The sequence below is a fragment of the Streptomyces sp. NPDC028298 genome (assembly GCF_055565895.1).
Map to the genome: position 1 here is coordinate 988,939 of NZ_JBVHTL010000002.1, position 115,343 is coordinate 1,104,281.

The window sequence follows — 115,343 nt, forward strand, 5'->3', positions numbered from 1 at the left end:
GCGGTGTAGCGGGCCATCAGAAGGCCCTGGCCGACACTGGCGGCCGCCTGCTGGCGGGCGAGGTCCTTGGGGCGGCGGCGCAGTCCGAGCGGCGCGAGGCCCGCGGCGATGGCGCCGGAGGAGACGAGGACGATCTCCTTCTCGCCGCCGTCCCGCGCCTTGGCGAGGACGTCCACGAGGGCGTCGACCCGGTCCGCGTCGAGGCCGCCGGAGGCGGTGGTGAGGGAGGAGGATCCCACCTTGACGATGATCCTGTGAGCCTGCGCCACAGCGTCCCTGTCGGCGTGCGTCTCGGTCTGCCTTGCCGCTGCCACCTGCGGTGTGTCCCCTCGCGTCGGTCCCGGTGCCCCGCCCCGCAATCTACGCGAAGAGGGTGCCCTCCGGCCCGTCGGTCCAGCAGGCGGACGGCGCCGCGTAGTTGCGTGATCACCAGCCGCGCATGCACGAAAGGTTGTACGGGTTCCTCATGGTAATTAAAGGCAACGCAAAGTTAAGTTGAACGCCGTGCCATCTACCGTTCCCCCCGTGAAGCGCATACTCCTGAGATCGGGCAAGAGCCCCTACGACGTCGTCCCCGTGGAACAGGCTCTCCATCAGGACGTGTTCGCCACCAACTCGGGCAACCTCATCTTCAGCGACGCCACGCACAAGATCCTCGAGACCCCACGTACCGAGGTCGTGTCCAACGGCATCCGCACCGACGTGGCCGCCGCGGGCCGCATCAACGACGAGTTCGACGCGTTCGTCGTCCCGCTGGCCAACGCGTTCCGGCCCTCCTTCGAGTCACAGCTCAGACGACTGACGCGCCTCATCGGCAAGTTGAGGATCCCGGTGATCGTCCCGGGCATCGGCGCGCAGACCGGGCTGAGTTACAACCCGGCGCGGCTCAAGCCGATCGAGCCCGCCGTGCGGGAGTTCGTCTCCGCGGTGCTGGAGCGCAGCGCCTCCATCGGGGTGCGCGGCGAGTTCACCGAGAAGTACCTGCGGGACATGGGCTTCAAGGACGTCGAGGTCATCGGCTGCCCGTCCCTGTTCATGTACGGCGAGCGGCTCGACGTGCGCAAGCGCGCCGACGCGCTCGGGCCCGAGTCCCGGATCGCGGTCAACGGTTCGCACAGCGCGATGCGCACACAGGGCCTCGACCCGATCGTCCGCAGGGCCCACGCCCGCTATCCGCATCTGCGGTTCATCGGCCAGAACCTCAGCGACGCACGGCAGTTGCACTGGCGCGACCTGTCGGACCCGAACGGCGCCGTGACCGCGATGCCCACGCATCCGGACCACCCGATGTTCCGCGAGGACAAGGTCCGCGTCTACATCGATCCCGTCACCTGGATCGACGATCTGCGTGACTTCGACTTCTCGTTCGGCTCCCGCATCCACGGGAACATCGCCGCGCTGCTCGCCGGCACGCCCGCGACGGTGCTGTGCGGCGACTCCCGCACGCTGGAGCTGTGCCGCTACTTCGAGATCCCGCACCGGCCGATCGGCAAGCCGGCCGCGGGCCTCGATCCGGCCGAGCTGTACGCGGAGGCCGACTTCGGCCCGTTCACGCGCGGGCACCGGGAACGCTTCGAGCGTTTCACCGGGTTCCTCACCCGCAACGGCCTGGAGAACACCTTCACGCACGGCGACGGCGGCGCGGCCCACGAGGAGCGCATCCGCTCCCTGGCCTTCCCGCCCGGTATCCGGCCCTGGAACGACGCCGACATCGCCTCGCTCACCACGCGCTTGGGCTTCCTCCAGAGCCGGATCACCGAACTGTCCACGGAGAACGTCCAGTTGAAGCGAGAGCTGGGCCGCAAGCCCAGGGTGGTGAAGCTCACCCAGGGGCCGGTGGGGACGTCCGGACGCTCGGTCTACCGGCTGGCGCGGCGTGCGGTGGGCCGACCCCTGCGCAAAGCGCTTCAGGCGGGCCGCCAGTAGCGCGGCCGAGCCGTCACCGGCAGCCTGGCCGGACGGTCGGCGCGGGACGGGCACTCCCTGGGGGCGGTTTCCCACGCCCCCGGAAGCCGCCTCATGACGGCTCCCGGCGCGGTTCCCGACCGCTCTTGGCGGCGGTTTCCTGACGGACGCCGCCAGGAGCCCCCCGGGGCGCTTGTCAGCGCCGGGGGCCGAGGATCCGCCGGGCCAGTCGGCGCAGGCGCCGGAGCGGCACGGGACGGGGCTTGAAGCCCTCGATGGTGACCGTCTCGCGGGTGGTCGGGACGTAGTAGCTGTCCGGGAGGCCCGCGGCGGCGTCGCGGAAGTGCGGGTAGGCGAGGTAGACCTTGCGGCCGCGCGACTCCAGCACTATCCCCGGGGCCTTCTTCGACTTGACGAACTCCACCACGTCCAGGAGGAGATCACCCCGGCCGCGGGCCACCAGGTGCAGCCGCAGCCGCTCGTGGACCTTGAGGCGGCGGGCGACGCCCTCGTGCCAGTAGGCGTCCATCAGCGGCTTGGCCAGTTCGAGCTTGTGGCCGCGCACCTTCTCGCTCTGCTTCAGTAATCCCGGGCCGAACTGCGGGAGCAGGGTGATCAGGAACGGCCGGACCATCAGATCGTCGCGGCGCGGCCCGGCCGGCACGTGCTCCGCGATGAGGTTCATCAGGGCGCGGGCGGAGTCGAAGCGCAGGCTGTAACCGCCGCTCTTGGTCACGTGCTTGCCGTCGTCGCGGCCGACCAGGTGGTAGCAGTCGTAGTCGGCGATCACGGAGATGCCGTCGGCGCGGAGGTAGGCCTCCATCGTGAACAGCGCGTCCTCGCCGGTCTTCAGGGACTCGTCGAAGACCATCCCGTGCCGGGTGAGCAGGTCGCGGCGGAAGAGCTTCTGCGCGCTGAGGGTGAACTTGACGTTCGAGGAGAAGACGTCGGTACGGGGCAGGGTCTTGCCCCACATCGACTTCGGGGCCGATCTGTTGACCCCGACGATCTTGCCCAGCACGACGTCCGTGCCCTGGGCGTCGGCCATGGAGACCATGCGTTCCAGGGCCTCCGGGCCGAAGTAGTCGTCGGCGTCGAGGAAGAAGACGTAGCGCCCCCGCGCCTTGCCGAGACCGACGTTGCGCGGGCCGCTGGGGCCGCCCGAGTTGGCCTGCCGGATCACGGTCACGGACAGGGCCGAACGCTCGGCGAACCGTTCCAGGTACTCCCCCGTGCCGTCCGTGGATCCGTCGTCGACGGCCACGATCTCGATGCGCTCCGGGCCGAGCGTCTGCTCCTCCACGGATTCCAGGCATTTGACCAGGTACGGCATTGCTTCGTACGCCCCGATGACGATGGTCACGTCGGGTTGCGTCACGTTTCCCCCTTGTTTCAGGAAATGCCGCAAGCACATTTCCCTCTTATCACCTCAATCGCTACCTAGAAGACGACTGGAAGTACGGTCCGGTTGCCCGGAACGACTCATTTCGTGACCCAGGTCACAGGAAACGGCGGGTGGCTGGACCATGAAGGCTGGCGGAACGACGTAAGAGGAGCGGTGAAAGACGTAAGAAACGGGCATGGCCCCGGGGAGAAACTCCCCGGGGCCATGCCCGTCGCGTGTGTCGCGGACCGGATCAGCCGGTGACAGCGGCTCCGTCCGTCTCGTCGGCCACCCGCTGGGCGGGGACCACGTCGGCGAGGTCGACGTCCACGACATCGGCCGCCGTCACGCTCTGCTGGCCGAGGTTGCGCCGCTCGGCCTCGAGCGCCAGCGCCCGCACCGCGGCGTTGAACTGGTCGATGGAGGCCGGCTCGTCCGGGCCGAGCAGGTAGCGCTTGAGCTCCTTGCGGTCCTCGGCCTGCGCGTCCGCGGCCGGGTCGGCCACGGCCGCGAGCAGCTCGTCCAGTCCGGCAGCCGAGTTGGTCAGGATCACGGCGGCCCGTACCGCGGTGTTCTGGCGCTTGAACTCCTCGACGCCGAGCTCCGCGGAGTCGGTGACGGCGTACGGCTTGCCGCTCGCGATGAAGTCGGAGACGACACTGGAGATGTCCGAGACCATCGCGTCGGAGACGTTGAAGCAGTCGTACAGGCGCGGCTCGGCGCCCGTGATGACGCGGTGCTCGGCGGAGCCGAAGGAACGCCAGTAGGCGTCGTTCCACTCGGCCCGCAGCCGGGCGATCTCGGCGTGCCGGGCCGCGTCGACCATGCCGTCGCGGGTGGCCTCGGCCTCGTCGCCCTTCTCGCCGCCGGTGCCGGACAGCTCGGCGATGCGGGCCTCGATGCGGGTCAGGTCGGCCTTGGCCTGCGCCTGGGCGGCCGCGTCGACGGCGAAGCGGGCGTCGCCCGCGCGCTCCGCGCCGGCCTTCTCGACCAGGGCGGTGATCCGCTTGTGCGCGGCGCCGGCCTCGGCGCTGACGGTGCCCGTGAAGGGGTGCGGCTTGTACAGGACGCGGACCGGCGGGTCGGCCGTGACCAGCTTCCTCACGATGTTCTCACCGGCGAGCACGATCGAGGTGTTGCCGGGGTTGCCGTCCCAGCCTTCCCAGGTCGGCGCGTACAGGACCGTCGGGACACGGCCCTCGGGGACGCCCTGCCAGGTCTGGATCGGGGCGAGCTGCGGTCGGCCGACCTCGACGATGTCGTCGTCGCGGACGCCGACGTCGGCTATGGCGTAACGGTCGCGGCCCGCGCGGCCCGCGGTCCACACCTCGTCGTAGGCCTTGCTGAACGGGTTGACGCTGGCGAGCTTGTCGCTGTCGCCGTGGCCGATGAAGACGTGCTGGATGGTGGGCACGCGCAGCATGTGGATGTTCTTGCCGACGTTCGCCGCGTAGAGCGCGACGCGCACGGTCGACAGGTCCATGTTCATCAGGTGCACCCCTCCGGGCACGCAGATGACCGGCACCGTGGTGGGCGCCATGCGCTCCAGGATCGCCCGCTCGCGGAGGATGATCAGCGGCCGGCTGTCGAGCTGCTCCATCGTCTCCAGCCACATGTTGACCTGGTACGCGGAGTCCTTGGAACCCGAGAAGTAGAGCACCGTCTCCGGGCGGTAGTCGGCCAGCCAGCCGTCGACGGCCGCCAGGACCTTGTCGGCGTTCGGCGGGATCCTGCGACCGCGCACGAACGGGACCAGCGCCGCCACGTAACCGAAGGCCAGCAGCACGCTCACGGCGACGCCCGCGAAGCCGTACACGTTGTCGTCGGTCGCCCCGGTGACCAGGAGGCCGGCGACGGCCACGAGGTCGAGGTGGAGCATCTTCTCCGTGGACCGGTGCAGCAGTCCGCGCGGCGGCGCGTCCGGGATGCGCACGCGCGCGCTCAGGTCGACGTTGCGCGTGGCGACGGGCATCTTGCGGCGCAGCCGTATCAGCGTGATCAGCGCGCCGTGCGGTGCCTGGAAGCCGTAGAAGGCCAGGAAGCACGCGATGGCCGCGTAGAACACCATGCTGTTCGACAGGTCGAGCCGCGCCAGGAGCAGGACGAGCAGCAACTGCCGGATCAGGAACCGGATGGACAGACCGGCTCGCACCTTGCTGAGGCGGTTGACCAGATAGCTGCCGCGCCGGTGCAGATAGTGGTCCGCCAGATACGTCACGGCGGCCGCGGCCGCGAAGGCGCCGACGCTCGGCAGGAGCGCGGCGAGCATCAGAGCGGGGAAGCCCAGCATCATGAGGGCCGCCGCCGCCAGCTCGGCCGCGCTGCCCACCCGGGCAACGCGAATAGCGGTGGAAATCACGGAGAAACCTGCTCTTGAGGGGTGAGTGCCGGTTTTGATACCAAAATTACTTTTGATACCGAAAAGGAACCAAAAAGCGAAAAGAGAACTCTACGGACTCAGGCCCTTGTGAATGCGCGGCAAACACGCGGACACAAAGGCCTGAATTCCGAAAGACTATTCGTTTTTGATTATGCCACGCCGTCCTGGCGGTCCAGGACCGCGGCCAGGGCCGCCTCGAAGCCGGAGGCGCGGCCCGCGCCCGCCGTCGGGTCCTGCTGGCGCACGTCGATGACGTGACCGGTGAGTTCGGAGAGCAGGACGTCCAGCGAGGTGTGCGCGACGGCCTCGGAGGAGAGCAGCGAACCCGCGGGCTCCTGGCCGAAGGCCTTCGTGCGCATGGGGGTCGCGGTGCGCTCGGGGTTGATGCAGTTGACGCGGATCCCGTCGCCGGCCCACTCGTCGGACAGCGCCTGGGTGAGGTTCACCATCGCGGCCTTGGTCGAGGAGTACAGGCTGTACTCGGCGCGGCCGCGGGTGTAGCTGCTGGAGGTGTAGAGCAGGAGCTGGCCCTTGCTCTCGGCCAGGTACTTGTACGAGGAGCGGGCTATCTGCACCGGCGCGAGGTAGTTGACCTTCAGCGCTTCCTCGATGGTCGCGTTGTCCGTCTCGGCCAGCTTGCCGATGCGCAGCACGCCCGCGGTGTTGATGACGTAGTCGATGCGCCCGGTCTCCGCGTAGGCCGTGGAGAGCGCGTCGTCGACCTCCTCGGGGTTCTCGACGTGCGTGCCGGTGGTGGAGCGGCCGAGCGCGTACGTCTTGGCGCCGTAGCCCGCGGCCAGCTCGGCTATGTCCTTGCCGATGCCGTACGAGCCGCCGAAGACGACGAGGGTCTTGCCGGTGAGCAGCTCACGGTAGGCGGCCTCGTCGGCCTGCTCCGGCGCGGTGGTCGAGGCGAGCTGGAAGAGCTTGTCGGCGATGAAGACGTCGACGGGCTGGGTGACCTTCATGTTGTACTCGTCGCCCGCGACGACGTGGATCGGCACGTCCGGCAGGTACTTGAGCACGACCGAGCAGTCGTCCGTGGCCTGGAAGTTGGGGTCACCGGCCGCGACCTGGTAGGCGCGGCGGATCGTGGACAGCTTGAACGCCTGGGGCGTCTGGCCGCGGCGCAGCCGGGAGCGGTCCGGGATCTCGGTGATGAACTCGCCGTCCTCGCCGTGGGTGCGGGTCACGATGATCGTGTCCGCGGACGGGATGGCGACGTCGACGGCCTGGTAGCGCTCCAGGGCCGTGACGCAGTCGTCTATGACGCGCTCGGACAGCAGCGGGCGCACGGCGTCGTGGAACAGGACGTTGGCGTCCTCGCCCTCGGCCAGGCCCTCGCCGAGTGCGGCGATGGCGCGCTCGGTCGTCTCGTTCCGCGTCGAACCGCCCTCGATGACGCGGGTCACCTTGGTGAAGCCCGCCTTCGCGACGATCTTCTCGACGTCCGGCACATAGCCCGGGGCCATGAGCACGATGATGTCGTCGATCGAGTCGGCCTGTTCGAAGGTGGTCAGCGTGTGCTCGATGACCGCCTTGCCGGCGATCTTCAGCAGTTGCTTCGGAATCGACAGACCCACGCGCTGACCGGTCCCGCCGGCCAGGATCACTGCGGTCGTACGGGGCTTGGCAATGTGCTCAGACACAGGTGACCTACCTTGGGGCGACAGGGAACCCGGGAATGGTCCCACCTACGGTTACTGCCATGCAAGGTGAGCGCCGTCTACTGCATATGTGCGCGCAACCGGCCATTCACCTTGCACACAGGCTACTTCGGGGACACCTGGTCGAATTGTCCGGATTTGCTGTGAGTAACTCCACACGTCCCACGCGGGATCCTCACGCTCTTCTCAGGCGCCTGAGCGCCCGGCGCCCCCGTACTCGGACGGCTTCCCCGAAAGCGTCCGCCGAACCGGGCGGATCCCGGCGGCGCGCTCCCGGGCACGAGGACGCCCCGGGACTCCGGTGAGTCCCAGGGCGTCCTCCGTCGTTCGGGCCGCGCGCCCGGTCCGTCACACGAGCCGTACGCCCGACTTCCCCGCGTCGACCCGCAGCCGGGCCAGGGTGCCGGAGGCCGCTTCGGGCTTCAGCACGGTCTCCGCGACGCGCACCTGGGCATCGATGCCGTCCCGCCGGATGTCGAAGAGGTGGTAGCCGCGGTGGGCGTCGACGAGCTTCCAATGCGGGTTGTCCGCCATGCGCGGGTCCCACTCCTTGTGGAAGGCGGCCTGGTCCTGATCGCCGCCGCTGGAGATGGACGTACCGACGAACTCGGCGCCCACGACCGCGGATCCGGGGTCGGCGAAGTCCGCCTTGAGGTCGCTGATCATCGTGAGGTGGCGGTCGCCGGTGAGGACGACGGGGTTGCGGATGTCCGCGAACTCCCCCATGAGGGCGTTGCGTTCGGCCTGGTAGCCGTCCCAGGCGTCGTAGTACCAGAGCTTGCCCTCGCCGACCTGGAGGTCGGTCTCGGCCATCATGATCTGCGAGGCGACGAGGTTCCAGCGGGCGGTCGAGTGACGCATCCCGCGCAGCAGCCACTCCTTCTGCGTGGCTCCGAGCATGGTGAGCGCGGGATCCTTCGCGCCTTCCTGGCTCGTGGCCTGGTCGCTGCGGAACTGCCGGGTGTCGAGGACGTTCAGCCGGGCGAGGCGGCCGAAGTCGAGCCGCCGGTACATCCGGATGTGCGGCCCGTCCGGAATCGCGGTGGCCCGGACCGGCATGTGCTCGTAGTACGCCTGGTAGGCGGCGGTCAGCCGGGCCACGAACGCGTCGTGCGTCTGCTTGTCCGGGTCCTGCGGGATCTCGCCGGCGAAGTCGTTGTCGACCTCGTGGTCGTCGAAGGTGACCACCCAGGGGGCGTTCGCGTGCATCGCCGCGAGGTGCGGGTCGCTGCGGTACTGGGCGTACCGGTTGCGGTACTGGACGAGGGTGTACGGCTCCCCGGTGCCCTCGTGGCGGCGTACGGCCGTCGCCGACGGCGAGGACTCGTAGATGTAGTCGCCGACGAACAGGACGACGTCGGGGTCCTGGTCGAGCATGTCGGCGTACGGGGTGAAGTAGCCGTTCTGCCAGTTCTGGCAGGAGGCGAGGGCGACGCGCAGCGAGCCGCCCGCACGGGAGGGGGGCGGCGCGGTGCGGGTGCGGCCCGTCGGGGAGACCTGGCCGTCCGTACGGAAGCGGTACCAGTACGCGCGGTCCGGGCGCAGCCCGCGCACGTCGGCGTGCACGCTGTGGCCGTACTCGGGACGCGCGTACGCGGTGCCGCGGCGCACCGGCTTGCCGAAGCGGGCGTCCTCGGCGACCTCCCACTCGACCGGCACCACGCGGTCGGGCATGCCGCCGCCGTTCAGCGGGTCGGGGGCGAGCCGGGTCCACAGCACGACCCCGTCGGGCAACGGGTCGCCGGAGGCCACGCCGAGGCTGAACACGCCGTCGGGCAGGGGGGTTTCGGCCGCTCGGGCGGTGCCGGGCAGCCAGAGCTGGGCGGAGGCGGCGGCGCCCAGTACGGCGGCGGAGGCGGTGAGAAAGTGGCGACGATCGCGTGAGACTGCTCCGGGCATCGGCGAACTCCCTTGCGTCGGTTGCCTCTTGGACACCGGGAAGCCCACACGGCACAGCGGCCCACCTCTTGAACAGAGCGCATCGTATGCGTGACGAACACACGAGCAACGAACGACCCGCCGCGACAGGGGATTTCGGTGGCCGCCGGGTGCCTCCGGGGCATCCGGGGCATCCGGGGGCACCCGGCGGGCGGAGTCAGTCGCCGAGGGACCGGCCGAAGCCGGAGCCGGTCGCGGCCAGGCCCAGGGTGGCCCCGCCGAAGGAGGCCGAACCGCTCGCCGTGACGCCGCCGGAGCCGGCGGAGAAGGTCCACACGGCGCCGTTGCCCGCGTTCTCGTCCGGGTCGCCGACGATCAGGCCGTCCTTCTTGTCGCCGTCGCCGTCGACCAGGGCGGTCTCGGCGCCGAAGCGGTCCAGCCGCTCGGCCGTGCCGGGCACACCGGAGGTGCTCTGGGTGAACGACCTGGCGCCGGTGCCCGTCAGCCCCGAGGCGCCGCCCCTGAGCACGAGCACGCCGCCGGCGTCGGTGACGCTGCCGACGTCCTCGCCGGGCAGCCCGGTCGCCACGTCGAGGTAGCCGTCGCCGTCGGTGTCTCCGACGGACAGGCCGGTGCCCATGCCGTCGCCGTTCTCGTCGGTTCCGGGCACACCCGGGGTGTCCTGGCTGATCCACACGGGCTTGCGGGTGGCCGAGGCTCCTCCGGGGGCGCCGTAGACGACGCCCACCGCGCCGCCCTTGGCGGGCGATCCGGCGCCGTCCGACGCTGAGCGGCCGACGATCACCTCGCCGTAGCCGTCCCGGTTCAGGTCACCGATCGCGATGTCCTCGCCCGCGACGGCACGGCCCCGGGCGTCCCGCAGGAGGCCCTTGTCGGTGAAGCCGTCCTTGCCGCCGACGAGGAGTCTCGTGGTGCGCGCGCCCGCGTCCCCGGTGGTCACCGCGAGGTCGGCCACCCCGTCCCCGGTCACGTCACCGGCCGCCATCACCGGCTTGTACAGGGACGTCCGCGGGTCGACGGTGAAGTGGTCCTTGCCCGCGTTGCCGCCGCCGCGGTTGAACGGGCCGTGCCACACCGTCCCGTCCTCCTCCGGCTGGACGTCCGGGTCGTCGGAGAGCCACTGCTCGGCGCCCGCCGTCACCAGATCCGGGTGCTTGTCGCCGTCCACGTCACCGACGGTGAACTCTCCCCGCCACTCGTAGTACGGGCCCCATGCGATCCGGGTGGGAGTCGCCGACAGTCCTTTGGGGCCACCCCAGTTGACGACCACGGCGTAACCGCTGTCGACGTCCATCACCGACACCGCGACGGACGAGAGCAGATCCGCGTATCCGTCGCCGTCGAGGTCGGCACTCCGCAGGCCGGTGCCGTAGCCGGACTCGGGGGTGTCGCCGCCGCCGTGTCCGGGCGCGGTCAGCACCTGCTTGCGCGCGGTGGACAGTCCGCCGGAGGCGCCGTACAGGACGCTGACGGCCCCGGCGCCCTGCAGACCGCTCTCCTTGGTGCCCGGCGCCCCGATCGCCAGGTCGGCGTAGCCGTCGCCGTTGAAGTCGTCGTGCAGCCGCTTGGCGCTCGGCGTGGTGGAGCCGGCCGTCGGCACGGGCACGGCGTTGACGGCGGGCACGGCCAGCGCGCCCGCGGCCAGGGCGACACCGGCGCCGATGAGGAAGGGCCTGCGGCGAACGAGGAAGGAACGGCGACGCGACATGTGGTTCCTGACCTGGGGGACCTGGGGCGGCGTCCGCATCCGGGGCGGAACGCACTACGGGCGTGGAGAGGAAGATCCTCTCCACGCCCGTTACGACTGACGGCCCGGCCGATTGGTTGTCCTGGCCATGCCCTGGGTTTCCCGCGCGTTCACCCGGGGCGGCCGCGGAGCCGGTCGAGACCCGGAACGGCCCCGCCGCGGCCTCCGAGCCGGTCGAGACCTAGAACGGCTCGAAGTCGTCGTACTCCTTCTCCGACTCGTCCCGCTCCGCCTGGCGGTCCCGGCGGCGCTGGGCGGCGGGGCGCGGGGCCTCGAAGCGGTGGTCCTCACCGCGGCGGCCCAGCATCTCGGCGCCGGCCATGACGGTGGGCTCCCAGTCGAAGACGACCGCGTTCTCCTCGGGGCCGATCGCGACGCCGTCGCCGGAGCGGGCGCCCGCCTTCATCAGCTTCTCCTCGACACCGAGGCGCGCGAGCCGGTCGGCGAGGTAGCCGACGGCCTCGTCGTTGTTGAAGTCGGTCTGGCGCACCCAGCGCTCGGGCTTCTCGCCGCGCACGCGGTAGAGGCCGTCCTCCTCCTGCACCACGGTGAAGCCGGCGTCGTCGACCGCCTTCGGGCGGATGACGATCCGGGTCGCCTCCTCCTTGGGCTTCGCGGCCCGGGACTGCGCGACCAGCTCGGCGAGCGCGAAGGACAGCTCCTTCAGGCCCATGTGGGCGACCGCGGACACCTCGAAGACGCGGTAGCCGCGCGACTCCAGGTCGGGGCGGACCATCTCCGCGAGGTCCTTGCCGTCCGGCACGTCGATCTTGTTGAGGACGACCATGCGCGGACGGTTGTCCAGACCGCCGTACTGCTTGAGCTCCTCCTCGATGATGTCGAGGTCGGAGATCGGGTCGCGCTCGGACTCCAGGGTGGCGGTGTCCAGGACGTGCACGAGCACGCTGCACCGCTCCACGTGGCGCAGGAACTCCAGGCCGAGGCCCTTGCCCTGGCTCGCGCCGGGGATGAGACCGGGCACGTCGGCGATGGTGTAGACGGTCTCGCCGGCGGTCACCACGCCCAGGTTCGGGACGAGGGTCGTGAAGGGGTAGTCCGCGATCTTCGGCTTGGCGGCGGACAGGACCGAGATGAGCGAGGACTTGCCGGCGCTCGGGTAGCCGACGAGAGCCACGTCGGCGACGGTCTTCAGCTCCAGGACGATGTCCTGCATGCCTCCGGGCACGCCGAGCAGCGCGAAGCCCGGCGCCTTGCGGCGGGCCGAGGCCAGCGCCGCGTTGCCGAGGCCGCCGCGGCCGCCCTCGGCGGCGACGTACGAGGTGCCCTGGCCGACGAGGTCCGCGAGGACGTTGCCCGCCTTGTCGAGCACGACCGTGCCGTCCGGCACGGGCAGGACCAGGTCCTGGCCGTCCTTGCCGGAGCGGTTGCCGCCCTCGCCGGGCTTGCCGCTGGTGGCCTTGCGGTGCGGTGAGTGGTGATAGTCGAGCAGCGTGGTGACGGACTGGTCGACGACCAGGATCACGTCACCGCCACGGCCACCGTTGCCGCCGTCCGGGCCGCCGAGCGGCTTGAACTTCTCCCGGTGTACGGAGGCACAGCCGTGACCTCCGCTACCCGCGGCGACGTGCAGCTCGACGCGGTCCACGAAGGTGGTCATGTGGGGTGCCTCCAGCACTTCGGTTACATCGGTTACTTCAGTGCGTACGTACTTCGGATACTTCAGTACGTACGGGAATGTCTCTTGCGTAACACGCGAAAGGCGGACCCGCTTCCCGTGGGGGAAGTGAGGTCCGCCTCGCGAAGAACTTCGGTTCTACGGAGCCTGGGCCCCGAGGCCTTCGATCCGGTCCGCGTGGAACCGGATCAGCCTCGACGGGAGTGGATCAGGCGACCGGAACGATGTTCACGACCTTGCGGCCGCGGTGCGTGCCGAACTCGACCGCACCGGCGGCCAGCGCGAACAGCGTGTCGTCCTTGCCACGGCCGACGCTGACGCCGGGGTGGAAGTGGGTGCCACGCTGGCGGACCAGGATCTCACCGGCGTTGACGGTCTGACCGCCGAAGCGCTTCACACCGAGCCGCTGAGCGTTGGAGTCGCGACCGTTCCGAGTGGACGATGCGCCCTTCTTGTGTGCCATGTCTCAGTCCCTACCCTTACTTCGCAGCCGCGGGGATCTCAGTGACCTTGATCGCCGTGTACTGCTGGCGGTGGCCCTGACGACGGCGGTAGCCGGTCTTGTTCTTGTAGCGAAGGATGTCGATCTTGACGCCCTTGTGGTGGTCCACGACCTCGGCCTGGACCTTGATGCCGGCAAGGACCCAGGGGTCGCTCGTCACGGCTTCGCCGTCGACAACGAGCAGGGTCGAGAGCTCGACCGTGTCGCCAACCTTGGCGGTGGAAATCTTGTCAACCTCAACGATGTCGCCGACAGCAACCTTGTGCTGGCGACCACCGCTGCGCACGATGGCGTACACGCGGATCTCTCTTTCGCTCGGAACGGAACCCCGCAGTCCAGCCGACCGGGAATGAACACGGAAGGCCTCTCCCGGTCACCGGGGTGTCCGAGAGGAAGAGGTTTACGGGGTGCGGCGCGTCAGGGGACACGCCGACGGTCAAGGTTACGGGGCCACGACCGAAAGGGTCAAACCAGGCCGGGCCCCGCGAGTGTGCCACCGGTCACGCGCGATCCCCGGCCCGCGTGTCGAGCGGGCCGGGGATCGTGCGGGAGCCTCAGCTCTCGTCGGTGGAGGCCGTGACGGTGGAGAGCGTCTGCTCGGCCGCCGCGGTCTTCTTCGCCGTGGACTTGGCGGCCGTCTTCTTCGTGGTCGCCTTCTTGGCCGCGGTCTTCTTCGCGGCCGTCTTCTTGGCGGCGACGGTCTTCTTGGTGGCGGCCTTCTTCGCCGTCACCTTCTTGGCCGTCTTGCGGGCCGCGGCCTTCTTGGCGGCCGGCGCCTCGGCGTCGGCCTCGGCGGCCTCCGGCCCGGCGGACTCGGACCCGGGCTCGGCGACCGGCTCCGCGGCGGCCGACGGGACGACCACGACGGCCGCCTCCTCGGACGCGGTGGGCGCGGTGGCCTTGCGCACGGCACGACGGCGCGGACGGGCCGGCGCGGCGCTCGCGGCGGGGGCCTCGGCCACCGGCTCGGGCGCCGTCTCCGTCTCGTCGGCACTCTGCGCGGGGGCCTCGGCGACGGGCGCGGCGACCGGCTCCGTGACCGTCACGACGGCCTCCTCGGCCGACTTGGGCGAACCGGCCGGCGCCGACACCTTGCGGGTCGCACGACGGCGCGTACGGCCCTGGGGAGCGGCCTCGGCCTCCGCCACGGGGGCCTCGACGGTCTCGACGGTCTCGGCCGGAGCCTCGGCGACCGGCTGCTCTGCGGCGGGCGCCTCGACGACCGGGTCCTCCGCCGCGAACGGCTCGGCCTCGGCGGCCTCACGGGACCGCGCGGCGGCACGCTCGGCCCGCTCCTCACGCCTCGTGCGGGGAGCGCGCTCCTCGGTGCGCGGCGCACCGGCCGGAGCGGACGCGCGGCGGGAGGCACGGCGACGCGAACGGCCACGGGTGACCGCGGCCTCCGCCTCGGCGGCGCTGCCGTAGAACTCCTCGTCCGGCTGGAACTCGGTGTCGGCCACGGCGACCGGCGCGGCGACCTCGGCGGCCACCTCGGCCTCCGTCTCGGCCTCGGGCTCCTCGGCCGTCTCGTGGGTGAGCTCGTGGTCGTGGTCGTGCTCGTGGGTCTGCTCGGCACCGCCGCGGCCGCGCTTCTTGCGCTTGCCGCCACCGCCGATGGACGTCGGCTGCTCCATGTGCACGATGACACCGCGGCCGTTGCAGTGGACACAGGTCTCGGAGAAGGACTCCAGCAGACCCTGGCCGACCCGCTTGCGGGTCATCTGCACGAGGCCCAGCGAGGTCACCTCGGCCACCTGGTGCTTCGTACGGTCGCGGCCCAGGCATTCGAGCAGGCGCCGCAGCACCAGGTCGCGGTTGGACTCCAGGACCATGTCGATGAAGTCGATGACGACGATGCCGCCCAGGTCGCGCAGCCGGAGCTGACGCACGATCTCCTCGGCCGCCTCCAGGTTGTTCCTGGTGACGGTCTCCTCGAGGTTGCCGCCCTGGCCGGTGAACTTTCCGGTGTTGACGTCGACCACGATCATGGCCTCGGTCTTGTCGATCACCAGCGAGCCGCCGCTGGGCAGCCAGACCTTGCGGTCCAGCGCCTTCATGAGCTGCTCGTCGATCCGGTACGTCGCGAAGACGTCGACCTCGGAGGTCCACTTCGACAGCCGGTCGGTCAGGTCGGGCGCCACGTGCGAGACGTAGCCGTGGATGGTCTCCCACGCCTCGTCGCCGCTGACGATGACCTTGGAGAAGTCCTCGTTGAAGATGTCGCGGACGACACGGACGGTCATGTCCGGCTCGCCGTAGAGCAGCGTCGGGGCGTTGCCGCTCTTCGCCTTCTTCTGGATGTCCTCCCACTGCGCCTGCAGACGCTCGACGTCACGGCGCAGCTCGTCCTCGCTCGCGCCCTCGGCGGCGGTGCGCACGATGACGCCCGCGTCCTCGGGGACGATCTTCTTGAGGATGGTCTTCAGACGCGCGCGCTCGGTGTCGGGCAGCTTGCGGCTGATGCCGGTCATCGAGCCCTCGGGCACGTACACCAGGTAGCGGCCCGGGAGGGAGACCTGGCTGGTCAGACGGGCACCCTTGTGGCCGATCGGGTCCTTGGTGACCTGCACGAGGACCGACTGGCCGGACTTGAGGGCGGACTCGATGCGGCGCGGCCCGTTGGCCATGCCGAGCGCCTCGAAGTTGACCTCACCGGCGTAGAGCACCGCGTTGCGGCCCTTGCCGATGTCGATGAAGGCTGCCTCCATCGACGGCAGCACGTTCTGGACCTTGCCCAGGTAGACGTTGCCGACGTACGAGGTCGCCTGCTCCTTGTTGACGTAGTGCTCGACGAGCACGTTGTCCTCGAGGACGCCGATCTGGGTGCGCTCGCCGCTCTGGCGGACGACCATCACGCGCTCGACGGCCTCGCGGCGGGCCAGGAACTCGGCCTCGGTGATGATCGGGACGCGGCGGCGGCCCTGCTCGCGGCCCTCGCGGCGGCGCTGCTTCTTCGCCTCCAGGCGCGTCGAGCCCTTGATGGACTGCACCTCGTCCGAGGGCGCCTCCTCGCGCCTGCCGCGCGGCTCGCGGACCTTGACGACGGTGCGCTCGGGGTCGTTCTCGCCGGGCTGCTCGGCCTCGCCGCCGGAGTCACCGGCGCGACGGCGACGGCGACGACGGCGACGGCTGCTGCTGGAGCCGCCCGACTCCTCGCGCTCCTCCGCCTCCTCGGCGTCCTCCTCGGCCTGCTCCGCGGCGTCCTCGGCGTCCTGCGCGGCCTGCTCGGCGGCGATGTCGTCCTCGCCGGCCTCGCTGTCCGCGTCCGACTCGGCGGACTCGCCGCGGCGACGGCGACGGCCACCGCGACGACGACGGCGGCGGGAGCCCGCGGACTCCTCCTCGCCCTCGTCACCCTCGACGGCGTCCTCCACGTCCTCGGCGTCCTCGGCGGATTCCGCGTCCTCGGCGGACTCGGCCTCCTCGACGGACGCCTGCGGCTCCTCGGTCACGGCCTGCGGCTCGTCCTCGAAGCCACGGCGACGACGGCGCCTGCGGCCGGCCGGCTGCTCCTGCGCGGTCTCGACGGGCTCGGGGGCCTCAGCGGCCTCGGCCGCCTCCGCGGCGGCCGCGGCGGCGGCGCGCTCGGGCGTCTGGAACATCGGCTCGGTGAACACCGGCGCCTGGAACACGGCGACGGCGGGACGGGCGGGGCGCCCCGAGGACTCCTCGGTGTCCTTCTGGGCGGGCGCGGAGAAACCGACGGCGGCCTTGCGGGTGGCGCGGCGACGGGCGCGGCGCGGGCCGCCCTCCTCCGTCTGCGCGGCCTCGGCCTGCCGGGCTTCCGGTGCCTCGGTCTGCGCGGCCTCGGCCTCGACGGCCTCCGTCCGCGCCGGCTCCTCGGGCTTGCTCTCGCTGCTCACGGGCGCCTCCACACGCTCGTCGGCGGTGTCGCCCTCGGGCGCACCGGCGGGCGCGGTGGCCCTGCGGGTGGCGCGACGGCGGGTCGTGCGACGCGGGGCGGCTTCCTCGGCGACGGGCTCGGCGGCGGGTGCCTCGGGCTCGGCCTCGGCGGGGGCGGCCACCGGCTCCGCGGCACTCGTGGCGACCTCGGCGGTCTCGGCCGCGGCGGGCGCACCGGCGGGTGCGGAGGCGCGGCGGGTGGCGCGGCGGCGCGTACGGCCGGCGGGCGCGCTCTCCTCGGCCGCGGCCGGGGTCTCCTCGACGGGCCGGCTCTCGGGCTCGGCGACGGCGGCGGGCTCGACGGTCTCGGCCTGCGCGGGCTCGGCCTGCGCGGTCTGGGCCGCGGCGGGCGCACCGGCGGGTGCGGAGGCACGGCGGGTGGCGCGACGGCGGGTCGTGCGACGCGGAGCGGCGTCCTCGGTCCCGGCGGGGGCCTCGACGGGGGCTTCCGGAGTCTCCTCGACCGCGGCCGCCTCAGCGGCCTCCTCGGTCTCGTCCGTCTCCTCGGCCTCGACATCGGCGGAGGTCACGGACCCGGCGGGGGTCTCCCCCGCCACGAGGTCGGCGGACGCCACGGCCGGTATGGCCGGCGCGGTGGTCTCGGCCGCGGCCTCGGAGGCGGCGACCGGCGGACCGGCGGGGCGCGACGCTGCGCGGCGGCGGCGCCGCGGCGGCAGGGTGTCGCTGGGGGTGTTGTTGTTTTCGGAACCCTCGGTGGGTTCGGTCGGCTCGAGCATGCGGGTGGATCTCCCGTCAGGCTCCCGGGCGCCGCGCCTGGTCCGGCGAATGCCGGTGACGTCCGCGGCTCGCGCGTTGCGCGGTGCCGCCGTCCGGGGCGCGGGCGCCGCACGGGAGCTCTCTGTGTCCTGTCTCGCCGGTTCCGTACGCCATGTGTGCGTACGGCCTGGCGAAAGTCTTAAGGTCGGTGCGCCGCCCGACCCAGGTGGCTCCCGGATACGAGGGCTGCGCTACGACAACGGTCCTTACGCGGGACCTTCCTTACGCCGACGCCTTCGCGGCGGCAGCTTCGGCGGCCCCTGTGCGATCGGCTGGGGCGGCTGCGACTGCCTCGCGGTCGGGCGCGAGCGGGTCGGTCACCGTGCCGGTCTCTTCATCGAACAGCCCCTGCGCCAGCCTGGTCACCGCAGCGGCGACCGGCGGCGCCAGGTCGGCCACGGCGCGAAGACCGGACAGGACGTCGTCGGGTCGAACGGCAGGCGTCACGTGCCGAACAACCAGCCGCAGTATCGCACAGGGCTGGTCGGTCGGCCTATCAGCCTGTGGACTGTGCGTCTCGAGGGTCGTCCCCAGGCTCGCCACGGCACTGCGGGCGTCGAACGTCCGCATGCCGTTCTTGGTCTTGCGGCTGACCTCCACGGTCTCGGCCGCGTTGAAGGCCTCCACCGCGCGCTCCGCTTCCGCCGGGTCCACGCCGTCGAGGCGCATCTCCCACACGGAGGCGGTGAGCCGGTCGGCGAGACCCGAGACGCGGGCCTCGACCGCCTCGGTGATGTCGAGCCCCTGGGGCATCGACTCGTCGAGGAGCTCGCGCAGCTTCTCGGGGTCGCGCCGGTCGGTGAGCGCGATCTCCAAGTACTCCGCCTCGCTGCCCGTGCCGGTGGGTGCGGCATTGGCGTACGACACCTTCGGATGCGGCGTGAACCCTGCCGAGTACGCCATGGGTACGGCGGCACGGCGCAGGGCACGCTCGAAGGCGCGCTGGAAGTCACGGTGGCTGGTGAACCGGAGGCGGCCGCGCTTGGTGTAGCGCAGTCGGATGCGCTGCACCGCGGGTGCGGGCGGCGGGCCTTCGGGCTGTCGCTTGCCCAGTGTCGCTCAGTCCTTCATGAGTGCGGTCGTACTGCTACCAAGAGTACGTGTCTCACCGCCCGCCGGTTCCCGCCGGGCGACCGGCTGTGGTTCCGGGGGCGTCCCGAAGAGCATCCGCCGGAAGTCGGCGCGGGCCTGCCGGGCGCTGTCCCGGGCGGATTCCAGCGCCTGCCGCGCCGTCCGCCGGATCCCGCGCGCCACCTCGGCGGCGGGCCTCAGCACCAGATCGCGCACGGCGTGCCCGACCGGTGTCAGCACGGTCCGGTACACCCAGCGGACCGGCTCCACGAAGGTCCAGCGGAAAAGTCGCGCGAGGAACCGTCCGACGGCGCGCGAGACGTACCCGGCGATCCGCCACGCGTGCCCGAGGGCCTCTCCGACCTCCCGGGCCACGACGGCGAGGGCCCGCCCCACGGGGACCAGGACCCAGCGCCACAGGGCGAGAGCGGGAAGGACGAGCAGGACGCGGGCGGTCCAGTACAGCGCGGCGCCGATGCACAGGAGGACCGTCCGTACGATCCGCACGAACCCCTCGGCGAGGAAGACGATCGCCCTGCCGACGGGGGTGAGGACCCAGGTGTACAGCCACAGGGCGGGGACCACCAGCAGGTACCGCACCAGCCAGGCGACCACGGCGTACACCCCGTACGCGACGGCCGCGAGGACCATACCGACGCCCTTGAGCAACCGGGCGACGGCCCGTCCGACCGGCGTGAGCAGCCGCGCGTACACCCAGCCGCACACGGCCTCGACAGCGCCGAGGACCCGATCGAGCGCGGTCAGGACGCCCCCGACGGACCACATGAACGCGGCCAGGGCCGCCCTGAACACCAGGGCGAGCAGGGCACCGGTCCTCCGGGCCGTCCAGGCGAGGGCGTGCCCGACCGGCGTCAGGACCGCGCGGTACAGCCAGACCGCCGGTACGACCAGCAGCACGTGCCCGAGCCGGGCCAGTGCTCCGCCGACGGGGCGGAGGACGTGACGCCACAGCGCCACCCAGGGCCACACGAAAAGGGCCCGCGCCACCCATCCGAGGGCCAGCCCGAGAGCACGCCCCAGCGGCCGGAGCAGCGTGTCCCGAAGAAACCTTCCGGCGACGACGAGCGCGTCCCACACCATCCGTACCGGCACGACGAGGACGAGCACGACGATCCGCACCGGGAGGCGGATCGCGACGACGAGACACCCCTCGGCCTGCGTGCCGGGCCGGGCGACGGCCTGCTCACCGTGCCGGGCGACGGCCTGCGCGGCGGACGGCGGGCCGGGCTGCGCGGCGGACGGTTTTTCCAGATCCATACCTGCCTAGACGCAGCGGTCACCACAATGGATGCGACAAGTCCGCACCTCCGTGGCACGCCCCGGCCGCGCCGCCTTCCGGCGGCTACCTCTCGCTCTCTCCCGACGGCGCCGGACCGCCGGGAGCCGAGCCCGGTTCACGGCACCCGATCGGCCGCAGTAAGTCCAACCCCGAACTACCGGACGACAGTTGAGCAAGATCCATCAGGTGGCCCCTAATTGGGCTGATCTGATGATGTGTAGGGCGCGTTTCCATGGAATGCGCCGGTCCCACCGGCGTCCACGGTCAAGCTCGCGATCGGCTTCAGGGAAATCCACCGATCGGCGAGGAGCACCCCCTTATGAATCCTGAGTCCCGGACCGCGCACCTGCTGGGCCCTCCGGCCCGCCGCCGGTTCAAGAAGGCGGGTGTGGTCGCCTCGCTGGCGCTGGTGATGGCGTCGGGAGTGGTGGGCCCCGCGACACCGGCGGACCTGACCGCGTCCGACCGTACGGCCGCGGCCCCGGACGGCGGATGCAGACCGCGCGACCTGGACGACCGGGCCCCGGCGAGCGGACACCCCGAGAACGGGAGGGGGTGCCGAGGCCCCCGGGGCCCGAGAGGCGCGCCCGGCCCCGCCGGTCCCCAGGGTCCACGCGGAGAGACCGGGGCCACCGGAGCCACCGGCCCCCGGGGCGAGGCCGGCCCGACGGGTCCGACCGGCCCCTGCGTCGGGATCGACGCCGCGCAGGAGGCGGAGGACTTCGAGATCCGCCTCGCGCTGACCGGCGGACGGACGTACGCGGGCATCCGCGACCAGCGGACCGGCGAGAAGCAGACCTTCCTGTGGACCGACCTCACCGCCCGTCCCGACTATCCCGCGGGCGGCGCGGCCGGCCTGCCCTGCGACGTCACCGTCAACGCGCACAACCGGTCCACCACGGTGAGGCGCGTCAAGTTCGACGTCATCACCACCACCGGCCAGATCTGGGAAGCGGCCTGCGTCGCGTTCACCACCACGCACCCCGCGACGCTGAACTGCGCCGACCGCTCGGGCCGCCCCAAGCCCTGGATCCTGGTCTCCCGCCAGCCGGTGCCCGACGCCCTCAACGGCGGCGTATGACCGGCCCGCGGAGGCGTGCCCGAGGACTCCAAGGGTCCCCGGAACGTCCGGCCCGCACGACGAAGCCGCCCACCCGGAGGTCCCGGGGCGGGCGGCTCGGTCCGAGCGTTCAGAGATCGGAGTCGGTGGCGGCGACGTAGCGTCCTGGGCCGCTGGACGACACCGGCCGGGGCCGGCGGCGGGATTCGAACCCGCGTCGCTCTCTTTGCAGGAGAAGTAGCCGCAACCTGCGCACCTGAACGACGTCAACAGTAACGTCGGCCGACGGTCCGGGCATACGAATATGGCGGGCGGCGCTACACCACGTCGGCGCTCGACGACGAGCGGTCCGGCATTCCGGGCTCGGTGTCCAGCGCCTCGCGGTTGAACATCAGCAGGCCGGCGAAGAACAGCCCGCCCACCACGATCAGGCCCACGACGATCAGCGAGGGAACCAGCGCCTCGGACGGCGAGATCAGCATGACCAGGGACGCCACCGTCCAGACCAGGGCGCAGATCGCGACCGGCAGCTCGAACCGCCCCAGGTCGAAGGCACCCTTGTTGCGGTCCAGCCGGCGGCGCACCGAGAGATACAGGACGATCGTGGCGCCGTAGACGAGCGCCGGAATGATCGTGCTCGCGGTGATGAGCTGGATCAGCGCGTCGCCCGGCAGCGCGACCATCAGGGCGACCCCGACGACCAGGATCAGGACGGTCGCGGGGATCGGCGTACGGGTGCGCGGGTTGACGCGGCGCATCACCTGGTGGGCGGGGAACCGCCCGTCACGCGCCATCGCGAAGACGATCCGCGAGCACGAGGCCATCACCACCGTCCCGGCGCCGAAGAACGCGACCGCGATCGCCGCCAGCAGCACCTTCTCCATCCCCGGCCCCAACCGGTCACGCATGATCACCGCGACCGGTGACTCACTCGCGGTGACCCCCGGGATGTCCTCGATCGCCACCGTGAGACAGATCAGGAACGCCATCCCGAGCACACCGGCGGCGACGACCGACGCCACGATCGCGCGCGGGACGCTGCGGAACGGATCCTTCGCCTCCTCGGCGAGGTTCGCGGCGGAGTCGAAGCCCACGAGCGTCGCGAGGCCCATGATCATCGCGATCATCAGCCCGCCGCCGAGATCGAAGTAGTGCGGGGCGTGCTCGGTGACACCGCGTGAGGTGAGGTTGCCGAGGGAGCCTCGGCCAGTGACCGCGACGACGATGGCGAGTACGAGCGCCACGACCACGACCAACGTCAGCTCCAGCCCGACCGCGGCCGAGTTGATCAGGCTGACGATGCGGGTGGACGCCACCACGATCACGGTCTGGATCAGCAGGATCACCAGCGTGATCACACGGGCGGTGCCCTCGTCCGGGTCCATGCCGACGAGGGGCATGAGCGCCTGGCTCGCGAGCGCGTTGGCGATCGCCGCCACCGCGATCGCCAGATAGCAGAAGGTCAGCCAGCCGAATCCCCACCCGACCCTGGGGTTGGCCAGCCGCGAGGCCCACTGGTACGACGAGCCGCTGAGCGCGATGCGCCCGGCGAGCTGCGCCACCACCAGCGCGACCAGCACCTGTCCCACCGTCGCGACGACCCACAGCCAGATCCCGACCGGGCCCGCGTGCTGGAGCACGTCGTCGTAGGTGGAGAAGATGCCGACCGCCACCGAGATGAACGCGAACGAGATCGCGAACACCTGAAAGGATCCGAGCGTCCGCTTCAGCTCCGGCCGATAACCCCCGAGGACAGCGGAGTCCTCGGTTTCCTCCGAACTCGGCGAAGCTGCTTCCACCACGTCGGTACCCGCCTTCGGTGCGCGGCGGGGGCGTACCCGCCGGATCGGTGTTTCCGCTCGGTCACCGGGGAACCCGGTGGTGAGATGCCGCGGAGGTGCTGCCATGAGTGCCGGAGAACGGGCCAGGGCGAAGGCCGAACAGGTCGTGGGAAAGACCGTGCGGAAGGCGGCCCACGCGATGCACAAGGAAACCCTCGCGGCGAAAGGCGCCGCTCTGGAGACACGGGGCAGGCTGCGCGGTACGAAGGAGCGGGCCAAGGACTCCTTCAAGCCGTGACAGGACCCGGCACGGACCCGGCGTGGAAGTGGCCCTCACTCCAACTCCCTGTCCATGAGGCCCGGGGTGGCCAGTCGGAGAATCTACGGTCCGAGCGTCGCCCTCCGATGAAGCGACATGACGAGTTCAGCCATTAGGCCCTCGAACCGGCCCAGGTCAGGGGCCGTACGAGCCGGTCGACCGAACCGGTCGAGCGAACCGGTCGAGCGAACCGGTCGAGCGGCCCCTGCCGTCGGTTCGGGGCGTGGTCGAGGACGCCCGCGCGGCGGCGGATCAGGGACGTCGGCGCGGCTGCGGATCAGGCGGGCTTCCCGTCCCTGGACATCTCCGCCTGGAGCTTCTCCGCGCGTTCAAGCGGGTCGTACCCGGGGCCGACGCCCTCGACCAGGACGAGGTCCCCGTCGATGTGGTCGGCGCGCAGCCTGAGGATCTCCTGATATCCGGGGGACTCGTACCAGGCGCGGGCCTCGGCCAGGCCGGGGAACTCGATCAGGACCATGGTCCCCGGCCAGTCGCCCTCCACGACCGCCGTCGGCGGACCGTGGATCAGGAAGCGGCCGTGGAACGGGTCGAGGGTGCCCTGGATCCTCCTGAGGTACTCGAGGATGTCCGGGTGATGACGGCGGTCGCGCAGATGCGCGAACCCGTAGGCGGGCATGTCCGGCTCCTTCGTTCGTTGCGGCGGGACGGTCGTCCGGGCAGGACAGTCGTCCAGGCAGGACGGTCGATCCCGGTAGGACAGTCGTCCCGGTAGGGGATTCGTTGTCGCGCGTTCCGGTACGACGCCGCAAACGTAGCCAGGGCGGTCGGGCGCCGCGATTACCTCGGAGGTAGGCACCGCCGCCACCGATGAGTTCCGTCGGCCGGCCCGGTCTACCAAGACGTACGCCATCGAGCCACCGACTGGAGAGCCACCATGACGACTCCCGCACACCCCGGCCGCATGCTGTTCCTCAACATCCCCGTGACCGACCTCGAGCGCAGCAAGGCGTTCTTCGCCAAGCTCGGGTTCGCCTTCAACCCGAAGTTCACCGACGACACCGCCGCCTGCATGCTGGTCGGCGAGGACGCCTTCGTCATGCTGCTCACCCGCGAGAAGTTCGCGGAGTTCGCGAAGCTGCCGATGGCCGATCCCACGACGCACACGCTGGCGCTGTACTGCTTCAGCGCCGCGTCCCGCGACGAGGTCGACGCGGTCAGTGCCGCCGCGCTCGCTGCGGGCGGCACCGAGGTGGACGGGGCCGAGGACTACGGCTTCATGTACTCACGCAGCTTCTACGACCTCGACGGCCACGGCTGGCAGGTCATGTGGATGGATCCGGCGGCGGCCGAGCAGGGCCCCGAGGCGTTCGCGGCCTCCGCGCAGGAAGCCGACACCCCGGCCTGACCCACCGCGTTCCCCACGTACGCCGTCGTCGTGACGCCCGGCCGTCGGCCCAGAAGCCCCACCGCACTGGGGCCTCTTGGGCCGGCGGCCGGGTGGCCTGGCGCGCCGACCCGTAACACGACCGTCCCTACAGGAGTGCCATGTCCACCATCCAGCCTGTGATCATCACTGCCGACCAGGACGTGCTGGTCGCCTTCTACACGAAGCTGTTCGGCGCCGAGCAGATCTTCCGGGTACCGGAAGAGGGCCCGGCCTTCTACCTCGGCCTGCGTATCGGCGACACCGACCTCGGGCTGGTGACCAAGGAGAGCGCGGAGACCGACGCGGGAGCGGCACCGCGGATCCTGCTCAGCATCGGTGTCGACGACGTCGACGAGACGCTCGGCCGGGTGACGGCGCTGGGCGGCTCGGTCAGCGGCGGTCCCAACGACATGCCGTGGGGGCAGCGCGTCGCCCACATCAAGGACCCCGACGGCAACCCGGTGAACCTCACCCAGCCGATCCCGGCCGGCTGACGCCGCCCGTGCCGCGCCTCGCCACCAGGGTCGAAGGTCCTTCTCCGGCAGCGGTCCGGCGGACCGGAGTAGTGCGCCTGCAGTAGGCCGGATTGTCGGCAGCCGCACGACGACGGAACGCCGCTGGTCTTGGAGTCTTGTGGAAGATTCCCGAGACCAGATGTGGAGATCCCCTGTCATGGCGTCCTTCCTCTACCGGCTGGGCCAGACGGCCTTCCGGAAGCGCCGCTGGGTCCTGTTGCTGTGGGTGGCCGTCGTGGCCGTCGTCGGCTTCAAGGGCCTGACGGCCACCGCCGGCTCCGACGACTCGTCATCGATGCCGGGAATCGAGTCCCAGAAGGCCTTCGACCTCATCGACCAGCGCTTCCCCGGCAGCGCGGCCGACGGGGCGAGCGAGCGCATCGTCTTCGTCGCGCCGGACGGACAGAAGGTCACGGCCGCCGACAACCGCGAGGCCATCGAGAAGACGGTCACCGATGCCGCCGCCGGTGACCAGGTCGCGAGCGCGGTGAACCCGTTCCAGGCGAACGCGGTCAGCAAGGACGGCAGCACGGCCTACGCCACGGTCACCTACAAGGTGACGGCCAAGGACATCACGGACGGCAGCAAGAGCGAGCTCCAGCAGGCGCTGAGTGACGCGCGGCAGGCCGGCCTCACCGTCGAGACCGGCGGCAACGCCCTGGCCGCGCAGACCGAGGCCGGCGGTGTGGGCGAGGCGGCGGGTGTGCTGGTGGCCGCGCTCGTCCTGCTGGTGACCTTCGGATCCATGGCGGCGGCCGGACTGCCCCTGCTGACGGCCGTCATCGGCGTGGCCACCAGCATGCTCGCCATCACGGCCCTGAGCAGTGCCTTCGGTCTGTCGTCCTCGACGGGAACCCTGGCCACCATGCTGGGCCTCGCGGTCGGCATCGACTACGCGATGTTCATCGTCTCCCGGTACAGGGAGGAGCGAGGCAGGGGCCACACGCCGCGGGAGGCGGCCGGCCGGGCCGTCGGCACCGCGGGCTCCGCCGTCGTCTTCGCCGGGCTCACCGTCGTCGTCGCCCTCGCGGGACTGTCGATCGTCGGCGTCCCCATGCTGACCAAGATGGGGCTCGCGGCCGCCGGAGCGGTCCTGCTGTCCGTGGTCATCGCGCTGACCCTGGTTCCCGCGCTGCTCGGGTTCTGGCCGAACGCGGTCCTGCCCCGACGCCTGCGCCGCCTGAACCGCAAGGCCGGCCGCGCCGGCGAGGTCGCCGACACCGGCCGGGTCGGCAACGGCGGCAGGGTCGGCAACGGCGGCAGCTCCGACGCGACGCTCCTCGCGACCGCCGCCCGTCCGACGGCCGGGGCCAGGGAATCGAAGTGGGCCCGCTTCGTGCTGCGCCGCCCGCTGCCGGTCCTCCTGCTGTCCGTCGTCGGGCTCGGAGCACTCGCCCTGCCGGTGACCGATCTGCAGTTGGGCACCTCCGGCGACGAGGCCAAGTCCACCGCCACCACCGAGCGGCGTGCCTACGACGCCCTCGCGGACGGTTTCGGCCCCGGCTTCAACGGCCCGCTGACCATCGTGGTCGACGCCCAGGGCGCCCCCGACGCGGCGGGAGCCGTCGACACCGTCGCGAAGAAGATCGCCTCGACGGACGGCGTGGTCTCCGTGTCCAAGCCGCGCTTCAACGAAGCCGGGGACACCGCGATCATCTCCGCCACACCGTCCACCTCGCCCACCAGCGAGGCGACCAAGAACCTCGTCCACACCATCCGCGGCGAGCGCCCGGGGCTGGAATCGGCGACGGACGCGACGTTCCAGGTCACCGGGACGACGGCCGCCAACATCGACGTCGCGCAGAAGATGCAGAGCGCGCTGATCCCCTACCTGGCCGTCGTGGTCGGGCTGGCCTTCCTGCTCCTGCTGATCGTCTTCCGATCGGTGCTGGTCCCCGTCAAGGCGGCCGTCGGGTTCCTGCTGTCCGTCCTTGCCTCGCTGGGCGCGGTCGTCGCGGTGTTCCAGTGGGGCTGGGCCGCCGACCTCCTCGGCGTGGACTCGACCGGCCCGATCATGAGCATGATGCCGATCTTCCTCGTCGGCATCGTCTTCGGCCTGGCCATGGACTACCAGGTCTTCCTCGTGTCCCGCATGCGAGAGGCCTACGTCCACGGACAGACCCCGGGCCGGGCCATGGTCACCGGGTTCGGTCACAGCGCACGCGTCGTCGTCGCGGCGGCGCTGATCATGATGAGCGTGTTCTCCGGCTTCATCACCGCCGGGGAGTCCATGATCAAGATGATCGGCTTCGGGCTCGCCATCGCCGTCCTCTTCGACGCCTTCGTCATCCGCATGGCCTTCGTACCGGCCGTCCTGGCCCTCCTCGGCCACCGCGCCTGGTGGCTGCCCCGATGGCTCGACCGCATGCTCCCGCGCGTGGACATCGAAGGGGAGGCGCTCACCCGGCACGACACCCCCTCGGCACAGCCCGACGAGAAGCCACGGGAAACCGCCGGAGTCTGAGCACACCCCGGTGAAGGCCGCCCCGACGACACCAGGCGGAGCACACCCCCGTGAGGGCCGCCGCATGTCACCAAGCGGAGCACACCCCCGTGAGGGCCGCCCGATGTCATCAGGCGGCCCTCACCGGCCTTCACCGGCGGATGCCCCACCATGGACCCGACAGCCACCGCAACCGGAGACCGCGATGCCCAGCGCCGCCCGCCGCTTTGCCCTCAACCACCCGCACGTCATGGACGCGGTACTGCTGACCTGCGTACTCGCCTGCGTGGTCTCGGCGAGCTTCTTCGGCACGTGGGACGTCCGGGAACCGATCCCCTGGTGGCCGGGGCTGATCCTGGGCGTCATCGCCACCGCCGCCCTGCTGTGGCGCCGGACCCGCCCTCGTACGGTCGTCGTCGTCACCGGCGTCTGCGCCATCGCCGCGGTGAGTGTCGGCTACCTCACCACCATGCTTCTGCTGGCCCCCGTCATGGTGGCGCTGTTCTGGCTCGCGCTCCTCGACGAGCGCCGCACCGCCCACCTCTACGGCCTCGGCGTGGTCGTGGTCATGGTCCCCATCGCGATCGTGCAGGCACCCCGCTACGCCAGCTTCATCATCGTGACGCTGAACCCGGCTCTCGCCCTGCTCCTCCCCGTCGCCTGGGGCTCCGCCCTGCGGCTGCGCCGCGCGTTCACCGACTCGCTGCGGGCCCGTGCCGAACACGCGGAACACACCCGCGAGGAGGAAGCGCTGCGCCGGGTGGCGGAGGAGCGGGTACGCATCGCCCGTGAACTCCACGACGTCGTGGCCCACCACCTCACGCTCGCCAACGCCCAGGCGGTCACCGCCGCGCACCTCATCCGCGACGACCCCCGGCAGGCGGAGCAACTGATCACCGGCCTGAGCGGCACGACCGCCACCGCCCTGCGCGAACTGAAGGCGACGGTGGGGCTGTTGCGCCGCCCCGAGGACTCCGACTCACCGCTCCAGCCGGCCCCGAAACTCGAGCAGCTCCCCACCATGGTGGCGGCCCTCGCGACCACGGGGCTGGACGTCGCCGTCACGTCCGAGGGAGAGACCCGGCCGCTCTCCCCCGCCGTGGACCTGACCGCCTATCGGATCATCCAGGAGGCCCTGACCAACGTCTCCAAGCACGCCGGCACCCCCACGGCGCAGGTGACACTGACCTACACGGACGAGGTGCTGAGAATCGAGATCAGCAACGAGCGAGGACACCCGACCCCGACCGCCGCGACGTCCGTGGACTCCGGGTTCGGACTCATCAGCATGCGCGAACGCGCCCTGTCCGCCGGAGGCCGTTTCACCGCGGGCCCCCGCCCCGACGGCGGCTACACAGCCACCGCCGAACTCCCCCTCCACTTCTGATCTCCGCTTCTGACCCTCGTGTCTGATGCCCACCCGCTGATCTCGACCACCGATCTCAACCCCTGATGTCCTCTGATGTCCACCACTGATCCGGGAACCCCATGACCATCCGAGTGCTCCTCGCCGACGATCACGCCCTTCTCAGGGACACCTTCCGCATCCTGATCAACTCCGCCGAGGATCTGGAGGTCGTCGGGGAGGCGTCCGACGGCGCGGAGGCCATCGCCCTCGCCGGGACGCTCCGCCCGGACATCGTGATCATGGACATCCGCATGCCCGGCACCGACGGCCTGACCGCCACGACGGCCATCTGCGCCGACCCCGCCCTCTCGGACGTCCGCATCCTCATCCTGACCACGTTCGAGACCGACGAGTACGTCGCCCGCGCGCTGCGCGCCGGAGCCAGCGGGTTCCTCGGCAAGGACGTCACGGCCGACGCCCTCCTCGGCGCCATCCGTACGGTCGCGGACGGCGACGCCCTCCTGTCCCCCGCCGCCACCAAGATGCTCGTCAGCCGCTTTCTGGTCACACCCGAACCGGCCTCCGACACGGAACTGCCGGACCAGATCAGCTCCCTCACGGCACGCGAACGCGAAGTCATGATCATGGCCGCCCGCGGCATGTCCAACACGGACATCGCCGACACCCTCTGCCTCAGTCCGTTGACCGTCCGCACCCACGTCCAGCGCGCCATGACCAAGCTCCACGCCCGCGACCGGGCCCAACTGGTCGTCGCCGCCTACCAGTCAGGCCTCGTCCAGTCCGGCCCACCCACCACGCCGTGACTCCGCCCCCTCACCACCGGGAGGCCTCACCGGCTCAGATCGCGTCCACCTGCCAGGCGATCACGCCGGTCGATCCCTTGGCCCCGTCGACATCGATGTGCACCCGCTTCCCCGCCGTGATCCGCTGCTGGACCACCGACTGATCACACGGCACCTGGGTCTCCGCGCCGGCGCTCGCCGGTACGAAGGCCAACCGGGCACTGCCACCACCGAAACAGACCAGGCTGAGCCTGTACGTCCGGCCCTCACTCACGCTGGGCTCGGTATGGATCCCGTCCCCCACCCGCTCGACCCCGGCCTCGACCATCGCCCCGCTGTGCACGGCGGCGAGGGCCGCCTGTGCCTGCTCGGTCAGCTTCTTCTCGGACGCCTCGTCCGTCGTACGGGACGCGCGTGACGCGGAGGACGACGGTGGGCCGTTGACGCCTTCCCTTTCACCACCGCCGGAGCCGCCGCACGAAGCGACAAGGAACACCGACGCCGCCACGCCGCAAACGGCAAGGGATAACCGGGAATTGGAATAAGTCATACCGAAGTCTCCCAGCCCTGCCATCCAGTCTCAGACGTCGGTGTGCCATGATCCCCCTCCGGAACCGGAGGGCCGAATCGTGAGTTCGTACATGGCCGCGTTGCTCGGCTCGATGGCGGTGCTCGTCGCCTGCGGGGCGGTCGCCACCCTTGGCCGGGGCTGGCTGCCACCGTGGTTGCGCGGCCGGATCGTCCGCCCGGCTCTCTTCGGTTGGGCGCAGCTCGCCATGACGACCGCACTCGCCGCCCAGTTGGTCGGAGGCCTGCTGATCACATCGCAGGACGTCCGCTTCACGGTGACGATGTCCGGAGCCATGGTGATGCTGCTCGCCACGGGGTTGATCGGGCTGGCTCAGCTTCGCCGTTGAGCCGTCGAACGGTTGAGTCGCTGAGCCGCTGACCGCTGATCCGCCGGGGGCTGCGACAGCCGCCACCGGTGGCCGGTCCGACGGCTCAGTAGTGACAGAGCAGGTCGAGCACGACGGCGTCACCGTCGAGGCCGTCGAGATAGCGGTTGGCCTGTTCCCAGTAGCCGTCCGTGTCCGCGTCCGTCCACGAGCCGTCGAGCCCGACCAGGGCGAAACCGGGCACGGCGCACCGGACCGACCCCAGCCGGGCTTCCTCGTGTTCCTGCGCGAAGTAGGCGACCGGGTCGTTGACCAGGAACGACATGTCGAAATGCGGGTCGCCCGCGACGGCCCGCTGGGCCACCTCCTGCACCAGCGGCTGGGCCAGGTGCTCCCTCCTGGCGTCCGACGGGGAGTAGCTCTCGGGATCGGCCTCGTGGCGATCGAGGAAGTCGGTGAGCGGGCGGGCCGCCGGGTGTATCGCGGTCAGCTCGGTCCAGGCGCTGAGCAGGGCGTCATGAGCGCGCCCCGCCCGTTCCCGCATACCGTCGAAGTCGAGCAGCCCCCGGGGCCCGCCGTAGCATTCCAGCGGCCCGAGGCGATCGAGCTTGGCCTTCCGGCGCGGCACGGTCGAGGCGGTGACGAGCCTGCGGTCCCCGTCGTGCCGAGGCAGTACGAGATAGGCGTTGCCCGGGGCGGAGTGGATGGCCCACCAGTCCCAGTGGCCGACCGGATTCCAGTCCTGGGTGAGGTTGGCGTCGTAGGGCGCCAGGGCGGCGGCCACCGCCTGCGGGATCTTGCGGGGCGCGGTCGGCGGCAGACACACGGTGGCGTAGAACTTGGTCATGCCCGGGAGCGTAAGCCCCCGGATTTCCCCCGCTCATCCGACCCTCACCTCATCGGATCACCGCCTCGACGCGCCGGCCACCCCGCCGGGGCATCGGCAGCGTCCAGCCCACGAACTCACCTGCATCCGGACGCCGACGAGCCCCCCTCCTCGATGAGAAGGGGGGCTCGCGAGACTCACGTCAGTGAGAGTGACCCGTGGCCGCCGGTGTCGGACCCGCGTTCTTGACCGTCAGCGGCAGCAGCTTCTGGCCGGTGGGGCCGATCTGGATGTGGGTGTCCATCTGCGGGCACACCCCGCAGTCGAAGCACGGGGTCCAGCGGCAGTCCTCGACCTCTGTCTCGTCCAGGGAGTCCTGCCAGTCCTCCCAGAGCCAGTCCTTGTCGAGGCCCGAGTCCAGGTGGTCCCAGGGCAGGACCTCCTCGTAGGTGCGCTCGCGGGTGGTGTACCAGTCGACGTCGACGCCGAAGGGGGCGAGGGCCTTGTCGGCGCAGGCCATCCAGCGGTCGTACGAGAAGTGCTCGCGCCAGCCGTCGAAGCGGCCGCCGTCCTCGTAGACCGCGCGGATGACGGAGCCGATGCGGCGGTCGCCGCGCGAGAGCAGGCCCTCGACGATGCCGGGCTTGCCGTCGTGGTAGCGGAAGCCGATCGAGCGGCCGTACTTCTTGTCGCCGCGGATCTTGTCGCGGAGCTTCTCCAGGCGGGCGTCCGTGTCCGCGGCGGAGAGCTGCGGGGCCCACTGGAAGGGGGTGTGCGGCTTGGGGACGAACCCGCCGATGGACACCGTGCAGCGGATGTCGTTCTGGCCGGAGACCTTGCGGCCCTCGGCGATCACGTTCATCGCCATGTCGGCGATCTGCATGACGTCCTCGTCCGTCTCCGTCGGCAGGCCGCACATGAAGTACAGCTTCACCTGGCGCCAGCCGTTGCCGTAGGCGGTGGAGACGGTCCGGATCAGGTCCTCTTCCGAGACCATCTTGTTGATGACCTTGCGCATGCGCTCGGAGCCGCCCTCGGGGGCGAAGGTCAGGCCCGAACGCCGGCCGTTGCGGGTCAGCTCGTTGGCGAGGTCGACGTTGAAGGCGTCCACGCGGGTCGACGGGAGGGAGAGGCCGATCTTGTCTTCCTCGTACCGGTCGGCCAGGCCCTTGGCGATGTCGCCGATCTCCGAGTGGTCCGCCGAGGAGAGCGACAGCAGGCCCACCTCCTCGAAGCCCGTCGCCTTCAGACCCTTCTCGACCATCTCACCGATGCCCGTGATGGAACGCTCGCGCACCGGGCGGGTGATCATGCCCGCCTGGCAGAAGCGGCAGCCGCGGGTGCAGCCGCGGAAGATCTCCACGGACATGCGCTCGTGGACCGTCTCGGCCAGGGGCACGAGGGGCTGCTTCGGGTAGGGCCACTCGTCCAGGTCCATCACCGTGTGCTTGGACACGCGCCACGGGACGCCGGACTTGTTCGGGACCACGCGGCCGATCCGGCCGTCGGGGAGGTACTCGACGTCGTAGAAGGCGGGGATGTAGACGCTGCCCGTCTTCGCGAGGCGGAACAGCACCTCCTCGCGGCCTCCGGGACGGCCCTCGGCCTTCCAGGCGCGGATGATCTCCGTCATGTCGAGCACGGCCTGCTCGCCGTCACCGATGATCGCCGCGTCGATGAAGTCGGCGATCGGCTCGGGGTTGAAGGCAGCGTGTCCGCCCGCGAGGACGATCGGGTCGTCGAGCGTGCGGTTCTTCGACTCCAGGGGGATGCCGGCCAGGTCCAGGGCCGTGAGCATGTTCGTGTAGCCCAGCTCCGTGGAGAAGGACAGGCCGAACACGTCGAAGGCCTTCACGGGGCGGTGGCTGTCCACGGTGAACTGCGGGACCCGGTGCTCGCGCATCAGCTCCTCGAGGTCCGGCCAGACGCTGTACGTGCGCTCGGCGAGGACGCCCTCGCGCTCGTTCAGCACCTCGTACAGGATCATGACGCCCTGGTTGGGCAGGCCGACCTCGTAGGCGTCGGGGTACATCAGGGCCCAGCGGACGTCACACGACTCCCAGGGCTTGACCGTGGAGTTGAGCTCTCCGCCGACGTACTGGATCGGCTTCTGCACATGCGGGAGCAGAGCTTCGAGCTGTGGGAAGACCGACACGGCGGTTTCGGCAGGCATCTCGCGAACCTTCGTGAGCTGATGGGGGTGACCATCTAGCGTAACGCGGCCGGAGGGGCCCGCCGCACCGCCGGACGGACACCGGACCCCGCGGCCGGACGAAAGCCCGAGGTCAGAGCCGTCTCATGGCTCCGGCAACCCCCCTCAGACCGCCGTCTGCGCCTCGATCGTCTCCCAGGCCCCCGGCAGGGCTGCCTCGGCGGCCGCCGCCCGCTGCTCCTCGCGGCCGTAGAGCACCCCGTACGTGAACGAGCTCTCCCCCGCCGCGTGGGCCAGGCCGGCCAGTTCCCGCAGGGCCTCCCGGGTCATCACGCTGTCCTGGTGGTCGCCGAGGAGGCTCTGGAGCGACTTCATCGACTTGACCAGGCCGGCGGCGGGCCCGCCGAGGGCCGGGGCCGCGGCCTCGGCGGCGTAGCGGGTGCGCTTGGCCTTCTTCCGGGCCTCGTGCATGGCGTGGTCGCGGTCGGCGCCCGGCGGCCGGTCCAGGGCCTGCTCGACGAGTTCGGAGACCTTTCCGAAGTCCTTGCGGACGGCCTTGGCGATCACCTTCGCCGGGTCGCCGGCGGCCGCCTTGAGCAGCGGCGGGTCGGTCACGAGCGCGTCGAGCGCGGTCAGCAGCGCCAGGTACCGCTTCCCGTCCAGGACGGCGATCAGGCGGCGCCGCGAGCCGCCGTGGCGGGCGTGCGCCCAGGTGCGCAGCCGGGTGCGGACCGGTCCGGAGAGCAGGGTGCGGGGCAGTTGGGCGAGGGACTCGGTGAGCCGCTCGGTGAGGACCTCCTGGTCGCGGTCGACGCCGAGCTCGCCGGCCAGCCACTTCAGCTCGTCGCCGATCGGGTCGGTGACGGCGCGGTCGAGGATCTTCCCGTACGAGCGGAAGGTGCTGCGCATCCGTCGGGTGGCGACGCGCATGCTGTGCACGGAGTCGGGGAGGTCGCGGCGCACGGCGGGGTCGAGTTCGACGATGGCGTCGTACTGGGCGCGGAGGTAGGCGAGGACGTGGTCGCCGGCGGTGGCCGGGTCCTTGCGGGCGGCGGGCTTCTTGGCGCGTTTGCCGGTCGTGTCGAGCGCCCTGGCGAGTTTGGAGGAGGCGGCGGAGCGGCTGAGGCCGGCCTTGCGGAGCTTCTTCTCGACCTTGTCGAGGAAGGCGGGGTCGCCGTCGTCGGCGAGTTCCACCTCGAGCTCGGTCCACGCGGCGCTGCCCTTGCCGCCGCCGAGCCGGTCCGCGCGGACGCGGTCGAGGCTGACCTCGGCGAGCAGGGCGCCGGAGTCGTCGACGAGGTGGCGGATGTCACGGGCGGAGCGCAGGCGTACGAGGGGGACGAGTTCGGCGTCGCGTACGCGGGAGCGGACGAGTCCGGCGATGGCGCGGGGCACGGTGTCGGAGAGGGGGGCCTGGATCTCGTCGCGCACGCCCTCGGAGACGGGGAGTTTCAGGTGCCAGCCGGCGTCGTCCCCGCCGGTGCGGCGGCGCAGGGTCAGGGAGTCGGCGGCGAGACGCTGGTCGGGCGTGTCGTAGTAGGTGGCGTCAAGTTCGGCGACACCTTTGTCGAGGACGCCCGCGACACCGGGGACGCCGGTCAGGTCGGGCATGTCGGTGCCGCCCTCGGCGGCCGGACCTTCGTACTTACGCTCGATCTCGCGCTTCGTGTCCGCCATGAACCGAATCTAGACGCGTTTGCGGGCCGTGGGCAGTACCCAATCGGCCCTGGCTTGGCCGGAGCGCGCTTTTCACCGTTGGCCCGGGTGTCACCTCGTGTTCTCCGAGGCGCCACCCGGTGTCCGGCCGGCGGGCCCGCCGCCGGCCCCACCGCGTCGCTCCGCCGGGCCTGCCGGCCAAGCCCCGGCCTCGCTGCGCCGGGCCGGTCGGCGCGAGACCCCCCGCATTGCTCCGCCGGGCCTGTCGGCCAGGCCCCGGCCTCGCTCCGCCGGGGCCGGGCAGACGGGAACGGTCAGACCGGCCCTAGGCCGACATCGGGCGCTGCACCCTGATCGACTGCAGGAGGCCGATCGCGACCCAGACCGCGAACATGGAAGATCCTCCATAGGACACGAACGGCAGGGGCAGACCGGCGACCGGCATGATCCCGAGGGTCATGCCGATGTTCTCGAAGGACTGGAACGCGAACCAGGCGATGATCCCGGCGGCGACGATCGTGCCGTAGAGCTCGGTCGTCTCGCGGGCGATGCGGCAGGCGCGCCACAGGATGATGCCGAGGAGCAGCAGGATCAGGCCCGCGCCCACGAAGCCCAGTTCCTCGCCCGCGACGGTGAAGACGAAGTCCGTCTGCTGTTCGGGGACGAACTGGCCGGTCGTCTGCGAGCCGTGGCCGAGGCCGGTGCCGAAGAGGCCGCCGGAACCGATGGCGATACGGGCCTGGTTGGTGTTGTAGCCGACGCCCGCCGGGTCGAGGTCGGGGTTGGCGAAGGCCGCGAAGCGGTTGATCTGGTACTCGTCGAGGACGTGCAGCCGCCAGGCGGCGACCGCGCCGAGGGCGCCCGCGCCGATGAGGCCGAACACCCAGCGGTTGGAGGCGCCGGAGGAGAGCAGCACGCCGAGCACGATGACGACGGCGACCATGATCGTGCCGAGGTCGGGCATGAGCAGCACGATCAGCATCGGGACGGCGGCGAGACCCAGTGCCTGGACCACGGTGCGGTGGTCGGGGTACTGCTTGTCGCCCGCGTCGACCCGTGTGGCCAGCAACATGGCCATGCCCAGGATGATCGTGATCTTGATGAACTCGGCGGGCTGGAGCGACAGTCCGCCGGCGACGAGCCAGTTGCGCTGGCCGTTGATGGTCGCGCCGAGCGGGGTCAGCACCAGCAGGATCATGAAGACCGAGATCCCGTACAGGATCGGCACGGCCGTGCGCAGGGTGCGGTGGCCGAGCCAGATCGTGCCGATCATCAGGCCGAAGCCGATGCCGGTGTTCATCATGTGGCGGAGCAGGAAGTAGTACGGGTCGCCCTGGTTGATCTCGGTGCGGTTGCGGGTCGCCGAGTAGACGAGGGCCGAGCCGATCGCCGAGAGCGCGACGGCCGACAGCAGTATCGGCCAGTCGAGCCTTCGGGCGATCGAGTCGCGGGCGAGCAGGCGGGTCCAGCCCGCGCGCTCGGGTCCGTACCGGGAGACGGAGAAGTTGTTGGCTCCGGTCATGTCAGGATCCTCAGTGCCTTGGTCGCCGCCCTCGTCATGTCGGGATCCTCTTCCCCCGCCCCTTCGGCGGGCGGGCCGTTCGCCTTCGGGTGACACGGTTGCCGCCGGTGGGCGAGGCCGTGGTGCCGGCGGGCAGGTTCGGGTCGGGGGTGGCGTCCTTGGGTGCCTGGCTGGCCTGCTGGTCCTTGGCCGGGTCCTTGGAGATGCGGCCGGACTCGATCGTGCCGTCGGTCTGGACCTTCGGCAGACCCTTCTGCGGGGTCGGCAGGAGGCCGTTCTTCTTGTTGATGGTGCCGTCGGCGGAGACGCCGTAGAGCGCGTTGTAGATCTTGCGGACGGCCTCACCGGACGCTCCCGAACCCGTACCGGCCTGGGAGATCGTCATGATGATCGAGTAGTCCTTGGAGTACGTGGCGAGCCAGGACGTCGTCTGCTTGCCGTAGACCTCCGCGGTACCGGTCTTGGCGTGCAGCGGGATCTTGTCCTGCGGCCAGCCGCCGAACTTCCAGGCCGCGGTACCGCGGGTGACGACGCCCGCGAAGGCCTCGTTCATGCCCTTGAGCGTCGCCTTGCTGACCGGCAGCTTGCCGTTGACCTTCGGCTTGATCTCCTGGACGGTCCTGCCGTCGGCGCTGACGATCGCCTTGCCGATGGTCGGCTCGTACAGGGTGCCGCCATTGGAGACCGCGGAGTAGATGGCGGCTTCCTGGATGGGGGTGACGAGGGTGTCACCCTGGCCGATGGAGTAGTTGATCGAGTCGCCCTCGCGCATCTTGTTGCCCTCGAGGCAGTTCTCGTACTCGATCCGCTGGACGTAGGTGCCGTTCTTCTTGCCCGTCTTGCACCAGGCGTCCTTGTTGGCCTTCCAGTAGTTCAGCTTCCAGTCGCGGTCCGGGACCCGGCCGGTGACCTCGTTGGGGAGGTCGATGCCGGTCGTCTGGCCCAGTCCGAACTGGTGGGCGGTCTTGTAGAAGTAGTCCTTGGGCTTCTTCTTCGGGTTGATGCCGCCGTCCTTCTTCCACTCGTTGTCGGCGAGTCCGTAGAAGACGGTGTCGCAGGAGACCTCCAGCGCCCGGCCCAGGGAGATCGGGCCGAAGCTCTCTCCCTCGAAGTTCTTGAAGACCTGGCTGCCGACGGAGTACGAGCTGGTGCACGGGTAGTGCCCGTCGAAGGCGTATCCGGCCTGGACCGCGGCGGCGGTGGAGACCACCTTGAACGTCGAACCGGGCGCCGACTGACCCTGTATGGCGCGGTTCAGCAGCGGGTAGTTGGACTTCTTGCCGGTGAGGGCGGTGTAGTCCTTGCCGGAGATGCCGCCGACCCAGGCGTTCGGGTCGTACGTCGGGGCGGACGCCATCGCGACGACGCGGCCGGTCTTGGCCTCCATGACGACGACGGCGCCGGAGTCGGCCTTGTAGTTCTCGCCGGTGATCTTGTCGAACTGGGTCCGGGCGACCTTCATCGCGTAGTCCAGCTCGTACTCGGCGACGCGCTGGACGCGGGCGTCGATGCTGGTGACGAGGTTGGCGCCGGGTTCGGCCTTGTCGCTCTTGGCCTTGCCGATGACGCGGCCGAGGTTGTCGACCTCGTAGCGGGTGACGCCGGCCTTGCCGCGCAGGGCCTTGTCGTACTGGCGCTCCAGGCCGGAGCGGCCGACCTGGTCGGAGCGCAGGTAGGGCGAGTCGGTGTCCTTGGCCTTGGTGATCTCGTCGTCGGTGACGGGCGAGAGGTAGCCGAGGACCTGCGCGGTGTTGGCCTTGCCGGGGGCCGCGTAACGGCGCACGGCCTCCGGCTCGGCGGTGATGCCGGGGAAGTCCTCGGAGCGCTCGCGGATCTGCAGGGCCTGGCGCGGGGTGGCCTTGTCGGTGATCGGGATCGGCTGGTAGGGCGAGCCGTTCCAGCACGGCTGCGGCGTCTTGGCGTCGCAGAGGCGGACCTTCTGGATGACGTCCTGGGGCTTGAGGCCGAGCACGCCGGCGAGTTTGGTGAGGACGGCCTTGCCGTCGTCCGCCATCTTCATCAGGTCCGTGCGCGAGGCGGAGACCACGAGGCGGGTCTCGTTGTCGGCGATCGGCACACCGCGCGCGTCGAGGATCGAGCCGCGCACGGCGGGCTGGACGACCTGCTGGACGTGGTTGCCGGAGGCTTCCTTGGCGTACTCGTTGCCGTTGCGGATCTGGAGGAACCAGAGGCGTCCGCCGAGGGTGCCGAGAAGGGAGAGTACGAGAATCTGGATGACGACGAGCCGGATCTGGACCCGTGGGGTCCGGCCGGTCTCCGGGATGTTGGTCACTGCTGCCTCCCCCTCTCAGTGTGTGTACGAGTCATACGAGTACACGGCGAACCTGTGCGTGGTGACACCGCGGCTGGTCAAGTCCCGTGACGTCCGGGACGCTTGGGCCGGCCGGCGGACGGGCCGCGTCGCTGTCGTCACAGCCGCTTGACCCCCTTGATGCGTCCGGCGCGGGCGACTCGCGCCTTCGCCGCCTTCACGCGCAGTCCGCCGCGCTGACTGCCGATGCGCAGGCCGGTGCCGGAGGACAGCCAGCCCGAGGAGACGTCGGCCGCCTTGGAGGCCGAACCGCCGTCGGCGAGCGGATCGTTCTCGGCCCGCCGGGCCAGCCACATCAGCACCGGCACGACGAAGGGCGCGAGCAGCAGGTCGTAGAGCGCGGCCGTGATGAGCAGGCTGCTGAGCCCGACATGGCGGGCGGCGGTGTCGCCGACGAGGGCGCCGACGCCCGCGTAGAGCACGGTGGAGCCGATCGCGGCGGCGACGACCACGACCATCGGGCCGGTGGCCGATTTGAGTCTGCCGTTCTCGGGCTTGGCGAGGCCGGCGAGATAGCCGACGACGCAGAGCACGAGGGCGTAGCGTCCGGCGGCGTGGTCGGCGGGCGGGGCGAGGTCGGAGAGCAGACCCGCGCCGAAGCCGATGAGCGCGCCGCCGACATGGCCGTAGACCAGGGCGAGCGCGAGCACGGTCAGCAGCACCAGGTCGGGGACGGCGCCCGGGAGATGGAGTCGGGCGAGAACGCTCACCTGGATCACCAGGGCGACGACCACCAGGGTGACGGAGAGCAGCATCCTGTTGAAACGCATGGGATTCGGCTCCTCCTGCTTACTGCTGCTGGCCGAGGTCGGTGGCGCTGGCCGAGGGCGTGACCGTCACGGTCACGGTCGGCGTGGGCGTCGGTCTGGGTTTCGGGGGCAGCACGGTGTCGCGCGGGTCGCTCTTGGGTGCCGCGACGACCACGCCGACGATGTCGAGCTTGGTGAACGACACGAACGGCGTCACGTAGATCGTGCGGGTGAGGTCGCCGCCGGAGGGGTCGACCCGGGAGACGACGCCGACGGGGACGCCCGGCACGAACGGCTTGTCGGACTGCGATCCGAAGGTGACCAGCCGGTCGCCCTTCTTGATCTTCGCCTTGGCGTTGAGGAGCTCGACGCGCAGCGGGCGGTCGCCCTGCCCGGAGGCGAAGCCGAGTTCGTCGGTGGACTCCATGCGGGTGCCGACGGTGAAGTCGGGGTCGTTGGCGAGGAGCACCGTCGCGGTGTCGGGGCCGACGGTGGTGACCCGGCCGACCAGTCCGTCGCCGTTCAGGACGGTCATGTCGCGCTGGATGCCGTCGTTGGCGCCGACGTCGATGGTGACGGTCCAGGAGAAGCCCTGGGCCGCCCCTATGGCGATCACTTCGGCGCCCTTGATGCCGTACTGGCCCTCGCCCGCCACCTTGATCATCTTGTCGAGCTGCTTCAGGCGGCTGCGGTTGCGGTCGTCGCTGCCGAGCTTCGCCTTCAACGCCGCGTTGTCGTGCTCCAGTTGGGCGATGCGGCTGTGCCGGTCACCCGAGTCGCGGACCGCGGAGATCGCGTTGCCGACGGGGTCGACCGCGGACGACACTCCGTTCTCGATCGGGCCGAAGACCGTCGCGGCGGCCTGGCGGGCGCCGTCGACCGGTGAGTCCTGCCCGCCGCGGATGTCCACCGTGATCAGTGCGAACGCGATGGCGATCAGCAGCACCAGGAGCAGCCGGCTCTCTCGTGTGTCCCTCACGTGCGGCGGCCGTGCCTTCCTCGTCGTATTGGGTCAACAGGGGCGCGCCCTGGGCGAAAAGGATGCCCACGGTGCGATGAGGCTGGGGTGGGGGTGGTGAGACGGGGTGGCTGTTACGGGGGAGGTTTTGACTCTTATGTCGCAGGAGTTTATGCCTCCATACCAACGATCCGCCGCACGAGAAGGGGTGATCTCGTACGGCGGAATCGAAGTGTTACGTCATCTGCGGGGCTGGGCGTCCAGAACCTGCTGGAGCGCCTCGAACTCCTCGACACACTTGCCCGACCCGAGCGCCACGCTGTCGAGCGGGTCCTCGGCGATGTGGATCGGCATGCCGGTCTCGCGGCGCAGCCGCTCGTCCAGGCCGCGCAGCAGGGCCCCGCCGCCGGTGAGGACGATGCCCCGGTCCATCACGTCGCCGGAGAGCTCGGGCGGACACTTGTCGAGCGTCGTCTTCACGGCGTCGACGATCGCGTTGACCGGCTCTTCGACGGCCTTGCGGACCTCCGCGGCGGAGATGACGACCGTCTTGGGCAGACCGGAGACCAGGTCCCGGCCGCGGATTTCGGTGTGCTCGTCAGTGTCGAGGTCGTACGCGGATCCGATCGTGATCTTGATCTGCTCGGCCGTCCGCTCACCCAGAAGGAGGCTGTACTCCTTCTTGATGTACTGGATGATCGCGTTGTCCAGCTCGTCACCCGCGACGCGGATGGACTGGGCGGTGACGATGCCGCCGAGCGAGATGACCGCGACCTCCGTGGTGCCGCCGCCGATGTCCACCACCATGTTGCCCGTGGCCTCGTGGACCGGCAGGCCGGCGCCGATGGCCGCGGCCATGGGCTCCTCGATGATGTGCACCTGTCGGGCGCCGGCCTGGGACGACGCCTCGATGACGGCACGGCGCTCGACGCCCGTGATGCCCGAGGGCACACAGACGACGACACGGGGGCGGGCGAGATAACGCCGCTTGTGGATCTTCAGGATGAAGTAGCGGAGCATGCGCTCGGTGATCTCGAAGTCGGCGATGACGCCGTCCTTCAGCGGGCGCACGGCAACGATGTTGCCCGGCGTCCGCCCGATCATCTTCTTGGCTTCCGCGCCCACCGCGAGGATCCCGCCGGTGTTGGTGTTGATCGCGACGACGGACGGCTCGTTGAGTACGATCCCTCGACCCCTGACGTACACCAGCGTGTTGGCGGTCCCGAGGTCGACAGCCATGTCACGGCCGATGAACGACATTGAGTTCCCCATCAGGATTCGTCTGGCCTTCCCAAAGCGAACGTTGACGGCTTTTTAGGGACGGCGCGAGGTTGGTGCAGCGACGTGAACGCTTCCATCGTAGACGCGCCTGCACGAACACTGCGCGAGGGTCTTGGCCATTGTCGGCAGATGGCGGAGCGACTCGCTTGTGGAGACGGGCCATCGGGGTCACGCGTTCCCCCGATCAGCGCGCATATGCCACGGGACGGCCTGATTTTTCAGGGCCGTCCCAGGTCAGACTGCCGCAGCCGTGCTGACACAGTCTCAGAAAATTCTTTGAAAATGTACGACTCCACGCGCTTCGGAGATCGTCCGGGCGGCCTCGGCGAGGCCGCCCGCCGCCTCGGGCGCGACCGTCCGTACGCCGGACGGTGACCGTCCGTGCGCGCGGACGCGGGCGCGGAGCCTTCGTCCGTACGCTCAGGCGCGGCCGGGGAAGAAGATCTTCACCTCGCGCTCGGCGGACTCCTCGGAGTCGGAGGCGTGGATCAGGTTCTCGCGCACGATCACGCCGTAGTCACCGCGGATGGAACCGGGGGCGGCGGCGATCGGGTCGGTCGGGCCGGCCAGGGCGCGCACACCCTCGATGACCCGCTCGCCCTCGACGATCAGGGCCACGACCGGACCGGAGGCCATGAACGCCACCAGCGGCTCGTAGAAGGGCTTGCCCTTGTGCTCGCCGTAGTGCTGCTCCAGCGTGTCCTGGTCCAGCGTCCGCAGCTCCAGCGCGGTGATCTGCCAGCCGGCCTTGCGCTCGATGCGGCTGATGATCTCGCCGGTCAGGCCGCGACGGACGGCGTCGGGCTTGAGAAGGACGAGGGTGCGCTGGCTCACGGGAAAGCTCCTTCGGGTCACACGGGTGCGGATGACCGAGGCTACAGGGCGTGTCCGGGTCGCTGTCACACAGCGTCAGGTGATACGGGCCCACGCCCGAGTCCGCTCCCGGACCCGCCCCGGGCCGGAACGGCCGGCCCCAGGGCGGGTTGCCACTCGGCTCGGCCGGGTTACTGCTACGCGACCCGGCCCCTGGGCCGGGTCGCCGCTCGGCTCGGCCGGACCTAGGCCGGGTTGCCGCTCGGCTCGGTCTGGGCCTGCGCGGCGAACCGGGCCTTGGCCTCGTCGATCTTCCGGCCGTAGTGGACCGAGGCCCACCACAGGGCGGCGAAGGCCACGCCCAGGATGTACATGGACGGCACGAAGAACCCGCCGGCGATCAGCAGGATCTGCAGCGCCCAGCCGAGCTGGACACCGCCGGGCCGCGTGATCATGCCGCACAGCAGCACGCTGAGCGCCATGAGGATCCCGCAGACCGTCCAGACCGTGGCCGTGGACAGATCGGGGTCCTTCATGGCGACGAGACCGGCGAAGCCGATGACCAAGAACTCGCTGATCAGCGTGGAAGCACAGAGCGTACGCACGAGAGTCAGCCCCTCCCCAGGAGCAGTCGGGCCTCGCCGACCGTGATGACGGAACCGGTGACCAGGACGCCGCCGCCCGCGTACTCGCCCTCTTCCTCGGCGAGCGTGATGGCGGCCTCCAGGGCGTCGTCGAGCCGCGGTTCGACCTGCACCCGGTCCTCGCCGAAGACCTCGACGGCGATCCCGGCGAGTTCGTCCGCGTCCATCGCGCGATGGCTGGAGTTCTGGGTGACGACGACCTCAGCGAAGATCGGCTCGAAGGCTTCGAGCACCCCGCGCACGTTCTTGTCGCCGCTCGCGCCGACGAGGCCGATGAGCCGGCTGAAGTCGAAGACCTCGCTCACGGCCTCGGCGGTGGCGCGGGCGCCCGCGGGGTTGTGCGCGGCGTCGAGCACCACGGTGGGCGAGCGGCGCACGATCTCCAGGCGGCCGGGCGAGGTGACCGAGGCGAACGCCTTGCGCACGGTGTCGATGTCGAGCCGCTGGGCGTGGGCCGAGCCGACACCGAAGAACGCCTCGACCGCGGCGAGCGCCACGGCGGCGTTGTGCGCCTGGTAGGCGCCGTGCAGCGGCAGGAAGACCTCTTCGTACTCGCCGCCGAGGCCGCGCAGCGTGAGGAGCTGCCCGCCGACCGCGATCTGCCGTGACACGACACCGAATTCGAGGCCCTCGCGGGCCACCGTCGCGTCGACCTCCACGGCCTTCTTCAGCAGCACCTGGGCCGCGTCGACCGGCTGCTGGGCGAGGATGACGGTGGCGTCCTGCTTGACGATGCCCGCCTTCTCGGTGGCGATCTCGGCGTGCGTCTCACCGAGGCGGTCGGTGTGGTCGAGGTCGATGGGGGTCACCACGGCGACGTCCCCGTCGATCACGTTCGTGGCGTCCCAGCTTCCGCCCATGCCGACCTCGACGACGGCGACGTCCACGGGCGCGTCCGCGAAGGCGGCGTACGCCATGCCGGTGAGCACCTCGAAGAAGGACAGCCGGTACTCCTGCTGCCCGTCGACCATCTCGACGTAGGGCTTGATGTCGTTGTACGTCTCCACGAAGCGCTCGGCGGGCAGCGGCGCCCCGTCCAGGCTGATGCGCTCGGTGATCGACTGCACGTGGGGGCTGGTGTAGCGGCCGGTGCGCAGGTCGAAGGCGCCGAGGAGGGCCTCGATCATGCGGGCGGTGGAGGTCTTGCCGTTGGTGCCCGTGATGTGGATCGAGGGGTACGCGCGCTGCGGCTCCCCGAGGACGTCCATCAGCGCGGCGATCCTGGCGACGGACGGCTCCAGCTTCGTCTCGCCCCAGCGGGTGGCGAGTTCGACCTCGACCTCGCGCAGCGCCTTGTCGACCTCGGGGTCCGAGGGACGCCCGGGTACGTCGGCCTGCGGGCCGCCGCCGCCCTGGGTGCGCAGGGTGCGGCTGCCGGCCTCGATCACGGCGAGGTCGGGGTCGCGCTCGGTCTCGTTCGCCACGATCTCGTCGAAGAGACCGTGCGGGTCGCGGTCCTGCGACTCGTCGGACGCGCTGCTGTCGTGCGGGGGGAGGTCACTCACGGGGCCAGTCTACGGAGGTGGCGGGGGTGTGGGGGCGTGTGGGGCCGCATGGGGGTTTTCGCCCCCTCCGCCCCTTCCCGTCCCGCCCCTGGGGGCTGCCGCCCCCAGACCCCCGATCCAGGGAATTCAGCCCCTCCGGCGATTGAGGAGCGGGGTCCGGGGCGGAGCCCCGGGTACGGGACGGGTAGGGGCGGAGGGGGCGAAGAAAGTCTGTCGTGTACGGCGGAAGGCCCCCGGAACTGGATGGTTCCGGGGGCCTTCATCTGCGTCGGGGCGGGCTACGCCTCGGGCAGGCGCTCCAGCTGGGTCTGGATGCGGGCGATGTCCTCGTCCGCCTTGGCGAGCCGCCCGCGGATCTTGTCCACGACGTTGTCCGGCGCCTTGGCGAGGAACGCCTCGTTGCCGAGCTTGGCGTTGGCCTGGGCCTTCTCCTTCTCGGCGGCGGCGAGGTCCTTGGCCAGACGCTTGCGCTCGGCGGCGACGTCGATCGTGCCCGACAGGTCGAGCGCGACCGTGGCACCCGCCACCGGCAGCGTCGCCGTGGCCGAGAAGCCCTCGCCCTCCGGCTGGAGCCGCAGGAGCTGGCGGATGGCCGCCTCGTGCGGGGCCAGCGCGGTCCCGTCGAGGGTCAGCCGGGCCGGGACCCGCTGGCCGGGCTGGAGGCCCTGGTCGGCGCGGAAGCGGCGGACCTCCGTGATGACCTGCTGGAGCTTCTCGATCTCCTGCTCGGCGGCGGTGTCACGGAAGCCGGAGTCGGTCGGCCACTCGGCGACGACGACCGACTCGCCGCCCGTGAGGGTGGTCCAGAGGGTCTCCGTGACGAACGGGACGATCGGGTGGAGGAGGCGGAGGGTGACGTCCAGGACCTCGCCGAGGACCCGGCCGGAGACCTTCGCCGGCTCGCCGCCCGCCATGAACGTCGTCTTGGACAGCTCGACGTACCAGTCGAAGACCTCGTCCCACGCGAAGTGGAACAGCGCGTCCGACAGCTTGGCGAACTGGAAGTCGTCGTACAGGGCGTCGACTTCGGCGACCGTGGCGTTCAGCCGGGACAGGATCCAGCGGTCGGTGGCCGACAGCTCCTCGGCGGCGGGGAGTTCGCCCTCGACCGTCGCGCCGTTCATGAGCGCGAAGCGGGTGGCGTTCCAGATCTTGTTGGCGAAGTTGCGCGAGCCCTGGACCCAGTCCTCGCCGATCGGGACGTCGACGCCCGGGTTGGCGCCGCGCGCGAGGGTGAACCGCAGCGCGTCGGAGCCGTACTTGTCCATCCAGTCCAGCGGGTTGACCGCGTTCCCGAAGGACTTGGACATCTTCTTGCCGAACTGGTCGCGGACCATGCCGTGCAGGGCGATGGTGTGGAACGGCGGGGTGCCGTCCATCGCGTACAGGCCGAACATCATCATCCGGGCGACCCAGAAGAAGAGGATGTCGTAGCCGGTGACCAGGACGGAGTTCGGGTAGAACTTCGCGAGGCTCTCGGTCTGTTCGGGCCAGCCGAGCGTGGAGAACGGCCACAGGCCGGAGGAGAACCAGGTGTCGAGGACGTCGGTGTCCTGGTGCCAGCCCTCGCCCGTGGGGGCCTCGTCGTCCGGGCCGACGCAGACGATCTCGCCGTTCGGGCCGTACCAGACCGGGATGCGGTGGCCCCACCACAACTGCCGCGAGATGCACCAGTCGTGGAGGTTGTCGACCCAGTCGAAGTACCGCTTCTCCATCTCCTGCGGATGGATCTTGACCCGGCCGTCGCGGACGGCGTCGCCCGCGGCCTTCGCGAGGGGGCCGACCTTGACCCACCACTGCATGGACAGGCGCGGCTCGATGGTGGTCTTGCAGCGCGAGCAGTGGCCGACGGAGTGGCTGTAGGGCCGCTTCTCGGCGACGATCCGGCCTTCGGCGCGCAGGGCGCCGACGATGGCGGAGCGTGCCTCCAGGCGGTCCAGGCCCTGGAAGGGGCCGGGGACCGTGATGACCGCGTGCTCGTCCATGACGGCGATGTTGGGCAGGTTGTGGCGCTGCCCGATCTCGAAGTCGTTCGGGTCGTGAGCGGGCGTCACCTTGACGGCGCCGGTGCCGAACTCGGGGTCGACGTGCTCGTCCGCGACGACCGGGATGGAGCGGTCGGTCAGCGGCAGCTTGATGAGCTTGCCGACAAGGTGCTTGTACCGCTCGTCCTCCGGGTGGACCGCGACGGCGGTGTCACCGAGCATCGTCTCGGCACGGGTGGTGGCGACGACGATCGCGTCGTCCCCGTCCCCGTACTTCATGGAGACCAGCTCGCCGTCGTCGTCCTGGTACTCGACCTCGATGTCGGAGATCGCGGTCAGACAGCGCGGGCACCAGTTGATGATGCGCTCGGCGCGGTAGATCAGCTCGTCGTCGTAGAGCTTCTTGAAGATGGTCTGGACGGACTGGGACAGGCCCTCGTCCATCGTGAAGCGCTCGCGCGACCAGGCGACACCGTCACCGAGACGGCGCATCTGGCCGGAGATCTGCCCGCCGGACTCGGCCTTCCACTGCCAGACGCGCTCGACGAACGCCTCCCGGCCGAGGTCGTGCCGCGACTTGCCCTCCTTGCCGAGCTCCCGCTCGACGACGTTCTGCGTGGCGATGCCGGCGTGGTCCATGCCGGGCTGCCACAGCGTCTCGAAGCCCTGCATGCGCTTGCGGCGCGTGAGGGCGTCGATGAGGGTGTGCTCGAAGGCGTGCCCGAGGTGCAGGCTGCCGGTGACGTTCGGCGGCGGGATGACCACCGTGAACGGAGGCTTGTCGCTCTTCGCGTCCGCCTCGAAGTAGCCGCGCTCTACCCAGCGCTCGTACAGCGGCCCCTCTACATCGGCCGGCGCGTACTGGGTCGGCAGTTCGGTGTTGGGCTCTGATGGCTGCTGCTGAGCGTTCTCGGTCACGGGATCAGTTTAGAGGCGTCACGCCCCGGTCCCGAAACGGGATTACTTCGTAACGGTGCACCCCCTGCGGACTTGACCGTCCGACCTGTGCGTCAGGATGTCAGGAACACATAAGGCATCTGGAGGGGAACCCAGAAATGAGCTACAACCAGCCGGGCCCGTACGGCGGGCAGCCCCAGCAGCCCGGACCCTACGGTCAGCCGGGCGGCCAGCCGGGCCCCTACGGCCAGCAGCCGCCCGCCCCTCAGCCCGGCTACGGCTACCCCCAGCAGGCTCCCCCCGCGCAGCCCGGCTACGGCTATCCCCAGCAGGCGCCGGGCGTGCCGCCGCAGACTCCCCCGTACGGCCAGCCGCCCGCCTACGGGCAGCAGCCTCCGTACGGCACGGTCCCGATGCCGCCCGAGCCGTCCGGCGGCAAGAAGAAGACGGCCCTGATCATCGGCGGCGTGGCCGTGGTCGCGGCCATCGCGGTGGGCGCGTACCTCGTCCTCGGCGGCAGCAGCGGCTCCGACGTGGCGGACGACGGCCCGCACAAGCTGACGACGCCCGCGTCGGTCCTCGGTGGCGAGTACAAGAAGTCCACCGACGGCAGCGACAGCAGCGGCGGCATGACCAAGGACGACCTCAAGGACGCCGAGGGCTGGGGTGTGAAGAGCCCCAAGGACGTCAACGCGGCCTACCAGTCGGGCGACAAGAGCAACCCGCTGGCGATGAAGCAGATCTCGTTCGGCGGTGTCTGGGGAACCATCGACGACCCCGAGAAGGCCGTCGACAACATGTTCGCCGACATGAAGACGAACCAGGAGAAGGAAGGCACCAAGGACGGCGAGCTCGTCGGCAGCCCGAAGGCGTACACGCCGAGCGCGCTCGACGGTGCCGTCCTCAAGTGCCAGGAGATCAAGGTCAAGAACGACTCCTCCAGCACGGGTGCCGCCGGGCCGAAGGAGTTCACGATGCCGGTGTGCATCTGGGGCGACCACAGCACGCTCGGGTTCGTGATGCCGATCGACTTCGCGAGCATGATGGCCGGCAAGGGCAGCACGCCCGAGTCCGCGGCCGAGATCGCCGCGAAGCTCCGCAAGGACGTCCGTCAGAAGATCTGACGCCGTCCGCGGAACAGGTTCGACGTGCGGGGCCCGGCCGGTCGGCCGGGCCCCGCACGGGCGTTCGCCCCGCTCCGGCCAGGGCGCCCGTACGCACGGGAGCACGCGGGACCGGGAGAGAACGCGAGCGTGAAAAGAGGGGCGCCCGGCGAACTGATCGCCGGGCGCCCCTTCGTTCCTGGGTGCTGGTGCCTACGCCGTCTTCTGTTCGCCCGGGCCGCCGCGGCGGGCGTCCCTCGGGATCAGGGTCGGGTTGACGTTGCGCAGGACCACGTCGGCGGTGATGACGACGCGGGCCACGTCCTTGCGGGACGGGACTTCGTACATCACGGCCTGGAGGACTTCCTCCATGATGGCGCGCAGGCCTCGGGCGCCGGTCTGGCGCAGGATGGCCTGGTCGGCGATGGCCTCCAGGGCCTCACGCTCGAAGTCCAGCTCCACACCGTCGAGTTCGAAGAGGCGCTGGTACTGCTTCACCAGCGCGTTGCGCGGCTCGACCAGGATCTGCAGGAGGGCCTCGCGGTCCAGGTTGTGGACCGAAGTGATGACCGGGAGACGGCCGATGAATTCGGGGATCATGCCGAACTTGACCAGGTCCTCCGGCATGACGGCCTCGAACTGGTCCTTGGACTCCAGCTCGCGCTTCGAGCGGATCGTCGCGCCGAAGCCGATGCCCTTCGCGCCGGCCCTGGACTCGATGAGCTTCTCCAGGCCCGCGAAGGCACCGCCCACGATGAACAGGACGTTCGTCGTGTCGATCTGGATGAACTCCTGGTGCGGGTGCTTGCGTCCGCCCTGCGGCGGCACCGAGGCCGTCGTGCCCTCGAGGATCTTGAGCAGGGCCTGCTGCACGCCCTCACCGGAGACGTCGCGCGTGATCGACGGGTTTTCGCTCTTACGGGCGACCTTGTCGATCTCGTCGATGTAGATGATCCCCGTCTCGGCCTTCTTGACGTCGTAGTCGGCGGCCTGGATGAGCTTCAGCAGGATGTTCTCGACGTCCTCGCCGACGTATCCCGCCTCCGTCAGCGCCGTCGCGTCGGCGATGGCGAACGGGACGTTCAGCATGCGCGCGAGCGTCTGGGCGAGGAGCGTCTTGCCGGAGCCCGTGGGGCCCAGCAGAAGGATGTTGGACTTCGCCAACTCGATGGCGTCCTCGCGGTTCTGGCCCGTGCTGTTCTCACCGGCCTGGACGCGCTTGTAGTGGTTGTAGACCGCGACGGAGAGGGCCTTCTTGGCCGACTCCTGGCCGACCACGTAGCCCTCGAGGAACTCGTAGATCTCGCGGGGCTTGGGGAGTTCCTCCCAGCGCACCTCGCTCGTCTCCGCGAGTTCTTCCTCGATGATCTCGTTGCAGAGGTCGATGCACTCGTCGCAGATGTACACACCGGGGCCTGCGATGAGCTTCTTGACCTGCTTCTGGCTCTTGCCGCAGAACGAGCACTTGAGCAGATCGCCGCCGTCACCGATGCGTGCCACGGTGTGCTTCCCCTTCGCCTGGGAGCCGCCTGGGTCCAGCGGCTCCTGGTGCTGCCTTATGTCCGACGGTACCTTGCCGAGCCCCTCGTTCGGGCCCCCCTTGGCGCGGTTCACTTTGTCGTGAACCGTGCCAAGGAGCGGCAGACGATACAGCGATACGTCACACCACCGCGGAGTTGTTCATCTTCCGGGTGGAAATGATCTGGTCGATCAGGCCGTAGGCCAACGCGTCCTCGGCCGTGAGGATCTTGTCGCGCTCGATGTCCTCGCGGATCTTCTCGATCGGCGTGGTCGAGTGCTTGGCCAGCATGTCCTCGAGCTGACCGCGCATCCGCAGGATCTCGTTCGCGGCGATCTCGAGGTCCGAGACCTGCCCGCGGCCGGTCTCGCTGTAGGGCTGGTGGATCAGCACACGGGCGTTCGGGAGCGCCATGCGCTTGCCCGGCGTACCGGCGGCCAGCAGGATCGCGGCGGCCGAGGCGGCCTGGCCCATGCAGACCGTCTGGATGTCCGGCTTGACGAACTGCATGGTGTCGTAAATGGCCGTGAGGGCCGTGAACGAGCCACCGGGGCTGTTGATGTAGACCGAGATGTCACGGTCGGGGTCCATCGACTCCAGGCACAGGAGCTGCGCCATGACGTCGTTGGCGGAGGCGTCGTCGATCTGCACGCCGAGGAAGATCACGCGCTCTTCGAACAGCTTCGCGTACGGGTCGTACTCGCGCACGCCCTGCGAGGTGCGCTCGACGAAGCGCGGGATGACGTAGCGGGACTCCGCGCGAGGACCGGTGTACTCGGCCTGCGTGCGGGCGTAGAGGCCGCTGCCGGTGAAGTCGTTCACTGTGTCTCCTGGAAAGCCTTGAAAAGGGCTGAGCGGTCGGCTGAGGGCGCGCTGGGGGCCTGACCCCACCCGAGGGCGGGAAGAGGCCCCGCGCCGCCCTCGGGGGCGCTGGAGGGGCTTACGACGCCCCGGTGCCGCCGCCGCCCGGCATCCCGGCAGCGGTGGGCACGATGTCGTCGATGAGGCCGTACTCCTTGGCCTCGATCGGGTCGAACCAGCGGTCGCGGTCCGAGTCGCGCGTGACCTGCTCCACGGTCTGACCGGTGTGGAAGGCGGTCAGCTCAGCCATCCGCTTCTTGGTGTGCAGCAGCCGCTCGGCGTGGATCTTGATGTCCGACGCGGAGCCCGCGAGACCCGCGGAGGGCTGGTGGATCAGGATCTCGGCGTTCGGCAGCGCGAAGCGCTTGCCGGGGGTGCCGGCGCTGAGGAGGAACTGGCCCATCGAAGCCGCCATGCCCATGGCGATCGTCACCACGTCGTTCTTGATGAACTGCATGGTGTCGTAGATCGCCATGCCGGCCGTGATCGATCCGCCGGGGCTGTTGATGTAGAGGTAGATGTCCTTGTCCGGGTCGGCGGCAAGGAGCAGCAGCTGCGCCGTGATCTTGTTGGCGATGTCGTCGTCGACCGCCTGGCCGAGGAAGATGATCCGCTCGCCGAGCAGTCGGTTGTAGACCTGGTCGCCGAGGCCACCACCGATGGGGTCGCCGGCAGCTGTGGGCATCAGATTCGTCACGTATCCACCTGCTCGTCTTGCGACGGCGCCGGGCCGTCTCACGTCTTCTGCAGGGCCTGGGACCCCGGGTTCCGCGCCGCCTCCCGACGGCGTCCGGAGACTCCCCTGCCCTCGTATTCATGGACCCTAACGCGCGGGTCCCTCCGGGGAATCCCGCAGAGGGAACTGTTCGCTGTGAGCGCATGCGCTGCGCGGGCTTCACCAGGGCTCCGGGCGCCCCTCGTCCACCGGCTCCGGGCGCCCCTCGTCCACCGGCTCGGGGCGTTGCCAGTCCCCCGGAAGGCCGCACCCGCCGTGAGCCCCGGGGGCGGATCGCGGCTGCGGGGGCCGTGGGGGTTGCTCGCGCAGTTCCTCGCGCCCCTGGGTCGGCCCGTGGGGCCCTCGGCGAGACGTCCCCCGGGGTTCCTGGCTTCCCGGGTAAGCGGACGGGCCCCCGGGGACGTGAAGTCCCCGGGGGCCCGTCAAGGCTTGCTGCTGAGGCTGAGGCGATCAGGCCTCGGTGGTCTCCTCGGACTCCGTGGTGGCCTCGACGGTCTCGGCCGTCTCGTCCTCCTCGTCGTCCAGGTCGACGATCTCGCCGTTGGTGTCCTTGACCGTGGAGGCCTCGACGACGACCGCGAGGGCCTTGCCGCGGGCGACCTCGCCGACGAGCATCGGGACCTGGCCACCCTCGACGACCGCCTGGGCGAACTGGTCGGGGGACATGCCGGAGGAGGCCGCGCGACGCATGAGGTGCTCGGTGAGCTCCTCCTGGTTGACGTTCAGCTTCTCCTTGTTGACGAGCTCGTCGAGGACGAACTGCGTCTTGATGCCCTTGACCGCGGCTTCCTTGGTCTCGGCGTCGAACTCTTCCTCGGTCTTGCCCTGGATCTCCAGGTACTTCGCGAGGTCGAGGCCCATCTGGCCGAGCTGGTGGTGCTCGAGGTTGTGCTTACGGGTGTTGATCTCGTCCTCGAGCAGCTTCTCGGGGACGGGCACCTCGACGAGCTCCAGCAGCTTCTCCAGGACGCGCTCCTGGGCCTGCGTGGCCTGGTCGTACTGCTTCATGTTCTCGAGGCGCTTGCGGCTGTCCGCCTTGAGCTCGTCGAGGGTGTCGAACTCGGAGGCGAGCTGCGCGAACTCGTCGTCCAGCTCGGGCAGTTCACGGGCGGCGACCTGGGTGACCTTGACGGTGACCTCGGCCTCCTTGCCCGCGGCGGAGCCGCCCTTGAGCTCGGAGGTGAAGGTGGCCTCGCCACCGGCCTCCAGGCCCTTCACGGCCTCGTCGATGCCCTCGAGCAGCTCGCCGGAGCCGATGGTGTACGAGACACCGCTCGCGACACCGTCCTCCAGGACCTCTCCGTCGACCTTGGCCTCGAGGTCCAGGGTGACGACGTCCTCGTCCTGGGCGGCGCGCTCGACCGGGGAGGTCGAGGCGAAGCGCTCACGCAGGTCCGAGACGGCCTTCTCGACGTCCTCGTCGCTGACCTCGATGGCGTCGACCTCGACCTCGATGCCGGAGTAGTCCGGGATCTCGATGGTCGGGCGGACGTCGACCTCGGCGGTGAAGTTCAGCGTCTCGCCGTCCTTCAGCTCGGTGATGTCGACCTCGGGCTGGCCGAGAACGTTCAGCTCAGCCTCGTTGACCGCTTCGGTGTAGAACTTCGGGAGCGCGTCGTTGACGGCCTCTTCGAGCACGGCGCCGCGACCGAACCGCTGGTCGATGACGCGCGCCGGGATCTTGCCCTTCCGGAACCCCTTCACCGTGACCTGCTGGTTGATCTTCTTGTACGCCGCGTCGAGGCTGTCCTTGAGCTCCTCGAAGGGCACCTCGACAGTGAGCCGAACCCGGGTCGGGTTCAGGGTCTCCACGGCGCTCTTCACGGTTCGGTCTCCTTGTGGCTGACTTCTTGGGGGGTTCTGCTGCGTGCTGTTGCCGGCCGGGCAGGGCCCTGGGCGGATTCAGCGGCCCTTGAGAGACGTAACACTGCAGACATACGGGCACGCAGCTTGCATAGTAACCGCAGGCGGTACACGCCCCAAAAGGTGATCTTGTCCGGGCGGATCCTGAGCGGCCCTGCCGGTGGTCGGGGTGGCGGGATTTGAACCCACGGCCTTCCGCTCCCAAAGCGGACGCGCTACCAAGCTGCGCCACACCCCGTCGGTGCGACACGTAGGGTACATGCCCGCAGGCAGTGCGACCGCAGCATTTCGCGAGCACCGACGCGGACGGGAACGGGGTGTGCGTTGCGGGCCGTCGACCCGCTACGATGCTTTCTGTGCCGCGGTCGCTGACCTGCGGCGCATGCTGTGCGGGCGTAGCTCAATGGTAGAGCACTAGTCTTCCAAACTAGCTACGCGGGTTCGATTCCCGTCGCCCGCTCCATATGACGTAGAGCCAGGCCGGAGGATGGATTCCCCGCCTGGCTCTCGTCGTTTCCGGGGGCTTCCGCTCTGCCGGAGTTCCGGGTCCGGTCCGTCGAAGTTTCGGGCGGACGGATGTCCGCGGACGGCGCGCGCGGTCGCCGGCGCGCGCCCGGCGTGGGCCGCGCGGCGCCTCGTCCGTGATCCGGCGGAGGACGCTTTTCGCCGCGTCCCGTTCAGAAACTGATCGAGTTGATGGTCTGCGCTATCGAGTCGAGAAACCGGTTGATGGAGGGAGCCATACCGGTCGACGCGAGGAAGAAGCCGAAGAGGACCGCGACGATGGCAGGCCCCGGCTTGATGGATCCCCCTCGGATCAACACCACGAGGATGATCGCCAACAGCAGCACCACTGACAGCGAAATGGCCACAACTGATCACACCCTACGGTCGGTCCGCTCCCGGCCCGGGAGTGCAGCCCCGCACACCCCCGCCAGAACCATCGTGCCACCAACGGGCCACTCGTATGCGACAGGTGACGCATCGTTGGCCCGGGCCCGGCTCCGGAGTGGGCCCGTGCCCCACCCGAACCACGCCGCACCGCACGGCCCGAGCCGCCCGGGAGCACGCCGGGGAGACTGCCCCGTGACGCAATTCGAAGACGCCCTGCACAGCGAATTCTCAGCAACGGTTGCCATGTCCACACATCCTGTTCGCAGGTAATTCGAATTGTTGTCACCGGCACACCGCGAACACGACGCACGGGCCACCAAAGACCCTCGAACCGGACATATGACCGGAGTCGCCCGCGGGCGTTATGCACCGCTAAGTCGGTACGAATCAGGACAGAACACTCTTCGCCGGTAAGCGAATCGATATACGGAACCACTTGCGGATCGGCAGGCACACATCTCCGAATCCGGGGTACGCGCGAGGGATAAGCAGGAATGACATCGGGCGTTTTACGAGAACGCACAGACGACGCTAGGGTGCCTCAGATGTTCCACGCCGCCACTCCCCCCGATCGCGCAGCGAGGTCCAGAAACATCCCCCTGAGTTCTTGGCGGGAGGGCCTGTGACCAACTCGCTCCGACCCCACGGCCACCACAGATCACCACTCCCCCCGGCGCAGCAGTCGGTGGACGCGGTGCCGAGCCAGCGCTCCCCCCGGGCGTCCGCGACGGCGGGCACCGCTCCGGAGACCGCGCCGGGCGCCAAGCCCGCCAAGCAGCGCGACGCCTTCTTCGACAACGCCAAGTACCTGGCGATCGTGCTCGTGGCCATGGGTCACGCGTGGGAGCCGTTGAAGGGGCAGAGCCGCGTCCTGGAAGCGCTGTACACGGTCGTGTACACCTTCCACATGCCGGCGTTCATCATCATCTCCGGCTATTTCTCGCGCAGTTTCGACATGCGCCCCGACCGGCTGAAGCGGCTGGTCACCGGCGTGGTCGTCCCGTACGTCCTGTTCGAGACGGCGTACTCGCTCTTCGACCGCTTCGCCGGCGGCGACCCGGACCAGGCGATCAGCCTGCTCGACCCCTGGTACCTCACCTGGTTCCTGGTCGCGCTGTTCATCTGGCGGCTGACCACCCCGCTGTGGAAGGTGGTCCGCTGGCCGGTCCCGGTGGCGGTGTGCCTCGCCCTGCTCGCGTCCGTCTCGCCCGAGATCGGTGACGACCTGGACCTCCAGCGGGTGCTGCAGTTCCTGCCGTTCTTCGTCCTCGGTCTGTTCATGAAGCCCGAGCACTTCCAGATGGTGCGCCGCCGCGAGGTGCGCGTCCTGTCGGTGCCGGTCTTCGCGGCGGCGCTGCTGGTGGGCTGGTGGGCGGTGCCCCGGATGAACACCGCCTGGTTCTTCCACCGTGACAGCGCGCAGGAGCTGGGTGCCCCCTGGTGGGCCGGCGTCGTCATGACGCTCGCGCTCTACGGCTGTTCGCTGGTGCTCACGGCCTGCTTCTTCGCCTGGGTGCCGCGGCGCACGTTCTGGTTCACGGCGCTGGGCGCGGGCACGCTGTACGGCTATCTGCTGCACGGTTTCGTCGTCAAGGCGTCCGAGTACTGGGGCTGGTTCGACCACGGGTGGCTGCACAAGCCGCTCGGCGAGGTGCTCGTGACGGTGTTCGCGGCCGCGCTCGTCACCGTCCTGTGCACCCGGCCGGTCCAGCGGATCTTCCGGTTCTCGATGGAGCCGAAGATGACGTGGGCGTTCAAGCCGGACCCGGCCCAGGCGGCCCGGGAGCGGGCCAAGGCCGGCGTCTAGCGGCGCGGCGGGCGATCGGCCGGACACCGGCCGGCCGAGGGCCGCGAGGCCGGTCGGCGGACGAGAGGCGCGTCAGAGGCGTACGAGAAGGGCGGGCCCGGAGCGATCCGGGCCCGCCCTTCCGCGTGTCGGCGTTCAGCCCGGCGGCAGTCCGAGCAGGGAGCGCATCGTCGCGTACTTCCTCGTGAGCCGGGCCCGGGTGAGCTCGTCGAGGACGGCGAGGCGGCCCGGGTCGGAGTTGTGGGCCAGGTCGGAGGCCTTGACCAGCAGGGCGCCCCGGGTGGTGCGGACGCGTCGGGCGTAGGACTCCGGGGCCTCGCCGTCCGCCTTGGTGAGCGCCCGCACGATGTCCTTCGTACGAGGGCTCAGCGCGGCCTCGTCCAGCCACTCCTCGGAGAGGGCGTCGTCCTCGACGGCGTCGTGCAGCCAGGCCGCCGCGATCTGGTCGTCGTCGCCGCCGCGCTCGCGGACGCCGTCCGCCACGGCCTGGAGGTGCTCGGCGTACGGCCGGCCGGCCTTGTCGGTCTGGGCCGCGTGCGCCGCGCGGGCGAGCGCTTCGACTTCGGTGAGGGTCAGGAGAGGTCGGGTCACGCGATCAGTGTCTCCTCGGTACGGGCCGCGGCTCGTGTCGCGGGGACCGCGGGGGCGGTCAGCGGACCGGGGCCAGGGCGTCGCGGCAGATGAGCAGGAGGGCCCGGTCGTCGTTGACGTCCCTGGCGACCGCCTCGATGAGGTGCCAGGCGGCGCCGTGGAAGCCGCCGGCGACATAGCGGTCGGCCTCTCCGGTGAGCCGGTCGATGCCCTCGACGATGTCCCGGTCGGCGGTCTCCACCAGGCCGTCCGTGAACAGCATGAGCACGTCCCCGGGCCGCAGCGAGCCCTTCACCGGGTCGAACTGGGCGCCGTCGTACACGCCGAGCAGGGGGCCTTCTGCGGCCTTCTCCTCCCAGCGGCCGCTGCCCGCGCTGAGCTGGAGGCCCGGCGGGTGTCCGGCGGAGAAGAGTTCGTAGTCGCCCGAGTCGAGGTCGAGCACCAGATGGATCGAGGTCGCGAAGCCCTCGTCCCAGTCCTGGCGCAGCAGATAGCCGTTCGCGGCGGGCAGGAAGGCGTGCGGCGGCAGGGAGCCGAGGAGTCCGCCGAAGGCCCCGGACAGCAGCAGGGCGCGTGACCCCGCGTCCATGCCCTTGCCGGAGACGTCCGTCAGGACGACTTCGAGGGTCCGGCCGCCGTTCGTCCGCGCGGCCACGACGAAGTCCCCGGAGAAGGACTGGCCGCCCGCCGGGCGCAGCGCCATCTCGCGGTGCCAGCCCACCGGCAGCTTCGGCAGCTTGCTCTGCACGCGGATGCGTTCGCGCAGGTCGAAGAGCATGGTGCCGCCGCGCCGCCAGGGCACGCCCACGCGGCTGCGGAACTGTGCGATCAGCAGTCCGAAGAAGCCGCAGGCCGCGACCACCAGGACCACGCCGGGCGTCACCCGGGAGGGGCCCTCGGTGTAGGGGCCGAGCTTCACGGACTCCACTATCAGCGCGGTGGCGGCGGCCGCGTACAGCCCGAGCAGGCTGGCGGGCCGCAGCAGCAGGCCGCCGGCCACGATCGGCAGGACCAGGGCGGCGGGTGAGCACCACACCGAGTTGACCAGGGTCGTGGAGGCGATCACCGGGATCATGATCAGCAGACCGGCCAGGGCGATCCAGTCGGAACCGTCCCCGCGGAAGTAGTCGACGGCGGATCTGCGCAGCCCTGTTCGGGCCCGGTGCCATTGCATCTTCAACCGGGCCGTGAACGTATCGGCTGCGGCGCGCCGCCCTCGTCCTGCTGCCATTAGTTCGGGACCCTATCCATCGGACCAGGCGCTTGGCACGGGAGGTCCTACTTGTCCCCCCTCCGAGCGCTCAACTTCACAGAGAACCGCGCCGGCGCGTGCGCGCCGGGGGCCGCCGCGGACGGGCGAAATTCCCTCGCTCGTACCGCATTGCCCTGGTAGGCATGGGCTATGACGACTGACGTTCGGGTGCTGCGGCAGGCCGACTGGGACGAATGGTACGAGAACCTGATCCGCGCGTTCGGAGGTGTGGCGGAGTCGTCCGAGGAGCGCGAGCTGTGGAACGCGCTCACAGAGTACGACCGTTCGCTGGGCGTGTGGGACGGGGAGAGCTGCGTGGGCACGGCGGGGGCCTTCTCCTTCCGTGTCACGGTGCCGGGCGGCGCCTCGGTGCCCGCGGCCGGGGTCACGATGGTGAGCGTCGCGGCCACGCACCGGCGGCGCGGGGTGCTGACCGCGATGATGCGCCGCCAGCTCGACGACGTACGGGCCAGAGGTGAGTCGCTCGCCGTCCTGGTCGCGTCGGAGCCGGTGATCTACGGGCGCTTCGGCTACGGCATCGCGACCCTGTCCGTCGGCGCGGAGATCGACACCGCCCGGGTCCGGCTGTCCGTGCCGGCCGGTACGGACGACGTACGGCTGCGCTACGCGGCGCCGGCCGAGGTGCTGGACGCGTGCGAGGCGGTGTACGCACGGCTCGTGCCGCTGCGGCCCGGGATGCTGGAGCGCCGGCCCGGCTGGGAGCGGCTCATGCTGCTCGACCCCGAGAGCGAGCGCGACGGTGCCTCGCCGCTGCAGTGCGTCGTCGCCGAGCGGGACGGCGAGGTCGTGGGGTACACGCGCTTCCGGGTCAAGCCGGGGTGGGGTCCGGCCGGACACAACGGCGCGGTGGCGATGGTGGATCTGGAGGGGCTGGACCCGGCGGTGCGGGCCGCGCTGTGGCGCTTCCTCTTCGACATCGACCTGACGTCCACGCTGCGGACCCGGGGTCGCCCCGTGGACGACGCCTGGCAGTACATGGTCTCCGACATCCGCCGCTGCCAGCTTCGGACGAAGGACTCGCTGCACGTGCGGCTCGTCGAGGTCGGCGCGGCGCTGGAGGCGCGCGCCTACCAGGCCCCGGTGGACGTGGTGTTCGAGGTCGAGGACTCCTTCTGCCCCTGGAACGAGGGGCGTTGGCGGCTCACCGGCGACACCAAGGGCGCGGTGTGCGCACGGACCGAGGACGCTCCCGATCTCGCCCTGAGCGTCCGGGAGTTGGGGGCCGCCTATCTGGGCGGTGTGTCGCTGGCCTCGCTGGCGGCGGCGGGCAGGGTGCGTGAACTGCGGCAGGGAGCGCTGACGGAGGCGTCGACGGCGTTCACGTCGACGCTCGCCCCGTGGCTGCCGCACGGGTTCTAGGCCTGTCCGACGATTCCCGTCCGCCGGGCGCCCGGCGCCCGGCGGTCGCTCAGGCCTTCTGGCAGGCCGGGCACCAGAAGAGGTTGCGGGCGGCGAGATCGGCGGTGCGGATCTCGCCGCCACAGATGTGGCAGGGCAGGTCGGCCCTGCGGTAGACGTAGACCTCGCCGCCGTGGTCGTCCACGCGGGGCGGGCGGCCCATCGCCTCGGGGGTGTGCTCCGGCCGGACGGTGTCGATGCGGTTGTTGCGGACGCCCTCGCGCATGAGGTCCACGAGGTCGGCCCAGATGGCGTCCCATTCCGTGGCGCCGAGATCCTTCCCCGCCCGGTACGGGTCGATGCCGTGCCGGAAGAGGACCTCCGCGCGGTAGACGTTGCCCACCCCCGCGATGACCTTCTGGTCCATCAGCAGCGCGGCGATCGTCGTACGGCTGCGGGAGACCCGGCGGTAGGCCGCGGCGGGATCGGCGTCCGGGCGCAGCGGGTCCGGGCCGAGGCGGTCGTGTATCGCGTGTTTCTCGTCGTCCGTGATCAGCGCGCAGGTGGTGGGGCCGCGCAGGTCGACGTACGCGGTCTCGTTCGCGAGTCGCAGGCGGACGGTGTCGGTGGGCGGCGGGGCGGGCGTGCCTCCGAAGCCGACCTTGCCGAAGAGGCCGAGATGGATGTGGATCCAGCACTCGGGGCGGAAGCCGAGGAAGAGGTGCTTGCCGTGGGCCTGCGTCTCGGTCAGGACCGATCCGTCGAGGAGGGCCGCCGCGTCACCGAACCTGCCCTGGGGGCTGGTGACGCGGACGCCGCGGCCACCGAACGCGGCGAGGTAGTCCTCCGCGAGCCGGTGAATGGTGTGCCCCTCGGGCACCGTTCCTCCTGCTGTCTGTCTCGTCCGGCGGACGGCGGCCCGGGCTCCGGCGGTTCGCCGTCACCCGGATCCGCGGCACGCGGCCCGTCGGTGTTACGCCTGCGGCTGCTGCGGGTGGTGGGCCGGGATCGGCGGGAGTTCCCGGGTCTTCTCGTAGTCCGCGAGCATCTCGATGCGCCTCACGTGGCGCTCCTCGCCGGTGAAGGGCGTGCCGAGGAAGGTCTCGACGAACTTCGTCGCCTCTTCCTGGGAGTGCATCCGGGCGCCGACGGAGATGACGTTCGCGTTGTTGTGCTCGCGGCCGAGCGCGGCGGTCTCCTCGCTCCAGGCGAGGACGGCCCGTACGCCGGCGACCTTGTTCGCGGCGATCTGCTCGCCGTTGCCGGAGCCGCCGATGACGACGCCGAGGGCGTCCGGGTCGGCCACCGTGCGCTCCGCCGCGCGGAGGCAGAACGGCGGGTAGTCGTCCTGGGCGTCGTAGATGTGGGGCCCGCAGTCGACGGGCTCGTGGCCGGCGGCCTTGAGCCACTCGACGAGGTGGTTCTTCAGTTCGAGACCGGCATGGTCGGATCCGAGATACACGCGCATGGTCCGAGTGTGACACGGCCGTTTCGGGGCAGTCGCGCCGGGTCCCACCACGCAAAACTGTGACCCAGCCTACAGAACCTCAAGGAAACCTCAAGTAACGATCTGGATTCAAAGGTTCACGAATCGGATCGCCTCCGTTTCACTGGACCAACTTGTACGCCGGTCCTCACAACGGACCGGTGCGCGCCCCGTACACCGCTCGTACGGATCGCGCGCTCTGTACGGGAATCTGCTCATCCGGCGCAAAGGAACCCACCTCATGACCTCGCAGCCGACCCCCACGAAGGCCGCACAGGCCTCCGGAGGCCCCGGAGAACCCGGTGGCGGCCTCCAGGCCGGACTCAAGAACCGCCATCTGTCGATGATCGCCATCGGCGGTGTCATCGGCGCCGGGCTCTTCGTCGGCTCCAAGGCCGGCATCGCCACGACGGGCCCCGGCATCCTCCTGTCGTACGCCCTCGTCGGCACGCTCGTGGTGCTGGTGATGCGGATGCTCGGCGAGATGTCCGCCGCCAACCCGACCTCGGGCTCGTTCTCCGCGCACGCCGACCGCGCGCTGGGCCGCTGGGCCGGCTTCTCCATCGGCTGGCTCTACTGGTTCTTCTGGGTCGTGGTGCTGGCCGTGGAGGCCACCGCGGGCGCCGACATCCTCGAGGGCTGGATCCCCGCCGTACCGCAGTGGGGCTGGGCGCTCATCGTGATGGTGGTGCTGACGGCCACCAACCTGGTCTCCGTCGGCTCGTACGGCGAGTTCGAGTTCTGGTTCGCCGGGATCAAGGTCGTGGCGATCGGCGCGTTCATCGTCGTCGGCGGCCTGGCCATCTTCGGGGTGCTGCCCGGCGTCGACGCCGAGAAGGCGGGACTGGGCAATCTGACCGACCACGGCGGATTCCTGCCGCACGGACCCGGCGCGGTCCTCACCGGTGTGCTCCTGGTCGTCTTCTCCTTCATGGGCAGCGAGATCGCGACGCTCGCCGCCGGCGAGTCCGAGGACCCGCAGCGCGCCGTCACCAAGTCGACGAACAGCATCATCTGGCGTATCGCCGTCTTCTACCTGGGCTCGATCCTCGTCGTCATCACCCTGCTGCCGTGGAACGACCCGTCCATCGAGAAGAACGGCTCGTACGTCGCCGCCCTCGACTCCCTCGGCATCGCGCACGCCGGTCAGATCATGAACTTCATCGTGCTGACGTCCGTGCTGTCCTGCCTCAACTCGGGCCTGTACACCGCCTCCCGCATGGCCTTCTCGCTCGGTGAGCGCGGGGACGCGCCGAAGATGTTCGCCAGGACCACCCGGCGCGGTGTGCCGATGGCCGCCATCGTCGTCTCGGTCGTGTTCGGCTTCGTCGCCGTCTTCTTCAACTACAAGTTCCCGGACTCGGTCTTCCTCTTCCTGGTCAACTCCTCCGGCGCGGTGGCCCTGTTCGTGTGGCTGGTCATCTGCTTCTCGCAGCTCCGGATGCGGAAGATCATCCAGCGCGAGGCGCCGGAGAAGCTCGTCGTGAAGATGTGGCTCTACCCGTACCTGACCTGGGCGACCGCCGCGATGATCGTCTTCGTGCTCGGCTACATGCTGACCGACACCGAACACGACGGCCGGGAGACCGTGCTGCTGTCGCTGATGGTCGCGGCGATCGTGCTGGTCATCGCCCTCGTCCGGCAGAAGGCCGGCGCGGGTTCCCGTTCTTCCGCGCGGGTCGAGAGCGACGCGCCGGAGAAGACCCGGGCCGAGGTCGGCGCCTGACCCGCCCCCGAAGCCCGAGTGAGGAGGGGCCCGCGGCACACCGCCGCGGGCCCCTCCCTGTTCACAGCACGGTGAAGCCGTCGTTCACAGCACGGTGAAGCCGTCCCTGACCCGGTCGTAGACCTCGATCGCGCGGCCCTCGACGTCCTCGTGGTACCAGGTGTTGATCTGGTACGACTTCCCGTCGGTGTCGAAGCCGAGCAGCCGCGCGTGCCAGCTCACGCCCCGGAGCGTGAAGGTGTACTCCCAGACGACCGCGGTCCGGCCGCGGAACATCGTCTGCTCCAGCCGGATCTTCCGGTAGTCCTGCCCCTGGTGGGCGTTCCGCTCGGAGGTCGTCCAGGTGTCCAGCAGATTCCCCCTGGCGATGGACGACTTGGCCGCCAGTTCCTGGGTGCCGTCGGGCGAGGTGTAGTGCACCTCGGAGCCGGTCTGCGGATCGCGCCGCCAGCCCTTGGGGGGCACCCAGGCGTAGCCCCCGGCCTCCCGGCGCGCTCCCGCGGGCAGGGTGGGCGGACGCGAGGTGCCCTCGACGGTGGGCGCCGGGGACGAGGGGCCTTCGGCGGCGGAGGCGGTCGACGCGGACGGGTGCGTGGCGGCGCCCGCGCCGCCGCTCGATCCGCCGGTCAGGGCCACGACGGCCCAGGCGACGGCTCCCGCCGCGACGATCCCGGCGGCGGCGAACGCGCCGCGCCGCCGGGCAACGGACCGGCTCCGGCCCCGGTCCTGGCCCCGGCTCCCGCTCTCACCCCGGCTCGGGTCGGAACGCCGGCGTCCGTCGCCCGGGGGGCCGGACGGCACGGCGGGCTCCGGGAGTTCGTGCGGCTCCGGCACCACGGGCACGCGCACCGTGGGCCGCCGGGAGGGAACTCCGGAGCCGGGTTCCGTACGCGGTCCGGAAGCGGCTTCGGTGGAGGCACTGGCCACCCCCGAGAGCCCCGGCCCCTGGACGGCGGCTGCGGCCTCGGGGTCCGGGGCGGGCGCGGGTTGCGGGGCGGGGACGGGTTGCGGGGCGGGTGCGGGTCGTGGGGCGAGGTCGAGTTGCGGGGCGGGGCCGGGTCGCGAGGCGGGGTCGGGTCGCCGGGCGAGGTCGGGTCGTGGTGCGACGTCGGGTTGCGGGGCGGGGTCGGGGCCGGGTCGTGGGGCGGGTGCGGGTCGTGGGGCGGGGCCGGGTCGTGGGGCGGGGGTGAGGTCCGCGAGTGCTGTCTCCAGTTCCTCCAGACCGGGGCGCGCGGTCGGGTCCTTCTCCAGGAGGGCGGCCAGGATCTCCCGTAACTCCCCCACTTCCGCGGGGAGTTCGGGCTCCTCGTAGAGAACGGCGTGCAGGGTCGCGAGGGTGGTGGACCGGGAGAACGGGGAGCGGCCGCCGAGGGCCGCGCAGAGCGTGGCGCCCAGCGACCACACGTCGGAGGGCGGGCCCTGCGGGCGGCCGGAGACCCGCTCGGGCGCCATGTAGTCGGGGGAACCGACCAGCATGCCGACCATGGTGAGGGCCTCGGCGTCCTGGAGCGCGGCGATGCCGAAGTCGGTGAGGACGACGCGGTTCCGCCCGGCGCTCTCGACCAGGACGTTGCCCGGCTTGATGTCGCGGTGCAGCACTCCCTGGGCGTGCACCTGCCGCAGCGCCCCGACCAGTTCGAGACCGACGCGGGCCGCCTCGCGCGCCTCCAGCGGTCCGCCCTCGGCCACGATCCGTTCCAGCGAACGGCCGGCGACGAGTTCCATGACGATCCACAGCCGCTCGCCCGCGTCCACGACGTCGTAGACGCGCACGACGCCGGGATGGTCGATCCGGGCCGTCGCCCTCGCCTCGCGCAGGGTGCGCTCCCGGCGGGTCCTGGTGCCCTCGGGATCGAGTCCGTCGATGCGCATTTCCTTGACCGCGACCTGCCGGTCGAGCATTTCGTCGGCGGCTCGCCACACCCGCCCCATTCCCCCCTGACCAATACTCTCGACCAGCCGATAACGTCCGGTCACCAATAATCCCGGAACACCACCCTGTGCGTTCGCCGACATTTCCTGCACCCCCCTCAACATCAGCCACGACCGCCCGTGACGACGGAACCACAAGGGTCACACTTCGGGCCGTACCAGCATAGTGCGGAGAAATCTTGTGGTACCTCTTCAAGTACTGCGAATTCAGGCGTGGCCAAGGGGGGCGAACATGAGTTCTCGTCGGACGACCATCATGACGGGATCCCTGCTCACAGCATGTTTCTCGACCATGATGATCCTTTCCTGGGCCGCTGTCGCGGACGACGGCGGACCGGGGAGCGGCAAGGGCGGAAAGGCGGTGGACGAGGCGCCGGCGGGTGTGCGGGTGACCACGCTGCTGCCGGAGAAGATCTCGGTCGACAACAGTACTCAAAAGACGGCCATTTCCGCCACGGTGAAGAACGGGGGGACCAAGGAGAGCGGCGATATCAGGCTGCTGGTCGTCGGATTCGACGGCCTGAAGGTCAAGAACGTCGAAGGCTGCACCGCCATGGCGGAAAAGAATCTGCCGAAGGGGTCGAACAGCGGTTTCATCTGTTCCACCGGGAATATCGCGGCGGGTGAATCGAAAACGTACGACGTCGAGGCCACGTTCGATGTGAGCCGGACCGGCAAGATCTGCCTTCCGGTCCAGACGGGCGACGGGAAGAAGACGTACTGGCAGCAGGGCCCGGTCCCGTTCGGTACGACGAATCCGTCCCCGAACGCCCCGGCGACCCCGCTGCTGCTGGGCACCGACAACAAACCTGTGGCACCGGGCGGCGACCGACTGCCGAAGACGGGACCCGGAGAAGAGGTCGTGCCGCTCGGTCTGGCGGGCGCGGCCCTGATGTCGGCCGGAGCGGCGGGGCTGTGGTGGGCCGCCCGCAGGCCGCGGCGGGAGCACTGAGCGCCGGGCACACCGGCGGCCGGGAACGCGCGGAGGCCCGCCGGGTCGGAAACCGACCGGGCGGGCCTCGACGTCATCGCCTCACCGGCGCGGGCGTCACTTCTTGTCGACGAGCTTCCACGCCGTGGGCAGGATGCCCATCGCCAGGGCGGCCTTGAGAGCGTCGCCGATCAGGAACGGGGTGAGGCCCGCCGCGACGGCCGCGCTCGCCGACATGCCGGTGGCCAGGGCCAGGTAGGGCACGCCGATCGCGTAGATGATCGCCTCGCCGAGCAGCATCGTGCCCGCCATGCGCAGCACGGAGCGGTCGGCGCCGCGGCGGGCGAGGGCGCCCACGACGGTCGACGCGAGCAGCATGCCGAGGATGTAGCCGAAGGACGGGGCCGAGGCGCCGGAGCCGCCCTGCGCGAACCACGGAACGCCGGCCATGCCCACGAGCGCGTACACCGCGAGCGACAGGAAGCCGCGGCGGGCGCCGAGCGCGGTGCCGACGAGCAGCGCGGCGAAGGTCTGGCCGGTCACCGGCACCGGGGAACCCGGGACGGGCAGCGAGATCTGCGCGGCGAGACCGGTGAGCGCGGCACCTCCGAGCACGAGGGCGGCGTCACGGACGCGGGAGGCCGGGAGAAGGTCGGCGAGGACCTCGCCCGGGCGGGAGGGCGTGGCGACAGCGGTGCTCATGAGGACTCCGGCGAACAGGGGTTGCCCCCTCGGCCCATGGAGGGCCTGGGGGAAGGACAGGTCGGAACACGGCGACGCTATCCCAGGGGTGCACGGGTGATCACCGTCAGCGCTCGACAAAGCGCGGATCAACGGCTTGGTGGGCTCCTTACAAAGAGTGCCTGGTACACCTGCCCGAAGGTGATGCTGGTCACTGAGGTGACGTCGTTTTCGCTACGGGTCGGTTCGGGGGCCGGACTGTGGGGACTCACCAAAGGCTCCGTCGGGCGCTCGATCGCCGGGCGGAGGGGGCGCCCGGTCCGTGGGCGCGTCCGTCAGGCGGTGTCCGGTCCGTGGGCGCATCTGGCAGGTCCACCCGGCGAGCCCCTACCCTTCACCCCATGGTTCCCCAGGCCCTGAACTTCTCGTCGCGTCGCTATGTCGACCTGCGACGCCAGGGAACCGCCACCTGTCGCCACGCCTCCTGAGGCGGGGCGGAGCGGATCCGGCCCGCCGGGACGAGACCACAGCGGACCCCACCAGGCCATGTCGCGGCTGTCGCGGCGTGGCGTACGTGACGGCGCCCGGCCGGACCAGCTCCCGAGGATGAACTCCATGGCCAGTACGGTGGCACCCCCTTCCCTGTCCCCTCCCTCCCCCGTCCTCGACCGGCGCCGGGCGAGCGCCAGCGTGATCCTGCGGTCGGTGCTGGAGCACGGGCCGGTCGCCCGCAGCACCATCTCGCGGCTGACCGGACTCTCCCCGGCGTCGGTGACCGACTACTGCGCACGGTTCACCGAGCGGGGCCTGATCCGTGAAGCCGCCGCACCCCTCAGGTCGGGCGGGGTCGGGCGGCCGCACCTCCCGGTCGACCTGGACCACTCCCGCTTCGTGGTCGGCGGGGTGCACGTGGCCGTGCCGTACACGACCGTCGCGCTGCTCGACCTGCGCGGCCGGGTCCTCGCCGAGAAGCGGCTGCGGCACGAGGGCACCGAGCCGGGCCGGGTCCTCGCGAACGCCGCCGAGGCGATCACCGCACTCCTCGCCGGTGTTCCCGGCCGCACCGCGCTCGGCGTCGGTGTGGCGGCGGGCGGCTGGGTGGACGCCGAGTCCGGCACGATCGTGGAGCACCCGCTGCTGGGCTGGTACGACGTGGCCGTCCGGGAGACCCTCGGAGCGCGTACGGGGCTGCCGGTCCATGTGGACGGCCACGCGCGGGCGCTGGTCAACGGGGAGCGGCTGTTCGGGCGGGCCAGGGGCAGCCGGAGCGTCCTTCATCTGTTCGCCGGCAACGTGGTGGACGCCGCCTTCGCCACGCACGACCAGGTGCACCACGGACCCCGCTCGCAGGCCGGCGCGATCGCCCATCTGCCGCTGACGGGCGGCTCGGAGCGGTGCGACTGCGGCCGGACGGGGTGCCTCCAGGCCGAGCTGAGCGAACGGACGCTGTGCCGGCGGGCCCGGGAACTCGGTGTCACGGACGGCTCGAACCCGATGCACGTGGTCTCCGCGGCGGCCGCCGGCGACCTACTGGCCGTGGGGCTGCTGACGGAGCGGTCGCGGATGGTCGGGCGGGCCGCGGGGCTGCTGCTCGACGTGCTCAACCCGGAGACGGTCGTCGTCACCGAGATCGGCGCCATACACCGGGAGGACTGCCTGGAGGCGCTGCGCGAGGCGGTGGGACCCGCGCGGGCGTCGGCGGTCGTGCCCACCAGCTTCCCCGATTCGGTGCTCGCCGTGGCGGGCGGATCGGTCGTGCTCGACGTCCTGTACCGCGACCCGCTGGGCTCTCCGGGCCGCTCACCGGGCGCTAATTAATTCAGAAAGTCGGAATGTTGACAGGGCTCGTTCCCGAACAGGAGCATCGTGGACATGAGCAGCGCGCGGGTGCAGGTTCCGCTCACCAAGTGCCGTGTGGTCGACCTGATGCGGGTCGCACGCACACGTTGTTGCTGACCCCTTGTCGCCGACCGGTCGCCCCTGACGTCTCGTCACCGGCACCGTGTCGCCGGTCCTTCGGGACGCCGATCCGCTGACGCGCCGAGCCGCCGGCCGGCCGGTCCCCTCTCCGGCTGATCCGCCGGAGCGCGGGATCCGCAGGCGGCCGTCACCCGAGGGCCGCCCGGACGCCGCCACAGCCGCACACGCCCCGCGTCGCGCGGCACGCCTCCCCACGATCGGCCGGCCGACGCCTCCCGGCAGGCGGGCGCTTCGGCTGTCGTCGCCCTGATCGCCCGTCTCTTCAGGCACGCCACCGGCGTGTGTCCCTTCGGCGCGCCCGCGTCCCCTCCGGCCTCGCCCTGCCCGGAACCTCGCGCGCCCTCCCGCCACTTGGAATCCCCGGAGTCCTTCCATGCCACCACTGTCCGCACGGTCCACGCGTTCCTCCTCTCCCCTGTCCGCGTCCGGTGTCGACCGGCGCGTGTTCCTGTCCTCTCTCGTCGGTGCCGCCGCGGCGGCGGGCCTGAGCGGCTGCGCCGGTGCGAGCGCGGCCGGCAGCCGGTCCCAGGGGGACCTGTCGGCGCCCCTGTCCGGCAAGGTGCCGCAGGGCACCGAGCTCAAGATCGCCTCGTACCAGGGCGTCCAGGAACTCCAGTTCAAGCTGGCGGGGCTGTCCGACCTGCCGTTCGGCGTCTCCGACTGGGTGAACATCGGCGCCGGACCCGACGTCATCAACGCCTTCCGCGCCAAGTCCCTGGACGTCGGCAACAACGCGGGCATCCCGCCGATCCAGGCGCACTTCCAGGGTTTCGACGCGAAGATCGTCGCGATCAACATCACCCGCAAGCCCAACTACCTGTTCGCCACGAAGCCCGGCAGCGACATCAAGGACGTCCAGGGCTTCAAGGGCAGGAAGCTGGCCTTCTCCCAGGGGCAGGCGCAGGGCGTCGTCCTGCTGCGCGCCCTGAAGCAGGCCGGCATCGCCTACGACGACGTGACCCTCGTACCGCTGACCAGCAACCAGTTCCTCACGGCGCTCCAGGCGGGCCAGGTGGACATCGCCCCGCTCGCGAACAGCCAGGCGCCGGCCTATCTCAAGCAGTACGGGTCCAAGGGCGCCCACACCATCACGACCGACGTGGTGGACCTGCTCAACCTGCTCTGGGCTCCGTCGTCGGTGCTGGCCGACCGCGCTAAGGCCGCCGCGGTCGCCGCGTACATCCCGCGCTGGGCGAAGGGCCAGGTGTGGGCGTACGAGCACCCCGACGCCTGGAACGAGGAGTTCTACGTCAAGACGCAGAACCTGACCCTTCCGCAGGCGCAGGCGATCACCGCCCTGGCCAACAAGCCCTTGTTCCCGCCGAGCTGGGACGAGGCCGTCAAGTGGGAGCAGGAGACCGCCGATCTGCTCGCGGAGGGCGGCTTCGTGAAGGGCTTCAAGGTCGGCTCGCTCTTCGACCGGCGCTTCGAGGCCATCGCCGCCAGGGCCGTGCCCGCGGAATACCGGAAGTGACGGCCATGACGACCAGGACCACGGCGACGACCGCGACTCCGGACACCACCGACACCGAGACGGCGGCTCGGGCCGCGGCCACGGCCACGGCCGGGAACGAGACCGGGACCGAGGCCTCGGCCGCACCCGGGGAGGAGACCGGGACCACGGTTGCGGCCACGCCCGGGACCGGAATCGGAGCCAGAGCTGGAGCCGGGACAGCGGCGGTCGAGGCGGAGCCGGCCGGGACGGAGCCGGCCGAAGCGGCCGAAGCGGCCGAGGCGGCCGACGCGGCGGCGGGCGGCGGGGCCGCACCCGGGGAGCGCCGGGAGCACCGGGAGCGCCGGTTCCGGCGAGCCCCCCGTGCTCGGCGGCGCGGTCTCGCGCCCGGCAAGCGGCTGCCCGCCTCCCGGCTCATCGGACCGGCGCTGTTCCTCGCGCTGTGGGCCGTCGCCTCAGCCGCCGGACAGCTCGATCCCGGCGCGATCCCCGCGCCCTGGACGGTGCTGCGGACCACCGGTCACCTGTGGACCGACGGCACCCTGCCCACCGATGTGCTGACCTCCCTGGAGCGCGCGGGATACGGCTTCGCGTTCGGCCTGACCGCAGGTGTCCTCCTCGCCCTCGCGTCCGGGCTCAGCCGCGTCGGCGAGGCGCTGATCGACGGGACCGTGCAGCTCAACCGGGCGATCCCGACCCTCGGTCTGATCCCGCTGTTCATCCTCTGGCTGGGCATCGGCGAGACCTTCAAGATCGCGATCATCGCCATCGTCGTCTACATCCCGATCTATCTGAACCTGCACTCCGCGCTGTCCGGCATCGACCACCGCTTCGTGGAACTCGCCGAGGTCCAGGGGCTGTCGAGGCTCCGCTTCGTCCGGGAGATCGTGATCCCCGGCGCGCTGCCGGGCTTCTTCGTCGGGCTCCGGCTCGGCGTGACCGGCTCCTGGCTCTCCCTGGTCGTCCTGGAGCAGATCAACGCCACCAGCGGCCTCGGCTACATGATGTTCCAGGCCCAGAACTACGGCCGGACCGACATCATCCTCGTCGGCCTGCTGATCTACGGCATCTTCGGACTCGTCTCCGACAGCGCGGTTCGTCTCGTCGAACGAAAGGTGCTGTCATGGCGACGCACGCTCAGCAACTGACCCGTCCCGACACGGTCCGTCTGCGCGGACTCACCCGGTCGTTCGAGGGCCGCACGGTCCTCGACGGAATCGACCTCGACCTCCCGGCGGGCCAGTTCACCGCACTGCTCGGCCACAGTGGCTCCGGCAAGAGCACCTTGCTGCGCGCCATCGCCGGCCTCGATCACGGCGTCGCCGGGAGCGGCGAACTCACCGCCCCGCAAAGGGTGTCCGTCGTCTTCCAGGACTCCCGGCTGCTGCCGTGGCGCCGCGTCCTCGACAACGTCCTGCTGGGCACGGACGGCCGGGAGGCCGCCGAGAAGGGCCGCTCGGCCCTGGCGGAGGTGGGACTCGCGGGGCGGGAACGGGCCTGGCCCAACGAGCTGTCCGGCGGCGAGGCACAGCGCGCCGCCCTGGCCCGCTCGCTCGTCCGCGAACCCGAACTGCTGCTGGCCGACGAGCCGTTCGGGGCGCTGGACGCGCTCACCCGGATCCGTATGCACGTGCTGCTGCGCGAACTGTGGGAACGCCACCGGCCGTCCGTGCTGCTCGTCACGCACGACGTGGACGAGGCGATCGTGCTGGCCGACCGGGTGCTCGTGCTCGACCACGGCCGCATCGGCGTCGACCTGACCATCGACCGCCCGCACCCCCGCTCGTACCGCGAACCGCTGCTCGGCGAGTACCGCGAACGGCTGCTCGCCGCCCTCGGCGTCACGGAGGACCACGCATGACCCGCCGACTGCACCTGAACGCGTTCCTGATGAACACCGGCCACCACGAGGCGTCGTGGCGGCTGCCGGAGAGCGACCCGTACGCGCACGTCCGGCTCGACCACTACGTACGGCTGGCGCGGATCGCCGAACGCGGCACGTTCGACTCGCTGTTCCTCGCGGACGGCCCCCAGCTCTGGAGCCGGGTGGCGCAGCGGCCGGCCGGGGCGCTGGAACCGCTGACCCTGCTCACCGCGCTGGCGACGGCGACCGAGCACATCGGCCTGATCGCCACGGCGTCGACGTCGTACAACTCGCCCTACAACCTGGCCCGCACGTTCGCCTCGCTGGACATCATCAGCGGCGGGCGGGCCGGCTGGAACATCGTGACGACCGCGGGTGCCGAGGCGGCCCGCAACTTCGGCCTGGAGCACGAGCCCGCCCACGCCGAACGGTACGCCCGCGCCGCGGAGTTCGTGGACGTGGCGCTGAAGCTCTGGGACAGCTGGGAGGACGACACGGTCGTCGCCGACAAGGAGCGGGGGGTCTGGGGCGACGACGACAAGATCCACCCGCCGCGTCACAAGGGCACGTACTTCCGTGTCGAGGGCGCCCTGAACGTGCCGCGCACACCGCAGGGTCACCCGCTGCTGGTGCAGGCGGGCTCCTCGGCGGACGGCAGGGCCTTCGCCGCCCGCTCCGCGGAGGCGGTGTTCACCGCGCAGCAGACCCTCGACGACGCGCGGGCCTTCTACGGCGACCTCAAGTCCCGTGCGCGGCGGGCGGGACGCGACCCGGAGCACGTCAAGGTGCTGCCCGGCATCGTCCCGGTGATCGGCTCCACCGAGGCCGAGGCGCGCGGGCTCGAACAGGTCCTGGAGGACCACATCGTGTACGACCACGGTGTGGCCCGGCTGGAGTCGCTGCTCCAACTGCCCGCCGGGACGCTCGCGCTGGACGAGCGGCTGCCCGCCGACCTGCCGCCGGAGAGCGCCGTCGAGGGAGCCAAGAGCCGCTACACCCTCGTCGTGGAGCTCGCCCGGCGCGAGCGGCTCACGGTCCGCGAGCTGATCGGCCGGCTCGGCGGCGGGCGGGGCCATCTGACCTTCACCGGGACACCCGGGCAGGTCGCCGACGCGATCGAGGAGTGGTTCCGCGGCGGGGCCGCCGACGGCTTCAACATCATGCCCCCCGTGCTGCCGTCCGGCCTGGACCTCTTCGTCGACCACGTGGTGCCGATCCTGCGCGAGAGGGATCTGCTCCGCCGGGAGTACGGACCCCGGCAGACGCTGCGGGAGCGCTACGGGCTGCCGCGCCCGGCCAACCGGTACGCGACTCCGGCCACGACGGCGACCACGCTCCCCGCGTCGGCACCGGCACCGGCACCCACCCAGGCGACCGCGTCCGCTCTCGCCTGACCCCGCCTGACCCCGTTCGCGCTCCAAGAGCCCCAATCCCGAACCCCGAATCCCTGAATCCCCGAACCCCCGAACGGCCGAACCGAAAGGACCCGTACCCATGTCGGACATCGAGATCCAGAAGGTCACCGCGCACATCGGTGCCCGCGTCCTGGGCGTCGACATCTCCAAGCCCCTGGACGACATCACCGCCGCCGCCCTGCGCACAGCCCTCGACGAGCACAAGGCGCTGGTCTTCGACGACGTCGACCTGGACGACGAGGGGCAGCAGGCCTTCGCCCGTCACTTCGGCGACCTCACCACCGCGCACCCCACGGTGCCCGCCGTGGACGGCGCCCCGAACGTGCTGCCCGTCGACAGCGAGCGGGGCCGCGCCAACCACTGGCACACCGACGTGACCTTCGTGCTCAACCCGCCGCAGGCCAGCACCCTGCGCAGCATCACCGTGCCGCCGTACGGCGGTGAGACGCTCATCGCCAATTCCGCGGCCGCCTACCGCGATCTGCCCGAACCGCTCCGCGCGTTCGCCGACACCCTGTGGGCCGAGCACACCAACGACTACGACTACGCGGTGCCGGACGAGAACATCGACGAGGAACAGGCCGCGCAGCGAGCCCAGTTCACCTCCATCAAGTTCCGCACCGCGCACCCGGTCGTCCGGGTGCACCCGCTGACCGGTGAACGCGGCCTGTTCATCGGCGGGTTCGCGCAGCGGATCATCGGGCTGTCGGTGGGCGAGTCCCGCAAGATCCTCGACCTGCTCCAGGCGTACGTCACCCGGCCCGAGAACGTGCTGCGCTGGCGCTGGTCCCCGAACCAGCTCGTCCTGTTCGACAACCGGATCACCCAGCACTACGCGATCGACAACTACGACGGGCTGCCGCGCCGGCTGCACCGGGTGACGGTCGCCGGTGACGTGCCGGTCGGCATCGAGGGCAAGGAGAGTCACTCGATCGAGGGAGACGCCTCGCACTACACGTCGGTGGCCGCGTGACGCCGTACCGGATCGTGTGAACGGCGACGAACAACGGACGCCGGACGGCGGACGACGGGGCGGCCCCCGCGAGGATCCCCCTCGCGGGGGCCGTCCGTCAGGGCCCGCACGGCACGTTCAGCGAGATCAGGGCGGCCGCCCCGTCCTCCAGCCGGAGTTCGGTGATCGCCGCGTTGCGCAGGCCCGGCAGGACGCGGCGGTACTCGCCCAGCGGGACGGACAGTGCGGCGCACAGCACCAGCCGCAGCAGGGTGTTGTGGGCGACGACCAGCACGCGCTCGCCGGGGTGGGCCTCGGCGATCCGGCGCAGGGCGCGGGTCCCCCGGGCCGCCGCGGTGCGGGGATCCTCCGCCTCGGGGAAGGGATAGGACACCGGATCGGCGCGGAACGCCTTGGCACGGACCGGGTTCTCCAGCTCGAACTCGGCGAGCGTGCGGCCCTCCAGCACCCCGAAGTCGCATTCGCGCAGGGCGGGTTCACGCCGGGCGACCAGCCCGAGGACGCGGCACGCGGGCTCGGCCGTGGCGACGGCACGGGACATGGTCGAGGTCCAGATCGCGTCGACGGGGTGCGCGGCGGCCCAGCGGCCGAGGGCCTCCGCCTGGGCGCGGCCCTCCTCGGTGAGCTGGACGTCGCTCACTCCGGCGTAGCGGTTCTCCGCGTGCCAGACGGTCTGCCCGTGCCGGGCCAGGAGGAGGGTCGTACTGCGGCTCGTAGTACTCATGAGGCCGCAGTATCCAGGTCGGGCCGGGCCCGCGGGCACACCACGAGAAGTCCGGTCCGGGACCGGGCGCGGCACACCCGCCGCCACGCACGACACCCCCGCCGGCGGGCACGGGACACCCCGTCGCCGGGCCGGTCCGCGCGGGACCGGGCCCGGGTCCGGGGTGCAGGGTGCGGGGTGACGAGGGGACTAGAGGTTGCTGAAGTCCGGTCCCGCCGTCCGCGTGCGCTTGATCTCGTAGAAGCCCGGCACCGAGGCGACCATGAGCGTGCCGTCCCAGAGCTTGGCGGCGTCCTCGCCCTTGGGGGCCGGGGTGACGACCGGGCCGAAGAAGGCGAGCTGCTCGCCGTCGGAGCCGGGCACGGCGATGACCGGGGTGCCGACGTCCTGGCCGACCTTGTCGATGCCCTCCTTGTGGGAGGCGCGCAGCTCGGCGTCGAACTCGAAGTCCTCCTGGTCGGCGTAGTCGATCAGGTCGGCGGGGAGCCCCACCTCTTCGAGAGCGCCGGCTATCGCTTCCTTGGTCGGGCCCGCGCCGTCGTTGTGGAAACGGTTGCCGAGCGCGGTGTACAGCGGGCCGAGGACGTCGTCGCCGTGCTTCTGCCAGGCGGCGGTGACCACCCGGACGGGCTGCCACGCCGTGGTCGCGAGCATCTCGCGGTAGTTCTCGGGAAGCTCGTCGAGCTTGGGCTCGTTCAGTACGGCGAGGCTCATGATGTGCCAGCGGACCTCGATGTCGCGGACCTTCTCCACTTCCAGCACCCAGCGCGAGGTCATCCAGGCCCAGGGGCACAGCGGGTCGAACCAGAAGTCGACGGGGGTCTTGCCGGAACTGGTCTGAGCGGTCTGCTCGGGCATGCTTCTCCTCGGAACGCGGTGTTTCCCGTGGCAACACCGGCACGCGCCCGCACCATTCCCGCGCATCCGTGCGATTCGAGGGTGGCCATGGGGATTCCCCTGTGTCGCCGCCGCCGCGCTGCCCGCCGTAAGGAGCACATGGGAGGATCGGCCCTGTTCGCACATGTCTATGACGCCATGAGGGAGTGCAGCCGTGCCCGGTGAGAATCTGTCCCGCGACGAGGCCCAGGAGCGGGCGGCACTGCTGTCCGTCGACAGCTACGACGTCTTCCTCGACCTGCGCTCGGCCGTCGGGGACACGGAACCCGGCGGGTCGGGCGGCGGGCCCCGCACCTTCCGCTCGGTCACCACGCTCCGCTTCCGCTGCGCCGAGCCGGGCGCGGCGAGCTTCGCGGACCTGATCGCGCCGAGTGTGACGGCCGTCTCGCTCAACGGGCGGGACCTCGACCCGGGTGAGGTGTTCGACGGCTCCCGGATCCGCCTGGAGGAGCTGGCCGCCGAGAACGAGCTCGTCGTGGACGCCCAGTGCGCCTACTCCCGTACCGGCGAGGGCATGCACCGCTTCGTCGACCCGGAGGACGGCGAGGTGTATCTGTACACGCAGTACGAGCCCGCCGACTCGCGGCGTGTCTTCGCGAACTTCGAGCAGCCGGACCTCAAGGCGCCGTTCCGCTTCGAGGTACGGGCCCCCGAGGGCTGGACCGTCTGGAGCAACGGGGTCGGCGAACTCGTCGACGGCGTGTGGAAGTTCGCCGAGACCAAGCCGATCTCGACGTACATCACGGCGGTCGTGGCGGGCCCGTACCACTATGTGACGGACTCCTACTCCCGCGTCTTCGAGGACGGTACGACGCTGGAGATCCCCCTCGGCGCGATGTGCCGCAAGGGTCTGGCCCCCCACTTCGACGCCGACGACGTGTTCCTGGTGACCAAGCAGGGCCTGGACTTCTTCCACGACCACTTCGACTACCCGTACCCCTTCGGGAAGTACGACCAGGCGTTCGTGCCCGAGTACAACCTCGGCGCGATGGAGAACCCGGGACTCGTCACGTTCCGCGAGGAGTACATCTTCCGCGGCAAGGTGACGCAGACGTCGTACGAGGCGCGGGCGAACGTCATCCTGCACGAGATGGCGCACATGTGGTTCGGCGACCTCGTCACCATGGTCTGGTGGGACGACCTGTGGCTGAAGGAGTCCTTCGCCGACTTCATGGGCACGTTCGCCAACGTGGGCGCGACCCGCTTCACCGACGCCTGGATCACGTTCGCCAACCGCCGCAAGGCCTGGGCCTACCGGGCGGACCAGCTCCCGTCCACCCACCCGATCACGGCCGACATCCGTGACCTCCAGGACGCCAAGCTGAACTTCGACGGCATCACCTACGCCAAGGGCGCCTCCGTCCTGAAGCAGTTGGTGGCGTACGCCGGCCAGGACGCCTTCCTGGAGGGCGCGCGCCGCTACTTCAAGCGGAACGCGTACGGGAACACCCGCCTCGGCGATCTGCTGTCGGCCCTGGAGGAGACGAGCGGCCGGGACATGGCCGCCTGGTCCCGGTCCTGGCTCCAGACCGCGGGCGTCAACTCCCTCACCCCGCAGGTGATCCTGGACGCGGAGGGGCGGATCGGCGAGCTCGCGGTGCTCCAGGAGGCGCCCGAGTCGCATCCCGAACTGCGCCCGCACCGGGTGGCCGTGGGCCTGTACCACCGTGAGGACGGCGACGGTCCGCTCGTGCGGTACGCGCGCGCCGAGGTCGACGTCGACGGGCCGCGCACGATCGTCACCGAGCTCGCGGGCGCGCAGGCCCCGGCGCTCGTCCTGGTCAACGACGACGACCTCACGTACTGCAAGATCCGCTTCGACGAGGGCTCGCTGGCCACGCTGCGGGACGCGCTCGGCGAGATCACCGACCCGCTCGCACGGGCCCTGTGCTGGTCGGCGCTGTGGAACCTCACGCGCGACGCGATCCTGCCCGCCCGGGACTTCATCGCCCTGGTGCTGCGCTTCGCGGGCCGCGAGTCCGACATCGGCGTCCTGCAGATGCTCCAGGCCTGGGCGAACTCCGCGCTCGTCAACTACGCGGCGCCCGGATGGCGCGAGGAGGGCGGGGCGCTGCTCGCCGAGGGCGCGCTGAAGGAGCTGCGGCTCGCCGAGCCGGGTGGCGAGCACCAGCTCGCCTGGGCCCGCTTCTTCGCCACCGTCGCCTCCTCCGAGGCCGACCTCCAGCTCCTCCAGGGTCTGCTGGAAGGGACGGCGAAGATCGACGGTCTCGACGTCGACCAGGAGCTGCGCTGGGCGTTCCTGGAGCCGCTGGCCGCGCGGGGCGCCGCCGACGAGTCCGTCCTCGCCGCCGAACTCGCCCGTGACGACACGGCGTCCGGCAAGCGGCACCAGGTCCGCTGTCTGGCCGCCCGTCCCTCGGCCGCGGTCAAGGCGCAGGCCTGGGCGGCGGTCGTGGAGTCCGACGCGCTGTCCAACGCCCTCGTCGAGGCGACGATCTCCGGCTTCGGCCAGCCGTCCCGGCGGGACCTGCTGGAGCCGTACACCGCGAAGTACTTCGCCGCCATCGAGCGCGTGTGGGCGGAGCGGTCCATCCAGATCGGCATGGACGTCGTCCGGGGGCTGTTCCCCTCGCTCCAGGACTCCCCGGAGACCCTGGCCGCGACGGACGCCTGGCTCGCGGCGCACGAGGACGCGCCGCCGGCACTGCGCCGGCTGGTGCTGGAGTCGCGGGACGATCTGGCGCGGGCGCTGCGGGGGCAGGCCCGCGACATCGCCGCCGCGGGCTGATCACCGGTCCGCCATGGACCCGACCGAGGAGGGCACCGGACGCCTGGGGCGCCGGTGCCCTCCTCGGCGAACCGGGCCGACCGCCGCCGCCTCCTGGACCGGGCCACTCGCGCCCGCCGACGCGACGCGACCGGTGCCGGCCCCGAGGGCAGGCCGCCGCGACCAGCCGGCCGCGCGCGACCGGAGCCGACCTCCGGAGCCGACCTCCGGGGCCAGGCCGCCGCGCCACCGGGGACGCGACCGGTGCCGCCGCCGCGTCCCGGGCGCCCCGAGACCGGTGCGGGCTCCGGGGTCGGGCCGCCGGGCCCGTCGGCGGGGTGACCTGGTGTGTCTCCGGTGAACTGATCCGATCCGCGACTCGGTGGACTCATCCGATGCACGCATTGGTTGACTCATCCGATCCGCGCATTGGTTACGAAATGCAGGTATGCACAGCCGTAACCCCTATTAACACGCACGCGGACCAGCGGCTTTACCCGGTCGAACGCGCGTGCATCCGAGGGCGGTTGTCCCGATTCGCCGACGGGCGGGTAACAGCCGTTAGAAGTCGGCTCGGCGGCGGAAAACCCCGGACCATGAGTCACGGCACCCCCATCTCCCCCCGCGCCCTCCACTCCACGTCCCGCGTACGGCAGCGGGTTCTGACCGCCGCCCGGTTGCGCGACCACGGCGTGACGGCCGCGGACGCCAGCGAGCGGTGCCGCCCCGGCGGTCCCTGGCAGCGGATCCTTCCCGGCGTCTTCCTGCTGCGTCCGGGACCACCCACGCCGGAGGAGCGGCTGCACGCGGCGCTGCTCTACACCGCCCGGCCGCCCTCCGCCCGTACGGCGCCCCGCGTCCCCGCCCAGCCCGGCTCCCCGGAGCCGTGCTCGCCCCGGCCCGCCGCGGACGCGCTGATCACCGGCCTGGCGGCCCTGGCCCTGCACGGCTTCGACTGCGCCCCGCCGCTGCCCTCCCTCGACACGATCGACGTGCTCGTCCCCCGGCTCCGCCGGCTGCGCTCGGCCGGCTGTGTCCGCATCGTGCGGACGACCGTGCTGCCGGCGCCCGTGTTCGTGGCGGGCGTGCCGGTCTCCGCCGTCCCCCGCGCGCTGGCCGACGCGGTCGCGGAGCTGACCGACGCGGAGACCGTGCGCGCGCTGCTGACGGAGGCGGTGCGCCGCGGCTACTGCGAACCGCGCTCGGTCGTGGAGGAGCTGACGGCGGCCCGGCTGCTCGACCGCCCGCACGTGGTGGACGCCGTGGACTCGCTGGTGGCGGAGGGCCGGGCGATCGCGGAGAACCGGCTGTACCGGATGGTCTTCGAACACGGACTGCCCGACCCGGTCTGGAACGTCGAGCTGCGGCTGCCGGGAGGCCCGCGCCTCGGTGCGGTCGACGCGTACTGGCCCGAGCAGGCGGTCGCGGTCGAGCTGGACACCCGGACCCCGCTCCAGGACGCGGACGACGCCCGGGCCGCCGAGCGGACCCGCAGGCGGGAGCATCTGGAGCGGCTGGGCGTCACCGTCGTCCACATCACCCCGCGAAGGCTCAGGGACGCGATGGAGCAGCAGGCCACGATCGTTCGGACCGCTCTCATGGCGGCGAACGACCGGGATCCGGCCGCGTATGTCGTGGTGCTGCCCCGGTCGTGACGGACAGGGCCGCGCCCGGAGGGGAGGGAGAGGGCCCGTGAGCCGTTCTCGCGGGCCCTCTCCCGGTTTCCGGTGGCTTTGTCAGTGCCCGGATCTACTGTGGTGCGAGCAGGACTTCCCTGGACGGACGCGCCTGCGTGACGAGCCGGACCGAAGACAGGAGAGCGCGATGACGACCCTGCCCGACCGCCCGAACACGGCGCTGCTGGTGATCGACATGCAGCACGGAGCGGTGGACGGCGCCCACGGCCTCGCGGGCGTGATCGCGAACATCGACACCCTCGTCGCCAGAGCTCGCGCCGAGGCCGTGCCGGTGATCTGGGTGCAGCACTCCGACGATCACATGAAGTACGGCAGCGATTCCTGGCAGTACGTGCCGGAGCTGGTCCGCGCGGAGGCGGAGCCGGTCGTCCACAAGAAGTACGGCGACTCCTTCGAGGCCACCGAGCTGGAGGACCTCCTCGCCGAGCGGGCCGTCGGTCATGTCGTGGTCACCGGCGCCCAGACCGACATGTGCGTCCGCTCCACGCTCCACAGCGCCTTCACCCGGGGGTACGACGTCACGCTGGTCGGCGACGCCCACACCACGGAGGATCTCACCGCGTACGGCGCCCCCACCCCGGCCGAGGTCGTCGCCCACACCAATCTGTACTGGCGGGAGCAGCGCGCGCCCGGCCGGCGCGGGGACACCGTGGAGACGGCGAACGTGAGCTTCGCCGCCGGAGCGGGCGGAGCCGCCGGCTAGAGCCGGTCGCCCAGGGCCTGGGACAGACCCCGGGACAGGCTCCGGGAGTGCTCGGACCGGTCCCGGGACGGGTTCGTCGCGGTCGGCGCGGTCGGCGGGGTCCCGCAGAACTCCGCCTCCGCGACCGCCAGGCTGTCGCCCGCCCAGTCGCCGTTGAAGTTGAAGGCGAGGGAATGGCGGCCGTCCGCGGTGGCGAGGGCCACGGTGGACGAGCCGTGGATGCCTCCGTCATGGCCCCAGACCCGGACGCCGCAGCTCAGCGTCCCCTCCAGGAGGCCCAGGCCGTAGCGCATGCCCGGGACGCCGTCGACGGCGACCGTCGTCCGCATCTCCTGGAGCTGCTCGCGCGGCAGGAGCCTGCCGCGCAGGAGCGCGGTGTAGAAGCGGTTCAGGTCGGCGTTGTCGGAGATCATCTCCCCCGCGGAGGACGCCCAGGAGGGGTTCAGAGCGGTGACGTCGTAGGTCGGTCCCGTCGTGGTCTCGGCGAGTTTGGAGTACGCCCTGCTGCTGGGCGAGGGGAGCGTGACGCGGGTGCCGGGCAGCGAGGTGGCGCGCAGCTTGAGGGGCTTGATGATCCGGTCGCGGATCTGCGAGGCGTAGGAACGTCCGGTGACCTTCTCGATCACCATGCCGGCGAGGACGTAGTTGGTGTTGGAGTAGTTCCAGGACGTGCCCGGGGCGAAGTCCGGCTCGTGGGACAGCGCGACGGCGACGAGTTGTCCGGGGGTGAGCGTGTCGTAGCGGTGCCGGAGGAATCCGTCCCTGGCGAGATAGGTGGCGCCGAAGCCGTCGTCGGCGGTGTAGTTGAAGATCCCGCTGGTGTGGTTGAGGAGTTGGCGGACGGTGATCGCGGTGCCGTCGTTGCCGTTGCCGCGCACCACGCCGGGCAGCCAGGTGTCCACGGTGTCGTCCAGGGACAGCCGTCCCTCCGCCTCTAGCTGGAGCAGGACGGTGGAGATGAACGTCTTGGTGATGCTGCCGACGCGGTAGCGGTCGGCCGCGGACCGCGGTGCGCCGCTCCTGAGATCTCCGACGCCCGCGGTGGCCGACCAGGCGCCGTGCCGGTCCACGGCCTTCGCCGTCACCCCCGGGACACCGGCGTGCACGGCCGCTTCCATGGCCTGCCGTGTCGGCGCGTGGCCGTCCTTCGCGGGCGCCGCCGTCGCGATGCCCGCCTGCGTCACCGCGACCCCCGCGGCGATCGCCCCCACCAGTGCCGTACGAACCCTCATGTCTTCCCCGTCTCGCTGTGGGACTCGGTCGGGGGGAGGGACACGAGGGGACGCCGTCGGGTTGCCCGGTGGGCACGGGTTGATCCCTTTTCAGCCCTTCTTCAGGATCAGCTCGGTGTTGCGGTCGCGTGAGGTGCCCGACAGGTCGGTGCGGGCGCCGGGGGCGTTGAAGGAGAGCTCGCGGTACAGCGCCGCGAGGCCGGTCTGGGTGAGGTCGGAGAAGTCCGTGGCGTGCGGGGCCGCGGACTCGATGAGCGTGGTGAACAGCGAGAGCGTGCCGTCCTTGTTGTCCACCAGCTCGATGACCCGGGCGAGCTGGGGGAAGTCGACGTGGGAGGCGGTGCAGATCTCCCAGAAGGAGCGGTTGCCGGCGGCGGCGTGCGGGATGATCTCGTTCTTGTGGGTGTGTCCGTTCACCCAGGCCAGCGTGTTGCTGTAGCGGGCGAGCAGGGCGACGACCTCGTCACCGCCGTGCCGCTGCTCGGTCGGGTGGGCGGGGTCGGCGTGGGTGTTGCGCATCGTCTTGCTGGTGTGGTGGCTGAAGACGATGACGTACGAGTCCGCGTTCTCGCGCAGTGTCCGCTCCAGCCAGCGCAGTTGCGCCGTGCCGATGGAGCCCTCGTAGTGGCCGCCCGGGTCGGTGGTGTCCAGGCTGACGCCGATGACGTCCTCGGCGATCCGGAACGTGTAGTACTGGGTGCCCGCGGAGAGGTTCGCGGAGGAGTAGCCGTGGCCGATCGGGCCCGGTCCGGTGTTCGCCGGGTCGAGGTGCGCCTTGATGTACTCGGCGGGGGTGAACGGGGCGCGCTTCTCGTCGGGCGTGACCGAGCGCATCTCGCGGGCGTGCGCCCTGAGCAGGTCGTGGAAGGCGGCGCCCTTGGGGCTGCTGCCGTTCTTGATGCTCTTGGCGAGCGTGGTGGCCTCCGCCGAGCCCAGCGACATCAGCTTCTTGCCGCCGACGGCGAAGTCGGTGAGGTAGGAGTCGCCGCGCGATCCGTAGCAGCCGAGCGGGAGGGCGTCGTGGTTGCCGACGGTGGAGTACCAGGGCAGCTTCAGGCCGGGGCTGCGCACCTCGCGGATGGCCGCCGCCAGGAAGCCCTGGATGCGCGGGAAGCCGAGCTGCTTGTCGGCGTCGCGCAGGGCGGCGTCGGGCTGCCAGTAGGTCTTGAGGTTGCTGGCCTGGACGCCCTCGTAGTGCCGCGGGTCACCGCTGTTGGGGGTGATGCGGCCGCCGCTCATGACCTTCAGGAACCACTCCAGCTCCGTCTTGGAGTTGTTGTCGGTGTTGTCCCCGGTGGTCATGACGAAGTGCAGCGGAGCCCCGGTGGCGGGGGCTCCGTGCAGCGAGTTGACCCGCTCGATCAAGGAGACGGCGCCCGCGACCGTCAGCGCCTCCTGCGGGCGCCAGGCGCTCTTGCTCTGGGAGCGCAGGTACTCCAGGCGCAGCGGGTGCTGGGAGTCGATCAGGTGCAGGTCGGTGAGCTGCACGAACGCGGCGAGCGCGGTGCGCCGGTCGGCACGGCCCGTCTTGGGCGCGGCCAGTTCGTCGCGCACGACGCGCTTCCAGCCGGCGCCGTCGCCGAGCCTGCGGTAGCCGGTCGAACCGGAGCGCGGGGTGGCGACGGAGCCCAGGGTCGTGCCCCGGGTGTACGGGACGAGCGCGGCCGGAGCCTTCGGGCCGGTGGTGGCCATCCGTCCCTCGGCGTGGGCGACGGAGTCGGCGACGGGCGCCTGGGCGGCCGTCGACGCGTGCGCCGGGGACTGCGGGCGCAGGGCCAGACCGATCCCCGCGGAGAGGGACACGGCTCCGGTGGCGGCCAGCAGGGTGCGGCGGTTGAGGGCGGGTACGGTGGCGACAGAGCGTATGCGCGGCATGGCGCGGTCTCCCCGAGTGCGAACGCGTCGGCAGTGGCCGCGGGGGGCTCGACTGGCGAACTCCCCGCTCGTACTGGATCGTTGGCACTGGGGATGACCTGCGCGTTAACTGGGCGGCAACGGGCGACGCCGATCACCGTACGTCGATCTCCGCGCACCCTGGACGTCCATGGAGTCCTGTCCGAACGGCCGGTGGACGGTCACTCCGTGTTCACTTTGCGGGGTAGGGGAGGTGAATCCGGGTGCGCCGCGGGGGCGTTCGCGGTCGCGCCCGGCCGTTCACGGATTCGCCCGCGCGTTCACGGATTCGCCGGGGAGTAGGCGGGAGCGGACCAGCGCAGCGGGCTGGCGGCGGGCGTCTCGACGGCCTCGGCGAGGGTGAAGCGGACGGTCCTCCCGCCGTCGGGGGTGAACTCGGTACGGGCCGTGCCGGTGAGCTGGAGCAGCGATCCCGAGGTCCAGTCCAGGAAGAGCAGACCGGCGCGCGGGTCGGCGGTGAGGTTGCCGAGGGTCAGGAACATGGAGTTCCCGGGGTAGTCGGGCCAGCTCAGTTCGCCGGGCGCGTCGACGCGCACGAAGCCGGGGTTGCCGCCGCGGTGGCTGGCGTCGGCGCCGTGCGGGTGGACCGTGGCGAGGAAGAAGGTGTCGGCGGTCTCGACGAACTCCCGCTGGGCGGGGGTGAGTTCCCTGCCGTGCCGGGGAGCGCCCGGCTCCCGGCCGGTCACCGTCTCGTAGGTCTGCCGCTGCTGGAGGTACTTGGGGCAGTTGGCGAAGACCTGGTCGGCCTCGACGGCGAAGCCGCGCGGGGTGGGCCGGACCCGGCCGTTGAGGCGCATACGGCGACGGGTGCGCGGGTCGAGTGCGATGGTGCCGACGGCGGTGCCCGGGGTGGCGAGCGCGCCGGTGAGCGGGTCGCCGGCCGGGAGGCCGCCCACGACCGAGATCTGCCGGGGCCCGGTGGCCCGCACGAATCCCGGCCGCCCGGTGAGCAGCGAGGCCCACACGCCGCCTCCCGCCGGGGCGGCCCCTCCCTCCGCCGGCGTGCCGCTCTCCGGGGCGGCCGCGCCGACGACCAGCATGGGCTGGAGTTCCAGGAACGCGGCCGCCACGGGCCGGGTGCCCTGGCCGACGGCCCGGCCCACGTGATCGGCGAGGTCCCGGACGCCGACCCGGTCCTGGATGGCGCGCGAGCCGGAGTGATACGTCATGACGACTCCAGATGCTAGAAGAAACCGCAGGTCGGCGCGGACGCGTTCGGCGCCGGTGCCTCCTCGGCGCCGGTCGCCGCGAAGATCTCCAGGCGGGTGCCGTCCGGGTCGTGGAAGAAGATGCCGCCCGAGGCCGCGCCCTCCCGGTGGGCGACCAGGCCCTCGTAGGCGAACGTGACGCCGTGGTCGCGCAGGGCCGTCTCGTACCGCCTGACGCGCTCGACGGAGTCGGCTTCGAGGGCGAGGTGGTGCAGGCCCGCCAGGCCCGTGTCGTGGGCGCCGCGCGCCTGCTGCCAGAGCGTGAGCGCGGGGCGGCCGTCGCCGGAGGGGGACCCGAGGAACGCGTACCGCCGCTCCCCCTCGTCGCCGGCCTCGCCCTGGCCCAGCACCCCGAAGCCGAGGACGTCGCGGTAGAAGGCGAGCGAGCGGTCGAGGTCCGTGACGTTCAGGCCGACGTGGCCGGTGCTCAGCGTCATGACAGTGCCTTTCTGCCGTGGCCGCCCCACCGAGAGGCTAACCCTTGTAATCGACATTAGAGGTTAGAAATGAGAGCGTCAACCGGTGACCTACCCTTGAGTGGTTAGCCCTGAAGGGAGACCCCATGTCCACCAGCCCCGACCCCCGCCCCCTCACCGGCGAGCCCGTCTCGCTCGACCTGCTCAACACCCGCTGGGTCCACGAGGGCGAGGTGCGCGACCTGCTGACCGACACCGGGGGCCTCGCCGTCTGGCTGGCGGGCAACGGGCTCGACTTCCCGGCCGACGACACGGTCCTGCGGCACACGCTCGAAGCCCGCGACGCCCTGCGCGCCGCCGTCGACACCCCCCGCGGGCAGACCGGCGAGGAGGGCTCCCCTTTCCCGGCCGAGGCCGCCGCGCACGTCGACGCCGTCCTCGGACACGGACGCGTCCGGCTGACCCTGACCGACCGGGGACCGGGCGGGACACCGGAGTTCGACGACCCCTCCTGGGGCCCGGCCTGGCTCGCCGCGCGCGACTACCTGGACCTGCTCCGGGCCGCCCCGGACCGCATCCGCCGGTGCGCCCACGAGGCCTGCGTCCTGCACTTCTTCGACACCTCACGCAACGGCACCCGCCGCTGGTGCTCGATGGCGGCCTGCGGTAACCGCGCGAAGGCGTCCCGCCACTACGCGCGCACAAAAGAGAGCTGAATCGACAAAGAGAGACATCCGAGCCGTCCGGGATATCCCCCCATAGCCCGTCATCGACGGCATGACGCATGGCGGAAGTACGCCATGCGTCCATCCTTGCTTGGTCAACTCTCCCCAAACAACTGCCCCTTGAGCAAAGCTGAGCGGTCATCCGGGTCCACATTCCGGACTGATGCGACCGGTGCCACAAGAACCGCCGGAACCGGCCGTTCCACGCTCGTTCCTTTACCTACAAGGGATGCAGATGATCTCCGACCCTCAGCGCGCACCTATATCGGGCGCGAGACGCGTGGCCCGTCTGGCCATGGCAGCGGGCCTGGTGGCCGCGCTCTCCGCGGCCGGGCCGATACCCATGGCCTTCTCCGCGGACGCGGGCGCACCCACGGCCGATCCCGGCACCAAGTCCGCCGCCGCCAAACTCGGTTCGAACGACGCCGACCTCCTCGCCGAGGCCAAGGCCAACGGCGACAAGAACGTCACGATGATGATCGCGACGGCTCCCGGCCAGACCGAGCAGGTCGCCAAGGAGCTGGACGCCGTCAAGGGCGGTTCGGTCGGCCGCAGTTACGACAAGCTGGGCTACGTCCGCGCCACCGTCCCGACGAGCAGGGCGGACTCGGCCATCGCCGCCGCCGCGAAGCTGTCCTCGGTGCACGGGATCGATCTGCGCCAGGAGATCGCGCTGGACGACCCCACCCCGAGCGCCGACACGGCCAAGCACGGCAGTAACACCCCGACGGCCGCCACGTACTCCGGTCCCGGCAAGAACACCCCCGCCGAGAACCCGTACAACCCCTCCTTCGAGACGGGTGCGGTCGACTTCGTCAAGGACCACCCGAAGGCGGACGGCCGGGGCATCACCATCGGCATCCTCGACTCCGGCGTCGACCTGGGCCACCCCGCCCTGCAGAAGACCACCACCGGAGAGCGCAAGATCGTCGACTGGGTCACCTCGACCGACCCGATCCTCGACAGCGACGCGACCTGGCGCCCGATGGTCACCCCCGTGGCCGGGCCCACCTTCACGTACAGCGGCAGGACGTGGACGGCCCCCGCGGGTTCGTACGAGATCAGCACGTTCCGGGAGTCGGCGACGGCGGGCGGCGACGCCGCGGGCGACGCGAACCGCGACGGTGACACCACCGACGTGTGGGGCGTGCTCTACGACCCGACGGCCGGCACGGTCACCGTCGACCTGAACAACAACGGCGACTTCACCGACGACACGCCGATGAAGCCGTACAAGGACGGCTTCCAGATCGGCTACTTCGGCACCGACAACCCGGCGACGGACGTCGTCGAGCGGCAGCCGTTCGTCGTGGAGATCCGCAAGGACGTCCCCATGGACCCGTACGGCGGGACCTGGGTCGGCAAGAAGGCCGACTTCGTCAACATCGGCGTCATCGAGTCCGAGCACGGTACGCACGTCGCGGGCATCACCTCCGCCAACGGCCTGTTCGGCGGCAAGATGAACGGCGCCGCGCCCGGCGCGAAGATCGTCTCCTCGCGCGCCTGCACCTGGACCGGCGGCTGCACCAACGTGGCGCTCACCGAGGGCATGATCGACCTCGTCGCCAACCGCGGTGTGGACATCGTCAACATGTCCATCGGCGGTCTGCCCGCGCTCAACGACGGCAACAACGCGCGCTCCGAGCTCTACACGCGTCTCATCGACACCTACGGCGTCCAGCTCGTGATCTCCGCGGGCAACTCCGGCCCCGGCGCGAACACCATCGGCGACCCGGGCCTGGCCGACAAGGTCATCTCGGTCGGCGCGACCATCTCCAAGGAGACCTGGGCCGCCAACTACGGCTCGCAGGTGGAGAAGAAGTACGCGATGCTGCCCTTCTCCTCGCGCGGCCCGCGTGAGGACGGCGGCTTCACGCCGACGCTGAGCGCGCCCGGCGCCTCCATCAACTCCACCCAGACCTGGCTGCCGGGCTCCCCGGTCGCCGAGGCGGGCTACACCCTTCCGGCCGGCTACTCGATGCTCCAGGGCACCTCGATGGCCTCCCCGCAGGCCGCGGGCGCCTCGGCGCTGCTGCTGAGCGCGGCGAAGCAGAAGGGCATCAGCCTCACCCCGGCCACCCTGCGCACCGCGCTGACCTCGACCGCCGACCACATCAAGGGCGTTCAGGCGTACGCGGAGGGCGCGGGCCTGATCGACATCAACGACGCCTGGGACTCCATCAAGGACGGCGCCACCGCCCACGACTACACGGTCAAGGCACCGGTCGACACCGCGATCGACTACGCGCTGAAGACCCCGGGCTTCGGCACCGGCCTGTACGACCGCGAGGGCGGCCTCAAGGCCGGGCAGCGCAAGACGTACGACGTCACCATCACGCGCACCTCGGGCGCGGACCGGCCGGTCCGCCACGAGCTGTCCTTCGAGAACAACGCCGGAGACACCTTCCGGATCCTCGGCAAGGACGAGGTGAACCTCCCGCTGAACCAGCCGGTCACCGTCAAGGTGCAGGCCGCGCCGGAGTCGGCCGGGCTCAAGAGCGCGATCCTCGAGGTCGACGACCCGCGCACCGAGGGCGTCGACAAGCAGATCCTGTCGACCGTCGTGGTCTCGTCGCCGCTCAAGTACACCTACAGCAAGTCGAGTTCGGTGCAGCGCAACAGCACCACCTCGTACTTCGTGACGGTCCCCGAGGGCGCGACGTCCCTGGAGGTCGCGATCGGCGGGCTCAAGGACAAGAGCCAGACCCGGTTCATCGCGATCCACCCGTACGGCGTCCCGGTCGACAACACCAGCACCCCGTACTGCTACAACAACTACCTCGACGGCAACGGCTGCAAGCCCGACGTGCGTTCGTACGCCGACCCGCAGCCCGGCGTCTGGGAGATCGAGGTCGAGGCGCGCCGCACCTCGCCGCTGCTCGACAACCCCTACAAGCTGGATGTCGCCGTGCTCGGCGCGGCGTTCGACCCGGCCGTCGTGACCGTCCCCGAGGCAAAGGTCGGCACCCCGGCCACCGCCTCCTGGAAGGTGACGAACAACTTCGCCGCGCTCGACGGCAAGCTGAAGGGCGGTCCGCTCGGCTCCTCCAAGAACGCGCGGCCGACCATCACCGAGGGCGTCACGCAGACCACCACGGTGGAGGTGCCCGCGGGCGCCGCGTCGCTGGACGTGGTCATCGGCAACGTCTCGGACAACGCCGCCGACCTCGACCTGACGGTGAAGAACGCCGCCGGGACCGTCGTCGGGCAGTCCGCGGACGGTGACTCGGAGGAGGCCGTCTCCATCGCCAACCCCGCGGCCGGGACGTACACCATCGAGGTCGCGGGCTACGCGGTCCCGTCGGGTTCGACGGCCTACGACTACCGGGACGTGTTCTTCTCCAGCGCGCTCGGCACGGTCTCGGTCGACGACTCCACCCCGGTGAAGCTCGCCACCGGCGCCTCGGCCACGGTGTCCGGCTCGGTCACCGCCGCCGCGGCGGCGCCCGAGGGACGCGAGTTCTTCGGTCAGGTCCAGCTCGTGAACGCGCGCGGCACGGTCGCCGGCCTCGGCAGCGTGAAGATCGAGAAGGTCACGCCGTAACGGTGTGATCCCCGGCCGCGCGAGCGGTCCGGGACCTCGGGGCGGGCGTCCGGCCACGGACGCCCGCCCTTTCGCGTGCCCACGGCCCGCCGGCCCAGCCTCCGCCCGGGGAACCGGCAGGTCACCCGGCCCGGCCCGCGCCCGGTGTCACTGCTCGCACCTCATGCCCCGGGACTCGGGCAGCGCCTTGACGATCCAGGAGCGGTCGCGGGCGATCTGCTGCTCCCCCGTGGTCCAGATGTCAGGTGTCGAGGCGCGCCGCTGGATGGCGACGAGCACCTCGTCGCCCCGGTGCAGCCGCGGGTCGACGTCCTGGTCCATGAGGAAGGTGACCTTCTTCTCGCCCGTGGCCGGCTTGTAGTAGTGGAAGACGTCCAGGGTGATCCGGTCCTGAGCGGTGCCGGGGACCGCGGCCACCTTGGTGACCGTGCCCTCCACGATGAGCCGGGAGCAGGCGATGTAGCCGGGGGCGCTGAGCGAGCCCGAGCCGCCGCTGTCCTGCACCTTGGCGTCGGAGTTGGCCGAGTCGCCGCTCGTGACGTCCGACCCGCCTGTCGCGGCCAGCCAGCCCATCCCGACCACCAGCGTGGCCACCGCGGCCGTCACCAGCGTGCCGATGACGAGGGCCCGCGAAGGCAGGCGCCGCTTCTTCGGGGATCCCCCGGGCCGCCCGCCCCCGGCGGCCCGGGGTCCGTCGGCCCCGCGGGGCCTCCCGGACCTCCCGGACCTCCCCGGCTTCCGGGAGTCCCTTCCCGCTCCGGCGGGCCGCCCGGCGTCCGCCAGCGCGTCACCGATGACGACGAGCTGCTCCCGGAGCAGGTCCACGTCCTCGGTGGCCGAGCGGTGCTCGGCCATGAACACGACGTCGTCGCGCGCCTCCTCGGGCAGTTCGGCGTCCGTGATCGCGGCCATCAGCGCGTCCACACCTTCGTACTCGGCCACGTCACACCACCTCGTCCTCGTGCAGGCGGGCGCGCAGCGCGCGGACCGCCGTGTGCAGCCTGCTCTTGACCGTGCCCTCGGGTATGCCGAGCTCGTCGGCGATGTCCCGCACCGGCAGGTCCGCGTAGAACCGCAGGACGAGGACCTGGCGCTGGGCGTCGGGCAGTTCGTCCAGGCCCTGGGCGACGGCCAGCGAGAGCACGCTGGACTCCTCGTCGGAGGGCTGCTCCAACTGGCGCAGCGAGGCGAGGCGCTCACCCAGCCGCTCCTGCCGGCGCTTGGCCCGGTGCCAGTCCATCGCGAGGTTCGAGGCGACGACCGCCGCCCAGGCCGACACGTCGCGCGGCGCCTCGTCCCCCTTGGCGGCCCGCTCCAGCAGCCGCAGCCGGACCTGCTGTACCCCGTCCGGCAGGTCCGCCTGCGGCACGCCGCCGAGCGCGAGCACCGCCCGCACCCGGCGTTCCTGCGTCGCGTCCAGGGGGTCGTCCGCCCCCGACGCCCGGCGTGGCTTTCTGCGCAGCACAGCCACCTCTCCCCTCCCCGCGTCCCCCTCTACGACGCCGGCGCGGGTGAAAACGTTCGGCTCCGATCGAGTCGTACGTCACACCGGGCCCCGGATCATGAACGGGACGCACCGTACGGCTTGCGGTCCCCCCGTGTCGCCGGGCGATTTCTTCGTATCCGGACGCCCGGCCGCCGCAGGATCGGGCTCCCGCGCGCGCGGTTCCGCGTCCCACGCTGTGAGCCGCGCGACGAAAGGATTGGACACGCGGGCCCGGGTGAGACGCATCATGGAAGCGCTGGACCACGAAGAACGCACGTCAAGGGAGTCGCCGTGAGGGTCGGAATCGTCGGAGCCACCGGTATGGTCGGCACAGCCATGCGCAAGATCCTCGTCGAGCGGGACTTCCCGGTCGAGGAGCTGCGTCTGTTCGCCTCGGCCCGTTCGGCCGGGACGGTCGTCGACGGAGTCACGGTGGAGGACGCTTCCACGGCGGACTACTCGGGCCTGGACATCGTGCTGTTCTCGGCGGGCGGGGCCACGTCCAAGGCGCTGGCCGAGAAGGTCGCCTCCCAGGGCGCCGTCGTGATCGACAACTCCTCGGCCTGGCGCAAGGACCCCGAGGTACCCCTCGTCGTCTCCGAGGTGAACCCGCACGCGATCGCCGACCGGCCCAAGGGCATCATCGCCAACCCGAACTGCACGACGATGGCCGCGATGCCGGTCCTGAAGCCGCTGCACGAGGAGGCGGGCCTGCGGGCGCTCGTCGTCGCCACCTACCAGGCGGTGTCCGGTTCGGGTGTCGCCGGTGTGGCGGAGCTGCACGGCCAGGCGCTGAAGGTCGTCGGCGAGGCCGACGGGCTGACCCACGACGGCGAGGCGGTCGACTTCCCCGAGCCGCAGGTCTACAAGCGCCCCATCGCCTTCAACGTGCTCCCCCTCGCGGGTTCGATCGTCGACGACGGTCTGAACGAGACGGACGAGGAGCAGAAGCTGCGCCACGAGTCGCGCAAGATCCTGGAGATCCCCGCCCTCAAGGTCTCCGGCACCTGCGTCCGCGTCCCGGTGTTCTCCGGCCACTCCCTCCAGGTGAACGCCCGCTTCGACCGCCCGATCTCCGCCGAGCGCGCCACCGAGCTCCTCGGCGGCGCCCCGGGTGTCGCCCTCTCGGACATCCCGACCCCGCTCCAGGCCGCCGGCAAGGACGCCTCGTACGTCGGCCGCATCCGGCCGGACGAGACCGTCGAGCACGGCCTCGCGCTGTTCATCTCCAACGACAACCTCCGCAAGGGCGCCGCGCTGAACGCGGTGCAGATCGCGGAGCTGGTGGCGGCCGAGCTCAACGAGGGCTGACACCCGCGTCCGGCACACGCCCGAGGGGGCGGGCACCGTCCGGTGCCCGCCCCCTCGGTTTCTCGGTCCTGCCGCGTTCGTTCCCGCCGCGTCGCTAGGCGGTGGCCGCGCGCGCGTCCGCCGCCTGCGCCTTCAGGGCGCGCTCGACACCCGAGCGGGACTCCGAGACGAGGCGCCGCAGGGCGGCGTTGGGCTCGGCCGAAGCCAGCCACGCGTCCGTCCTGGCGAGGGTCTCCTCGGCGATGTGGATGCCCGGGTAGAGGCCGGTCGCGATCTGCTGGGCGATCTCGTGCGAGCGCGCGTCCCAGATCTCCTTGACCACGGCGAAGTACTTGTCCGTGTACGGGGCGAGCAGCTCACGCTGGTCGCTCTGCACGAAGCCGCCGATGACCGCTTCCTGCACGGCGTTCGGGAGCTTGTCGGACTCGACGACGGAGGCCCAGGCCTCGGCCTTCGCCTCCGCGGTGGGCCGGGCGGCGCGGGCGGTGGCCGCGTGCCGCTCGCCCGCGGCGGTCTTGTCGCGCTCGTACTCGGCGGCGATCTCCGCCTCGTCGAAGCGTCCGACGGCCGCGAGCCGCTGGACGAACGCCCAGCGCAGCTCGGTGTCGACGGCGAGGCCCTCGACGGTCTCGCGGCCTTCGAGCAGCGCCTCCAGGAGGTCGAGCTGCTCCGGGGTGCGCGCGGTCGCGGCGAAGGCGCGCGCCCAGGCGAGCTGGTGGTCGCCGCCGGCCTCGGCCGCGCGCAGGTGGGCGAGCGTGGCGTCGGTCCAGCGGGTCAGCAGCGCCTCGCGGGCCGCCGGGTCGGCGTACAGCTCGATCGCGAGCTTCACCTGGCGGTGCAGCGACTGCACGACACCGATGTCGGACTCCTTGCCGATGCCGGACAGCACCAGGGCCAGGTAGTCGCGGGTGGCGAGTTCGGCGTCGCGGGTCATGTCCCAGGCCGAGGCCCAGCACAGGGCGCGCGGCAGGGAGGACTCGAAGTCGCCGAGGTGCTCGGTGACGAACGCCAGGGAGTCCTCGTCGAGGCGGACCTTGGCGTACGACAGGTCGTCGTCGTTGAGCAGGATCACGTCGGGGCGGCGCTTGCCGAGCAGGTGCGGTACGGCGGTCAGCTCGCCGTCGACGTCCAGCTCGATGCGCTCGTCGCGCACCAGCTTGCCGCTGGCGCCGTCGAGCTCGTAGAGGCCGACCGCGATGCGGTGCGGGCGCAGCGTGGGCTCGCCCTGGGCGCCGGCGGGCAGCGCGGGCGCCTCCTGGCGGATGGCGAACGCGGTCACGACGCCCTGGGCGTCGGTCTCGATCTCCGGGCGCAGGATGTTGATGCCGGCGGTCTGGAGCCACTTCTGCGACCAGGTGCCGAGGTCGCGTCCGGAGGTCTCCTCCAGGGCGCCGAGCAGGTCGGACAGGCGCGTGTTCCCGAAGGCGTGGGCCTTGAAGTAGGCCTGGACGCCGCGGAAGAACTCGTCCATGCCGACGTAGGCGACGAGCTGCTTGAGGACGGAGGCGCCCTTGGCGTACGTGATGCCGTCGAAGTTGACGAGCACGTCGTCGAGGTCGCGGATCTCGGCCATGATCGGGTGGGTGGAGGGGAGCTGGTCCTGCCGGTACGCCCACGTCTTCATGGAGTTGGCGAAGGTGGTCCAGGAGTGCGGCCAGCGGCTGTCGGGGTGGTAGGCCTGACAGGCGATGGAGGTGTAGGTGGCGAACGACTCGTTCAGCCACAGGTCGTTCCACCACTCCATGGTCACGAGGTCGCCGAACCACATGTGGGCCAGCTCGTGCAGGATCGTCTCGGCGCGCAGCTCGTACGCGGCGTCGGTGACCTTGGAGCGGAAGACGTACTGGTCGCGGATGGTGACCGCGCCCGCGTTCTCCATGGCGCCCGCGTTGAACTCGGGCACGAAGAGCTGGTCGTACTTCGTGAAGGGGTACGCGTAGTCGAACTTCTCCTGGAACCAGTCGAAGCCCTGCCGGGTGACCTCGAAGATCGCGTCCGAGTCGAGGAACTCGGCGAGCGAGGGGCGGCAGTAGATGCCGAGCGGAACGGTCTGCCCGTCCTTCTCGTACACGCTGTGCACGGAGTGGTACGGGCCGACGATGAGCGCGGTGATGTACGTCGAGATCCGCGGCGTGGGCTCGAAGACCCAGACGTCGTCCTTGGGCTCCGGGGTCGGCGAGTTGGAGATGACCGTCCAGCCGGTCGGCGCCTTCACGGTGAACTGGAAGGTGGCCTTGAGGTCGGGCTGCTCGAAGGACGCGAAGACGCGGCGGGCGTCCGGCACCTCGAACTGGGTGTAGAGGTAGGCCTGCTGGTCGACGGGGTCGACGAACCGGTGCAGGCCCTCACCGGTGTTGGTGTAGGCGCAGTCGGCGACGACGCGCAGGACGTTGCGCCCCTCCAGGAGCCCGGGCAGCGCGATCCGCGAGTCCTGGAAGACCTCGGCCGCGTCGAGCGGGTCGCCGTTGAGGGTGACCTCGTGGACGGCCGGGGCGACCAGGTCGATGAAGGACTCCGCGCCGGTCTCGGCGGAGTCGAAGCGCACCGTGGTCACGGACCGGTAGGTGCCGCCCTCCTGCGCGCCGGAGAGGTCGAGTTCGACCTCGTACGAGTCAACGGTGAGCAGCTTCGCCCGCTGCTGCGCCTCTTCGCGGGTCAGGTTTGTGCCAGGCACGCGGTCATCTCCTCGTTATGTGTGGGTTGCGCCATCCTTCCACGGGACCCGCACACAGCGCGATGTCCGTTTCCCGCCGGTGCCGGGCCGTCGCGGGCGTGAGCCTTGGGGTATGACGACGTACACCGCACAGCCCATCGGCGCGGTCGCCCTGAAGGAGCTCCGCGACACCGACGACGCGGGCCGCCGGCCCGTCCCGCTGACCGACGAGGAGGGCGGGTCCCCCTTGCGGTGCTGTCTGCGCCGCAGCGAGCCCGGGGAGCGTGTCTGCCTGGTCTCCTACGCCCCGTTGCGCCGCTGGGCGGCACGGACCGGAGCGCAGCCGGGTCCCTACGAGGAGACGGGCCCGGTCTTCGTCCACGCGGACGAGTGCGCGGGCCCGGCCACGGACGTCCTGCCCTTCACGAACGCCCACCGCGTGGTCCGCCGCTATTCGGCCCAGGGACACATCCTGGGCGGCCGGCTGGCCGCGACGCCGTCCGCGTTCGGCGAGGCCTTCACGGAGGCGTTCGCGGACCCGGAGGTGGCGCTGGTCCACGTACGGGCGGTGGAGTACGGCTGCTTCCTGTACGAGGTGCGGCGGCCCTGAGGCGGCGCGGCGGAGCGGCCGGGAAACGCGTCGAGGGAGTCCGCGCACCGGTGGGTGCGCGGACTCCCTCGACACGGAGTCGGTGGGCGGGGTTCAGCCCTGCTTCGGCTGCTTGTGGGACTTGTCCAGGACCATCACGAGGGCGGTGATGCCCCCGAACAGCACGAGCGGCAGCGCGACGTAGAGGCCGAGCGTCTCGATCACGCTCAGGCCGGAGCCGGGGTCGTCGCCGTCGTCGCGGGTCAGCGCGAGCGCGGGGGACGACATGAGCAGCATCATCAGCGTCGTGCCGGCCGCCAGGGCACCGGCGCGCAGGGCGTTCTTCTTGTCCACGGTGCAAACGTAGCGAACACCCGACCGGGCCGCGCGCCCGGGGTGCCGTACGGAGGTCACGGGGCGCGGGGCGGCCGCTCCGGAGGGCTCCCGGACCCGCCCGTGCGGTCGCTCTCGGCCCGTACGACGTCGATGAGGGCGTGCAGCCTGGGCGAGGCGGCCAGTTCCTCCAGGGTCACCGGGCGGCCCTCGGCGTCGGCGACGGGCAGCCGCCAGTTGGGGTACTCGTCCCAGGTGCCCGGAAGGTTCTGCGGGCGGCGGTCGCCGACGGCGTCCGGGAGCCAGACGCCGATCAGCCGGGCCGGGGTGCGCAGCAGGAAGCGGTGCACGGCCTGGATCTCGGCCTCCTCCACCGAGGCGGGCGCCCCGCCGCTCGGACCGCGCAGCAGCCCGAGCCGGGAGAGCAGGGCCAGCCACTCCCGGACGTCCGTGGCGGCGGCCGCCCGTTCCTCGTCGAGGGAGCCGGTCAACAGTCCGAGCCGGTCGCGGAGTTCGACGTGCTCGCCGGTGAACCGGGCCGCGGTGGACGGCAGGTCGTGGGTGGTGGCGGTGGCCAGGCAGTCGGTGCGCCAGGCCTCGGGCGGCAGGGGCAGGCCGTCCCCGTCCCAGTCGCGTTCGAACCACAGCACGGAGGTGCCGAGCACTCCGCGTTCCTGGAGCTTCTCGCGCACCCCGGGTTCGACGGTGCCGAGGTCCTCGCCGATGACCAGCGCTCCGGCCCGCGAGGCCTCCAGGACGAGGATCGCGAGCATCGCCTCGGCGTCGTAGCGGACGTACGTGCCCTCGGTGGGGGGCTGCCCCTCGGGGATCCACCAGAGCCGGAACAGGCCCATGACGTGGTCGATGCGCAGGGCGCCCGCGTGCCGCAGGAGCGCGCGCAGCAGCCGGCGGTAGGGGGCGTAGCCGGAGGCGGCGAGCCGGTCGGGCCGCCAGGGCGGCAGGCCCCAGTCCTGGCCGCGGGCGTTGAAGGCGTCGGGGGGCGCGCCGACGGACATGCCGGCGGCGAAGTACTCCTGCTGGGCCCAGGCGTCGGCTCCGTCGGGGTGGACGCCGACGGCGAGGTCGTGCACGAGACCGACGGCCATGCCCGCGTCGCGCGCGGAGCGCTGGGCGCGGGCGAGCTGGGCCTCGGTGAGCCAGGCGAGCCGGCTGTGGAAGTCGACGCGGTCCATCAGTTCGGCCCGGGCGCGGGCGGTCGCGGACGAGCGGGGGTCGCGCAGGGCCGCGGGCCAGTTCCGCCAGTCGGAGCCGTGCACCTCGGCGAGCGCGCACCAGGTGGCGTGGTCCTCCAGCGCGCGGCCCTCCTCGGCGAGGAAATCGGCGTACGCGGCCTGCCGTCCGGGCCCGAGCGGGACGGCGCGCACCGCCGCGAGGGCCTCGCGCTTGAGCTCCCACACGGCGTCGCGGTCGATGAGCGCGCCCTTGCGCAGGACGGAGTCGCGCAGCCGTTCGGCGCGCTCGCGGAGGGTGCGCAGCCGGTCCTGGTCCTCGGCGTAGGGGTACTCGGGGATGTCCTCGACGCGCAGGTGCACCGGGTCGGGGAAGCGGCGGGAGGAGGGCCGGTACGGGGAGGGGTCGGTGGGGTCGCCGGGCACGGCCGCGTGCAGCGGGTTGACCTGGACGAATCCGGCGCCGAGCGCCCGTCCCGCCCAGGCGGTCAGTTCGGCGAGGTCGCCGAGGTCGCCCATGCCCCAGGAGTGGCGGGAGAGCAGGGAGTAGAGCTGGACGAGCAGGCCGTAGGCGCGTCCGGGCGGCGCGGGCAGCCGGGTGGGGGCGACGACGAGGTGGGCGTCGGCGGCGCGGCCGTCGGGGGCACTGGCGTGCAGCGTGTGGACACCCGGCGGAAGGTTCTCGGCGGACGCCCGGGACTCGCCCTGTTCGGTGGTCACGCTCAGGCGGGTGCCGTCCGGCAGCGCGGCGATCTCGGCGGGGACGAGTCCGCCCCAGCACACCAGGGTCGGCGGCAGCAGCCGCCGCGCCGTCCCGGCCTCGTGCAGCGCGAGGGCGGCCCGGACGGCCTCCGGGGTGCTCGCGTCGACGCCGAGGGCGGCCAGGATCGCGACGAGCGCCGTGTCCGGCGCCGCGATCGTGCGGCCGGGGGACGGGCTGTACTCGGGGGCGACACCGTGCAGTTCGGCGAGCTGGGACAGGGGCGTCCGCGGCGCCGGCTCCGAGGCCGTCCGCGGCGGGTCGGCGGGCCCGGTGGGTGGCATCAGACCCCCGACGCGGCGCCGGCCGAGGTGGGCTCGCTCGTCAGATGCGCGGTGTCCGCGAGCGGCGGCTCACTGGTCAGCGGCTCGGCGTCGGGCAGCGGGGGTTCGCTGGTCAGCGGTGCCGCCGTGCAGGCGCTCTCCGAGCCGAGCGGGCTCAGGTGGGCGTCCTCGGGCTCGGCGGACGCCCGGCCGGCGCGGGGGCCGGGGACGGACGAGTGAGCCGCGCGTTCGGACAGGGCCGTGAGGAGCAGGTGTGCCGATGCGGCCACGGGGGGCCTCCTTGTCGAGGTCGGATACGGCGACCGGGGGCATTCCGGCGGTTCGTGCCGGAAACGGATGCCCCGGGCGGTCATCGCAGCCCTACCCCGTGGGCGCGACGGCAGACGCTCACGGACGGACAACGTGGTCCTGGTCACACTCCGTCGCCGTCCCGCGAGGCCGGACCGCGCCTCCAGGCTGGGGTAATCCCGGCACTTCGGCCACTCTCGTTGACACCCTCACCACCCGAATGGTGGGCTCGACGGCACACCGAAGCCGCAGCCGGGATGGCGGGCTACGAGGGGGAACCGTGCGACTCGGGCGTGGAAAAGGAGCGACCGCACTGGCGTTCGCCGTGGTCGCGAGCACGTTCGTGACGGCCCCCGCGGCTCTCGCGGCGCCCCATGGCCCGGCGGCCTCCGCGGACGACCGCGAACCCGCCGGAGGCGACCAGGCCGCCGGGAGCACCGCGCCCGCCGTCTGGCCCCGCCCCCAGTCGCTGCGCGCGAACGGCACCCCGGTCACCGTCACGGACGAGGTCGTCCTGGTCACCCCCGCGGCGGACACCTCCGGCGGCTCGCGTCCGGCGGGTTCGTACGCCCCGGGCGTCCCCCTGGCCCCGCACGCCCCCGGCGTGAGCGTCGACGCGTACGCCCCGGACAGCGATCTCGACCCGTACGCCCTCGAAGCGCTGCGCGCGTTGCTGCGACAGGCCGGCGCGCGCACGATCACAACCGCGCGTGACGGTGACGCGCTCCCGGCGCACGCGCTGGTGGTGCGGCTGGGGACGGACACCGCGGACACCGGCGGGCGGGGCGCCGGGACCTTCGGCGTCCCGCCCGCCGCATCCGGCTCCCTGGAGCGGGCCCTCACGGCGCTCGGCGCCGCGCCCCGGGCCGATCTGCCCTCCGGCGGCTACCGGCTGGCCGTCGGCCGCGTGGACGGCCGGGACACGGTCGCGCTCGCGGGAGTCGGCGAGGACGGCCTGTTCCACGGGGTGCAGAGCCTCGGTCAACTCCTGGGCGCCGACCGCCGGATCGCCGGTGCCGTCGTCCGCGACTGGCCCGGCACCGCCGTGCGGGGCGTCACCGAGGGGTTCTACGGCAGCCCGTGGACCCCCGAACAGCGGCTCGCGCAGCTCGACTTCATGGGCAGGACCAAGCAGAACCGCTACGTGTACGCGCCCGGCGACGACCTCTTCCGGCAGGCGCGCTGGCGTGAGCCGTACCCGGCCGGGGAGCGCGCCCGCTTCCGGGACCTGGCGGAGCGGGCGCGCCGCAACCACGTCACGCTGACCTGGGCGGTGGCCCCGGGGCAGGCGATGTGCTTCTCCTCGGACGCCGACGTCAAGGCCCTGACGCGCAAGCTCGACGCCATGTGGGCGCTCGGATTCCGGTCCTTCCAGCTTCAGTTCCAGGACGTCAGCTACACCGAGTGGCACTGCGGGGCGGACGCGGACGCGTTCGGCTCCGGCCCCGGCGCGGCGGCGAAGGCACAGGCACGGGTGGCGAACGCCGTGGCCCGGCATCTCGCCGCCCGCCACCCGGAGGTGGCCGCGCTGTCCCTGATGCCGACGGAGTACTACGAGGACGGTTCGACCGACTACCGGCGGAAGCTCGCGGCCGCCCTGGACAAGGGCGTCGAGATCGCCTGGACGGGCATCGGGGTCGTGCCGAAGACCATCACCGGCGGCGAACTGGCCCGCACCCGGGCGGTGTTCGGCAGCCACCGGCTCGTCACCATGGACAACTACCCCGTCAACGACTACGCCCAGGACCGCGTCTTCCTCGGCCCCTACCAGGGGCGCGACCCTGCGGTGGCCACCGGTTCGGCGGCCCTGCTCGCCAACGCGATGCCCCAGGCGGAAGCCTCCCGCATCCCGCTGTTCACGACGGCCGACTACGCCTGGAACCCGCGGGACTACCGGCCCCAGGAGTCCTGGCGGGCCGCGATCGAGGACCTCGCGGGCGGGGACGCCGAGGACGCGGACGCGCTGCGCGCGCTGGCCGGGAACGAGGCCTCCTCCGTCCTCGGCGGCGAGGAGTCGGCGTACCTTCGCCCGCTCATGGAGGCGTTCTGGCAGGCGCGGACGGGCGCGGACCACGCGGCGGCCGAGGGTGCGGCCGGGCGGCTGCGCGCCGCCTTCACGGTGATGCGCGAGACGCCGGGGCGGCTGGCCGGCCGCCCGATCGCCACCGAAGTGGCTCCCTGGACCGAGCAGTTGGCGCGCTACGGCGCGGCCGGTGAGACGGCCGTCGACCTGCTCGCCGCCCAGTCGAACGGTGACGCGACGACGGCGTGGGCGGCGTACCGCGCCCTGAACCGGCTGCGCGGCGAACTCGCGGCGAGCGGGGCGAAGGTCGGCACGGGCGTGCTCGACCCGTTCCTGAAGCGGGCCCGCACGGCGTACGAGCAGTGGGCGGGCCTCGACAACGAGTCCTCCACCGGCCGGGACACCCCGAAGAACCCCGGCGCGGCCGGGAACGGCGGCACCGGAACCGGCGGCGGGGGCACGGCGGACCCGGGCGGAAAGGGCGACGGCGGCGCGGGGGCCGCGCCGGACGACGGCACCACGAAGGACGGCGACGCGCGGGACGGCCGTCTCGTGCTGCTCCCGCGCCCGCGCACCCTCACCGACCTCAGCGTGCTCACCGACCCCACCGCGACGGGCTTCGTCGAGGCGCACGTGCCGGGCGAGGGCTGGCGGTACCTCGGCCCCCTCACCGCCGGGGGCGCGACGGAACTCGGCGCGGCGCAGCTCGGCGCGCGGGGCATGCGCGTGGACGCGCTGCGGGTCGTGGGACCCGGGCGTTCCCAGGTCCGCCACCTCGTGCCGTGGTTCGCCGACACGCCCGCCGCGGCCCTGGACCTGGACCGCTCCACGACGGACGTGGAGATCGGCGGCACGGAGCGGATCACCGCCCGGCTGACGTCCCTGCGCCCCACCGGCGTCAGGGGTGAGCTGACCGCACACGCCCCCGAGGGCATCCGGGTCAAGGTCTCCCGGCCCTCGCCCACCCTGGCGCGTGGCGCCGTGGTCGACAGCGTCGTCGAGGTCACGGTCCCTCAGGGAACACCGTCGGGCTCGTACGAGGTGACGGTCGCGTTCGGCGCACAGACCCGCACCCTGACGGTCCGCGCCTTCCCGCGTACGGCGGGCCCCGACCTCGCCCGCACCGGCACGGCCTCCTCGTCCGCCGACGAGACCCCCGACTTCCCGGCCTCGGCGGCCAACGACGGGGACCCGGCGACCCGCTGGTCCTCCCCGGTGGACGACGGCGCCTGGTGGCAGGTGGAGCTGGCCGAACCGGCGCGCCTCGGCCGGCTCGTGCTGACCTGGCAGGACGCGCACCCCTCCGCGTACCGCGTCCAGGTCTCCGCCGACGGCCGCGTCTGGCGCACGGCGACGACCGTGACCGACAGCCGCGGCGGCCGGGAATCCCTCCGCTTCGACGAACGCGACGTCCGCTACGTCCGCGTCCAGGGGACGCGGAGGGCCACGGCGTACGGGTACTCGCTGTGGTCGGCGGAGGCGTACGCGGTCGCGGAGTGAGGCCCGGCCGGGGCTCTCGCCGCTCCCGGCTTCCCTCTGCGCTCTCTCGCGCTCCCACGTGCCCCTCGGCACTACCCGACGCTCCTCGGCTCTCCTCCGCGCCCCTCGGGCAATGGGTGATCAGCTTTTCGTCGCCAGCTATTCACTCAGTACATATCTTGAGTGCATACTGATCTCCATGAGCACCCGTCACATCCTGTTGGGGCTGCTCGCCGGAGGACCCAGCCATGGGTACGACCTCAAGCGACGCCACGACGAACGCTTCCCGCAGGCCCGCCCACTGGCGTACGGGCAGGTGTACACGACCTTGCAACGGCTGGTCCGCGACGGCCTCGCCGCGGTCGACGGCACCGACTCGGACGGAGGACCCGAGCGGACCCTGTACCGCTCGACCCGGGACGGAACGCGTGAACTGACCCACTGGGCGGGAGAGATCGCGCCCCCCGCGCCCTTCGTGACGAACGAGATCTTCGCCAAGGTCGTCGTCTCGATCCTGGCCTCGGCCGACCCGGCCGGCTATCTGCGGGCGCAGCGCGCCGCGCACATGGCGCGGATGCGCGAGCTCACGGCGGTCAAGACGACACCCGGCGCGGACCTCGCGACCGTCCTGTCGGCCGACTACGCCCTCAACCACCTCGACGCCGATCTCCGCTGGATGGCGACCACGGCGGCCCGGCTCACCACCCTGACCGCGGAGGTCGACACAGCATGAGCACCCCCCTTCTGACCGCCAGGGACCTGGTCAAGGCGCACGGCCCGACCCCCGCCCTGCGCGGCGCCTCACTGGACCTGGCCGCGGGCGAGGTCCTCGCCGTCACCGGGGCCAGCGGCAGCGGCAAGTCCACCCTGCTCCACTGCCTGGCCGGCATCGTCAGGCCCGACGGCGGAACGGTGGAGTACGCGGGTGAGCGCCTCGACCTGCTCCCGGAGAAGCGGCTCGGCGAGCTGCGCCGCACGGACTTCGGGGTGGTGTTCCAGTTCGGCCAGCTCATCCCCGAACTGACCGCCGCCGACAACGTGGCGCTGCCCCTGCTGCTCGCGGGCGCCTCACGGGCGGCCGCGCGGGAGCGGGCGGGCGAGTGGCTGGAGCGGTTCGGCGTGCGGGGGCAGGAGGCGCTGCGGCCCGGTGAGATGAGCGGCGGCCAGGCCCAGCGGGTGGCGCTGGCCAGGGCCCTCGTCACGGACCCGAAGGCCGTCTTCGCGGACGAGCCGACCGGCGCGCTGGACTCCCTCGCCGGGGAGCAGGTGATGGCCGCCCTGATCCACACCGCCCGGGAGGCTGGCACGGCGGTCCTGCTGATCACGCACGACGCCCAGGTGGCGGCGTACGCGGACCGTGAGATCTCGCTGCGGGACGGCGTCGTGACCGGCTCCGACACCCCGGCGACGGCCCCGGCGGCCACGACGGAGGTGTCCCGGTGAGGACCGACCTCCGTATCGCCCTGCTCCTGACCCGCGGTTCCGACCGGCGCGAGGGGTGGCGGGTCGCGCTCACGGCCGTGGGGGCGGCCCTCGCCACCGGGCTCTGCCTGGCGGCCGTCGCCATCGCCTCGCTCCAGGGGCAGTACGCCCTGCCGCTCGCCCACGGCCTGCTCCAGCAGCCGGGCGAACGGGCGGGCGTGGTCCTGACCCTGCTGCTCCTGCTGGTGCCGGTCCTCGGGTTCCTCGGGCAGTGCGCCCGCATCGGGGCCGTGCACCGCGACCGGCGGATGGCCGCGCTGCGCCTCGCCGGCGCCGCCCCCGCGCAGGTGCGGCGGATCGCCGCGCTGGAGGCGGGCCTCGCGTGTCTGACCGGCTCGGCCGTCGCCACCGGCGTCTCCGCCGGGGTCCTGCTGCGCCAGTGGCACAACCCGCCGGCGGTCGTCTGGGCCGGCTTCGCGGGAATCGCCCTCGCCGTGCCCGTGCTGGGCGCGCTGGTGAGCGCGCTGGCCCTGCGCCGGGTGGTGGCCTCACCGCTGGGCTGGGTGCGCCGCACACGCCCGAGCCGTGGGCGGGGTCCGGGCCTCGCCGTGCTCCTGACGGCTCTCGTGATACTTCTCACCGGGCTCGTCCTCGCTCCGCGCAGCTTCGGCGGGTTCGAGACGACTCCGCTGTTCGTGTTCGGCGTGGTGATCATCACGGGCACCGGCGCCATCTGGGCGGCCGGGGCGAGCGCCCGGCTGACGGGCCGCGTGCTCGCGGAGCGGACGGGAAACCCGGCGGTGCTGATCGCGGCCGAGCGGCTGCGGGACGACCCCTGGGCGGGTGCCCGCACCCATGCGGCGGTGCTGCTGGTGACGGTGGTGGGGACGGGCTTCGTCGGCATACGGCAGGTCCTGCTCGACGCGCTCGCCGGGCGTGACCGCGCCTCGCTGCCCGCCGACCCGGCCTTCTACACGACCGGTCTCGATCTCGTGGGCGCCGCGATCCTGCTCGCCCTCGCGATCACCCTGTCCGGGCTGGCCGTGGGGACCGCCGAATCGCTGGCCGCCCGCCGCCGCGGCCTCGCCGCGCAGGCCGCGGCGGGAGTGCCGCGGTCGGTGCTGGGGCGCGCTCTGATCCTGGAGACCGCGCTGCCGCTGGCCCCGGCGGTCGCGCTGGCCGGGGCCGGGGGCCTGGCGATCGGCGTCTGGTACGGGCAGCTCGCGGGCGATGGATTCGTGCCGGTGCTGCCGCTGGTCGTCCCCGTCGCCGTCTACGCGGCGTCCCTGCTGGCCGCGGCCACGTCGCGACCTCTCCTGCGCCGCTCGGTGCGGCCCGCGGAGCTGCGTCACGCGTGATGCGCGCCCGGTCCGTCCCGGTCCCGTCCGCGGAAGGTGGGCCCGGCGCCCCGGCACGCGGACCGGGCCCGAAGCCCGCGGACGGAGCCGGTGACCGAGTGCCCGTTGACCCTCTGGCACGCGAGCAGGGCACGATGTCCGCGCGGCACGCGGACAGGGCCGGCCGACCGTGCGGCACGGGGGCGGCTGCCGGAAGGCACGGGGGTCCTCCCGGTCAGCCGGAGGTGGCGGCGGCCGAGGCCGGCGCCACCAACGCGAAGGCCCGGATCGTCAGGCTGAGATGCCGTCGATCCGGGCCATGGCGTCGTCCGCGCCGTACGGTTGGAGGTAGGGCATCCAGCGCGGGTCCCTGTGCCCGGTTCCGATGATGCGCCAGGCGAGCCCCGTCGGCGGGGCGGGTTTGTGGCGCAGGCGCCAGCCGATCTCCACCAGGTGGCGGTCGGCCTTCGTGTGGTTGCAGCGGCGGCAGGACGCCACCACGTTGTCCCAGGCGTGCTGACCCCCGCGGGAGCGCGGGATGACGTGGTCGACGCTGGTTGCGACGCCACCGCAGTACATGCACCGGCCGCCGTCGCGGGCGAACAGAGCTCGCCTGGTCAGCGGGACGGGCCCTCGGTAGGGGACCCGGACGAACCTCTTCAGCCGGACCACGCTGGGTGCGGGGACAGTAACGGTCGCGCTGTGCATGAAGGCGCCGGATTCCTCGAGACAGACGGCTTTGTTCTCGAGGACGAGGACGAGCGCGCGGTGGAGCGGTACGACGCCGAGCGGCTCGTACGACGCGTTGAGGACCAGGACGTGCGGCACGGATGCCTCCTTGTACGCCGGCGGCGCGTGGCTCGCGCCGGGACGATCTGCAGTCAGTCTCCCCTCATGCCTGGTGGTGGCGCCACCATGTCCCGGTAACGGGCTGGGAGTGTTTTCGACCACACCCCCTACATCCCCAGGTGAGCACGGTCTCTCCCCCGTAGATGACAACGATCCACACACGATGCCCCGTTAGTGTGGTGGTTCTGCCCGGACGGCAACCCCTCCCGTGTCCCCGCCGCGGGCAGACCGCTACGCCTGGAGGTACCTGCTGTGTCCCTGCCCGTCCTATCGGCCCTGGCGGCCGGTCCGGCTCCGTCGCCGTCCCCCTCGACGACGACCGGTCCGGTGACCCCCACGCTTCAGGACGCCCAGGAGAAGGCGACCCATGCCGCGAGCTGGGTCGAGGAGAACTGGTCGACCTGGCTGGCCATAGGTCTGCGTGTCCTGCTGGTGCTGGTGATCGCGGCGATACTGAGAGTGTTCGTGCGCCGGGCGATCACCAAGCTCATCGACCGGATGGGCCGCACCGCCGAGGCGGTCGACGGCACGGCGCTGGGCGGCCTGCTGGTGAACGTGGAGCGCCGCCGTCAGCGCTCCCAGGCCATCGGCTCGGTCCTGCGCTCGGTCGCGTCCTTCCTGATCATGGGCACCGCCGCGCTGATGATCCTCAGCACGTTCGAGATCAACCTGGCCCCGCTGCTCGCCTCGGCGGGTGTGGCCGGTGTCGCGATCGGTTTCGGCGCCCGCAACCTGGTCACGGACTTCCTCTCCGGCGTCTTCATGATCCTGGAGGACCAGTACGGCGTCGGCGACGTGATCGACGCGGGTGTGGCCTCCGGCGAGGTCATCGAGGTGGGTCTGCGCGTGACCAAGCTGCGCGGCGACAACGGCGAGATCTGGTACATCCGCAACGGCGAGGTCAAGCGCATCGGGAACCTCTCCCAGGGCTGGGCGACGGCCGGTGTGGACGTCACGGTCCGCGCCTCGGAGGACCTGGACCACGTCCGGTCCGTCATCGGCGAGGTCGCCGAGACCATCAGCAAGGAAGAGCCCTGGAACGAGCGCCTGTGGGGCCCGATCGAGATCCTGGGCCTGGACAGCGTCCTCCTCGACTCGATGGTGGTCCGGGTCTCGGCCAAGACGATGCCCGGCAAGGCCATGTCCGTGGAGCGCGAGCTGCGCTGGCGCATCAAGCGCGCCTTCGACGCCGCGGAGATCCGCATCGTGGGCGGCCCCACCGCGCCCGCGGAGGAGGAGCCCCTCGACCCGTCGGCCGCGGTGGCGGCCCCGTCGGTGTACGCCAACGCCGAGTCCCCCCAGTCGGTGGCGACCTCACCCATCCCGGCTCCGGCCGCGGCCCCGGCTCAGTCGAGCGTGCCGAAGTAGGACACGGCGGTACGGGGAAGGGGCGGCGTCCGGAACATCCGGGCGCCGCCCCTTCGCCACCGGGTGCCCCTTCACCGTCGCGCACCCCATCGCCACCGGGTGCCCCTTCGCCGCCGCGCACCCCATCGCCACCGGGTGCCTCTTCGCCGTCGCGCACCCCCTCGCCGTCGCGCACCCCTTCGCCACCGGGTGCCCCTTCACCGTCGCGCGCCCCCTCGCCGCCGCGCACCCCTTCGCCACCGGGTGCCCCTTCACCGTCGCGCGCCCCCTCGCCGCCGGCCCCTCCACGAGCGCTCACCCCGGCCCCCCGGCCGGCGTGCGGTTGATCGTCTTCACACGACCCCCGCATTCCGGCCACCTTCTCCGGCCGTCTACTGTCGCAGCCACAGCGGGCCCTTGTTCTGGAGCTCAACGCCCAGGGGACCGCCTCGAATGTGGGGAACCATGCACAAGTACGCCATAGGTGCCGCCGTGTCCGGCGCCCTGGCCCTGTCCGCCCTGGCCGTGCCGTCCGCGTCGGCCGCCACGCCGGACCTGACCTTCTCCGACGTGGCCGTCAACAACGGCAAGCCGATCGTCGTGGGCACCACCACCACGGTGAAGGTCCCGGTGACGTACACCTTCGTGCGGCCCGCCGACCTCGTCGTCGACGGCGTGAAGAGCGTCGCGGGCATCCTCCTGTACCGCGGGGCGTCGCTCTCGCGGCAGGAGAACGAGCTGGGGCCGGACGACGCCCCGGTCTGCACCACCACGGCCACGACGGCGACGACCGTCACGCAGTCCTGCCACGAGGCCATCTACGTCGAACCCGACGAGTACCTCTACGAGGCCGCGGACGCCGGCACCTGGAAGGTGGCCGGCTTCTACAGCAGCAACACCTCGGACAACGACGACTCCGACAACCACATCAGCATGCAGTTCGGCTACGACATGTGGGGAGTTCCCGGCTCCGCCCAGGTCAAGCGCGCCGCCAGGCTCACCGTCAACGCCACTCCCGAGCCGGTGAAGAAGGGTGCCACCCTCACCGTCAAGGGCGCGCTGACGCGTGCCGACTGGGCGTCGGGCAAGTACACCGGCTACAAGGGCCGGCCGGCCGCCCTTCAGTTCAAGGCCAAGGGCGCCGCCTCCTACAAGACCGTCAAGACGGTGACCTCCGGCACCGCGGGCGCCCTGAGCACCACGGTCAAGGCCGCGGCCGACGGCACCTACCGCTACTCGTTCGCGGGCACGTCCACCACGGGCACCGCCACGGCCGCCGGCGACTACGTCGACGTGAAGTAGCCGAGGCCGGCGCCTCCTCCGTCCCACCCGAGCCTCCTCCGCCCCACCCGAGCCGCCCCCGCAGCAGACGAACTCGTCCGCGGCGGGGGCGGCTTCGCGCGTTCCGGCGACGACCCCGCGACCCGGACGGCGGTTGCTCTTGACGCCCGCACCCCCTCCGGCCTACTTTCCTCGCACCAGCAATAGGAAACTTTCCTAACAATGATCTTGGGTGGACTTCCCGAAGGCACCCCTGGGAAGCTGGTCGGTCGAAGAAGGGCAGGTGGCGACACCATGGCAGGATCCGCCGGCACGCCGGGCACCCCGCGCGTCCTGCGCGCGATGAACGACCGCGCCGCCCTCGATCTGCTGCTCGCGCACGGACCGCTCTCGCGGACCCGGATCGGGAAGCTCACCGGGCTGTCCAAGCCCACCGCCTCCCAGCTCCTCGCCCGCCTGGAAGCCGCCGGGCTCGTCCTGGCCACCGGCACCAGCGAGGGCCGACCGGGCCCCAGCGCCCAGCTCTACGAGGTCAATCCGGGCGCCGCGCACGCCGCGGGCCTCGACGTCACCCCCGAGCGGATCCTCGCCGCCGTCGCCGACATCACCGGCCGCACGATCGGCACGTACGAACTGCCCACCCCCGGCCGCCGCGCGGCCCAGCCCGTCGTACGGCAGGTCACCGACGCCCTCGACGGCGCGGTGAAGGCCGCCGGGCTCGCCCGCGACGACGTCCGCCGTCTGGTCATCGCGACGCCCGGCGCCTTCGACCCCAACACCGGCCGGCTGCGCTACGCCTCGCACCTGCCCGGCTGGCACTCCCCCACGCTCCTCGACGAACTGGCCGCGGCCCTGCCGATGCCCGTCGAGTACGAGAACGACGTCAACCTCGTGGCCATCGCCGAGCAGCGGCTCGGCGCCGCCCGGGGCCACGAGGACTTCGTCCTGCTGTGGAACGAGGGCGGTCTCGGCGCCGCCCTCGTCCTCGGCGGCCGGCTGCACCGCGGCTGGACCGGCGGCGCGGGCGAGGTCGGCTTCCTGCCGGTGCCCGGCGCGCCCCTGGTGCGCCAGGTGACCCGCGCCAACAGCGGTGGCTACCAGGAACTCGCCGGCTCCCAGGCCCTCCCCGCGCTGGCCCGTGAACTCGGCGTCCAAGACCTGCCCACCGGCCCGTACACCGAGGTCGCGGCCGCCCTCGTCGAACGGGCCGCCGCCGTCGACACGGGCCCCTACCGGCAGCTCCTGGAGCGGTACGCGACCGGACTGGCCACCGGTCTGGCCTCCCTCGTCTCCGTGCTCGACCCCGAACTGGTCGTCCTCAGCGGAGCCTCGCTCACCGCGGGCGGCGAACCGCTGCGCGCCCTGGTCCAGGCCGAACTGGAGGAGCTGGCCGCGTCCCGGCCGCGCCTCGTCGTCGGCGACGTCCACGAACACCCCGTGCTGCGCGGGGCGCTGGAGAGCGCCCTGGCGGCCACCCGCGACGAGGTCTTCGACACCTCCCGCTGAGTCCGCCCGCCCCGCCGCTCCCCTCCTTCCCGAGCCCCCACCCCGTCATGTCCCGCCCCGTCCTTCGCAGGGAGATCCCGCCATGCCCGGAATGTCACGAAAGGCGGCCGTCGCACTCGCCGCGTCCGCCTCGATAGCCCTCCTCGCCACCGCCTGTACCGGCCAGTCCGACAGCGGCGGAGGCGACGACGCGTCCAAGGAACAGACGATCAACTTCTGGCACGGCTGGAGCGCGCCGAACGAGGTCAAGGCCGTGAAGTCGCTGGTCGCAGGCTTCGAGAAGGCGCACCCCAACATCCACGTGAACATCGTCGGCAACATGACCGACGACAAGATCAACCAGGCGCTGCGCGCGGGCGGCGACAAGGCCCCGGACGTGGTCTCGTCCTTCACCACCAACAACGTGGGCAAGTTCTGCTCGTCCGGCGCCTTCGTCGATCTGAACCCCTACTTCAAGAAGGCGAACATCGACCCCGAGACGGCCTTCCCGAAGGCCATGAACGAGTACACCCAGTTCGACGGCAACCGCTGCACGGTGCCGCTCCTCGGTGACGCGTACGGGCTCTACTACAACAAGGACGCGTTCGCGAAGGCCGGGATCGCCTCCCCGCCGAAGACCTGGTCCGAGTTCGAGAAGGACGCCAAGAAGCTCACGATCGCCCAGGGCGACTCGTACTCCCAGCTCGGCTTCATGCCGAACTACCACGGCTGGGAGTCCACCACCGAGCACTACTTCGGGCAGTTCTCGCCGACGTACTTCGACAGCGCGGGCAAGTCGAACGTCGCCAAGGACCCCGCCTTCACGGCCGGGTTCACGCTCCAGAAGAAGCTCGTCGACGAACTCGGCGGCTTCAAGAAGCTGGAGACCTTCCGTTCCAAGCTCGGTGACGAGTGGGGCCCCAAGCACCCCTTCCACACCGGTCAGGTGGCCATGCAGCTCGACGGCGAGTGGCGGCTCGGCATGGCCGAGGAGGCCAAGCCGGACTTCGAGATCGGCGTCGCCCCGCTGCCCGTCCCGGACGACCAGGCGGACCAGTACGGCAAGGGCTACATCACCGGCACGATCGCGGGCATCCCGTCCACCAGCAGGAAGCAGAACGCGGCCTGGGAGCTGGTCAAGTACATGACCACGAACACGGACGCGGTGGTCGGCTTCGCCAACGACATCCACAACGTGCCCTCGACGCTCGCCGCCCTCAAGTCACCGAAGCTGAAGTACGACCCGCGCTTCAAGACGTTCCTGGACATCGCCTCGAACCCGAACTCGACGACGACCCCGGCGTCCATCAACGGCGGCACCTACCTCGTGACGCTCCAGCAGTTCGGATACGACTACGAGAGCGGCAGGACGAAGGATCTGAAGGCGGGCCTCGCGGCCACGGCCAAGCAGATCGACACGGACATCGCGCAGGCGAAGTAGCCGCACGGACATGACCACTGTCACCCTCGCCTCCAAGCGCCGCAGGTCGGCGCTGCGGACCCTCGCCTTCATGTCGCCCTGGCTGATCGGCTTCGCGGTCTTCTTCGCCTACCCGCTGATCTCGACCGTCTACTTCTCCTTCATGCACTACGACGGCTTCAGGGCGCCGACGTGGAGCGGGACGCAGAACTGGCGCTACGTCTTCGAGAACTACCCGCTGTTCTGGCCCGCGTTGCGCAACACCCTGTGGCTGGTCCTCGTCATGGTGACCCTGCGGGTGCTGTTCGGGCTCGGCGTCGGACTGCTGATCACGAAGATCAAGACGGGTACGGGGGTCTTCCGCACCCTCTTCTACCTGCCTTACCTCGCCCCGCCGGTGGCCGCCACCATGGCCTTCGCCTTCCTCCTCAACCCCGGCACGGGACCGGTCAACTCGCTGCTGGAGAAGGTCGGCATCTCGGCCCCCGGCTGGTTCAACGACCCCTCCTGGTCCAAGCCCGCCCTGACCCTGCTGGCCCTGTGGGGCATCGGTGACCTGATGGTCATCTTCATGGCCGCGCTGCTGGACGTACCCACCGAGCAGTACGAGGCCGCCGAACTGGACGGCGCCTCGGCCTGGCAGCGCTTCCGGTACGTCACGCTGCCGAACATCTCGCCCATCGTGATGTTCGCCGTGGTCACCGGGGTCATCCAGACCATGCAGTACTACACCCAGCCGCTGATCGCCGGAAAGGTCGCCTCCGGCGTCATCCAGGGCGCCGGCACGCAGTTCGAGCCCGGCTACCCCGACAAGTCGACGCTCACCCTGCCCCAGCTCGTCTACAACCTCGGCTTCCAGCGCTTCGACTACGGCTCCGCCTGTGTGGTCGCGCTCGTGCTGTTCGCCCTGTCCATGGTGTTCACCGCGTTCCTGATGCGGCGCCGGGGCGGCCTCATCCAGGCAGGTGACTGACCGATGACCCAAGTACTCGACAAGCCGGTGGGGCTGGCGAAGCCCGTCTCCCCCGCCGAGCGCACCGCCCGCCGCAGGGCCCTCCTGGAGTGGGTCGCGGTCCACTCCCTGGGCGTCGCGGCCGCCCTCTTCTTCGTGCTGCCCTTCGTGTTCGTGTTCCTGACCTCGCTCATGAGCGACAGCCAGGCACTCAGCCGCGACCTGATCCCGCACACCTGGGAGTGGGGCAACTACAAGAAGGTCTTCGACACCCCCGGCTTCCTCACCTGGTGGAAGAACACCCTGCTGTACGCCGGCTTCGGCACGGTCCTGACGGTCGTCTCGTCGATCCCCGTCGCCTACGCCCTGGCCAAGTTCCGCTTCCGCGGCCGGAATCTGTCGCTGATGCTGGTCATCTCGATGATGATGCTGCCGCCGCAGGTCGTGATCATCCCCATGTACCTGTTCTGGGCCAAGCAGCTCGACCTGTCCGGCACCCTGTGGCCGCTGATCATCCCGATGGCGTTCGGGGACGCGTTCTCCATCTTCCTGCTGCGCCAGTTCCTGATGACCATCCCGAACGAGTACCTGGACGCCGCCAAGGTCGACGGCTGCGGGGAGCTGCGGACGCTGCTCAAGGTCGTCCTGCCGATGGCGAGGCCCGGCATCGCGGCCGTCGCGCTCTTCCAGTTCTTCTACGCCTGGAACGACTACTTCGGACCCCAGATCTACGCGTCCGAGAACCCGGGCGCCTGGACGCTGAGTTACGGCCTGGAGTCGTTCAAGGGCGCGCACCACACCGACTGGAATCTCACCATGGCCGCGACCGTCCTGGTCATGGCCCCCGTGATCCTCGTGTTCTTCTTCGCGCAGAAGGCGTTCGTCGAAGGTGTCACGCTCACCGGAGTGAAGGGTTAACCATGAAACTCACCGTGGTCGGCGGAGGGTCGACCTACACCCCCGAACTCATCGACGGCTTCGCCCGGCTCAGGGACACCCTGCCCGTCGAGGAACTCGTCCTCGTCGACCCGGCCGCGGAGCGTCTGGAGCTCGTCGGCGGCCTGGCCCGCCGGATCTTCGCCCGCCAGGGCCACCCCGGCCGGATCGTCACCACCTCCGACCTGGACGCGGGTGTCGAGGGCGCCGACGCCGTGCTCCTCCAACTGCGCGTCGGCGGCCAGGCGGCCCGCGAGCAGGACGAGACCTGGCCGCTGGAGTGCGGCTGCGTCGGGCAGGAGACGACCGGCGCGGGCGGCCTGGCCAAGGCGCTGCGCACGGTTCCGGTGGTCCTGGACATCGCCGAGCGGGTCCGCCGCGCCAACCCGGACGCGTGGATCATCGACTTCACCAACCCGGTCGGCATCGTGACCCGGGCCCTGCTCCAGGCCGGCCACAAGGCGGTCGGCCTGTGCAACGTGGCGATCGGCTTCCAGCGGAAGTTCGCCGCGCTGCTCGGGGTCTCCCCCGCCGATGTGCATCTCGACCATGTGGGCCTCAACCACCTGACCTGGGAGACCGGTGTGCGCCTGGGCGGTCCCGCGGGCGAGAACGTCCTGCCCCGGCTGCTCGCCGAACACGGCGACTCCGTCGCCGCGGACCTGCGTCTGCCCCTGTCCCTGGTCGAGCGCCTCGGCGTGGTCCCCTCGTACTACCTGCGCTACTTCTACGCGCACGACGAGGTCGTCCGGGAACTGCGCACCAAGCCCTCCCGGGCCGCCGAGGTGGCGGAGATGGAAAGGCAGTTGCTGACCATGTACGGCGACCCGGCGCTCGACGAGAAGCCGGAGCTGCTGGCGAAGCGGGGCGGCGCCTACTACTCCGAGGCGGCCGTCGACCTCGCCGCCGCGCTGCTCGGCGGGGGCGGCAGCCCCTACCAGGTGGTGAACACGTACAACCGGGGAACCCTGCCGTTCCTGCCGGACGACGCCGTCATCGAGGTGCAGGCCGCGGTCGGCGCCAAGGGGGCCGCGCCGCTGCCGGTGCCCCCGGTCGACCCGCTCTACGCGGGACTCGTGGCGAACGTGACCGCGTACGAGGATCTCGCCCTGGACGCCGCCCTGCGCGGCGGGCGCGACCGCGTCTTCCGGGCGCTGCTGGCCCATCCCCTCGTCGGCCAGTACGCCCTGGCCGACGCCCTGACCGACCAGTTGATCGCGCACAACCAGGAGCACCTCGCGTGGGCATGACCTCGACGGAAACCGGTGCCGGGACGGCCGCCGGGTCCGGCCCCGCGGGCCTCGTGCTGGCCATCGACGCGGGGAACAGCAAGACCGACGTCGCCGTGGTCGCCGCGGACGGCACGGTGGCGGGCACCGCGCGCGGAGGCGGGTTCCGGCCCCCCGCCGTCGGGGTCGAGACGGCGGTGGACGCCGTCGCCGACGCCGTGCGACGGGCCTTCGACGAGGCGGGCGTCACCTCGGTCGCCCATGTCTCCGCCTGCCTCGCCAACGCCGACCTGCCGGTGGAGGAGGAGCAGTTGGCCGCCGCGCTCGACGCGCGCGCGTGGGGCGCGGGGGTGGAGGTGCGCAACGACACCTTCGCGATCCTGCGGGCCGGGATCGCCGAACCGCGCGGTGTCGCCGTGGTCTGCGGGGCCG

90 protein-coding genes and 3 tRNA genes (2 of these 93 only partly in view) are annotated in these 115,343 nt (G+C 71.3%); 40 read left to right on the forward strand and 53 right to left on the reverse strand.

Translation table 11 applies throughout. The annotated features are described in order from the left end of the window. Window positions 1-269 carry the 5' end (the start) of a glutamate 5-kinase gene (gene proB, locus ACZ4TO_RS12890; RefSeq protein WP_382782459.1) on the reverse strand. 838 nt of this gene lie to the left of the window's left edge, so the window shows 269 of its 1,107 coding nt (coding positions 1-269); its start codon is at window positions 267-269; its stop codon lies off the left edge, out of view. Between the two features lie 256 nt (window positions 270-525). Here proB and ACZ4TO_RS12895 point away from each other — a divergent pair, with 256 nt between their 5' ends. Beyond that, entirely contained in the window at window positions 526-1,926 is a 1,401-nt protein-coding gene (locus ACZ4TO_RS12895) for a polysaccharide pyruvyl transferase family protein (protein ID WP_468024161.1), read from the forward strand. A 175-nt stretch (window positions 1,927-2,101) separates the two neighbouring features. Here the strand turns inward: ACZ4TO_RS12895 and ACZ4TO_RS12900 are convergent, their stop codons facing one another. The 11 genes from ACZ4TO_RS12900 to ACZ4TO_RS12950 all read right to left on the reverse strand — a co-directional run bounded on the left by ACZ4TO_RS12900 (window position 2,102) and on the right by ACZ4TO_RS12950 (window position 20,149). Further along, window positions 2,102-3,319: a glycosyltransferase family 2 protein gene (locus ACZ4TO_RS12900; protein WP_382782465.1), complete on the reverse strand. Its 1,218-nt coding sequence runs from the start codon at window positions 3,317-3,319 to the stop codon at window positions 2,102-2,104. Window positions 3,320-3,542: 223 nt separating this feature from the next. Beyond that, complete coding sequence (locus ACZ4TO_RS12905) at window positions 3,543-5,618, reverse strand: hypothetical protein (protein ID WP_468024162.1); 2,076 nt, start codon at window positions 5,616-5,618, stop codon at window positions 3,543-3,545. 200 nt (window positions 5,619-5,818) lie between these two features. After that, window positions 5,819-7,318, reverse strand: coding sequence for a D-ribitol-5-phosphate cytidylyltransferase (locus ACZ4TO_RS12910; protein ID WP_382782470.1), 1,500 nt, complete (start codon window positions 7,316-7,318; stop codon window positions 5,819-5,821). Between the two features lie 366 nt (window positions 7,319-7,684). Continuing rightward, the gene (locus ACZ4TO_RS12915) at window positions 7,685-9,235 is read right to left on the reverse strand and encodes an alkaline phosphatase D family protein (protein WP_468024163.1); all 1,551 of its coding nucleotides are present in this window, start codon (window positions 9,233-9,235) and stop codon (window positions 7,685-7,687) included. A gap of 196 nt (window positions 9,236-9,431) precedes the next feature. Continuing rightward, complete coding sequence (locus ACZ4TO_RS12920) at window positions 9,432-10,943, reverse strand: integrin alpha (protein WP_468024164.1); 1,512 nt, start codon at window positions 10,941-10,943, stop codon at window positions 9,432-9,434. A gap of 220 nt (window positions 10,944-11,163) precedes the next feature. Next, window positions 11,164-12,600 carry a GTPase ObgE gene (gene obgE / locus ACZ4TO_RS12925; RefSeq protein ID WP_382782479.1) on the reverse strand — a complete coding sequence of 479 codons (1,437 nt, stop codon included), beginning with the start codon at window positions 12,598-12,600 and terminating at the stop codon, window positions 11,164-11,166. Window positions 12,601-12,826: 226 nt separating this feature from the next. Then, window positions 12,827-13,081: a 50S ribosomal protein L27 gene (gene rpmA, locus ACZ4TO_RS12930; protein ID WP_037618784.1), complete on the reverse strand. Its 255-nt coding sequence runs from the start codon at window positions 13,079-13,081 to the stop codon at window positions 12,827-12,829. A gap of 16 nt (window positions 13,082-13,097) precedes the next feature. Beyond that, entirely contained in the window at window positions 13,098-13,418 is a 321-nt protein-coding gene (gene rplU / locus ACZ4TO_RS12935) for a 50S ribosomal protein L21 (protein WP_030601628.1), read from the reverse strand. Between the two features lie 256 nt (window positions 13,419-13,674). Next, entirely contained in the window at window positions 13,675-17,760 is a 4,086-nt protein-coding gene (locus ACZ4TO_RS12940) for an Rne/Rng family ribonuclease (RefSeq protein WP_468024165.1), read from the reverse strand. 262 nt (window positions 17,761-18,022) lie between these two features. Beyond that, window positions 18,023-18,811 (reverse strand): TIGR03936 family radical SAM-associated protein, encoded by a 789-nt coding sequence (locus ACZ4TO_RS12945; RefSeq protein ID WP_385042275.1) that lies wholly within the window; start codon window positions 18,809-18,811, stop codon window positions 18,023-18,025. Between the two features lie 48 nt (window positions 18,812-18,859). Next, on the reverse strand, window positions 18,860-20,149 hold the full coding sequence (locus ACZ4TO_RS12950) for a hypothetical protein (protein ID WP_468024166.1): 1,290 nt from the start codon (window positions 20,147-20,149) through the stop codon (window positions 18,860-18,862). Window positions 20,150-20,490: 341 nt separating this feature from the next. Between ACZ4TO_RS12950 and ACZ4TO_RS12955 the strand changes: the two genes are divergently transcribed. Further along, a complete protein-coding gene (locus ACZ4TO_RS12955) occupies window positions 20,491-21,252 on the forward strand; it encodes a hypothetical protein (RefSeq protein ID WP_468024167.1) in 762 nt (253 codons plus the stop codon). A 170-nt stretch (window positions 21,253-21,422) separates the two neighbouring features. Here the strand turns inward: ACZ4TO_RS12955 and ACZ4TO_RS12960 are convergent. Beyond that, window positions 21,423-21,563, reverse strand: a tRNA-Ser gene (locus ACZ4TO_RS12960). Beyond that, window positions 21,549-23,033 carry an APC family permease gene (locus ACZ4TO_RS12965; protein WP_468024168.1) on the reverse strand — a complete coding sequence of 495 codons (1,485 nt, stop codon included), beginning with the start codon at window positions 23,031-23,033 and terminating at the stop codon, window positions 21,549-21,551. Before ACZ4TO_RS12965 ends, ACZ4TO_RS12960 begins: the two co-directional genes overlap by 15 nt. A gap of 103 nt (window positions 23,034-23,136) precedes the next feature. Here ACZ4TO_RS12965 and ACZ4TO_RS12970 point away from each other — a divergent pair, with 103 nt between their 5' ends. Next, window positions 23,137-23,310, forward strand: coding sequence for a hypothetical protein (locus ACZ4TO_RS12970; RefSeq protein ID WP_382782498.1), 174 nt, complete (start codon window positions 23,137-23,139; stop codon window positions 23,308-23,310). Window positions 23,311-23,608: 298 nt separating this feature from the next. On the opposite strand, the gene ACZ4TO_RS12975 is transcribed toward ACZ4TO_RS12970, so the two are convergent. Next, entirely contained in the window at window positions 23,609-23,968 is a 360-nt protein-coding gene (locus tag ACZ4TO_RS12975; protein ID WP_468024169.1) for a DUF1330 domain-containing protein, read from the reverse strand. Between the two features lie 258 nt (window positions 23,969-24,226). On the opposite strand from ACZ4TO_RS12975, the gene ACZ4TO_RS12980 reads away from it, so the two are divergent. The 5 genes from ACZ4TO_RS12980 (at window position 24,227) to ACZ4TO_RS13000 (ending at window position 29,848) form a co-directional block, all read left to right on the forward strand. Continuing rightward, window positions 24,227-24,697 carry a VOC family protein gene (locus ACZ4TO_RS12980; protein ID WP_382782504.1) on the forward strand — a complete coding sequence of 157 codons (471 nt, stop codon included), beginning with the start codon at window positions 24,227-24,229 and terminating at the stop codon, window positions 24,695-24,697. Between the two features lie 140 nt (window positions 24,698-24,837). After that, window positions 24,838-25,212: a VOC family protein gene (locus ACZ4TO_RS12985; protein WP_382782508.1), complete on the forward strand. Its 375-nt coding sequence runs from the start codon at window positions 24,838-24,840 to the stop codon at window positions 25,210-25,212. A gap of 178 nt (window positions 25,213-25,390) precedes the next feature. After that, on the forward strand, window positions 25,391-27,697 hold the full coding sequence (locus ACZ4TO_RS12990) for an MMPL family transporter (RefSeq protein ID WP_468024170.1): 2,307 nt from the start codon (window positions 25,391-25,393) through the stop codon (window positions 27,695-27,697). 184 nt (window positions 27,698-27,881) lie between these two features. Continuing rightward, window positions 27,882-29,063 (forward strand): sensor histidine kinase, encoded by a 1,182-nt coding sequence (locus ACZ4TO_RS12995; RefSeq protein ID WP_382782514.1) that lies wholly within the window; start codon window positions 27,882-27,884, stop codon window positions 29,061-29,063. Window positions 29,064-29,164: 101 nt separating this feature from the next. Continuing rightward, window positions 29,165-29,848, forward strand: coding sequence for a response regulator transcription factor (locus ACZ4TO_RS13000; RefSeq protein WP_468024171.1), 684 nt, complete (start codon window positions 29,165-29,167; stop codon window positions 29,846-29,848). Window positions 29,849-29,882: 34 nt separating this feature from the next. Here ACZ4TO_RS13000 and ACZ4TO_RS13005 read toward each other — a convergent pair whose 3' ends face one another. After that, complete coding sequence (locus ACZ4TO_RS13005) at window positions 29,883-30,377, reverse strand: hypothetical protein (protein ID WP_468024172.1); 495 nt, start codon at window positions 30,375-30,377, stop codon at window positions 29,883-29,885. A gap of 79 nt (window positions 30,378-30,456) precedes the next feature. On the opposite strand from ACZ4TO_RS13005, the gene ACZ4TO_RS13010 reads away from it, so the two are divergent. Next, window positions 30,457-30,744 (forward strand): hypothetical protein, encoded by a 288-nt coding sequence (locus ACZ4TO_RS13010; protein ID WP_382782523.1) that lies wholly within the window; start codon window positions 30,457-30,459, stop codon window positions 30,742-30,744. Between the two features lie 85 nt (window positions 30,745-30,829). Here the strand turns inward: ACZ4TO_RS13010 and ACZ4TO_RS13015 are convergent, their stop codons facing one another. The 12 genes from ACZ4TO_RS13015 to ACZ4TO_RS13070 form a co-directional block, all read right to left on the reverse strand. After that, entirely contained in the window at window positions 30,830-31,570 is a 741-nt protein-coding gene (locus ACZ4TO_RS13015) for a hypothetical protein (RefSeq protein ID WP_468024173.1), read from the reverse strand. A gap of 181 nt (window positions 31,571-31,751) precedes the next feature. Next, the gene (locus ACZ4TO_RS13020) at window positions 31,752-33,722 is read right to left on the reverse strand and encodes a TIGR03960 family B12-binding radical SAM protein (protein WP_382782529.1); all 1,971 of its coding nucleotides are present in this window, start codon (window positions 33,720-33,722) and stop codon (window positions 31,752-31,754) included. 144 nt (window positions 33,723-33,866) lie between these two features. Then, window positions 33,867-35,378 (reverse strand): CYTH and CHAD domain-containing protein, encoded by a 1,512-nt coding sequence (locus tag ACZ4TO_RS13025; RefSeq protein ID WP_382782532.1) that lies wholly within the window; start codon window positions 35,376-35,378, stop codon window positions 33,867-33,869. A 304-nt stretch (window positions 35,379-35,682) separates the two neighbouring features. Beyond that, a complete protein-coding gene (rodA, locus tag ACZ4TO_RS13030) occupies window positions 35,683-36,879 on the reverse strand; it encodes a rod shape-determining protein RodA (protein ID WP_382782535.1) in 1,197 nt (398 codons plus the stop codon). A 34-nt stretch (window positions 36,880-36,913) separates the two neighbouring features. Beyond that, a complete protein-coding gene (gene mrdA / locus ACZ4TO_RS13035; RefSeq protein ID WP_382782538.1) occupies window positions 36,914-39,172 on the reverse strand; it encodes a penicillin-binding protein 2 in 2,259 nt (752 codons plus the stop codon). A 137-nt stretch (window positions 39,173-39,309) separates the two neighbouring features. Next, window positions 39,310-39,981, reverse strand: a complete 672-nt coding sequence (gene mreD / locus ACZ4TO_RS13040) for a rod shape-determining protein MreD (RefSeq protein WP_382782540.1) — start codon at window positions 39,979-39,981, stop codon at window positions 39,310-39,312. Between the two features lie 19 nt (window positions 39,982-40,000). Further along, window positions 40,001-40,939, reverse strand: coding sequence for a rod shape-determining protein MreC (gene mreC, locus ACZ4TO_RS13045; RefSeq protein WP_382782543.1), 939 nt, complete (start codon window positions 40,937-40,939; stop codon window positions 40,001-40,003). 219 nt (window positions 40,940-41,158) lie between these two features. Next, window positions 41,159-42,178: a rod shape-determining protein gene (locus tag ACZ4TO_RS13050; protein WP_037618813.1), complete on the reverse strand. Its 1,020-nt coding sequence runs from the start codon at window positions 42,176-42,178 to the stop codon at window positions 41,159-41,161. 441 nt (window positions 42,179-42,619) lie between these two features. Further along, a complete protein-coding gene (ndk, locus tag ACZ4TO_RS13055) occupies window positions 42,620-43,033 on the reverse strand; it encodes a nucleoside-diphosphate kinase (protein WP_045557536.1) in 414 nt (137 codons plus the stop codon). Between the two features lie 224 nt (window positions 43,034-43,257). After that, window positions 43,258-43,617 carry a DUF4233 domain-containing protein gene (locus ACZ4TO_RS13060; RefSeq protein WP_468024174.1) on the reverse strand — a complete coding sequence of 120 codons (360 nt, stop codon included), beginning with the start codon at window positions 43,615-43,617 and terminating at the stop codon, window positions 43,258-43,260. A gap of 5 nt (window positions 43,618-43,622) precedes the next feature. Further along, on the reverse strand, window positions 43,623-45,161 hold the full coding sequence (gene folC, locus ACZ4TO_RS13065) for a bifunctional tetrahydrofolate synthase/dihydrofolate synthase (protein WP_468024175.1): 1,539 nt from the start codon (window positions 45,159-45,161) through the stop codon (window positions 43,623-43,625). Window positions 45,162-45,439: 278 nt separating this feature from the next. After that, window positions 45,440-48,064 (reverse strand): valine--tRNA ligase, encoded by a 2,625-nt coding sequence (locus ACZ4TO_RS13070; RefSeq protein WP_382782553.1) that lies wholly within the window; start codon window positions 48,062-48,064, stop codon window positions 45,440-45,442. 137 nt (window positions 48,065-48,201) lie between these two features. Here ACZ4TO_RS13070 and ACZ4TO_RS13075 point away from each other — a divergent pair, with 137 nt between their 5' ends. Further along, the gene (locus ACZ4TO_RS13075; RefSeq protein WP_382782556.1) at window positions 48,202-49,167 is read left to right on the forward strand and encodes a hypothetical protein; all 966 of its coding nucleotides are present in this window, start codon (window positions 48,202-48,204) and stop codon (window positions 49,165-49,167) included. Between the two features lie 192 nt (window positions 49,168-49,359). Here ACZ4TO_RS13075 and clpX read toward each other — a convergent pair whose 3' ends face one another. From clpX to ACZ4TO_RS13100, 5 genes are all read right to left on the reverse strand, one after another. Continuing rightward, on the reverse strand, window positions 49,360-50,646 hold the full coding sequence (gene clpX, locus ACZ4TO_RS13080) for an ATP-dependent Clp protease ATP-binding subunit ClpX (RefSeq protein ID WP_151471405.1): 1,287 nt from the start codon (window positions 50,644-50,646) through the stop codon (window positions 49,360-49,362). A gap of 160 nt (window positions 50,647-50,806) precedes the next feature. Next, window positions 50,807-51,487 carry an ATP-dependent Clp protease proteolytic subunit gene (locus ACZ4TO_RS13085; RefSeq protein WP_382782559.1) on the reverse strand — a complete coding sequence of 227 codons (681 nt, stop codon included), beginning with the start codon at window positions 51,485-51,487 and terminating at the stop codon, window positions 50,807-50,809. 118 nt (window positions 51,488-51,605) lie between these two features. After that, entirely contained in the window at window positions 51,606-52,211 is a 606-nt protein-coding gene (locus tag ACZ4TO_RS13090) for an ATP-dependent Clp protease proteolytic subunit (protein ID WP_037618823.1), read from the reverse strand. Between the two features lie 501 nt (window positions 52,212-52,712). Next, the gene (tig, locus tag ACZ4TO_RS13095) at window positions 52,713-54,086 is read right to left on the reverse strand and encodes a trigger factor (RefSeq protein WP_382782562.1); all 1,374 of its coding nucleotides are present in this window, start codon (window positions 54,084-54,086) and stop codon (window positions 52,713-52,715) included. Window positions 54,087-54,286: 200 nt separating this feature from the next. Next, window positions 54,287-54,363, reverse strand: a tRNA-Pro gene (locus tag ACZ4TO_RS13100). A gap of 151 nt (window positions 54,364-54,514) precedes the next feature. On the opposite strand from ACZ4TO_RS13100, the gene ACZ4TO_RS13105 reads away from it, so the two are divergent. Then, window positions 54,515-54,588 (forward strand) — tRNA-Gly (locus ACZ4TO_RS13105). Between the two features lie 214 nt (window positions 54,589-54,802). Here the strand turns inward: ACZ4TO_RS13105 and ACZ4TO_RS13110 are convergent. Then, on the reverse strand, window positions 54,803-54,997 hold the full coding sequence (locus ACZ4TO_RS13110) for a hypothetical protein (protein WP_103551386.1): 195 nt from the start codon (window positions 54,995-54,997) through the stop codon (window positions 54,803-54,805). Window positions 54,998-55,641: 644 nt separating this feature from the next. Here ACZ4TO_RS13110 and ACZ4TO_RS13115 point away from each other — a divergent pair. Continuing rightward, complete coding sequence (locus ACZ4TO_RS13115) at window positions 55,642-56,826, forward strand: acyltransferase family protein (RefSeq protein ID WP_382782566.1); 1,185 nt, start codon at window positions 55,642-55,644, stop codon at window positions 56,824-56,826. A 135-nt stretch (window positions 56,827-56,961) separates the two neighbouring features. Here ACZ4TO_RS13115 and ACZ4TO_RS13120 read toward each other — a convergent pair whose 3' ends face one another. Beyond that, window positions 56,962-57,417, reverse strand: coding sequence for an HD domain-containing protein (locus ACZ4TO_RS13120; protein ID WP_385045146.1), 456 nt, complete (start codon window positions 57,415-57,417; stop codon window positions 56,962-56,964). Window positions 57,418-57,475: 58 nt separating this feature from the next. After that, on the reverse strand, window positions 57,476-58,648 hold the full coding sequence (locus tag ACZ4TO_RS13125) for a PP2C family protein-serine/threonine phosphatase (RefSeq protein WP_382782569.1): 1,173 nt from the start codon (window positions 58,646-58,648) through the stop codon (window positions 57,476-57,478). A gap of 171 nt (window positions 58,649-58,819) precedes the next feature. On the opposite strand from ACZ4TO_RS13125, the gene ACZ4TO_RS13130 reads away from it, so the two are divergent. After that, window positions 58,820-60,049: a GNAT family N-acetyltransferase gene (locus tag ACZ4TO_RS13130; RefSeq protein ID WP_468024176.1), complete on the forward strand. Its 1,230-nt coding sequence runs from the start codon at window positions 58,820-58,822 to the stop codon at window positions 60,047-60,049. A gap of 49 nt (window positions 60,050-60,098) precedes the next feature. Here ACZ4TO_RS13130 and ACZ4TO_RS13135 read toward each other — a convergent pair whose 3' ends face one another. Then, window positions 60,099-60,908 (reverse strand): Fpg/Nei family DNA glycosylase, encoded by an 810-nt coding sequence (locus ACZ4TO_RS13135; RefSeq protein WP_468024177.1) that lies wholly within the window; start codon window positions 60,906-60,908, stop codon window positions 60,099-60,101. A gap of 93 nt (window positions 60,909-61,001) precedes the next feature. Then, entirely contained in the window at window positions 61,002-61,496 is a 495-nt protein-coding gene (locus ACZ4TO_RS13140) for a ribose-5-phosphate isomerase (RefSeq protein WP_382782576.1), read from the reverse strand. A gap of 259 nt (window positions 61,497-61,755) precedes the next feature. Here ACZ4TO_RS13140 and ACZ4TO_RS13145 point away from each other — a divergent pair, with 259 nt between their 5' ends. Continuing rightward, entirely contained in the window at window positions 61,756-63,240 is a 1,485-nt protein-coding gene (locus tag ACZ4TO_RS13145; protein ID WP_385045140.1) for an amino acid permease, read from the forward strand. A gap of 84 nt (window positions 63,241-63,324) precedes the next feature. Here the strand turns inward: ACZ4TO_RS13145 and ACZ4TO_RS13150 are convergent, their stop codons facing one another. Next, entirely contained in the window at window positions 63,325-65,217 is a 1,893-nt protein-coding gene (locus ACZ4TO_RS13150) for a serine/threonine-protein kinase (protein WP_468024178.1), read from the reverse strand. 187 nt (window positions 65,218-65,404) lie between these two features. On the opposite strand from ACZ4TO_RS13150, the gene ACZ4TO_RS13155 reads away from it, so the two are divergent. Continuing rightward, complete coding sequence (locus tag ACZ4TO_RS13155; RefSeq protein ID WP_468024179.1) at window positions 65,405-66,124, forward strand: LPXTG cell wall anchor domain-containing protein; 720 nt, start codon at window positions 65,405-65,407, stop codon at window positions 66,122-66,124. Between the two features lie 96 nt (window positions 66,125-66,220). On the opposite strand, the gene ACZ4TO_RS13160 is transcribed toward ACZ4TO_RS13155, so the two are convergent. After that, complete coding sequence (locus tag ACZ4TO_RS13160; RefSeq protein WP_382782584.1) at window positions 66,221-66,805, reverse strand: biotin transporter BioY; 585 nt, start codon at window positions 66,803-66,805, stop codon at window positions 66,221-66,223. A 594-nt stretch (window positions 66,806-67,399) separates the two neighbouring features. Between ACZ4TO_RS13160 and ACZ4TO_RS13165 the strand changes: the two genes are divergently transcribed. From ACZ4TO_RS13165 to ACZ4TO_RS13190, 6 genes are all read left to right on the forward strand, one after another. Then, on the forward strand, window positions 67,400-68,602 hold the full coding sequence (locus tag ACZ4TO_RS13165; RefSeq protein WP_382782587.1) for an ROK family transcriptional regulator: 1,203 nt from the start codon (window positions 67,400-67,402) through the stop codon (window positions 68,600-68,602). A gap of 535 nt (window positions 68,603-69,137) precedes the next feature. Beyond that, window positions 69,138-70,238 carry an ABC transporter substrate-binding protein gene (locus tag ACZ4TO_RS13170; RefSeq protein WP_468024180.1) on the forward strand — a complete coding sequence of 367 codons (1,101 nt, stop codon included), beginning with the start codon at window positions 69,138-69,140 and terminating at the stop codon, window positions 70,236-70,238. Between the two features lie 173 nt (window positions 70,239-70,411). After that, the gene (locus ACZ4TO_RS13175) at window positions 70,412-71,365 is read left to right on the forward strand and encodes an ABC transporter permease (RefSeq protein WP_468024370.1); all 954 of its coding nucleotides are present in this window, start codon (window positions 70,412-70,414) and stop codon (window positions 71,363-71,365) included. After that, entirely contained in the window at window positions 71,341-72,078 is a 738-nt protein-coding gene (locus ACZ4TO_RS13180; RefSeq protein ID WP_382782595.1) for an ABC transporter ATP-binding protein, read from the forward strand. Before ACZ4TO_RS13175 ends, ACZ4TO_RS13180 begins: the two co-directional genes overlap by 25 nt. Next, on the forward strand, window positions 72,075-73,475 hold the full coding sequence (locus ACZ4TO_RS13185) for an LLM class flavin-dependent oxidoreductase (RefSeq protein WP_468024181.1): 1,401 nt from the start codon (window positions 72,075-72,077) through the stop codon (window positions 73,473-73,475). The genes ACZ4TO_RS13180 and ACZ4TO_RS13185 overlap by 4 nt, the downstream gene beginning before the upstream one ends. A gap of 100 nt (window positions 73,476-73,575) precedes the next feature. Then, window positions 73,576-74,469 (forward strand): TauD/TfdA dioxygenase family protein, encoded by an 894-nt coding sequence (locus tag ACZ4TO_RS13190; protein WP_382782600.1) that lies wholly within the window; start codon window positions 73,576-73,578, stop codon window positions 74,467-74,469. A 97-nt stretch (window positions 74,470-74,566) separates the two neighbouring features. Here ACZ4TO_RS13190 and ACZ4TO_RS13195 read toward each other — a convergent pair whose 3' ends face one another. Both ACZ4TO_RS13195 and ACZ4TO_RS13200 read right to left on the reverse strand, forming a co-directional pair. Continuing rightward, the gene (locus ACZ4TO_RS13195; RefSeq protein WP_385045120.1) at window positions 74,567-75,193 is read right to left on the reverse strand and encodes a histidine phosphatase family protein; all 627 of its coding nucleotides are present in this window, start codon (window positions 75,191-75,193) and stop codon (window positions 74,567-74,569) included. A 189-nt stretch (window positions 75,194-75,382) separates the two neighbouring features. Beyond that, a complete protein-coding gene (locus ACZ4TO_RS13200) occupies window positions 75,383-76,051 on the reverse strand; it encodes a mycothiol-dependent nitroreductase Rv2466c family protein (protein WP_382782605.1) in 669 nt (222 codons plus the stop codon). A gap of 193 nt (window positions 76,052-76,244) precedes the next feature. Here ACZ4TO_RS13200 and pepN (ACZ4TO_RS13205) point away from each other — a divergent pair, with 193 nt between their 5' ends. From pepN (ACZ4TO_RS13205) to ACZ4TO_RS13215, 3 genes are all read left to right on the forward strand, one after another. Beyond that, window positions 76,245-78,839 (forward strand): aminopeptidase N, encoded by a 2,595-nt coding sequence (pepN, locus tag ACZ4TO_RS13205; protein WP_385045116.1) that lies wholly within the window; start codon window positions 76,245-76,247, stop codon window positions 78,837-78,839. Window positions 78,840-79,414: 575 nt separating this feature from the next. Further along, a complete protein-coding gene (locus ACZ4TO_RS13210) occupies window positions 79,415-80,473 on the forward strand; it encodes a hypothetical protein (protein WP_468024182.1) in 1,059 nt (352 codons plus the stop codon). Between the two features lie 169 nt (window positions 80,474-80,642). Continuing rightward, complete coding sequence (locus tag ACZ4TO_RS13215) at window positions 80,643-81,218, forward strand: cysteine hydrolase family protein (protein ID WP_382782613.1); 576 nt, start codon at window positions 80,643-80,645, stop codon at window positions 81,216-81,218. Here ACZ4TO_RS13215 and ACZ4TO_RS13220 read toward each other — a convergent pair. The 4 genes from ACZ4TO_RS13220 to ACZ4TO_RS13235 all read right to left on the reverse strand — a co-directional run bounded on the left by ACZ4TO_RS13220 (window position 81,215) and on the right by ACZ4TO_RS13235 (window position 86,009). Then, window positions 81,215-82,450, reverse strand: coding sequence for a serine hydrolase domain-containing protein (locus tag ACZ4TO_RS13220; protein ID WP_468024183.1), 1,236 nt, complete (start codon window positions 82,448-82,450; stop codon window positions 81,215-81,217). The genes ACZ4TO_RS13215 and ACZ4TO_RS13220 overlap by 4 nt on opposite strands. Before the next feature lie 90 nt (window positions 82,451-82,540). Then, the gene (locus ACZ4TO_RS13225) at window positions 82,541-84,325 is read right to left on the reverse strand and encodes a TIGR03767 family metallophosphoesterase (protein ID WP_382782617.1); all 1,785 of its coding nucleotides are present in this window, start codon (window positions 84,323-84,325) and stop codon (window positions 82,541-82,543) included. A gap of 299 nt (window positions 84,326-84,624) precedes the next feature. Next, the gene (locus ACZ4TO_RS13230) at window positions 84,625-85,533 is read right to left on the reverse strand and encodes a pyridoxamine 5'-phosphate oxidase family protein (RefSeq protein ID WP_468024184.1); all 909 of its coding nucleotides are present in this window, start codon (window positions 85,531-85,533) and stop codon (window positions 84,625-84,627) included. A gap of 14 nt (window positions 85,534-85,547) precedes the next feature. After that, complete coding sequence (locus ACZ4TO_RS13235; RefSeq protein ID WP_382782622.1) at window positions 85,548-86,009, reverse strand: VOC family protein; 462 nt, start codon at window positions 86,007-86,009, stop codon at window positions 85,548-85,550. A gap of 125 nt (window positions 86,010-86,134) precedes the next feature. Here ACZ4TO_RS13235 and ACZ4TO_RS13240 point away from each other — a divergent pair, with 125 nt between their 5' ends. Together ACZ4TO_RS13240 and ACZ4TO_RS13245 are read left to right on the forward strand one after the other, a co-directional pair. Then, window positions 86,135-86,704: a CGNR zinc finger domain-containing protein gene (locus ACZ4TO_RS13240; RefSeq protein ID WP_468024185.1), complete on the forward strand. Its 570-nt coding sequence runs from the start codon at window positions 86,135-86,137 to the stop codon at window positions 86,702-86,704. A 244-nt stretch (window positions 86,705-86,948) separates the two neighbouring features. Continuing rightward, window positions 86,949-90,257 (forward strand): S8 family serine peptidase, encoded by a 3,309-nt coding sequence (locus ACZ4TO_RS13245; RefSeq protein WP_382782627.1) that lies wholly within the window; start codon window positions 86,949-86,951, stop codon window positions 90,255-90,257. A 147-nt stretch (window positions 90,258-90,404) separates the two neighbouring features. Here ACZ4TO_RS13245 and ACZ4TO_RS13250 read toward each other — a convergent pair whose 3' ends face one another. After that, window positions 90,405-91,199 carry a hypothetical protein gene (locus tag ACZ4TO_RS13250; protein ID WP_382782630.1) on the reverse strand — a complete coding sequence of 265 codons (795 nt, stop codon included), beginning with the start codon at window positions 91,197-91,199 and terminating at the stop codon, window positions 90,405-90,407. A gap of 1 nt (window position 91,200) precedes the next feature. Continuing rightward, window positions 91,201-91,728: a sigma-70 family RNA polymerase sigma factor gene (locus tag ACZ4TO_RS13255; RefSeq protein ID WP_355775954.1), complete on the reverse strand. Its 528-nt coding sequence runs from the start codon at window positions 91,726-91,728 to the stop codon at window positions 91,201-91,203. 306 nt (window positions 91,729-92,034) lie between these two features. Here ACZ4TO_RS13255 and ACZ4TO_RS13260 point away from each other — a divergent pair, with 306 nt between their 5' ends. After that, window positions 92,035-93,054: an aspartate-semialdehyde dehydrogenase gene (locus tag ACZ4TO_RS13260; RefSeq protein WP_382782634.1), complete on the forward strand. Its 1,020-nt coding sequence runs from the start codon at window positions 92,035-92,037 to the stop codon at window positions 93,052-93,054. A gap of 94 nt (window positions 93,055-93,148) precedes the next feature. Here the strand turns inward: ACZ4TO_RS13260 and pepN (ACZ4TO_RS13265) are convergent, their stop codons facing one another. Continuing rightward, window positions 93,149-95,728 carry an aminopeptidase N gene (gene pepN / locus ACZ4TO_RS13265; RefSeq protein WP_385045090.1) on the reverse strand — a complete coding sequence of 860 codons (2,580 nt, stop codon included), beginning with the start codon at window positions 95,726-95,728 and terminating at the stop codon, window positions 93,149-93,151. Window positions 95,729-95,840: 112 nt separating this feature from the next. Between pepN (ACZ4TO_RS13265) and ACZ4TO_RS13270 the strand changes: the two genes are divergently transcribed. After that, complete coding sequence (locus tag ACZ4TO_RS13270; RefSeq protein WP_468024186.1) at window positions 95,841-96,317, forward strand: DUF1203 domain-containing protein; 477 nt, start codon at window positions 95,841-95,843, stop codon at window positions 96,315-96,317. Between the two features lie 93 nt (window positions 96,318-96,410). Here ACZ4TO_RS13270 and ACZ4TO_RS13275 read toward each other — a convergent pair whose 3' ends face one another. Genes ACZ4TO_RS13275 through ACZ4TO_RS13285 form a run of 3 tightly spaced genes read right to left on the reverse strand, consistent with a single transcriptional unit; the run spans window position 96,411 to window position 99,132 of the window. Next, window positions 96,411-96,650: a hypothetical protein gene (locus ACZ4TO_RS13275; RefSeq protein ID WP_339129379.1), complete on the reverse strand. Its 240-nt coding sequence runs from the start codon at window positions 96,648-96,650 to the stop codon at window positions 96,411-96,413. A gap of 56 nt (window positions 96,651-96,706) precedes the next feature. Then, a complete protein-coding gene (gene malQ, locus ACZ4TO_RS13280; RefSeq protein ID WP_468024187.1) occupies window positions 96,707-98,863 on the reverse strand; it encodes a 4-alpha-glucanotransferase in 2,157 nt (718 codons plus the stop codon). Continuing rightward, a complete protein-coding gene (locus tag ACZ4TO_RS13285; protein WP_382782645.1) occupies window positions 98,863-99,132 on the reverse strand; it encodes a hypothetical protein in 270 nt (89 codons plus the stop codon). The genes malQ and ACZ4TO_RS13285 overlap by 1 nt, the downstream gene beginning before the upstream one ends. Before the next feature lie 299 nt (window positions 99,133-99,431). Between ACZ4TO_RS13285 and ACZ4TO_RS13290 the strand changes: the two genes are divergently transcribed. From ACZ4TO_RS13290 to ACZ4TO_RS13305, 4 genes are all read left to right on the forward strand, one after another. Then, complete coding sequence (locus ACZ4TO_RS13290) at window positions 99,432-102,674, forward strand: beta-N-acetylglucosaminidase domain-containing protein (protein WP_468024188.1); 3,243 nt, start codon at window positions 99,432-99,434, stop codon at window positions 102,672-102,674. Between the two features lie 178 nt (window positions 102,675-102,852). Continuing rightward, window positions 102,853-103,386, forward strand: a complete 534-nt coding sequence (locus ACZ4TO_RS13295) for a PadR family transcriptional regulator (RefSeq protein ID WP_468024189.1) — start codon at window positions 102,853-102,855, stop codon at window positions 103,384-103,386. Then, a complete protein-coding gene (locus ACZ4TO_RS13300; RefSeq protein ID WP_468024190.1) occupies window positions 103,383-104,096 on the forward strand; it encodes an ABC transporter ATP-binding protein in 714 nt (237 codons plus the stop codon). The genes ACZ4TO_RS13295 and ACZ4TO_RS13300 overlap by 4 nt, the downstream gene beginning before the upstream one ends. Then, on the forward strand, window positions 104,093-105,433 hold the full coding sequence (locus ACZ4TO_RS13305) for an FtsX-like permease family protein (RefSeq protein ID WP_385045077.1): 1,341 nt from the start codon (window positions 104,093-104,095) through the stop codon (window positions 105,431-105,433). The genes ACZ4TO_RS13300 and ACZ4TO_RS13305 overlap by 4 nt, the downstream gene beginning before the upstream one ends. Window positions 105,434-105,703: 270 nt before the next feature. Here the strand turns inward: ACZ4TO_RS13305 and ACZ4TO_RS13310 are convergent, their stop codons facing one another. Next, a complete protein-coding gene (locus ACZ4TO_RS13310; RefSeq protein WP_037618871.1) occupies window positions 105,704-106,240 on the reverse strand; it encodes an HNH endonuclease in 537 nt (178 codons plus the stop codon). Window positions 106,241-106,513: 273 nt separating this feature from the next. Here ACZ4TO_RS13310 and ACZ4TO_RS13315 point away from each other — a divergent pair, with 273 nt between their 5' ends. The 8 genes from ACZ4TO_RS13315 to ACZ4TO_RS13350 all read left to right on the forward strand — a co-directional run. Further along, on the forward strand, window positions 106,514-107,629 hold the full coding sequence (locus ACZ4TO_RS13315; protein ID WP_382782661.1) for a mechanosensitive ion channel family protein: 1,116 nt from the start codon (window positions 106,514-106,516) through the stop codon (window positions 107,627-107,629). A gap of 444 nt (window positions 107,630-108,073) precedes the next feature. Further along, window positions 108,074-108,910, forward strand: coding sequence for a hypothetical protein (locus tag ACZ4TO_RS13320; RefSeq protein ID WP_468024191.1), 837 nt, complete (start codon window positions 108,074-108,076; stop codon window positions 108,908-108,910). 273 nt (window positions 108,911-109,183) lie between these two features. Next, window positions 109,184-110,395 carry an ROK family transcriptional regulator gene (locus tag ACZ4TO_RS13325; RefSeq protein ID WP_468024192.1) on the forward strand — a complete coding sequence of 404 codons (1,212 nt, stop codon included), beginning with the start codon at window positions 109,184-109,186 and terminating at the stop codon, window positions 110,393-110,395. 82 nt (window positions 110,396-110,477) lie between these two features. Next, window positions 110,478-111,815, forward strand: coding sequence for an ABC transporter substrate-binding protein (locus ACZ4TO_RS13330; protein WP_382782669.1), 1,338 nt, complete (start codon window positions 110,478-110,480; stop codon window positions 111,813-111,815). A 10-nt stretch (window positions 111,816-111,825) separates the two neighbouring features. Then, a complete protein-coding gene (locus tag ACZ4TO_RS13335) occupies window positions 111,826-112,767 on the forward strand; it encodes a carbohydrate ABC transporter permease (RefSeq protein WP_382782671.1) in 942 nt (313 codons plus the stop codon). Between the two features lie 3 nt (window positions 112,768-112,770). Continuing rightward, window positions 112,771-113,664: a carbohydrate ABC transporter permease gene (locus tag ACZ4TO_RS13340; protein WP_382782675.1), complete on the forward strand. Its 894-nt coding sequence runs from the start codon at window positions 112,771-112,773 to the stop codon at window positions 113,662-113,664. Between the two features lie 2 nt (window positions 113,665-113,666). Beyond that, window positions 113,667-114,932: a 6-phospho-beta-glucosidase gene (locus ACZ4TO_RS13345; protein ID WP_382782676.1), complete on the forward strand. Its 1,266-nt coding sequence runs from the start codon at window positions 113,667-113,669 to the stop codon at window positions 114,930-114,932. Beyond that, window positions 114,929-115,343: the 5' end (the start) of an N-acetylglucosamine kinase gene (locus ACZ4TO_RS13350; RefSeq protein WP_468024193.1), read on the forward strand. Its footprint extends 599 nt past the window's final position; the window shows 415 of its 1,014 coding nt (coding positions 1-415); it begins with the start codon at window positions 114,929-114,931; the stop codon falls past the right edge of the window. Before ACZ4TO_RS13345 ends, ACZ4TO_RS13350 begins: the two co-directional genes overlap by 4 nt.

Coding starts and splice junctions, on each gene's coding strand:
- ACZ4TO_RS13210 (WP_468024182.1), top strand. CDS start 79,415: ATGAGTCACGGCACCCCCATCTCCCCCCGCGCCCTCCACTCCACGTCC.
- ACZ4TO_RS13325 (WP_468024192.1), top strand. CDS start 109,184: ATGGCAGGATCCGCCGGCACGCCGGGCACCCCGCGCGTCCTGCGCGCG.
- ACZ4TO_RS13235 (WP_382782622.1), bottom strand. CDS start 86,009: ATGACGCTGAGCACCGGCCACGTCGGCCTGAACGTCACGGACCTCGAC.
- ACZ4TO_RS13215 (WP_382782613.1), top strand. CDS start 80,643: ATGACGACCCTGCCCGACCGCCCGAACACGGCGCTGCTGGTGATCGAC.
- ACZ4TO_RS13345 (WP_382782676.1), top strand. CDS start 113,667: ATGAAACTCACCGTGGTCGGCGGAGGGTCGACCTACACCCCCGAACTC.
- ACZ4TO_RS13195 (WP_385045120.1), bottom strand. CDS start 75,193: ATGAGTACTACGAGCCGCAGTACGACCCTCCTCCTGGCCCGGCACGGG.
- ACZ4TO_RS13190 (WP_382782600.1), top strand. CDS start 73,576: ATGTCGGACATCGAGATCCAGAAGGTCACCGCGCACATCGGTGCCCGC.
- ACZ4TO_RS12995 (WP_382782514.1), top strand. CDS start 27,882: ATGCCCAGCGCCGCCCGCCGCTTTGCCCTCAACCACCCGCACGTCATG.
- ACZ4TO_RS12990 (WP_468024170.1), top strand. CDS start 25,391: ATGGCGTCCTTCCTCTACCGGCTGGGCCAGACGGCCTTCCGGAAGCGC.
- ACZ4TO_RS13245 (WP_382782627.1), top strand. CDS start 86,949: ATGATCTCCGACCCTCAGCGCGCACCTATATCGGGCGCGAGACGCGTG.
- ACZ4TO_RS12955 (WP_468024167.1), top strand. CDS start 20,491: ATGAATCCTGAGTCCCGGACCGCGCACCTGCTGGGCCCTCCGGCCCGC.
- ACZ4TO_RS12940 (WP_468024165.1), bottom strand. CDS start 17,760: ATGCTCGAGCCGACCGAACCCACCGAGGGTTCCGAAAACAACAACACC.
- ACZ4TO_RS13335 (WP_382782671.1), top strand. CDS start 111,826: ATGACCACTGTCACCCTCGCCTCCAAGCGCCGCAGGTCGGCGCTGCGG.
- ACZ4TO_RS13270 (WP_468024186.1), top strand. CDS start 95,841: ATGACGACGTACACCGCACAGCCCATCGGCGCGGTCGCCCTGAAGGAG.
- ACZ4TO_RS13300 (WP_468024190.1), top strand. CDS start 103,383: ATGAGCACCCCCCTTCTGACCGCCAGGGACCTGGTCAAGGCGCACGGC.
- ACZ4TO_RS13140 (WP_382782576.1), bottom strand. CDS start 61,496: ATGCGCGTGTATCTCGGATCCGACCATGCCGGTCTCGAACTGAAGAAC.
- ACZ4TO_RS13015 (WP_468024173.1), bottom strand. CDS start 31,570: ATGACCAAGTTCTACGCCACCGTGTGTCTGCCGCCGACCGCGCCCCGC.
- ACZ4TO_RS13165 (WP_382782587.1), top strand. CDS start 67,400: ATGGCCAGTACGGTGGCACCCCCTTCCCTGTCCCCTCCCTCCCCCGTC.
- ACZ4TO_RS13125 (WP_382782569.1), bottom strand. CDS start 58,648: ATGGCAGCAGGACGAGGGCGGCGCGCCGCAGCCGATACGTTCACGGCC.
- ACZ4TO_RS13000 (WP_468024171.1), top strand. CDS start 29,165: ATGACCATCCGAGTGCTCCTCGCCGACGATCACGCCCTTCTCAGGGAC.
- ACZ4TO_RS12975 (WP_468024169.1), bottom strand. CDS start 23,968: ATGCCCGCCTACGGGTTCGCGCATCTGCGCGACCGCCGTCATCACCCG.
- ACZ4TO_RS13130 (WP_468024176.1), top strand. CDS start 58,820: ATGACGACTGACGTTCGGGTGCTGCGGCAGGCCGACTGGGACGAATGG.
- ACZ4TO_RS13320 (WP_468024191.1), top strand. CDS start 108,074: ATGCACAAGTACGCCATAGGTGCCGCCGTGTCCGGCGCCCTGGCCCTG.
- rodA (WP_382782535.1), bottom strand. CDS start 36,879: ATGACCGGAGCCAACAACTTCTCCGTCTCCCGGTACGGACCCGAGCGC.
- ACZ4TO_RS12970 (WP_382782498.1), top strand. CDS start 23,137: ATGAGTGCCGGAGAACGGGCCAGGGCGAAGGCCGAACAGGTCGTGGGA.
- rpmA (WP_037618784.1), bottom strand. CDS start 13,081: ATGGCACACAAGAAGGGCGCATCGTCCACTCGGAACGGTCGCGACTCC.
- ACZ4TO_RS13225 (WP_382782617.1), bottom strand. CDS start 84,325: ATGCCGCGCATACGCTCTGTCGCCACCGTACCCGCCCTCAACCGCCGC.
- ACZ4TO_RS12900 (WP_382782465.1), bottom strand. CDS start 3,319: ATGTGCTTGCGGCATTTCCTGAAACAAGGGGGAAACGTGACGCAACCC.
- ACZ4TO_RS13090 (WP_037618823.1), bottom strand. CDS start 52,211: ATGCCCACAGCTGCCGGCGACCCCATCGGTGGTGGCCTCGGCGACCAG.
- ACZ4TO_RS12915 (WP_468024163.1), bottom strand. CDS start 9,235: ATGCCCGGAGCAGTCTCACGCGATCGTCGCCACTTTCTCACCGCCTCC.
- ACZ4TO_RS12985 (WP_382782508.1), top strand. CDS start 24,838: ATGTCCACCATCCAGCCTGTGATCATCACTGCCGACCAGGACGTGCTG.
- ACZ4TO_RS12920 (WP_468024164.1), bottom strand. CDS start 10,943: ATGTCGCGTCGCCGTTCCTTCCTCGTTCGCCGCAGGCCCTTCCTCATC.
- ACZ4TO_RS13005 (WP_468024172.1), bottom strand. CDS start 30,377: ATGACTTATTCCAATTCCCGGTTATCCCTTGCCGTTTGCGGCGTGGCG.
- ACZ4TO_RS13170 (WP_468024180.1), top strand. CDS start 69,138: ATGCCACCACTGTCCGCACGGTCCACGCGTTCCTCCTCTCCCCTGTCC.
- ACZ4TO_RS13155 (WP_468024179.1), top strand. CDS start 65,405: ATGAGTTCTCGTCGGACGACCATCATGACGGGATCCCTGCTCACAGCA.
- ACZ4TO_RS13025 (WP_382782532.1), bottom strand. CDS start 35,378: ATGGCGGACACGAAGCGCGAGATCGAGCGTAAGTACGAAGGTCCGGCC.
- mreD (WP_382782540.1), bottom strand. CDS start 39,981: ATGCGTTTCAACAGGATGCTGCTCTCCGTCACCCTGGTGGTCGTCGCC.
- ACZ4TO_RS12980 (WP_382782504.1), top strand. CDS start 24,227: ATGACGACTCCCGCACACCCCGGCCGCATGCTGTTCCTCAACATCCCC.
- ACZ4TO_RS13020 (WP_382782529.1), bottom strand. CDS start 33,722: ATGCCTGCCGAAACCGCCGTGTCGGTCTTCCCACAGCTCGAAGCTCTG.
- ACZ4TO_RS12950 (WP_468024166.1), bottom strand. CDS start 20,149: ATGGATCTGGAAAAACCGTCCGCCGCGCAGCCCGGCCCGCCGTCCGCC.
- ACZ4TO_RS13180 (WP_382782595.1), top strand. CDS start 71,341: ATGGCGACGCACGCTCAGCAACTGACCCGTCCCGACACGGTCCGTCTG.
- obgE (WP_382782479.1), bottom strand. CDS start 12,600: ATGACCACCTTCGTGGACCGCGTCGAGCTGCACGTCGCCGCGGGTAGC.
- ACZ4TO_RS13075 (WP_382782556.1), top strand. CDS start 48,202: ATGAGCTACAACCAGCCGGGCCCGTACGGCGGGCAGCCCCAGCAGCCC.
- ACZ4TO_RS13200 (WP_382782605.1), bottom strand. CDS start 76,051: ATGCCCGAGCAGACCGCTCAGACCAGTTCCGGCAAGACCCCCGTCGAC.
- ACZ4TO_RS13050 (WP_037618813.1), bottom strand. CDS start 42,178: ATGTCGTTCATCGGCCGTGACATGGCTGTCGACCTCGGGACCGCCAAC.
- ACZ4TO_RS13220 (WP_468024183.1), bottom strand. CDS start 82,450: ATGAGGGTTCGTACGGCACTGGTGGGGGCGATCGCCGCGGGGGTCGCG.
- ACZ4TO_RS13185 (WP_468024181.1), top strand. CDS start 72,075: ATGACCCGCCGACTGCACCTGAACGCGTTCCTGATGAACACCGGCCAC.
- ACZ4TO_RS13145 (WP_385045140.1), top strand. CDS start 61,756: ATGACCTCGCAGCCGACCCCCACGAAGGCCGCACAGGCCTCCGGAGGC.
- ACZ4TO_RS13330 (WP_382782669.1), top strand. CDS start 110,478: ATGCCCGGAATGTCACGAAAGGCGGCCGTCGCACTCGCCGCGTCCGCC.
- ACZ4TO_RS13340 (WP_382782675.1), top strand. CDS start 112,771: ATGACCCAAGTACTCGACAAGCCGGTGGGGCTGGCGAAGCCCGTCTCC.
- malQ (WP_468024187.1), bottom strand. CDS start 98,863: ATGCCACCCACCGGGCCCGCCGACCCGCCGCGGACGGCCTCGGAGCCG.
- ACZ4TO_RS13160 (WP_382782584.1), bottom strand. CDS start 66,805: ATGAGCACCGCTGTCGCCACGCCCTCCCGCCCGGGCGAGGTCCTCGCC.
- ACZ4TO_RS13240 (WP_468024185.1), top strand. CDS start 86,135: ATGTCCACCAGCCCCGACCCCCGCCCCCTCACCGGCGAGCCCGTCTCG.
- ACZ4TO_RS13295 (WP_468024189.1), top strand. CDS start 102,853: ATGAGCACCCGTCACATCCTGTTGGGGCTGCTCGCCGGAGGACCCAGC.
- ACZ4TO_RS13230 (WP_468024184.1), bottom strand. CDS start 85,533: ATGACGTATCACTCCGGCTCGCGCGCCATCCAGGACCGGGTCGGCGTC.